Annotated in this window: 68 protein-coding genes and 1 tRNA gene; 39 read left to right on the top strand and 30 right to left on the bottom strand. The window is 67.3% G+C overall.

Going from position 1 to position 82809, the window contains the following annotated elements:
* Positions 1 to 800, bottom strand: an 800-nt coding sequence (locus tag P3W75_RS00415) for a DUF1353 domain-containing protein (protein WP_276225393.1), incomplete at its 3' end; no start/stop codon positions are given.
* A gap of 329 nt (positions 801 to 1129) precedes the next feature.
* Here P3W75_RS00415 and P3W75_RS00410 point away from each other — a divergent pair.
* The 5 genes from P3W75_RS00410 to pgaD all read left to right on the top strand — a co-directional run bounded on the left by P3W75_RS00410 (position 1130) and on the right by pgaD (position 12874).
* Positions 1130 to 5992, top strand: coding sequence for an NAD-glutamate dehydrogenase (locus tag P3W75_RS00410; protein ID WP_276225392.1), 4863 nt, complete (start codon positions 1130 to 1132; stop codon positions 5990 to 5992).
* 699 nt (positions 5993 to 6691) lie between these two features.
* Positions 6692 to 9061 (top strand): poly-beta-1,6 N-acetyl-D-glucosamine export porin PgaA, encoded by a 2370-nt coding sequence (gene pgaA / locus P3W75_RS00405; protein ID WP_276225391.1) that lies wholly within the window; start codon positions 6692 to 6694, stop codon positions 9059 to 9061.
* Between the two features lie 11 nt (positions 9062 to 9072).
* Positions 9073 to 11076: a poly-beta-1,6-N-acetyl-D-glucosamine N-deacetylase PgaB gene (gene pgaB / locus P3W75_RS00400; protein WP_276225390.1), complete on the top strand. Its 2004-nt coding sequence runs from the start codon at positions 9073 to 9075 to the stop codon at positions 11074 to 11076.
* Positions 11073 to 12404: a poly-beta-1,6-N-acetyl-D-glucosamine synthase gene (pgaC, locus tag P3W75_RS00395; RefSeq protein WP_276225389.1), complete on the top strand. Its 1332-nt coding sequence runs from the start codon at positions 11073 to 11075 to the stop codon at positions 12402 to 12404. The genes pgaB and pgaC overlap by 4 nt, the downstream gene beginning before the upstream one ends.
* The gene (gene pgaD, locus P3W75_RS00390; protein ID WP_276225388.1) at positions 12401 to 12874 is read left to right on the top strand and encodes a poly-beta-1,6-N-acetyl-D-glucosamine biosynthesis protein PgaD; all 474 of its coding nucleotides are present in this window, start codon (positions 12401 to 12403) and stop codon (positions 12872 to 12874) included. Before pgaC ends, pgaD begins: the two co-directional genes overlap by 4 nt.
* 9 nt (positions 12875 to 12883) lie before the next feature.
* Here pgaD and P3W75_RS00385 read toward each other — a convergent pair whose 3' ends face one another.
* Positions 12884 to 13099, bottom strand: a complete 216-nt coding sequence (locus P3W75_RS00385) for a hypothetical protein (RefSeq protein WP_276225387.1) — start codon at positions 13097 to 13099, stop codon at positions 12884 to 12886.
* Positions 13100 to 13299: 200 nt separating this feature from the next.
* On the opposite strand from P3W75_RS00385, the gene P3W75_RS00380 reads away from it, so the two are divergent.
* The gene (locus P3W75_RS00380) at positions 13300 to 13830 is read left to right on the top strand and encodes a hypothetical protein (protein ID WP_276225386.1); all 531 of its coding nucleotides are present in this window, start codon (positions 13300 to 13302) and stop codon (positions 13828 to 13830) included.
* Positions 13831 to 13837: 7 nt separating this feature from the next.
* On the opposite strand, the gene P3W75_RS00375 is transcribed toward P3W75_RS00380, so the two are convergent.
* A complete protein-coding gene (locus P3W75_RS00375) occupies positions 13838 to 14092 on the bottom strand; it encodes a hypothetical protein (RefSeq protein ID WP_276225385.1) in 255 nt (84 codons plus the stop codon).
* Entirely contained in the window at positions 14089 to 14304 is a 216-nt protein-coding gene (locus tag P3W75_RS00370; RefSeq protein ID WP_276225384.1) for a DNA-binding protein, read from the bottom strand. The genes P3W75_RS00375 and P3W75_RS00370 overlap by 4 nt, the downstream gene beginning before the upstream one ends.
* A gap of 120 nt (positions 14305 to 14424) precedes the next feature.
* Between P3W75_RS00370 and P3W75_RS00365 the strand changes: the two genes are divergently transcribed.
* Complete coding sequence (locus P3W75_RS00365; protein ID WP_276225383.1) at positions 14425 to 14874, top strand: helix-turn-helix domain-containing protein; 450 nt, start codon at positions 14425 to 14427, stop codon at positions 14872 to 14874.
* Positions 14875 to 14876: 2 nt separating this feature from the next.
* Here P3W75_RS00365 and P3W75_RS00360 read toward each other — a convergent pair whose 3' ends face one another.
* The gene (locus P3W75_RS00360; RefSeq protein ID WP_276225382.1) at positions 14877 to 15755 is read right to left on the bottom strand and encodes a DUF6685 family protein; all 879 of its coding nucleotides are present in this window, start codon (positions 15753 to 15755) and stop codon (positions 14877 to 14879) included.
* 200 nt (positions 15756 to 15955) lie between these two features.
* On the opposite strand from P3W75_RS00360, the gene P3W75_RS00355 reads away from it, so the two are divergent.
* Complete coding sequence (locus P3W75_RS00355) at positions 15956 to 16987, top strand: quinone-dependent dihydroorotate dehydrogenase (protein ID WP_276225381.1); 1032 nt, start codon at positions 15956 to 15958, stop codon at positions 16985 to 16987.
* Positions 16988 to 17068: 81 nt separating this feature from the next.
* Here P3W75_RS00355 and rmf read toward each other — a convergent pair whose 3' ends face one another.
* Positions 17069 to 17287 carry a ribosome modulation factor gene (rmf, locus tag P3W75_RS00350; protein WP_009621292.1) on the bottom strand — a complete coding sequence of 73 codons (219 nt, stop codon included), beginning with the start codon at positions 17285 to 17287 and terminating at the stop codon, positions 17069 to 17071.
* A 470-nt stretch (positions 17288 to 17757) separates the two neighbouring features.
* On the opposite strand from rmf, the gene rlmKL reads away from it, so the two are divergent.
* Positions 17758 to 19938, top strand: coding sequence for a bifunctional 23S rRNA (guanine(2069)-N(7))-methyltransferase RlmK/23S rRNA (guanine(2445)-N(2))-methyltransferase RlmL (gene rlmKL / locus P3W75_RS00345; RefSeq protein ID WP_276225380.1), 2181 nt, complete (start codon positions 17758 to 17760; stop codon positions 19936 to 19938).
* 219 nt (positions 19939 to 20157) lie between these two features.
* On the opposite strand, the gene dacB is transcribed toward rlmKL, so the two are convergent.
* Positions 20158 to 21600: a D-alanyl-D-alanine carboxypeptidase/D-alanyl-D-alanine endopeptidase gene (dacB, locus tag P3W75_RS00340; protein ID WP_276225379.1), complete on the bottom strand. Its 1443-nt coding sequence runs from the start codon at positions 21598 to 21600 to the stop codon at positions 20158 to 20160.
* Between the two features lie 253 nt (positions 21601 to 21853).
* On the opposite strand from dacB, the gene P3W75_RS00335 reads away from it, so the two are divergent.
* Positions 21854 to 22198, top strand: a complete 345-nt coding sequence (locus P3W75_RS00335) for a YggL family protein (RefSeq protein WP_276225378.1) — start codon at positions 21854 to 21856, stop codon at positions 22196 to 22198.
* A gap of 20 nt (positions 22199 to 22218) precedes the next feature.
* Here P3W75_RS00335 and P3W75_RS00330 read toward each other — a convergent pair whose 3' ends face one another.
* Positions 22219 to 23466, bottom strand: coding sequence for an EAL domain-containing response regulator (locus tag P3W75_RS00330; protein ID WP_276225377.1), 1248 nt, complete (start codon positions 23464 to 23466; stop codon positions 22219 to 22221).
* A 273-nt stretch (positions 23467 to 23739) separates the two neighbouring features.
* Here P3W75_RS00330 and P3W75_RS00325 point away from each other — a divergent pair, with 273 nt between their 5' ends.
* Both P3W75_RS00325 and P3W75_RS00320 read left to right on the top strand, forming a co-directional pair.
* Complete coding sequence (locus P3W75_RS00325; RefSeq protein WP_276225376.1) at positions 23740 to 24366, top strand: response regulator transcription factor; 627 nt, start codon at positions 23740 to 23742, stop codon at positions 24364 to 24366.
* Between the two features lie 8 nt (positions 24367 to 24374).
* Entirely contained in the window at positions 24375 to 28085 is a 3711-nt protein-coding gene (locus P3W75_RS00320) for a transporter substrate-binding domain-containing protein (RefSeq protein ID WP_276225375.1), read from the top strand.
* 3 nt (positions 28086 to 28088) lie between these two features.
* Here the strand turns inward: P3W75_RS00320 and P3W75_RS00315 are convergent, their stop codons facing one another.
* The 5 genes from P3W75_RS00315 to P3W75_RS00295 form a co-directional block, all read right to left on the bottom strand.
* Positions 28089 to 29420 (bottom strand): deoxyguanosinetriphosphate triphosphohydrolase, encoded by a 1332-nt coding sequence (locus tag P3W75_RS00315; RefSeq protein ID WP_276225374.1) that lies wholly within the window; start codon positions 29418 to 29420, stop codon positions 28089 to 28091.
* A gap of 89 nt (positions 29421 to 29509) precedes the next feature.
* A complete protein-coding gene (locus tag P3W75_RS00310) occupies positions 29510 to 30673 on the bottom strand; it encodes an EAL domain-containing protein (RefSeq protein ID WP_276225373.1) in 1164 nt (387 codons plus the stop codon).
* Between the two features lie 83 nt (positions 30674 to 30756).
* Complete coding sequence (locus P3W75_RS00305; RefSeq protein WP_276225372.1) at positions 30757 to 31107, bottom strand: hypothetical protein; 351 nt, start codon at positions 31105 to 31107, stop codon at positions 30757 to 30759.
* Positions 31104 to 31490 (bottom strand): phage holin family protein, encoded by a 387-nt coding sequence (locus P3W75_RS00300; protein ID WP_276225371.1) that lies wholly within the window; start codon positions 31488 to 31490, stop codon positions 31104 to 31106. The genes P3W75_RS00305 and P3W75_RS00300 overlap by 4 nt, the downstream gene beginning before the upstream one ends.
* Before the next feature lie 3 nt (positions 31491 to 31493).
* The gene (locus P3W75_RS00295) at positions 31494 to 31811 is read right to left on the bottom strand and encodes a DUF883 family protein (protein ID WP_276225370.1); all 318 of its coding nucleotides are present in this window, start codon (positions 31809 to 31811) and stop codon (positions 31494 to 31496) included.
* A 427-nt stretch (positions 31812 to 32238) separates the two neighbouring features.
* Between P3W75_RS00295 and P3W75_RS00290 the strand changes: the two genes are divergently transcribed.
* Entirely contained in the window at positions 32239 to 33447 is a 1209-nt protein-coding gene (locus P3W75_RS00290; protein WP_276225369.1) for an ammonium transporter, read from the top strand.
* 84 nt (positions 33448 to 33531) lie between these two features.
* On the opposite strand, the gene P3W75_RS00285 is transcribed toward P3W75_RS00290, so the two are convergent.
* The 3 genes from P3W75_RS00285 to P3W75_RS00275 all read right to left on the bottom strand — a co-directional run bounded on the left by P3W75_RS00285 (position 33532) and on the right by P3W75_RS00275 (position 36475).
* On the bottom strand, positions 33532 to 34821 hold the full coding sequence (locus tag P3W75_RS00285) for an OprD family porin (protein WP_276225368.1): 1290 nt from the start codon (positions 34819 to 34821) through the stop codon (positions 33532 to 33534).
* 171 nt (positions 34822 to 34992) lie between these two features.
* On the bottom strand, positions 34993 to 35862 hold the full coding sequence (locus P3W75_RS00280) for an MBL fold metallo-hydrolase (RefSeq protein ID WP_276225367.1): 870 nt from the start codon (positions 35860 to 35862) through the stop codon (positions 34993 to 34995).
* A gap of 16 nt (positions 35863 to 35878) precedes the next feature.
* On the bottom strand, positions 35879 to 36475 hold the full coding sequence (locus tag P3W75_RS00275; RefSeq protein WP_276225366.1) for a glutathione S-transferase family protein: 597 nt from the start codon (positions 36473 to 36475) through the stop codon (positions 35879 to 35881).
* Positions 36476 to 36640: 165 nt separating this feature from the next.
* On the opposite strand from P3W75_RS00275, the gene P3W75_RS00270 reads away from it, so the two are divergent.
* From P3W75_RS00270 to P3W75_RS00260, 3 genes are all read left to right on the top strand, one after another.
* Positions 36641 to 37210 carry a TetR/AcrR family transcriptional regulator gene (locus P3W75_RS00270; RefSeq protein WP_276225365.1) on the top strand — a complete coding sequence of 190 codons (570 nt, stop codon included), beginning with the start codon at positions 36641 to 36643 and terminating at the stop codon, positions 37208 to 37210.
* 14 nt (positions 37211 to 37224) lie between these two features.
* Positions 37225 to 37464, top strand: a complete 240-nt coding sequence (locus tag P3W75_RS00265) for a glutaredoxin family protein (RefSeq protein ID WP_276225364.1) — start codon at positions 37225 to 37227, stop codon at positions 37462 to 37464.
* Positions 37465 to 37540: 76 nt separating this feature from the next.
* Complete coding sequence (locus tag P3W75_RS00260; RefSeq protein ID WP_276225363.1) at positions 37541 to 38416, top strand: NAD(P)-dependent oxidoreductase; 876 nt, start codon at positions 37541 to 37543, stop codon at positions 38414 to 38416.
* Between the two features lie 106 nt (positions 38417 to 38522).
* Here P3W75_RS00260 and P3W75_RS00255 read toward each other — a convergent pair.
* From P3W75_RS00255 to mobA, 3 genes are all read right to left on the bottom strand, one after another.
* Positions 38523 to 38599 (bottom strand) — tRNA-Pro (locus tag P3W75_RS00255).
* Positions 38600 to 38748: 149 nt separating this feature from the next.
* Positions 38749 to 38970 (bottom strand): YgdI/YgdR family lipoprotein, encoded by a 222-nt coding sequence (locus tag P3W75_RS00250; protein ID WP_276225362.1) that lies wholly within the window; start codon positions 38968 to 38970, stop codon positions 38749 to 38751.
* A gap of 107 nt (positions 38971 to 39077) precedes the next feature.
* Positions 39078 to 39662 carry a molybdenum cofactor guanylyltransferase MobA gene (mobA, locus tag P3W75_RS00245; protein WP_276225361.1) on the bottom strand — a complete coding sequence of 195 codons (585 nt, stop codon included), beginning with the start codon at positions 39660 to 39662 and terminating at the stop codon, positions 39078 to 39080.
* A gap of 70 nt (positions 39663 to 39732) precedes the next feature.
* On the opposite strand from mobA, the gene moaB reads away from it, so the two are divergent.
* Positions 39733 to 40272, top strand: coding sequence for a molybdenum cofactor biosynthesis protein B (gene moaB / locus P3W75_RS00240; RefSeq protein WP_276225360.1), 540 nt, complete (start codon positions 39733 to 39735; stop codon positions 40270 to 40272).
* Positions 40269 to 41483: a molybdopterin molybdotransferase MoeA gene (locus tag P3W75_RS00235; protein ID WP_276225359.1), complete on the top strand. Its 1215-nt coding sequence runs from the start codon at positions 40269 to 40271 to the stop codon at positions 41481 to 41483. The genes moaB and P3W75_RS00235 overlap by 4 nt, the downstream gene beginning before the upstream one ends.
* A gap of 165 nt (positions 41484 to 41648) precedes the next feature.
* Here P3W75_RS00235 and gliR read toward each other — a convergent pair whose 3' ends face one another.
* Complete coding sequence (gene gliR, locus P3W75_RS00230; protein WP_276225358.1) at positions 41649 to 42677, bottom strand: AraC family transcriptional regulator GliR; 1029 nt, start codon at positions 42675 to 42677, stop codon at positions 41649 to 41651.
* Between the two features lie 124 nt (positions 42678 to 42801).
* Here gliR and P3W75_RS00225 point away from each other — a divergent pair, with 124 nt between their 5' ends.
* The 6 genes from P3W75_RS00225 to P3W75_RS00200 all read left to right on the top strand — a co-directional run bounded on the left by P3W75_RS00225 (position 42802) and on the right by P3W75_RS00200 (position 50587).
* Positions 42802 to 44397, top strand: coding sequence for an FAD-binding oxidoreductase (locus P3W75_RS00225; protein WP_276225357.1), 1596 nt, complete (start codon positions 42802 to 42804; stop codon positions 44395 to 44397).
* Between the two features lie 4 nt (positions 44398 to 44401).
* Positions 44402 to 45988, top strand: coding sequence for a glycerol-3-phosphate dehydrogenase/oxidase (locus P3W75_RS00220; RefSeq protein ID WP_276225356.1), 1587 nt, complete (start codon positions 44402 to 44404; stop codon positions 45986 to 45988).
* Positions 45989 to 46004: 16 nt separating this feature from the next.
* Complete coding sequence (locus P3W75_RS00215; protein ID WP_276225355.1) at positions 46005 to 47564, top strand: FGGY-family carbohydrate kinase; 1560 nt, start codon at positions 46005 to 46007, stop codon at positions 47562 to 47564.
* 56 nt (positions 47565 to 47620) lie between these two features.
* Complete coding sequence (gene yegS, locus P3W75_RS00210; RefSeq protein ID WP_276225354.1) at positions 47621 to 48526, top strand: lipid kinase YegS; 906 nt, start codon at positions 47621 to 47623, stop codon at positions 48524 to 48526.
* 124 nt (positions 48527 to 48650) lie between these two features.
* Positions 48651 to 49580 carry a chemotaxis protein CheV gene (locus P3W75_RS00205; RefSeq protein ID WP_276225353.1) on the top strand — a complete coding sequence of 310 codons (930 nt, stop codon included), beginning with the start codon at positions 48651 to 48653 and terminating at the stop codon, positions 49578 to 49580.
* A gap of 197 nt (positions 49581 to 49777) precedes the next feature.
* Complete coding sequence (locus P3W75_RS00200) at positions 49778 to 50587, top strand: MOSC domain-containing protein (protein WP_276225352.1); 810 nt, start codon at positions 49778 to 49780, stop codon at positions 50585 to 50587.
* A 120-nt stretch (positions 50588 to 50707) separates the two neighbouring features.
* Here P3W75_RS00200 and P3W75_RS00195 read toward each other — a convergent pair whose 3' ends face one another.
* The 3 genes from P3W75_RS00195 to P3W75_RS00185 all read right to left on the bottom strand — a co-directional run bounded on the left by P3W75_RS00195 (position 50708) and on the right by P3W75_RS00185 (position 55078).
* A complete protein-coding gene (locus P3W75_RS00195) occupies positions 50708 to 51592 on the bottom strand; it encodes a DUF2950 domain-containing protein (RefSeq protein ID WP_276225351.1) in 885 nt (294 codons plus the stop codon).
* A gap of 13 nt (positions 51593 to 51605) precedes the next feature.
* Positions 51606 to 53048, bottom strand: a complete 1443-nt coding sequence (locus P3W75_RS00190; protein WP_276225350.1) for a DUF3300 domain-containing protein — start codon at positions 53046 to 53048, stop codon at positions 51606 to 51608.
* Between the two features lie 101 nt (positions 53049 to 53149).
* Positions 53150 to 55078, bottom strand: a complete 1929-nt coding sequence (locus P3W75_RS00185; protein WP_276225349.1) for a transglycosylase SLT domain-containing protein — start codon at positions 55076 to 55078, stop codon at positions 53150 to 53152.
* Between the two features lie 196 nt (positions 55079 to 55274).
* On the opposite strand from P3W75_RS00185, the gene P3W75_RS00180 reads away from it, so the two are divergent.
* Positions 55275 to 57179 (top strand): ATP-binding cassette domain-containing protein, encoded by a 1905-nt coding sequence (locus P3W75_RS00180; protein WP_276225348.1) that lies wholly within the window; start codon positions 55275 to 55277, stop codon positions 57177 to 57179.
* 68 nt (positions 57180 to 57247) lie between these two features.
* On the top strand, positions 57248 to 57931 hold the full coding sequence (locus P3W75_RS00175; RefSeq protein WP_276225347.1) for a DUF6901 family protein: 684 nt from the start codon (positions 57248 to 57250) through the stop codon (positions 57929 to 57931).
* Between the two features lie 33 nt (positions 57932 to 57964).
* On the opposite strand, the gene P3W75_RS00170 is transcribed toward P3W75_RS00175, so the two are convergent.
* Complete coding sequence (locus P3W75_RS00170) at positions 57965 to 58405, bottom strand: universal stress protein (RefSeq protein WP_276225346.1); 441 nt, start codon at positions 58403 to 58405, stop codon at positions 57965 to 57967.
* 66 nt (positions 58406 to 58471) lie between these two features.
* Between P3W75_RS00170 and P3W75_RS00165 the strand changes: the two genes are divergently transcribed.
* A complete protein-coding gene (locus tag P3W75_RS00165) occupies positions 58472 to 58909 on the top strand; it encodes a hypothetical protein (protein WP_276225345.1) in 438 nt (145 codons plus the stop codon).
* A 21-nt stretch (positions 58910 to 58930) separates the two neighbouring features.
* Here P3W75_RS00165 and P3W75_RS00160 read toward each other — a convergent pair whose 3' ends face one another.
* Positions 58931 to 59737: a hypothetical protein gene (locus P3W75_RS00160; protein WP_276225344.1), complete on the bottom strand. Its 807-nt coding sequence runs from the start codon at positions 59735 to 59737 to the stop codon at positions 58931 to 58933.
* 437 nt (positions 59738 to 60174) lie between these two features.
* On the opposite strand from P3W75_RS00160, the gene fadB reads away from it, so the two are divergent.
* The 6 genes from fadB to P3W75_RS00130 all read left to right on the top strand — a co-directional run bounded on the left by fadB (position 60175) and on the right by P3W75_RS00130 (position 67652).
* Complete coding sequence (gene fadB / locus P3W75_RS00155) at positions 60175 to 62322, top strand: fatty acid oxidation complex subunit alpha FadB (protein ID WP_276225343.1); 2148 nt, start codon at positions 60175 to 60177, stop codon at positions 62320 to 62322.
* A 29-nt stretch (positions 62323 to 62351) separates the two neighbouring features.
* Complete coding sequence (gene fadA, locus P3W75_RS00150) at positions 62352 to 63527, top strand: acetyl-CoA C-acyltransferase FadA (protein ID WP_276225342.1); 1176 nt, start codon at positions 62352 to 62354, stop codon at positions 63525 to 63527.
* A 263-nt stretch (positions 63528 to 63790) separates the two neighbouring features.
* Positions 63791 to 64048, top strand: a complete 258-nt coding sequence (locus tag P3W75_RS00145; RefSeq protein WP_276225341.1) for a DUF1653 domain-containing protein — start codon at positions 63791 to 63793, stop codon at positions 64046 to 64048.
* 96 nt (positions 64049 to 64144) lie between these two features.
* Complete coding sequence (gene topA / locus P3W75_RS00140; protein WP_276225340.1) at positions 64145 to 66754, top strand: type I DNA topoisomerase; 2610 nt, start codon at positions 64145 to 64147, stop codon at positions 66752 to 66754.
* A gap of 66 nt (positions 66755 to 66820) precedes the next feature.
* Positions 66821 to 67342 carry a DUF6586 family protein gene (locus tag P3W75_RS00135; RefSeq protein WP_276225339.1) on the top strand — a complete coding sequence of 174 codons (522 nt, stop codon included), beginning with the start codon at positions 66821 to 66823 and terminating at the stop codon, positions 67340 to 67342.
* A gap of 76 nt (positions 67343 to 67418) precedes the next feature.
* Entirely contained in the window at positions 67419 to 67652 is a 234-nt protein-coding gene (locus P3W75_RS00130) for a hypothetical protein (RefSeq protein WP_276225338.1), read from the top strand.
* A gap of 9 nt (positions 67653 to 67661) precedes the next feature.
* On the opposite strand, the gene sulA is transcribed toward P3W75_RS00130, so the two are convergent.
* Both sulA and lexA read right to left on the bottom strand, forming a co-directional pair.
* Positions 67662 to 68135 (bottom strand): SOS-induced cell division inhibitor SulA, encoded by a 474-nt coding sequence (gene sulA / locus P3W75_RS00125; protein ID WP_276225337.1) that lies wholly within the window; start codon positions 68133 to 68135, stop codon positions 67662 to 67664.
* An 11-nt stretch (positions 68136 to 68146) separates the two neighbouring features.
* Positions 68147 to 68761, bottom strand: a complete 615-nt coding sequence (lexA, locus tag P3W75_RS00120) for a transcriptional repressor LexA (RefSeq protein ID WP_276225336.1) — start codon at positions 68759 to 68761, stop codon at positions 68147 to 68149.
* Positions 68762 to 68991: 230 nt separating this feature from the next.
* Between lexA and P3W75_RS00115 the strand changes: the two genes are divergently transcribed.
* The 4 genes from P3W75_RS00115 to P3W75_RS00100 all read left to right on the top strand — a co-directional run bounded on the left by P3W75_RS00115 (position 68992) and on the right by P3W75_RS00100 (position 72044).
* Positions 68992 to 69699 carry a TetR/AcrR family transcriptional regulator gene (locus tag P3W75_RS00115; protein ID WP_276225335.1) on the top strand — a complete coding sequence of 236 codons (708 nt, stop codon included), beginning with the start codon at positions 68992 to 68994 and terminating at the stop codon, positions 69697 to 69699.
* A gap of 64 nt (positions 69700 to 69763) precedes the next feature.
* Entirely contained in the window at positions 69764 to 70288 is a 525-nt protein-coding gene (locus tag P3W75_RS00110) for a L,D-transpeptidase (protein ID WP_276225334.1), read from the top strand.
* 10 nt (positions 70289 to 70298) lie between these two features.
* Positions 70299 to 71297: a beta-N-acetylhexosaminidase gene (nagZ, locus tag P3W75_RS00105; protein ID WP_276225333.1), complete on the top strand. Its 999-nt coding sequence runs from the start codon at positions 70299 to 70301 to the stop codon at positions 71295 to 71297.
* Between the two features lie 9 nt (positions 71298 to 71306).
* Complete coding sequence (locus tag P3W75_RS00100; protein WP_276225332.1) at positions 71307 to 72044, top strand: S-methyl-5'-thioinosine phosphorylase; 738 nt, start codon at positions 71307 to 71309, stop codon at positions 72042 to 72044.
* Between the two features lie 157 nt (positions 72045 to 72201).
* Here the strand turns inward: P3W75_RS00100 and P3W75_RS00095 are convergent, their stop codons facing one another.
* The 3 genes from P3W75_RS00095 to mfd are packed head-to-tail and all read right to left on the bottom strand — an operon-like array spanning position 72202 to position 79634.
* Positions 72202 to 75495 (bottom strand): DEAD/DEAH box helicase, encoded by a 3294-nt coding sequence (locus tag P3W75_RS00095; RefSeq protein ID WP_276225331.1) that lies wholly within the window; start codon positions 75493 to 75495, stop codon positions 72202 to 72204.
* Between the two features lie 17 nt (positions 75496 to 75512).
* Entirely contained in the window at positions 75513 to 76166 is a 654-nt protein-coding gene (locus P3W75_RS00090) for a CsiV family protein (protein ID WP_276225330.1), read from the bottom strand.
* Positions 76167 to 76175: 9 nt separating this feature from the next.
* Positions 76176 to 79634 (bottom strand): transcription-repair coupling factor, encoded by a 3459-nt coding sequence (mfd, locus tag P3W75_RS00085; protein ID WP_276225329.1) that lies wholly within the window; start codon positions 79632 to 79634, stop codon positions 76176 to 76178.
* A 139-nt stretch (positions 79635 to 79773) separates the two neighbouring features.
* Between mfd and P3W75_RS00080 the strand changes: the two genes are divergently transcribed.
* The gene (locus P3W75_RS00080) at positions 79774 to 81240 is read left to right on the top strand and encodes a glyceraldehyde-3-phosphate dehydrogenase (protein ID WP_276225328.1); all 1467 of its coding nucleotides are present in this window, start codon (positions 79774 to 79776) and stop codon (positions 81238 to 81240) included.
* A gap of 116 nt (positions 81241 to 81356) precedes the next feature.
* The gene (locus P3W75_RS00075) at positions 81357 to 82757 is read left to right on the top strand and encodes an amino acid permease (RefSeq protein ID WP_276225327.1); all 1401 of its coding nucleotides are present in this window, start codon (positions 81357 to 81359) and stop codon (positions 82755 to 82757) included.
* The last annotated feature ends 52 nt before the right edge of the window (positions 82758 to 82809 follow it).

Raw genomic sequence — 82809 nt, 5'->3', positions numbered from 1 at the left:
GGCGTGAGGCAGCGTAACCGGCTGTTCCCGTTGCGCATCCCGCGCATCTTCGGCGCGCCGCCGACGATCACCGCCAGGTAGTAGACGAAGGCGACTGCGCGGGGCATCCCGGCGTCGCGCAGCATGCGCCGGAACAGGCGGTCGGCGCAGGCCTTGTCCAGCGGCGAGACGTTGAGGAACTGGTAGAGCGCGTCGTGCACCAGGCTGGCGTGGTGCGCCAGGGGCCAGAACACCTGTTTGCGGCGCACCTCGCCGTCGCGGATGCAGGCGACGTCTTCCAGGTGTTCCCACCAGTCCGGCGTGCCGAAGATGGCCAGCCAGTAGAAGGGAATCTTCGGCGAGCAGCCATCCCAGGCGTAGGTGCGTGGCAGCTCGAAGCGGTAGCGCACCTCGCCGCTTCGCAGGTCGACCTCGCTGTGGCCGGGGTTGACGATGATCCGCCCGTCGTGGACCACCAGCCACTCGCTATAGAAATAGCGCCCACGGGCCTCGTCGCAGAACACCGTCAGCGGGAAGTCGATGTAGTTGACCCAGGGGCCGGGGCGGTCGCGGCTGCAGAAGCCCCAGCGCTCCACCGAGGCCGCGCGCGCGGCGCGGATACGCCGCAGGCGCTCGCGGCGGCCGACCAGCTGTGGCAGCAGCACGCCCAGGTAGACCGGCAGCGCGCCAGCCAGCAGGTACTGGATCAACGCCGGCTGCAGCAGCCAGGCCAGGGCCAGCAGGGCGAGGCCGAGCAGCGTGACCAGCAGGTTGGCGAGATGGCGCAGCAGCGGGCGCTGCAGCGGAGGGGCGGCTTGCATGGCGTCCGTTCCGTAGTGGCTCAGGGCCTTGATCTTGCCATCGCGCCGCGACAACTCCTGTCGCCTGCCTGGCACGGTCGTCCCGGCTACCCCTGCATGAACGAATATGTCGCGGCTTGGTAATCCCTTCGCCGCGCAGGCTCGTTAAGCTCGGCAGGTGAATCGTGACCGACCGGTCCGTCCGCCACTACCGGGGCTTTTCCTGCCTGGATTAATGCCCAGCATCTGCTGAACTTGATCGGAAGCCGACGTTCGGCCCTCGGCAGCGCGATTCGCAGTTCGAGAAAGCCCTTGCTTCAACCAATGACAAGCCAAGCGGAGCATTGACCATGGCGTTCTTCACCGCGGCCAGCAAAGCCGATTTCCAGCAGCAACTGCAATCGGCCCTGGCGCAGCACGTCGGCGAAAAGGTGCTGCCACAAGTAGCCCTGTTCGCCGAACAGTTCTTCAGCCTCATCTCCCTCGACGAATTGACCCAGCGCCGCCTGTCCGACCTGGTCGGCTGCACCCTGTCTTCCTGGCGCCTGCTGGAGCGTTTCGACGCCGCCGCGCCGGAAGTCAGCGTCTACAACCCCGATTACGAGAAGCACGGCTGGCAATCCACGCACACCGCCGTGCAGGTGCTGCACCCGGACCAGCCGTTCCTGGTCGACTCGGTACGCATGGAGCTGAACCGCCGCGGCTACAGCATCCACACCCTGCAGACCGTGGTGCTGAGCGTGCGCCGCAACGCCAAGGGCGAGCTGCTGGAGCTGCTGCCGAAGAACAGCCAGGGCAAGGACGTGCGCCACGAGTCGTTGATGTACCTGGAGATCGACCGCGCCTCCCACATCGGTGAGCTGCGCACCCTGGAGAAGAGCCTGCTGGAAGTGTTGGGCGAAGTGCGCGTGGCGGTGGCCGACTTCCCGGCCATGCGCGGCAAGGCCGAGGAGTTGCTGGCCTGGCTCGGCAAGTCGAAGGCCAAGGCGCGCGCCGAGGAAGTCGCCGAAGTGCGGGCGTTCCTCGAATGGCTGCTGAACAACCATTTCACCTTCCTCGGCTACGAGGAATTCACCGTGGTGGACGAGGCCGATGGCGGCCGGGTCAATTATGACGAGAAGTCCTTCCTCGGCGTGACCAAGCTGCTGCGCACCGGCCTGAGCAAGGAAGAGCTGCACATCGAGGACTACGCGGTGGCCTACCTGCGCGAGCCGTTGCTGCTGTCCTTCGCCAAGGCCTCGCATCCCAGCCGCGTGCACCGCCCGGCCTACCCGGACTATGTGTCGATCCGCGAGGTCGACGCCAAGGGCAAGGTGCTGCGCGAGTTCCGCTTCATGGGCCTGTTCACCTCCTCGGTGTACAACGAGAGCGTCAGCCACATCCCCTCGATCCGCGGCAAGGTGGCGGAAGTCGAGCAGCGCTCCGGCTTCGACGCCAACGGCCACCTGGGCAAGGAACTGGCCCAGGTGCTCGAGGTGCTGCCGCGCGACGACCTGTTCCAGACCCCGGCGGACGAGCTGTTCAGCACCGCCATGGCCATCGTGCAGATCCAGGAGCGCAACAAGATCCGCCTGTTCCTGCGCAAGGACCCCTACGGGCGCTTCTGCTATTGCCTGGCCTACGTGCCGCGCGACATCTATTCCACCGAGACGCGGATCAAGATCGAGCAGGTCCTGCGCGAGCGCTTGAAGGCCAGCGACTGCGAGTTCTGGACCTTCTTCTCCGAGTCGACCCTGGCCCGCGTGCAGTTCATCCTGCGCGTCGACCCCAAGACGCGCATCGACATCGACACCAAGCGGCTCGAGGAAGAGGCCATCCAGGCCTGCCGCTCCTGGCAGGACGACTACGCCGCGCTGGTGGTGGAGAACTTCGGCGAAGGGCAGGGCACCAACATCCTCGAGGACTTCCCCAAGGGCTTCCCGGCCGGCTACCGCGAGCGCTTCGCCGCGCACTTCGCGGTGGTCGACCTGCAGCACCTGCTCAGCCTGTCCGACGCCCGCCCGCTGGTGATGAGCTTCTACCAGCCGCTGGCGCAGAGCGACCAGCAACTGCACTGCAAGCTGTACCACGCCGACGCGCCGCTGGCGCTGTCCGACGTCCTGCCGATCCTGGAAAACCTCGGCCTGCGCGTGCTCGGCGAGTTCCCCTACCGCCTGCGCCACAGCAACGGCCGCGAGTACTGGATCCACGACTTCGCCTTCACCTACGCCGAAGGCCTGGATGTGGACATCCAGCAGCTCAACGAGACGCTGCAGGACGCCTTCGTCCACATCGTCAACGGCGACGCCGAGAACGACGCCTTCAACCGCCTGGTGCTGACCGCCGGCCTGCCGTGGCGCGACGTCGCCCTGCTGCGCGCCTACGCGCGCTACCTCAAGCAGATCCGCCTGGGCTTCGACCTGGGCTACATCGCCAGTGCGCTGAACGCCCACGTGGACATCGCCCGCGAACTGGTGCGGCTGTTCAAGACCCGCTTCTACCTGGCCCGCAAGCTCACCGCCGAGGACCTGGAAGACAAGCAGCAGAAGCTCGAACAGGCCATCCTCAGCGCCCTGGACGACGTCCAGGTGCTCAACGAGGACCGCATCCTGCGGCGCTACCTGGACCTGATCAAGGCCACCCTGCGCACCAACTTCTACCAGCCCGACGCCGCCGGCCAGAACAAGGGTTACTTCAGCTTCAAGTTCAACCCCAAGGCGATCCCGGAAATCCCGCGCCCGGTGCCCAAGTACGAGATCTTCGTCTATTGCCCGCGCGTGGAAGGCGTGCACCTGCGCTTCGGCGACGTGGCGCGCGGCGGCCTGCGCTGGTCCGACCGCGAGGAAGACTTCCGCACCGAAGTGCTGGGCCTGGTCAAGGCGCAGCAGGTGAAGAACGCGGTGATCGTGCCCACCGGGGCAAAGGGCGGCTTCATCCCGCGCCGGTTGCCGACCGGCGGCAGCCGCGATGAAATCCAGGCCGAGGCCATCGCCTGCTACCGCATCTTCATCTCCGGCCTGCTGGACATCACCGACAACCTCAAGGAAGGCCAGGTCGTGCCGCCGGCCAACGTGGTGCGCCACGACCCCGACGACCCCTACCTGGTGGTCGCTGCCGACAAGGGCACCGCGACCTTCTCCGACATCGCCAACGGCATCTCCGCCGAATACAACTTCTGGCTGGGCGACGCCTTCGCCTCCGGCGGTTCCGCCGGCTACGACCACAAGGGCATGGGCATCACCGCCCGTGGTGGCTGGGTCTCGGTGCAGCGGCACTTCCGCGAGCGCGGCATCGACGTGCAGAAGGACAGCATCACCGTCATCGGTATCGGCGACATGGCCGGCGACGTGTTCGGCAACGGTCTGCTGATGTCCGACAAGCTGCAGATGGTCGCGGCCTTCAACCACATGCACATTTTCCTCGATCCGAATCCGGACCCGGCGGCGAGCTTCGCCGAGCGCCAGCGCCTGTTCAACCTGCCGCGCTCCAGCTGGGCGGACTACGACGCCAAGCTGATCTCCGCCGGCGGCGGCATCTTCCTGCGCAGCGCCAAGAGCATCACGCTGAGCCCGGAAGTGCGCGCGCGCTTCGACATCCAGGCCGAACGCCTGACCCCCACCGAGCTGATCAACGCGCTGCTCAAGGCGCCGGTCGACCTGCTGTGGAACGGCGGCATCGGCACCTACGTGAAGTCCAGCAAGGAAAGCCACGCCGACGTCGGCGACAAGGCCAACGACGCCTTGCGCGTGGACGGCCGCGAGCTGCGCGTGAAAGTGGTGGGCGAGGGCGGCAACCTTGGCGTCACCCAGCTGGGCCGGGTCGAGTTCGGCCTCAACGGCGGCGCCTGCAACACCGACTTCATCGACAACGCCGGTGGCGTGGACTGCTCCGACCACGAGGTGAACATCAAGATCCTGCTCAACGAGGTGGTGGCCGCCGGCGACATGACCGGCAAGCAGCGCAACAGCCTGCTGGCCGAGATGACCGAGCAGGTCGGCGACCTGGTGCTGGGCAACAACTACAAGCAGACCCAGGCGCTGTCCCTGGCCGAGCGCCGCGCCCGCGAGCGTATCGCCGAGTACAAGCGGCTGATGAACGACCTGGAAAGCCGCGGCAAGCTCGACCGCGCGCTGGAGTTCCTGCCCACCGACGAGGGCCTGGCCGAACGCATCGCCGCCGGCCAGGGCCTGACCCGCGCGGAGCTTTCCGTGCTGATCTCCTGGAGCAAGATCGACCTCAAGGAGCAGCTGCTGGGCTCGCTGGTGCCGGACGACGACTACCTGACCCGCGACATGGAGACGGCCTTCCCGCAGACCCTGGTCGAGACCTTCGGCCCGGCCATGCGCAGGCACCGCCTGAAGCGCGAGATCGTCAGCACGCAGATCGCCAACGACCTGGTCAACCACATGGGCATCACCTTCGTGCAGCGCCTGAAGGAGTCCACCGGGATGACCCCGGCGAACGTCGCCGGCGCCTACGTGATCGTCCGCGACGTGTTCCACCTGCCGCACTGGTTCCGCCAGATCGAGCAGCTCGACTACCAGGTGCCGGCGGAAGTCCAGCTGACCCTGATGGACGAACTGATGCGCCTGGGCCGCCGCGCCACCCGCTGGTTCCTGCGCAGCCGCCGCAACGAACAGGACGCCGCCCGCGACGTGGCTCACTTCGGCCCGCGCATCGCGGCGCTGGGGCTGAAGCTCAACGAGCTGCTCGAAGGCCCGACCCGCGAGCTGTGGCAGGCGCGTTACCAAGCCTACGTCGATGCCGGCGTGCCGGAGCTGTTGGCGCGCATGGTCGCCGGCACCAGCCACCTCTACACCCTGCTGCCGATCATCGAGGCGGCGGACGTCACCGGCCGCGACCCGGCCGAGGTGGCGCGCGCCTACTTCGCCATCGGCAGCGAGCTGGAGCTGACCTGGTACCTGCAACAGATCAGCAGCCTGCCGGTGGAGAACAACTGGCAGGCGCTGGCCCGCGAAGCCTTCCGCGACGATCTCGACTGGCAACAGCGGGCGATCACCGTCTCGGTCCTGCAGATGCAGGATGGCCCGCAAGACATGCGTGAGCGCGTGACCCTGTGGGCCGAGCAGCACCGCACGATGGTGGCGCGCTGGCGCGCCATGCTGGTGGAGCTGCGTGCCTCCAGCAGCACCGACTACGCGATGTACGCGGTAGCCAACCGCGAGCTGGTCGACCTGGCGCAGAGCGGGCAGCACGGCGTCGCCGTAGCCTGATCGACCCGCTTGAGACAGCCCCGCCTCGGCGGGGCTTTCTTTTGCCCGCGATTTGCCGGGGAGGTGCGCAGGACTTTCGGGTTAACTCCAATCAATCGCCGCCGCACCGTAATTCGCCCTGCAATTCGTTGGGTTGGTGTCAAACTTACGGCGACGGTGTTGTGACGTTTCGTCATTAATTTGACGATGTATTGAGTTGTTTCGAGATTTAGTCGACAATTTGACAAATTCCGGGTTGCACCCTTGGTTGTCCTGTCGTGGCCGCCGCTTGCCCTTCCTGAGGCTGGCGGGCCGCGCGGTAGGCAGCGGTCCACGCTCATCGCCGAAAGAACTGGCGCTCAACTACAGGAAGTTGGCAGTGCGTAGCTTGAACCCCTTCAGACCCGTCCGCGTTTCCCACGCCTCCGTCTGCCCGCGCGCGATTGCCGCCCTTCCGGTGCGGGCGCGCCCGGCGCGCACTCAAGATCCCGGCCAGACCGGGCGCTAGGCCACCTGCGTATTTCGCCACGCCCCGACGCGAACGGCAGCAAGCCGCGCCGCACGGGCCGCCACAGTCACAGTGACCAGACCAGTCTTATGCGAAGCCCCGACGAAGTTCTCGATCTGCCGGCCCCTTGGCCACTGCGTTTCCCTGGCCGCCATCCGCGTTCGTTGCGCGCCTGCGGCGCTTTGGTCGCGGGCTTGCTGCTGTGCAGCACGATGGCGCGGGCCGACGACGGCTACGACGCCCTGGTGATCAAGGCGCGCTCCGGTGACTACGCGCCGGCCCTGGATTTTCTCGCCGGCCAGCCGGCCACGCCGCGCTATCTCAACGACCACATCGCCATCGCCGGCTGGGCCGGGCGCGACGCCGAGGTGGTACAGGTCTACGAAGCCAATCGGGGTTCGAAAGCGCTGAGCGCCGACTCGCTGGCCGTGGTGGCGCGCGCCTATCGCAACCTCAAACGCTGGCCGGAGGCCCTGGCGGCGTACCGCGGCGGCCAGGCCCTGGCGCCCAGGCTCGGCGCCCTGCGCGTCGGCGAAGTGATGACCCTGGCCGACGCCGGGCAGAGCGAAGAAGCCCTGCGCCGTGGCCAGGACCTGGTCCGCGACCTGCCGCAGGACCCCGATGCACGCATCGCCCTGGCCTATGTGCATACCCGCGCCGGCCGGCGCTACGCCGCGCTCTTCGAGCTGGACAAGGCCCGCGAGCTGGCGCCGGACAAGGCCTACGTGCAGCGCGAGTACCTGCGCGGCCTGGAGGGCGCGCACCTGGCGGAACCGGCACTGCGCATCGGTACCGCCCGGCCTGGGCTGATCGACGAGGCCCAGGCGCGGCGCCTGCAGGCCGACGCCCTGGCTCGCGAAGTGCGCTTCGCTCAGCTTCCGGCGCGCCGTGAGGTCGATCGCTTCGAAGTCGCCGACCGTGCCATCGCCAGCTCCGCGCGCCTGATGCAGCAGTGGGCCGAGCAGCCCGAGGCCAAGCTCGAGCGCAACCGCGTGCGCGTCGATCGGCTTGGCGCGCTGCATGCCCGCGTGCGCATGCAGCAGGTGGTCGACGAATACGAGCAACTGCTCAAGGAGCAGGTCGCCGTGCCGGCCTACGCCGAGCGCTGGGTCGCCGGCGCCTACCTGTACCTGCGCCAGCCGGAGACGTCCGCCGACCTCTACCGCAAGGTGCTGGCCAGCGATTCGCCGAAGGACCCGGAGTGGATGGACGACAACCAGGGGCTGTTCTACGCCCTGGTGGAGTGCGAGCAGTTGAGCCAACTGCAGCCGATGGCCGACCAGTTGGTGGCGCAGCAGCCGGTGCTGCTGTATTCCCAGGGGGCGCCCGCCGGGCACCCCAACGAGAACCGCCTGGACGCGAAGATCCTGCAGGCCAACGCCTACCTGTTCAATGACCAGCTGCCCCAGGCGCAGCAGGCTTTCGAGGAACTCTCTCACGCGGCGCCGGCCAACGGCGGCCTGCGCACCGGGCTCGCCGGCGTCTACTCGGCGCGCGGCTGGCCGCGCCGCGCCGAGTCCGAGCTGAAGAGCGCCGAGGCCCTCGGCCCGCGCGACCTCGGCGTGGAAGTGGCGCAGGGCAACACCGCCCTGGAACTGCAGGAGTGGCGCCAGGCCGACCTGCTCGCCGACGACGTCATTCAGCGCTTCCCCGAGCAGCTCTCGGCGCAGCGCCTGGACAAGCTGCGCAAGGTGCAGCACATGTTCGAACTGCGCGTCAGCGCCTACGACGGCCACAGCACCGGTGGCGGCGAGGCGGTCGGCGACCGCGACTTCGGCATCGACAGCGTGCTCTACAGCCCGCCGATCGACGAGAACTGGCGGGTCTTCGGTGGCGTCGGCTATGCCACCGGCGACTTCGTCGAAGGCACCGGCCACTACCGCTACCAGCGCGCCGGCGTGGAGTGGCGCGAGCGCGGCAACACCCTCGAGGGCGAGCTGTCGCACAACGACTATGGCGACGGCGACAAAGCCGGCGCGCGCCTGGCCGGCAGCCACGAGATCGACGATCACTGGCAGTACGGCTGGAGCGCCGACTACCTGTCGCGCGAGACGCCATTGCGCGCGCTCAACAGCGGCATCCGCTCCAACGCGGTCGGCGCCTGGCTGGGCTGGCGCCAGGACGAAACCCGCGAGTGGAAGCTCAGCGCCACGCCGCAGCACTTCAGCGACGGCAACCAGCGCGTCGGCCTGGTCTGGACCGGCAAGCAGCAGGTCTACAGCCAGCCCTACCTGAAAGCCGACCTCGGCCTGGAAGTGGGCGCCAGCCACAACAGCAAGTCGGACGACGTGCCCTACTTCAACCCCAAGCGCGACCTCAGCGTGCTGCCGACCCTGGACCTGGACCACATCCTCTACCGCCGCTACCAGACGGTCTGGAGCCAGCAGGCGCAGTTCGGCGTCGGCACCTACACCCAGCAGAACCATGGCACCGACCCCATCGCCCTGATCGGCTACGGGCAGCGCCTGAAGTTCGACGATCGCTTCGACGGTGGCATCAACCTCACCGCCATGAGTCGCCCCTACGACGGCGACCGCGAGCTGGACTTCCGCCTGATGCTCGACATCAACTACCGCTTCTAAGGGCACCCGACATGAGCGCCTTCTTCCGTACCTTCTGCTTCTGCCTGGCCGCGCTGCTGGCCGGCTGCGCCGCCGAGGCGCCGCCATTCGTGGCGCCCAAGGAGCGCCCCGTGGCGGTGAGCGAATCGCCCTGGCCGGCCGGCCGCCTGCTGACCCTGGCCTACCACGACGTCGAGGACGACGATTCCAACCAGGCCTACATCACCACCCGCACCGCGCACCTGATCGACCAGTTGGCCTGGCTCCGCGAGCAGGGCTTCCACGCCGTCTCGGTGGACCAGATCCTCGCCGCCCATGAGGGCCGCGCGCCGCTGCCGGACAAGCCCGTACTGCTCAGCTTCGACGACGGCTACAGCAGCTTCTACACCCGCGTGCTGCCGGTGCTGAAGGCCTACGACTGGCCGGCGGTGATGGCCCCGGTCGGCGTCTGGATGAAGACCCCGGCCAACCAGCCGGTGGACTTCGGCGGCTTGCCCAGCCCGCGCCAGCGCTTCCTCACTGTCGACCAGGTGCGCGAAGTGGCGCAGTCCAACCTGGTGGAGATAGGCGCGCACACCTACGCCTCGCACCTGGGCCTGCAGGGCAATCCCCAGGGCAACACGCTGCCGGCGGCGGCCAACCGGCTGTACCTGCCCGCCGAGAAACGCTACGAGACCGACGCCGAATTCCGCCAGCGCCTGGACAAGGACGTCGGCTCGATCAGCGCCACCCTCCAGGGCATCACCGGCAAGGCCCCGCGCGTCTGGGTCTGGCCCTATGGCGCGGCCAACGGCAGCACCCTGCAGATCGCCAGCGAGCACGGCTACAGCCTGGCGCTGACCCTCGACGACGGTATCGGCAGTGTCGATAACCTGCGCGACCTGCCGCGCTACCTGGTCAACGGCGACCCGGAGATCGACGAGTTCGCCTCCGACATGAACCTCATCCAGGAACGTAGTCCGATGCGCGTCGCTCACGTCGACCTGGACTACGTCTACGACCCGGACCCGGCGCGTACCGACGCCAACCTCGGCAAGCTGGTGCAGCGCATCGCCGACCTGGGCATCAACACCGTGTTCCTGCAAGCCTTCGCCGACCCCAAGGGCGACGGCAACATCCATGAGCTGTACTTCCCCAACCGTCACCTGCCGATGCGCGCCGACCTGTTCAACCGGGTCGCCTGGCAACTGCGCAGCCGCGGCGGAGTGGCGGTGTACGCCTGGATGCCGGTGCTGGCGTTCGACCTCTCCGCCGACCTGCCGAGGGTGCAGGCCTGGGACCCGAAGACCGGCGCCAGCGCCGTGGACCCGAAGCAGTACCGGCGCCTTTCGCCGTTCGACCCGCGGGCGCGCCAGCAGATCGGCGAGATCTACGAGGACCTGGCCAGGCACGCCAGCTTCCGCGGCATCCTGTTCCACGACGACGCGCTGCTCTCCGACTTCGAAGACGCCAGCCCCGCGGCCCTGGCCGCCTATCGAGAAGCCGGGCTGCCGGGCGACCTGGCGGCGCTGCGCGGCGACGAGCAGACCCTGCAGCGCTGGACGCGCTTCAAGAGCCGCTACCTGGTCGACTTCACCCGCGAGCTGGCCGGCAAGGTCCGCGCGATTCGCGGTCCGCAGGTGAAGACCGCACGCAACATCTTCGCCGAGCCGATCCTCGATCCGCAGGCCGAAACCTGGTTCGCGCAGAACCTCGACGACTTCCTCGGCGCCTACGACTGGACCGCGCCCATGGCCATGCCGCTGATGGAAGGGGTGGACGTGGCCCATTCCAACGCCTGGCTCGACGGCCTGGTGCGCCAGGTGGCCAAGCGCCCCGGCGGCCTGGAGCACAGCGTCTTCGAGCTGCAGGCACGCGACTGGCGCGCCGGCCAGCTGAAGCCGATCGACGCGCAGCAGCTCGCCGATTGGATGAAACGTCTGCAATGGAACGGGGTCCGTCACTACGGGTACTACCCGGACGACTTCCTCAACGACCAGCCGGCGCTCAAGGTCATCCGCCCGGCGTTCTCCTCATCCTGGTATCCGAAACTATGACTGATCGTCTCGTAGCCCTGCTGATCCTGGTGGTGATACTGGGCGGCCCCATCGGTGTAGCGCTGATCGCCACGGGCGAGCTGCTGCTCAACTTCGTGTTCTTCTACCCGCTGTTCATGTCGGCGCTGTGGATGTCCGGCGGCGCCTACTTCTGGCTGCACTGGGAGCGCCACTGGCCCTGGCGCGAAGCGCTGCCGGCGCTCAAGGGCGAACCGCTGGTGAGCATCCTCATCCCTTGCTACAACGAGGGCGAGAACGCTCGCGAGACCATAGGCGCGGCGCTGGCGCAGCGCTATGCGAACATCGAAGTGATCGCCATCAACGACGGTTCCCGCGACAACACCGGCGAAGTGCTCAACGAGCTGGCGGCGCAGCACCCGCGGCTGCGCGTGCTGCACCTGGCGCAGAACCAGGGCAAGGCCATCGGCCTGCGCATGGGTGCGCTGGCGGCGCACAGCGAATACCTGGTGTGCATCGACGGCGACGCGCTGCTCGACCCCGACGCGGTGGCCTACCTGGTGGCGCCGCTGATCGACAACCCGCGGGTCGGCGCGGTCACCGGCAACCCGCGCATCCGCACGCGCTCGACCCTGGTCGGCCGCGTACAGGTCGGTGAGTTCTCCTCGATCATCGGCCTGATCAAGCGCACCCAGCGCGTCTATGGCCGGGTCTTCACGGTCTCCGGGGTGGTCGCCGCGTTCCGTCGCAGCGCGTTGAACCGGGTCGGCTTCTGGAGCCCGGACATGATCACCGAGGACATCGACATCAGCTGGAAGCTGCAGCTGGACCATTGGGGGATTTTCTACGAGCCGCGCGCGCTCTGCTGGATCCTCATGCCCGAGACCCTGCGCGGGCTGTGGAAGCAGCGCCTGCGCTGGGCCCAGGGTGGCGCCGAGGTGCTGCTGAGGAACATCCGCAGCATCTGGCGCTGGCGCCTGCGCTACATGTGGCCGCTGCTGGTGGAGTTCTGCCTGTCGGCCGCCTGGGCCTTCACCTTCGCCCTGACCATCCTGCTCTGGGGGCTCGGTCGCGCGGTCGAGCTGCCGCCGGGGCTGCGGGTCGACAGCATCATGCCGCCGGCCTTCACCGGCATGGTGCTGGCGGTGGTCTGCCTGATGCAGTTCGGCCTGAGCCTGCTGATCGAGCGGCGCTACGAGAAAGGCCTGGTCGGCTCGTTGTTCTGGGTCATCTGGTATCCCTTCGCCTTCTGGCTGGTGACCCTGATGACCACCCTGGTGAGTTTCCCCAAGGTCATGCTCAAGGTGCGTCAGCAGCGCGCGCGCTGGACCAGCCCGGACCGCGGGATCAAGAGGAGTACCCCGACATGAGCCTGATCAAGACCCCGCAGCACTGGCTGCACGTAGCCATCGACGGCGCGCTCACGCTGGGCGCCTGGGCGAGCTTCGTCTACTTGCTGGTGCGTGGTTTCGAGGCGATGGCGGACGCGTCGCGCAACGGGCCGCAACTGGACTTCCTGCACGAGCTGATCCGCACTTGCGGCACCCTGGCGGCCTACGCCCTGTGCGCCACCCTGATCGGGTTGCTGTTGTTCGCCTGGGCCAAGTACAACGAGATACGTGCGCGGCGTTACGCGCGCCGTCAGCGCATGCCGGACATCAGCGCGCAGACTCTGTCGAAGAGTTTTCGCATCACCTCGGAAACCTACCTGCGCCTGCGCGCGCAACAGGTGCTGACGCTGCACAACGACCAGGTCGGCGACCTGATCTGGGTGGAGGAGCATATCCGCGAGGATGGAGAGGACGCCGCCCGCAGGAGCAGCGAGACCAGCGAAGTCTGAGCCGGGGGATCAGCTGCCGGTGTCGTCGTGGTGCGGTTCGGTCAGGGCGCGGCGGTAGCGGGCGAACAACTGGCTGTCCATCTTGCTGGCGCTCAGCGCCTTGACCGCGAAGGCCTTGACCTCATCGTTGCTGTACACATGCTGCTCGTCGCTGGGCGCGGGCTGGCCAGCGCAGCCCACCAGAACGGGAGCGGCCAGCAGCAGGCTGCAGAGGGATCGGAACATGAGGTTTTCACCCGGGGCTTGGTAGTGGGGATGTACAAAGGCTAGCGAAGGCCCGGCATCCTGGGAAATCAAGCCGGTCGATAGTCGCTATCGTCGGCCCGAGTTCCGACACCCGGAAGCCGCGGAAGGTTCCCCGGGCCAGCAAGACGCGGCGAATCCGGGTATCCTGCGGCGCCGTCAGACTTCCTCAGGATCGCACCATGCAAGAGCAACTCGTCGAACTCATCACCCTTATCAGCTCCGGCTGCCTGGGCGAGGACGAGATCCGCCAGATCGCCACGGACGCCGCGGCGGCCTACGCCGACGCGGGGGCTTTCCTGGCCGCCAATCCGGACATCAACTACGACGACAGTTTCCCCATCCCGCTCGGCGAGTGGGTGGTGGTCGGCAGCCTGCCGGACATCGTGCTGTTCCAGGGGGACAGCTACAAGGAGCTGTTCGAGGGCATTCGCGCGTCTTTCGACCCGAGCGTGAGCTTCGTCCTGCAGGCCAAGCAGCTGCAGAAGGCCGACGCCCTGACCGCGCTGAAACGCATCCAGGTCCAGCTTTCGGCGCTGTACCCGGAGAAGGGCGGCTACGTGCTGCTGAACTTCAGCGAGCCGCTGGATGACGAACTGCAGGCGGTGCTGGTGTACCGCCAGGACCTGGAGCGGGTCATGCAGTTGTGCGTGGAGGTCGGCATTCCCGCCGAGCCAGCCCTCGAGGCGCTGCAACGCGACAGCGAGGCCTGAGGGCGCGTCACTCTCGCTGCGGATGGAAAAGCTGAGCGTTGCGTGGCAGCCAGCGGTAATAGAAGTGGAACTCGAACAGGCGCGGGTGGCGGCACCGGCAGTGGGTGGCCTGGCCGTCGCACTCGGGTTCGCGCATTTCCAGCAGCCCCATGTGCACGAAGGGCCGCAGCGCCTGGCACTCGTCGTCGCCCAGGCGAACCGGCCGGCCGCGCACCAGGTCGGTGACGTGCTGACACAGCCGGGGCAGTTCCAGGTCACTCATGGCGTAGGTCCCTTCTCCGCAAGCTGAAGGAATGCTCTTAGATCCACCAGGCGTTGTCCGTCAAAATCGCGCATCGGCAACTTGCCCTGGGCGATCCAATCCTCCAGAACCCCCATTCTATCGGACATGCCGAGCATTTCCGCGAAACGCTCCAGGGTCAGAAAATAGTTTTGGCCCCCGGTATCGGGGCGGAAGGATTCTTTTTCTTTCATGCGGCTTCCTGCACCATCGCCAAGGCTGATCGGGAGGGGAATGTCGTCAAGCCCTTCCGATAATATCCTAAATATTAGGGAAAACTATTGGTATCCCCTATGCCCGGAAATGGATTACACATGGATAAGAAACGTTTCCTGTTTACCGCTGGAGAAAGGCTACGTGGCCTGCGTGCCCTGACCGGTCTCAAGCGCCCTGCGTTCGGCAAGATCGTCGGCATGAAGGCGAAAACCATCGAGAATATCGAGCGCGGCGTACAACGCATGCGCGACGAGGATTTCGAGCGGGTGTGCACTCATTTCCCCGACTTCACCCGCTGGATCGCCTACGAAGGTCCGGTCGACCGCGTGGAGGTGGAGTGGAAGGTCGCCGACTCGGCGCAACGCGCCGCCGTCTACCTGGTGGAGCAGCATCCCGGTCTGCTGCGCAGCGCCGACCTCGACCTGGAAGAGTGGCGCTCCCGCCATGCCGCGGTGCTGCAAGGCCTGCGCGAAGACCCGGGGCGCTGGCTGACCGAGGAGTGGCTGGACGACGAGGAAGAGGAAGGCTCGGCGGACGAAGACGAGTAACCCTATGCGGGGCGTTCGCGACAGGCGCGCAGATAGGCCAACTGGTCGGGCGCGCCGATCGCCCGCAGGCCGGCGCCGAATTCGTCGGCCTGGGGGTGATCCTTGGGTAGCAGCAGGGACTCCGGTGTCTCGCTGTTGAACAGCCCGAAGCGCGCGTAGGGCAGACCGGTATCGAGCAGCAGCCCCATGAAACCGGGGTCGCTCCAGGCCTGGGTCGGCATCGCCAGCATGTGGTAGCGACGCTCCAGGTCGTCCAGCGCGGCGCTTTGCAGGGCGAAGCGCTGGAGCCGCGCCGGCAGCCGCAGCTCCAGGCCGCGACGGCGGGCGTAGGCCACGGCGCAGGCGAATTCGGCCGGGTGGCTGTCGCATTCCAGGAACAGTCGCTGGCCGTGCCAGTCGGCCTGGCGCAGGTGAAGCGGCGCCTTGCGTTCGTAGCCGGGCACGGCCAGACCGAGGGCCTTGGCGAAATCCTTGTAGCTGATGATGCGCACCTTGCGCCCGGCGTCGCTGGCGGCCAGCGCCTCGAAGTCCGGTAGCGCGCTGTCGGCCAGCGCGCCGCGGCCATACAGACCATCCACCTCACGCAGGTCGACCTCGAGATCGCTATGCTGCTGCGCCGCCACCAGCTTCTTCAGGGTGGCGTGGGCGCGCGCCTTGTCTTCCTGCACCGGGCCGGACAGCGCGCCGCGCGGCAGGTCGATCAGGCGGTACAGGGGCGCCCCGGATTGCCAGCCGATGCCACCGGCTGACGGTGCCGGCGCGCTGAAGCTCAGCGCCAGGGCGCGGGTGCGTTGCGTGACCTTGTGCACGTCGGCCGCGCCCAGACCAAGGCGTTGTGCGATGGCGACGAGACGCTGGGCCATGCTGCGGGGTTGGTTCATGTTCGACGGAAAGCTCCTGATACCCGGCGGACAGCCCTAAGCATAGGTAAGCCGACGCCGGTTGCGCTGCCATTCCCTGACAATATTTACCTCCTGCTGGATGCGTCGCCGTGACCCGGCGCGAAGCGCCGTCGCCGCCTCGCGCCGGAGCTGGCCGGGCGGCTATACTAACGCCCCATTTTGCCGACCGATGCCCGACCATGTATAGCCTGGCCCGCGAGCTGCTGTTCAAACTGTCCCCGGAAACCTCCCACGAACTGTCCATCGACCTGATCGGCGCCGGCGGCCGCCTGGGGCTCAACGGCCTGTTCTGCGGCAAACCGGCGAGCTTGCCGGTGCAGGTCATGGGCATCGAGTTCCCCAACCCGGTGGGCCTGGCCGCCGGCCTGGACAAGAACGGCGACGCCATCGACGGTTTCGGCCAACTGGGCTTCGGCTTCGTCGAGATCGGCACCGTCACCCCGCGCCCGCAGCCGGGCAACCCCAAGCCGCGGCTGTTCCGCCTGCCGCAGGCCACCGCGATCATCAACCGCATGGGCTTCAACAACCTCGGCGTCGATCATCTGGTGGAGCGGGTCAAGGCCGCGAAGTACCGTGGCGTGCTGGGCATCAACATCGGCAAGAATTTCGATACCCCGGTCGAGCGCGCGGTGGACGACTACCTGATCTGCCTGGACAAGGTCTATGCCCACGCCAGCTACGTCACGGTCAACGTCAGCTCGCCGAACACCCCGGGGCTGCGCAGCCTGCAGTTCGGCGATTCGCTCAAGCAACTGCTGGAAGCCTTGCGCCAGCGCCAGGAAGACCTGGCCGAACGGCATGGCCGGCGCGTGCCGCTGGCGATCAAGATCGCCCCGGACATGAGCGACGAGGAAATCGTCATGGTCGCCGCCGCACTGGTGGAGGCGGGCATGGACTCGGTGATCGCGACCAACACCACCTTGGGCCGCGAAGGCGTAGAGGGCCTGCCGTTCGGCGACGAGGCCGGCGGCCTGTCGGGCGCGCCGGTGCGCGAGAAGAGCACGCACACCGTCAAGGTGCTGGCCGGCGAGCTGGCCGGGCGCCTGCCGATCATCGCCGCCGGTGGCATCACCGAAGGCGCCCACGCGGCGGAGAAGATCGCTGCCGGGGCCAGCCTGGTGCAGATCTACTCCGGCTTCATCTACAAGGGGCCGGCGCTGGTCCGCGAGTCGGTGGACGCCATCGCCGCGGCGCAGCGGGCGGGTAAATAAAAAGGGCTCCTCTCGGAGCCCTTGGGCTTGCGCCCTGCCGTCCGGATGGGACGGCCTTGGGGAAATCGGTGTGATCCTTGGTCAGCTAGTGGCGTGTTGCATCTGATTCAGACGTTGAAGACCGGCCGTGCCGGTGAGGCCATCCCAGTTGTCGCCGCGACCCTCGCGCCAGCCATTGAGCCAGGACTGCCGGGTGGTGGGATGGGTGAAAGGACAGAGGTCGCGAGACTTGCCACTGATGCCGTACTGGTAACCGCGCATAAAGGCTCTTTCCAACGGATCACGCTTGAGTCTTCTCATAGGGTGTTGCCCTCACTTGTTGACTGTTATGTCCCGTTGGCCCCCTGGGGAGGCCTGGCGGACGATTCCGCCAAAAAATGGGTTCCGTTGCCGGCGTGACGGACCCCGCCCGACACCTTTGCGGTGACGGGTTAAGCTGAGTTCTAAACCATGGGCTTTGCGCCTGTGAACAATCGTTTTGTCATAAAGACTTAACTCTTATGGGCTCAGGCCATAAGTTTTTTTCGCCAGGCGACCGGGCAAATTGCCCGAAACCGCATGGCCAGCGGCCTGGGCGAAATGGGCTGGCAAACGGCCAGAACTCCCGGCGCGATGCTTGCGCCGACGAGCGGGCGAGTGGCTGCGACCTCCCGTCACGGTGCCGGGAAACCTTTTGAAATGAATCATGGCCGGATGCCAGCGCATTGGCGCAACATCCGGCGACGGGGCCCAAGGGCCCCACTGGAAAGGGCTTCGGCCCGGGAATTGCGATGTCCGAACACTACGAACTCTTCCTCACCTGCCCCAAGGGGCTCGATGGCCTGCTGCTCGACGAGGCCCAGGCCCTGGGCCTGAGCGATGCGCGTGCGCAGGTGTCTGCGGTGCGCGGCAGCGGTGACCTGGAGACGGCCTACCGGCTGTGCCTCTGGTCGCGCCTGGCGAACCGCGTGCTGCTGGTGCTGGCGCGTTTCCCAGTGGCCAATGCCGAGGAGCTGTACCTGGGTGTCAACGCGGTCAGTTGGGGCGACCACCTCGACCCGGGCGGCAGCCTCGCCGTGGAGTTCAGCGGCAAGGGCTCGGGCATCGACAACACTCACTTCGGCGCGCTCAAGGTCAAGGACGCCATCGTCGACAACCTGCGCGCCCAGTACGGCCGGCGGCCGACAGTGGACAAGGTCAACCCGGACATCCGCGTGCACCTGCACCTGGATCGTGGCCAGGCGGTATTGTCCCTCGACCTTTCCGGACACAGCCTGCACCAGCGCGGCTATCGCCTGCAACAAGGTGCCGCGCCGCTGAAGGAAAACCTCGCCGCCGCCATCCTGATCCGCGCCGGCTGGCCGCAGTTGGCCGCCGAGGGCGGGGCGCTGTCCGACCCTATGTGCGGGGTCGGCACATTCCTGGTCGAGGCCGGGCTGATGGCCGCCGACATCGCGCCGAACCTCAAGCGCGAGCGCTGGGGTTTCGACAAGTGGCTGGGCCACGTCCCGGTCACCTGGCGCAAGCTGATGGCCGAGGCCGAGCAGCGCGCCGCCGCCGGCCTGGCGCGCACGCCGCTGTGGATTCGCGGCTACGAGGCGGACCCGCGGCTGATCCAGCCGGCGCGCAACAACATCGAGCGCGCCGGGCTGGCCGAGTGGATCAAGGTCTACCAGGGCGAGCTGGCCACCTTCGAACCGCGTCCGGACAAGGGCCAGCGCGGCCTGGTGGTATGCAACCCGCCCTATGGCGAGCGCCTGGGCGACGAGGCCAGCCTGCTGTATCTCTACCAGCACCTGGGCGAACGCCTGCGCCAGGCCTGCCTGGGTTGGAGCGCCGCGGTCTTCACCGGCGCGCCTGAACTGGGCAAGCGCATGGGCATCCGTAGCCACAAGCAGTACGCTTTCTGGAACGGCGCGCTGCCGTGCAAGCTGCTGATGTTCACCGTCGAGCCGCGTCAGTTCGTGACCGGCGAGCGGGGGGGCGAGCCTCGCCAGGAAGGCGCGCCGCAGGCGCCGGTGGAGCCGGCGCGGCTGAGCGAGGGCGGGCAGATGTTCGCCAACCGCCTGCAGAAGAATCTCAAGCAGCTGGGCAAGTGGGCCAAGCGCGAGAAGATCGAATGCTACCGCGTGTATGACGCGGACATGCCGGAATACGCCCTGGCCGTGGACCTCTACCGCGACTGGGTACACGTGCAGGAATACGCCGCGCCCAAGTCCATCGACCCGGCCAAGGCCCAGGCCCGTCTGCTCGACGCCCTGGCGGCGCTGCCGCAGGCCCTCGGCATTCCCACCGAGCGCATCGTCATCAAGCGTCGCGAACGCCAGGCTGGCAAGAAACAGTACGAGCGGCAGAACAGCGAAGGCCGCTTCATGGAAGTGGAGGAGGGTGGCGTCCGCCTGCTGGTGAACCTCACCGACTACCTGGACACCGGGCTGTTCCTCGACCACCGGCCGATGCGCCTGCGTCTGCAGCGCGAGGCCGCCGGCAAGCGCTTCCTCAACCTGTTCTGCTACACCGCGACGGCCACCGTGCACGCCGCCCGTGGCGACGCCCGCAGCACCACCAGCGTCGACCTGTCGAAGACCTACCTGGACTGGGCGCGGCGCAATCTCTCGCTCAACGGTTTTTCCGACAAGCAGAAGCTGGTGCAGAGCGACGTGATGGAGTGGCTGCGCGCGGACCGTGGCGAATATGACCTGATCTTCATCGACCCGCCGACCTTCTCCAACTCCAAGCGCATGGAAGGGGTGTTCGACGTGCAGCGTGACCAGGTGGAGCTGATCGACCTGGCCATGACCCGCCTGGCCAAGGGCGGCGTGCTGTACTTCTCGAACAACTTCCGCAAGTTCGAGCTGGATGCCGGCGTGATGGCGCGCTACCAGGTCGAGGACATCAGCGCCCAGACCCTGGACCCGGACTTCGCCCGCAACCCGAAGATTCATCGGGCCTGGCGCATCAGCGCACGCTGAGAACCAGCCTACGATCTGCTGCGCGTCGGCATAACGGCGTTAAAAACAGGCGAGTGAGGCTCATTCAGCGGCCTAAACTCGAACGCGAGCCCGGTCCGTCACTCGCCTGTTTTGACTCGCTGCGCTCGCCCTTCGGCTGTTGCTCCCGTTGGTCGTTGCGCCTTGTTCTGCTCTGGCTCGCGAGATCGTAGACAGGTTCTGGAGGGCTCGCGGCCGGGATTACTGGCCGCGAGTGGAGGCGTAGAGGTCGAGCAGCACCTGGTCGAGGATGGACGAGGCGCCCCACGGCCGGTTGCTGTTGAGGATCGCCACCACCACCCAGTTGTTGCCGCGCGCGTCGCGGCTGAAGCCGGCCAGTGCGCGAACGGTGTTGAGGGTGCCGGTCTTGACGTGGGCCTCGCCGGTCATCGGGGTGTGGCGCAGGCGTTTGCGCATGGTGCCGTCGACCCCCACGATCGGCAGCGAGGAGATGTACTCCGACGCATAGGGGCTGTGCCAGGCCGCTTGCAGCATGGCCGCCATCTCGCGGGCGCTGACCCGCTCGTCGCGCGACAACCCGGAACCGTTCTCCATCACCAGGTGCGAGGCGGTGATGCCCTTGCGCGCCAGCCACTGGCGGATCACCCGCTGCGCCGCCTTGCTGTCGTCGCCGTCGGCGCTGGTGCGGTTCTGCGCGCCGATGCTGAGGAACACCTGGCGGGCCATGGTGTTGTTACTGAACTTGTTGATGTCGCGGATGATGTCCACGGTGTCCGGCGACAGCGCGCGGGCCAGCAGGGTGGCGCTCTTCGGCACCGCGCCTTCGCGATCACGGCCGCTGATGCTGCCACCCAGTTCCTGCCAGATGCCGCGGATGGCGCCGGCGGTGTAGGCGGGGTGGTCGAGCAGCGACATGTAGGTCTGCGCGCTGCAGCCGCGCGGAATCTCGCCGGCGGCCACCAGCGCGGTGCCGTCGGCGCGGGTTTCCGGCACGAAACGCAGCTTCGGCCAGGCCGGGCAGGTCGCCGGTCCGGTGACCTTGACCTGGTTCTCCAGGCGCACGTTGGCCAGCGGCGGGTCCATCATCACCGAAGCCTGGTTGCCTTCGGCGCGCACGACCAGGCGCACGCTCTTCAGGTTGACCATCGCCGCATCCGGGCCGACCAGGAAGGGCTTGTTGTCGTCGCCGCCGTCGTCGTTGAACACCGGCAGTTGCGGCTGGTTGAAGTAGCTGCGGTCGAGCACCAGGTCGCCGTTGACCTTGAGCACGCCGTTGGCGCGCAGGTCGCGCATCATCAGCCAGAGCTTCTCCAGGTTCAGCTTGGGATCACCGCCGCCCTTGAGGTAGAGGTTGCCGTTGAGCACGCCGTCCTGCAGCTTGCCGTCGGTGTAGAACTCGGTTTTCCACTGGTAGGTGGGGCCCAGCAGTTCGAGCGCCGCGTAGGTGGTGAACAGCTTCATGGTCGAAGCCGGGTTCACCGAGACGTCGGCGTTGAAATAGGTCGCCTGGCCCGGCCCGTCGAGGGGAATCATCACCAGCGACAGGGCGTCGTCGTTCAGCTTGCTGGCCTTGAGCGCCTTTTCCACGCGTTCGGGCAGGCTGGACTTGGTTGGAGCGGCCAGGGTGGGCAGGGCGAAGGGCAGCAGGGTGGCGAAGGCGAGAACACGCAGAGACTTGAACATATGCAAAGGTGAAATCCCGATTCAGGGCATTGACATGAAAGGGTGACAAAAACGAAACACAGACAATAGACGATTCCGCCAGCGTCTACGGAATGCGCCGGCGCATTATGCCGTAAGCCGTTCGCGGATGCGCTGGGCTTTCGTGGTGGGTGCGCGTGGGAGCGCAGGCACTAAGCTGCTAGAGTGCCGTCCGGCGCAGCGGCGATCCGCCCAGGCGCGCCGACCGTCATAGCCAACCGAGGAGAGTCGCCAAATGGCCAGCAATCGTTCCCGTCGCCTGCGCAAGAAACTCTGCGTCGATGAATTCCAGGAACTGGGCTTCGAGTTGAGCCTGACCTACCGCGAAGGGTTGGACGGCAAGGCGGTGCAGGGCTTCCTGGCGCGCTTCGTGGACGAGGCCATGGACGCCAATGGCCTGGCGTACACCGGTTGCGACGATTTCGGCTTCGTTTGCCTGGCGCGCCGTGGCTCGGTCGAAGAGGCGCAGCGTCAGGCGGTGGAGAGCTGGCTGAAGCAACAGCCGGAGCTCGATGGCAGCACGGTCAGCGCGCTGCAGGACGCCTGGTACCCCGATCAGCCCATCCACGCGCCGGGCTGATCGAGCGGCGTCCCTATCCGTCAGTAGGGCGGATGCGGGGCCGTTTCCCGATCGAGCCGGGCATGGCCGGCCACTGCCATGGGCAGATGCTGGGCGCCGGGCCAGTTGCGGAACTCGTGCTCGGATAGCGGCTCGGCGAAGAGGAAACCCTGGCCCAGCTGGCAGCCGAGTTCACGAAGGCGCTGCAACTGCTGCGGCGACTCTATGCCTTCGGCCACCACTCGCAGCTTCAGGTGGCGCGCGAGCGCCATGGTGCTGGCGATCGACTCGTAGGCCCGCGGGTTTTCCTGCATGTCGCGAATGAACGAGGCGTCCAGCTTGATCTCGTTGCACGGCAGGTCGCACAGCCGCTGCAGCGACGAATAGCCGGTGCCGAAGTCGTCGATCGAGATGTTGCAACCCAGCAGGCGCAGGCGCGTGAGATTCTCCAGGCTGGCCAGCGGGGTGGCCGCCAGGCCGCCCTCGATGATCTCGATGGTCAGGCTGGACGGCTCGACGCCGCTCTGCCGCAGGCGCTCTTCCAGGCTGGCGGCCAGGTTGGACTGCTGCAGTACCTCCAGGTCCATGTTGATCGACAGATCCGGACAGCGCCCCTGCTGGCGTTCGCCGCGGGCGAACGCCAGCGCCTGGGTGAGTACCTGCTCGAACAGCTCCGGCAGCAGTTTCATCTGGCGCACCGCCGCGAGGAAATAGGCCGGCCGTAGCAGACCATGGACCGGGTGATCCCAGCGCACCAGGACCTCGGCGCCCACGGTTTCCAGGGTGTCCAGGTTGACCTTGGGCTGGTAGTAGGCCTTCAGTTCCTGGTTGCGCATCGCCCGCCAGACTTCCAGCGCGGAGGGGGTTGGGCGGTTTTCCTTCGGGGTCTCGCCCGGCTCCGTGCAGTACTGCTTCAGGCGCGCCTGCAGGAAGCCGATCTGCAGTGGCTTGCTGAGTTCGCCGATAACCGCCAGGCCATGCAGCGTGGCGATGTGGACGATGGCGCGGCGCAGATCGGCCGGGATGTCGCTCACCACCACGATGGCCCGGACCAGCTGTTCATGGGCCGCCAGGCGCAGGAAAGTGATCAGGTCCATGCCGGGCAGGCGTACATCGCAAATGGCGATCTCGACGCCGCCGTGTTGCCTGAGCTGCTCCATGGCGCTGTCGCCGTCGGCGGCGGCCAGCACCCGCTCGTACCCGAGGACCTGCAGGCCATGCACGGTCGCTTCCCGCAGGAACGCGTGATCCTCCAGTACCAATAGGCTCGGTGGTGTCGAAGTATTCATTGGTGGATATACCGAATGACGAGAACTGTCGAAGTTTGCCGGCAGCGGGCATTTAATGAATCAAAACTAATCCATTTTTTTTGTAGGAATATGCTGGCGGAAAGTAATTGAAAAATCGAATGAAGTCAGATGTTTATGTTTGTTGTAAGAATATATCTTTAATTTGGTAGGAATTTACTGAAGATATTAAAAGCGGGGGTAGGCAATCTCGACACCGATTTCCTGAGCGATATCTTACGCCGAACTCTTGGGAAGTCTTTCGGAGATTGCAAATTGAGCAAGGTTCTTATTGTCGACGACCATCCGGTAATTCGGATGGCCATGCGTGTCCTCCTGGAAAAGGAAGGCCACACCATCATCGGGGAAACCGACAACGGCGTTGATGCGTTGTCCCTGGTGAAGGAACTGCTGCCGGAACTGGTGGTGCTGGACATCGGCATCCCCAAGCTGGACGGGCTGGAGGTCATCAGCCGCCTGACCGCCTTCAACCTGCCGCTGAAGATCCTCGTGCTCACCGGGCAGAGTGCCTCGCTCTACGCCATGCGCTGCATGCAGGCGGGCGCCTCGGGGTTCGTCTGCAAGCAGGGCGGCCTCGCCGAGCTGATCAGCGCGGTGAACGCGGTGATCGCCGGCTACAACTATTTCCCCAGCACCGCGGTGCGCCCGGCGCGCAAGAACAACGGCAGCATGGACGACCATGAGCTGATCCAGCGTCTGTCAGACCGCGAGATGTCAGTGCTGCAGTATCTGGCCAACGGATACTCGAACAAGGACATTTCCGAACAGATGTTCATCAGCAACAAGACCGTCAGTACCTACAAGACGCGCCTGTTGCTGAAGCTCAACGCTCACTCGCTGGTCGACCTGATCGAGTTCGCGAAGCGCAACGCGCTCGTCTGAGGTTGGCGATGAGTGTTTGCTTCCGGGGCCTGCTGGCCATCATCTTGGTTGTAGCGTCGTGTTTCGGCGCGCAGGCTCATGCCCAGGCGCCCGCCGACTGGACTCCGTTGGAGTTGCTGGCGCGGACCCAGGCCGAGAAGTTGCGGGTGAACCTCTCCGAGTCCGATTGGCAGTGGTTGCGCGACAAGCGCAAGCTGGTTGTGGGGGTGACCGCACCGGACTATCCGCCACTCGACATCACCGTCAGTGGCTCGGAGTTCGAGGGCGTCACCGCCGATTATCTGGGGCTGATCGGCGACGCGCTCAACGTCAAGGTCGAAATGCGCCGCTACCCGTCGCGCCAGGAGGCGATCCTGGCGCTGGAGAGCGGCGAGATCGACCTGCTCAGTCGCTCCACCAACTTCGAAACCGAGACGCCGGGGGTGCAACTCTCGCGGCCGTACTCGTTCAACCAGCCGGTAATAGTCGGTGCCCAGGACCTGCGCCTGGAGAGCGACGACCAACTGTCCGGCAAGCGTATCGCGGTGGTCGACGACTATTTCTCCAGGCAGGAGCTCAGGCACCATTATCCCGCCGCCCAGGTCGTGCCGTTTGGCTCGGTGCGCCGCGCCCTGGAGTCCGTAGCCCTGGGCCAGGTCGACGCCTACGTCGGCGACGCCCTGAGCGCGCAGTACCTGATCAGCCAGGGTTACCTGGTGAACCTCAAGCTGCTCAATTTCGCCAACTTCAACAGCGCCGGCTTCGCCTTCGCCATGCGCAACGACGGCAGCCCGCTGCTGTACAGCATCAACGAGGTTCTGGAGAATGTCGGCGCCCAGCAACACCTGGCGATCCAGAGGCGCTGGAGCGTGGGCGGGGTGTTTTCCATCTCCAATCATCGCCTCAACCTGACGACCCAGGAAGCGCGTTGGCTGGAGCGCAACCCGCGGCCACGGCTGGCCATCGACCAGTCGCTGGCGCCGCTGACGTTCTTCGATTCACAGCGCAACTTCCGCGGCATAGTCGCGGACCTGCTGGACCTCATCCATACCCGCACCGGCCTGCAGTTCGAGGTGGTGCCGACGTCTTCGCTCACCGATCTGATAAAGAAGATGCAGCGCGGCAGCGTCGATGCCCTGGCTGCGATGTCGCCGACAGTCGAGCGCGAAGCGCTGATGGACTTCACCCGGCCCTACCTGAGCACCTCGTTCGTGGTGCTGACGAGCAAGCCCAACGCCTGGCTGCGCAGCGCCGCGGACCTGGAGGGCAAGCGCGTGGCCGTGGCCCAGGGCAGCGTGCTGGTTGGCTACATGCGCAAGAACTTCCCCAACGCGCAACTGGTGGAGGTGGACAGCTTCAGCGAGACCCTGCCGTTGCTGCAGGAAGGACGTGTGGACGCCGCTCTGCAGCCGATGCTGACGGCGACCTTCCTGGTCAACCGCTACTACCATGACCTGCGCATCGCCGCGACCCTGGACATGGACCCGGCGCAGATGTCGCTGGCCGTCTCGCGCGCCGACCCGGAGCTGCTGAGCATCCTCAACAAGGCCCTGCTGGCGATCTCGCCGGAGGACATGGCCAATATCATCAGTCGCTGGTCCACCAGCGGAGCCGCCCCCGACAGCATCTGGGAAGGCTACCGCTCGCAGTTCTACTGGCTGCTCTGGAGCGGCCTGCTGATCATCGGGCTGATCCTGCTGTGGAACTGGTACCTGCTGTTCAAGGTGCGCTCGCGGCACAAGAACGAACTGGAGCTGCAGGACCGCCTGGCTTTCAAGCGCGCGCTGATCGACGCCATTCCCCAGCCGGTGTCGGTGCGCGACACCGACGGGCGCCTGATCACCTGCAACCGTGCCTACCTGGAGGCTACTGGCATTTCCGCTGTCGAGGCCGTTGGGTCGGTGCTGGAGAACTGCCTGAAGTTGGTGCCGGAGCAGGCCGAAGCGCTGCACGCCGAATTCCAGCAAGCACTGATCGACGGTCAGCCGCGGGCGGCCGACCGCATGGTGGAGCTCAACGGCGAGCCGCGCCAGGTGTACTACTGGCTCACTCCGTACAAGAGCACCACCGGCAAGGTTCTGGGGCTGGTCTGCGGCTGGGTGGACGTCACTGAGCGCGAGCGCCTGCACCAGCAACTGGAAGTCGCCAAGGAGCAGGCCGAGGACGCGAGCCGGGCCAAGAGCACCTTCCTGGCGACCATGAGCCATGAAATCCGCACGCCGATGAATGCCGTGATCGGCATGCTCGAACTGGCCCTGACCCGTACCCAGTGCGGCTCCTGCGGCGAGCGCGGGCCGATCGAGGTGGCCTACGACTCGGCCAAGTCGCTGCTGCTGCTGATCGGTGACATCCTCGATGTGGCCAAGATCGAGTCCGGCCGCCTGACCCTGCTGCCCGAGCGCGCGCGCCTGCGCGAGCTGATCGAATCGGTGGCGCGGGTCTTCGACGGACTGGCGCGGCAGAAAGGCTTGCTGCTCAAGCTGGAGATCGAGACCGAAGCGGCCTGCGACGTCCTGATCGACCCGCTGCGTTTCAAGCAGATCCTCTCGAACCTGGTGAGCAACGCCATCAAGTTCACCGACAAGGGCAGTGTCTGGGTGCGGGTCTCCGGCGACCCGTTGCCAGGCGAGCGCCTGGCGTTGGAAGTATGCGTGGAAGACAGCGGCATCGGCATCGCCGAGGAAGACCAGCGGTTGCTCTTCGAACCCTTCAGCCAGGTCCAGCGCGAAGGCCGCGCGAACCTGGGCGGTACCGGCCTGGGGCTGACCATCTGTCGCAAGCTGGCGGAGATGATGGGCGGCTCGGTACGTCTGGAAAGTGCCCAGGGTGCCGGCACCAAGGTGCACGTACGGCTGGTGCTGCAGGTGCTCGAGCCCTTGCTGCTGCTGGAAGACAGCGTGGCGTTGCAACTTCCCGTGGTGGAGCGGGCGATGCGCGTGCTGATAGTCGACGACCATCCGGCCAACCGCCTGTTGCTGGCGCAGCAGCTCCAGCACCTCGGACACAGCGTAGTGATGGCCACCGATGGCGGCGAGGCGTTGCAACTGTGGCGGCCCGGCGAGTTCGACCTGGTGATCACCGATTGCAACATGCCGGTGCTCAGTGGTTACAGCCTGTCCCGGCGGATTCGCGAAATAGAGCGGGAAAGCGGCGCGGCGCGCTCGCCCATCCTCGGTTTCACCGCCAACGCTCAACCCGACGAGGTCGGCCGCTGCAAGGACGCCGGGATGGACGACTGCCTGTTCAAGCCGATCAGCATCGAGCATCTGCGGGTCTACCTCGAGCAGGTACAGCGGGGCATGGCCAGTGCTTCGGTCGTGCTGGATGAGGTGGTGGGTGAGAGCGGCGACCTGGACATGGGCGCGCTGATGGAAATGACCGGGGGAAACGCCGAGCTGACGCGCAATCTCCTGGTCGAGCTGATGTCGAGTAACGAGGCTGATGCCGGCCTTCTCGAGCCGCTGCTGCACGCCCAGGACTGGCGGCGCCTGGCCGAGCTGGCGCACCGGATCAAGGGAGCGGCGCGCCTGGTGGGCGCCAGGGCCTTGCATGATCGTTGCGCGGAGCTGGAGAAGGTCTGTGCCGAACTCGCCGATTTCAGCGCCGTCCGCGATGCCGTGGACAGCCTTTGGGTGGCGCTGGATACCTTGCAGGGACGCTTGCGCGGGCACCTGCTGCAGCTCGATGAAGGGTATGCCCTGGGCGGGTCGCCGTCGGGAGAGAGCCCGGCGACGGCCTGAGGCTCACACCGGGCTGGAGCGGCCAGTCATTTCGCGAGCCATCTCCGTGGCATAGCTGTCGGTCATGCCGGCGATGAAGTCGATGACGCGCAGGAAGGCCTTGTGTAACGACCAGTCGGGATGCGGGGCGTTGTGCCCCAGCAGGTCGAGGATGCGCTGGTTCTTGAATGACGGGCTGCGTCCGCCGTGCTGCTCCAGCGCGGCGCCGCAGAAGGAATTGAGGAGGATCTCCAGGGTGGTGTAGGCGCCGATCTCGTGCAGTGTCTTGCGCTTGTCCTGGAAGATCTTGTTGCGCGCCAGCGCCTTGGCCTGTTGCACGCAGCGCTTGGCCGGGCCGCTCATGTGCTCCACCAGGTCGCCGGCCAGGCCGCCTTCCAGCAGCACGCGCTTCTGCTCGACGAAGGCCCGCGCGGCGGCGTTGCCCAGGTGTTCGATGGCCTTGCCGCGCAGGATCGCCAGGCGTCGCCGGCGCGAGTCCCGGGGGCCGAGCTGGCGGTAGGTATCGGGGATGTCGTCGCCGACCAGGTCGAGCAGCAAGGCTTCCACCTCGGGGTAGTCGAGCAGTTCCATCTCCAGGCCGTCCTCCAGGTCGATCAGGCCATAGCAGATGTCGTCGGCCGCCTCCATCAGGTAGACCAGCGGGTGGCGGGCCCAGCGCTCGCGCTCCAGCTGCGGCATGCCGAGCTTGTCGGTGATCTGTTCGAGCAGCGGCAGTTCGCTCTTGTAGCAGCCGAATTTGTGCTTCTTGTAGCCCAGCGACTCGGCGTGGCGGGCGGTCCAGGGGTATTTCAGGTAGCTGCCCAGGGTGGCGTAGGTCAGGCGCATGCCGCCGTCGAACTGGTGGTATTCCAGCTGGGTGAGCACGCGGAAGCCCTGGGCATTGCCTTCGAAGTGCAGGAAGTCGGCGCGCTCATCGTCGTCCATGTCGTCGAGCCAGCCGCGCGAGGCGGCCTGCAGGAACCAGTGGCGAATGGCGTCCTCGCCGGAATGGCCGAAGGGCGGGTTGCCGATGTCATGGGCCAGGCAGGCGGACTGCACGATCACCCCGAGGTCCGCCGGGTCGCACCATTCCGGCAACTCGTCACGGAGCATCTCGCCTACGCGCATGCCCAGCGAGCGGCCGACGCAGCCGACCTCCAGCGAGTGGGTCAGGCGTGTGTGGATGTGATCGTTGCTGGACACCGGGTGGACCTGGGTCTTGCGCCCCAGGCGGCGGAAGGCGCCGGAGAAGATGACGCGATCGTGGTCCTTGTGGAACGCGCTGCGGCCAAGTTCCTCGCTGCTGTGCGCGGGTTTGCCGAGGCGCTCGCGGGGGAGCAGGGTATGCCAGTCCATTCGCTCGTCCGATTGCTCGTGGTAGCGCCCACGCTACCCCGTGGCAGCGGCAATCTCAATGGGCGCTGGAGGCCATTCCTGATGGGGCGCTAGAGGCCTTCGGCGTCGATGTCGACCAGCAGCAGCCGGCGCCCCTGGTCGATGAACTGGCCGGCGGTCATGCAGTACTGGTTGGATGTGGCGTCGCGGTAGGTGTTGGACAGGGTCAGGCGGCGCTCTTCCCAGCCGTCGGCGAGCAACTGATAGAAGTACGGGCGCCACGACCAGTTGTGGCCGACGTAGCGGCGATCCTCCTTCCAGAACAGACCGTTCCATTCCAGGTTCGGCGAAATCTGCGTGCCGTGGCGATCGCACTGGTAGATGCGCAGCAGGCGCGGGAAGGCTTCCGGCGTCGGCAGGCTGGCCAGGCGGGTGCCGCCCTCGGCCCAGGGGCGCAGGCTGGCGATCAGCTCGGCGAGTTGCTGGCGCAGGTGGACCAGGCGGGCGCGTTCCTGCAGCTTGCGCTGCACGTAGCGGTCGCGCCATTGGCCGAAGGCGTCGAGGTAGGCGTCGCTGGCGGGGAAGTTCAGCTCCGGGCGGGCGAACAGGAAACCCTGGACGAAGCGCGCTCCGCATTCCAGGGCGAAGTCCAGCTCGGCCTCGGTTTCCACGCCCTCGGCGATGATCCAGCAGCCGGTCTTCTCGGCCATCTGTGCCAGAGCCTTGACCACTTCTCCGCTGGGGCCGCCGCGAGCGGCCTGCTGGAACAGGCGCATGTCCAGCTTGAGGATGTCCGGTTGCAGGGCTAGCACGCGGTCGAGTTGCGAGTAACCGGCGCCGAAGTCGTCGATGGCGATACGCGCGCCTGCTTCGCGGTAGCGTGCCACCACCTCCGGCAGGCGCAGGTGGCCGCCGCCCAGCTCGGTGATCTCGAACACCACCCGGTGCGGGTCGACGCCGCGCTGTTGCAACTGCTTGAGGCTGGGCAGCGGCTGGTTGGGGCGCAGCCGGCTGATCCAGCGTGGCGAGATGTTCAGGCTGAGGAACCAGTCCTGTGGCGCTTCGGGCAGGCGCGCCAGGGCGTCGTCGCGGATCTGCCGGTCGAGTCGGCGCAGGATCGCCGGCGGCACCTTGGGGTCGACGAACAGCGGGCCGACCGACAGCAACTGGCCGTCGGGCTGGCGCAGGCGACCGAGCGCCTCGACGCCGGCGATCAGGCCGGTGGCGGTGTCGATGAAGGGCTGGAAGCAGGCGATCGGTTGCCCGTCGATCAAGGGACACATCCTTAGTGGGAGAGATGGGAGGGCGTTGCCGCCGGTCCGGGATAGCCTCCTAGCAAGAATGCAGCCAGGCGCGCTCAGCCGTCGCCTTCGGTGTCCTTCTTCGGCGTCGGGCGCGAGGGCTGGCGCAGCTTGAACAGCAACGGGGCGAGGACCACGGCCAAGCGCAGCAGGCGCGACAGGCGTCGCTTGCGCCCCAGCAGCAGCGCGGCCGCGGCGGCGGCGCCACCGGCCGCCCAGAACGACGCGCCACCACGCAGTTGCTGGCCGAAGCCCAGGCCCAGGTCGCGGGCCTGGCGCAGCGGCTGCAGGAGCTGCTCGCTTTCCTGGCGCAGTTGCTGGCGGCGGACCTCCAGGCGCAGGCGCAGGACGGCCTTGCGCAGTTCGCGGCGGGACGGGTTGGCAGGGAGTTTCGGCAGTTCGCTCATGGCAGCAGTTCTTCCCGGTCGCGGGCCAGTTCTTCCAGGGTGGCGCTGAACGGCGAGGTGTCGTCGTCCACCAGCTGGTACAGGCGCCAGGCGCACAGGCCGCCGCCCAGGGCGTAGAAGGCGCACAGGCCGAGTACGGCGGCCAGGCGGTCAGTATCCCAGAACAGCACCAGCACCAGCAGTGACAGGCCGAGGACCAGCAGCAGGGCGAACAGCAACGCCAGCCCGGCGAACAGCAGCAGGGCCAGGGTGCGGCTCTTCTGTTCCTGCAGTTCCAGGCCGAAGAGTTCGACGTGCCCGTGCAGCAGCCCCAGCAGCGCAGCGCCGAAGCGCCGCACGGAGGGGCCCTGGTGGTGCGCTCCGGCGTCCTTTCCGTCAGTCATCGATCAGCGCCGTCCGACCAGAAGGCCGAGCAGGAAGCCGACGCCGGCAGCCATGCCGACGGCCTGCCAGGGGTGTTCGCTGACGTAGTCCTCGGTGGCGTCCACGGCCGCGCGGCCCTGTTCGCGGAACGCGCCTTGGGCCTCGTCGATGCGTTCACGCGCGCGACTCAGCCCCGAGCGCAGCTGGCTGCGCAGGGCGTCGGCTTCCTCGCCGGCGAGTTCGGCGGAGGTCTGCAGGAGTTTCTCGGTATCGGCCACCAGTGCCTGGAACTCTGCCAGCAGCTCGTCCTTGGTGGTGTTCGCGGTGCTCTTGCGGGGCATGGGAGGCTCCTTGTGTTTTGCGGGGGGTCACTGGTTCTGAGCCCCCGGGCGCTGGGAAGTTTCCCATAAATCGACGGCTAAGCGGCGACGCAGAGCAGGGCGCAGACTTCGTTCAGTGAAGACCAGTCTGCGCCGCTTCGCCCGCCGTGCGTCTGGTATGCCGCTTGCAACTCCATGGTGCGCAAGCCGGTGCGAACGCCCCAAGCGGGGGCATTCAGGGACGTCCCACGACCACCGTAAAAATCATCAACTATCTGAAAGACAAGAGAAAAACCAGAAAACACATCCACTGCTCGGCGCCAGGATGCCGTGTTTCGGGGCGAGCCTTCGGGCTGTTTCGGTGCGCATCCGCTTCAAGCTGGTGCGGCGAGTGGCGGGGATGAGTCTTTTTGGTGCTTTTTCGATCTGATCCGGGGCTGCCTGACTTATGGAAAACCTCAACAGCGCCGTGGAAACCCTGATCCACGGCTCGAACACTCTGTTCATTCTGATCGGCGCGGTCATGGTCCTGGCCATGCACGCCGGCTTCGCCTTCCTCGAAGTCGGCACCGTGCGCCTGAAGAACCAGGTCAACGCGTTGTCGAAGATTCTCTCGGACTTCGCCGTTTCCAGCCTGGCCTACTTCTTCGTCGGCTACTGGATCGCCTACGGCGTGGACTTCCTCAAGCCGGCCAGCGAGCTCAGCGCCGACCACGGCTATGCGCTGGTCAAGTTCTTCTTCCTGCTGACTTTCGCCGCGGCCATTCCGGCGATCATTTCCGGCGGCATCGCCGAGCGCGCCAAGTTCGCCCCGCAGCTGTGCGCCACGGTGCTGATCGTGGCCTTCGTCTATCCGTTCTTCGAAGGCATGGTGTGGAACGGCAACTTCGGCCTGCAGGCGTGGCTGAAATTGGAGTTCGGCCAGCCCTTCCACGATTTCGCCGGCTCCGTGGTGGTGCACGCCTTCGGCGGCTGGCTGGCGCTGGCCGCGGTGATGCTGCTTGGTCCGCGCAACGGACGCTACCGCGACGGCCGCCTGGTGGCCTTCGCGCCGTCGAACATTCCTTTCCTGGCCCTGGGCTCGTGGATTCTGGTGGTCGGCTGGTTCGGCTTCAACGTGATGAGCGCGCAGACCCTCGACCACGCCAGCGGCCTGGTGGCGGTGAACTCGTTGCTGGCGATGGTCGGCGGCACCGTGGCCTCGTTGCTGGTCGGGCGCAACGACCCCGGCTTCCTGCACAACGGCCCGCTGGCCGGGCTGGTGGCGGTGTGCGCCGGCTCCGACCTGATGCACCCGGTGGGCGCCCTGGCCACGGGCCTGGTGGCCGGCGCGCTGTTCGTCTGGGTGTTCACCGCCGCGCAGACCCGCTGGAAGCTCGACGACGTCCTCGGCGTGTGGCCGCTGCACGGCCTCTGCGGGGCCTGGGGTGGCGTCGCCTGCGGCATCTTCGGCCAGCAGGCGCTGGGCGGCATCGGCGGCGTCAGCCTGGCCAGCCAGGCGCTGGGCACCGCGCTCGGGGTGGCCGTCGCCTTCGTCGGCGGCCTGCTGGTCTACGGCGGCATCAAGGCGGCGGTGGGCATTCGCCTGAGTCAGGAGCAGGAGTACTACGGCGCCGACCTGTCGATCCACAAGATCGGCGCCCTCAGCCACGACTGACCCGGCATAAAAAAGCCCCGCCGAGGCGGGGCTTACCAAAGGAGTGCAGCGTCGGGGAGGGCGTCTGCGCACCCTCCGCCGGTGTTACCAGAGCGGCATGGTGTAGCTGACGATCAGCCGGTTCTCGTCCGCCGAGTTGCTGTTGGCGGTGTTCTGGCTGAAGTCGCTGCGGGTGGTCGCGTTACGCCATTTCACCCCAAGGCCCTTGAGCGCGCCTTCCTGGAACACGTAGGCGATGTCGGTATCGCGTTCCCATTCCTTGCCGTCGCCGGCGCCGGGGGTCAGCAGGTCGATGTTGTCGCCCTTGACGTAGCGGGTCATGAAGGTCAGGCCGGGGATGCCGATGCCGGCGAAGTTGTAGTCGTAGCGGGCCTGCCAGGACTTCTCGTCCTTGTTGGCGAAGTCGTTGATCTGGACGAAGTTCACCAGGTAGGGGTCGGTGCCGTTGATGTAGGCGAAGCCGGTGTCGCCACTCATCTTCTGGTAGCCGAGGCCGAACGCGTGGAAGCCCAGGTTGTAGGTGAACATGGCGTTGAGCGCCTTGTTGTCGACGTTGCTGGTGCCGTCGTCGGTTGACTTGGCCCAGCGCACGTCGGACTTCAGCGACTGGCCGTCGGTGATCGGCAGGGTCCAGCCCAGGGTCAGGTAGTGCTGCTTGTAGAAGTCGTCCAGCTGGCCGTAGTGGTAGCCGGTGCTGAAGTTCTTGGTCCAGTTGTAGGTGCCGCCAGCGAAGTTGAACTCGTTGGTGGTGGTGCCGCTGCGGAAGGTTATGTTCTTCTTGCCTCCGCTGGTGATGGCCATTTCCTGGTAGTCGGAGCTGTCCCGCAGGTTGGTCTGGTTCAGGCGGCCGGCGTCGAAGGTCAGGCCGTCGAGCTGGGTGGAGTTGATCGCGCTACCCAGGAACACCTGCGGCAGCAGGCGGCTGTCGTTGGGCACGATGACCGGCAGTTTCGGGGTCAGGGTGCCGACCTTCACCACGTTCTTCTCGTAGCGCAGCTTGGCGGTCATGCCCAGTTTGCTGTAGTCGTCGGGCGCGGATTTGCCGGCTGGCGGCTTGGGCAACAGGCCGGTGCCGACGCGATCCGGGCTGGAGTCCAGCTTCAGGCCGAGCATGCCGATGGCGTCGACGCCGACGCCGATGGTGCCTTCGGTGTAGCCAGACTCGTAGCGCAGGATGAAGCCCTGCGCCCACTCTTCGGCCTTGTTTTGCTGGGCCGGGGTGGAGCTGCGGAAGTCGCGGTTGAAGTAGAAGTTGCGCAGTTCGACCGTGGCTTTGCTGTCCGAGATGAAGTCGGCATGCGCCAGGGCGGGGATGATGCAGCTGGAACCCAGCGTGGCCATGGCCACGGCACGGGCGATCGGGGTCTTGCTCATTGTTATTGTCTCCTCGAGCGCTTTGGGCAGTTCGGTGATGCCGGGTCCGTGCCGGCAAGTCGATCTGTTACAGCCTGACTACTAAATCATTGCAGGCTTTTTCCGACTCTTAGACCTTAGTCGCTGTTTCCGGAGATATCCCGCTGATTTGGCTCGGGATGCATTCCCCCTTTATTGCACCCAGTGATCCGGGAAGTAGCCGAGGCGTTCCTGCACCCGCGCGTCGTGGGCCGGCACCACGGTGATTTCCGGGTGCGCCAGGAGCATCTCGTGGACTCGCGCCAGCTGCGCCAGGGTCTGCTCGCGGTCGCGATCGACCAGATGGCTGCTTAGCCAGAACTTCTGCCGGGGCCCGCTGAAGCCTTCCAGGCGCCAGCTGGTGTCGCCGCTGAAGAAGAACCGGCGGCCATCGTCCAGGGTCACGAACAACCCCACCGAGCCCGGCGTGTGGCCGGGCATCGGCACCAGCACCAGGCTGCCGTCGCCGAACAGGTCGAGGCTCTCGTCGAAGGCCAGGAACGGCTTGGCCTCGAAGACGTAGGGCCGCCAGGGCGTCTGCGCGCTGAACTCGCTGGGGAACACCGCCGGTGGCGTGCCGATGTGCGCGTAGTCGATCTCCGCGTAGGGCGCCCAGACCGGCACGTCGGGGAAGTCCACCAGCCCCGAGGCGTGGTCCCAGTGCGCGTGGGACAGGTAGATGCGATCGACGTGGATGTGCTTGGGGGCCAGTTGGTCGGCCACCGGCAGCACATCGCCGAAGCGGAACAGCGGCTTGTCCCACCAGGGCATGTCCTGGCGGAACTGCGCCTTGGCCTGGCGCCCGAGGCCGGTATCGAACAGCAGGGTGGCGGCGTGGTGCTGGACCAGCAGCGCCGTGTGGTTGACGCGGACCTTCTCGGTCCAGCTGCCGTCGGCCAGGGTCAGGGCGTCGAGGGTGGTCAGCCCGGAGGTGCGGACCAGGGCGAAACGCAGCCCGTCGGCATGGGCGGACAGGCTGGCGACGGCCAGCAGCAGGGACAGCAGCAGTGTGCTCGGGCGCATGATCGGTCGTCCGTTCTTACAGGGTCGGCAGCGGGAGATAGCCGGGCAGGGCGCGTACACGCCCCATCCAGGCGTTCAGGTGAGGGTAGGCGCCTGGTTCCAGGCCGCCTTCACCGGCCATCGCCACGTAGGGATAGATCGCCACGTCGGCGATGCTGGGTGCCGCCGTGCGCGCCAGCCAGGGGTGCCGCGCGAGTTCGCCGTCGAGCAGTTCCAGGGCCTGGCGTCCCTTGGCCTGGGCGCTCGCCAGGTCGCCGGGGCGCTTGAACAGCTGGATCACCCGCGCCTGGGCCGGGCCGTGCTGGATCTCGTTGGCGGCGAAGCTCAGCCAGTGGGCGATGCGCCCCTGGGTCTCGGCGTCCAGCGGGTACCAGGCTTCCTCGGCGTAGCGCCGCGCCAGGTAGACCAGGATCGCCTGGGAGTCGCCCAGGCCGTATTCGCCGTCCTCCAGTGCCGGCACCTGGCCGCGCGGGTTGATGGCGAGGAACGCCGGGCGCTTGTGCGCGCCGCTGCGCAGATCGACCTGGGTCAGCTGCGCCTGGCGGCCGATCAGGGCGAGGAACAGGCGGACCTTGTAGGCATTGCCGGAGAGCGGGACGTCGTGGAGGCGCATGGCGGTGTTCCTTTTGGGCGTTGTTGGTGGGAACTGCTACGATGGATGATAGACAGACAAGTCTGTCTATTTCAAGATGAAATGCATCCAGTCATGTCCGTGCGACCGGCGGGGCGGTTCAAGCCGCCCCGAGGCTCGCGCATAATGGCGGCCCAGGAGGTGCCCATGTCGTCCACCAAGCAGGCTTCCAGCAAGCGCGAGCAGTTGCTCAACACCGCCCTCGAGCTGTTCTACCGCGAGGGCTACCACGCCACCGGCATCGATCGCATCCTCGCCGAGTCGGGCGTGGCGAAGATGACCCTGTACAAGCATTTCAAGTCCAAGGACGAACTGATCATGGCCGCCCTGGAGGAGCGTCACGCGCGCACCGTGCGGCGCTTCGGCGAGGGCTTGCCGCCGGCCTCGCGGGAGCTGGTGCTGGCGCTGTTCGACCGCCTGCACGCCTACCTGCAGGAGGAGGATTTCCAGGGCTGCGCGTTCATCCACGCCGCCGCCGAGTTCCACGAGCGCGACCATCCGATCCACCGCCAGGCCGCCCAGCACAAGGGCTTCATCGAGGCCTTCCTGCAAGACCAGCTGCAGCGCCTGGGGGCGAAGGAGGCGGGCAAGCTCGCCCGGCAGCTGCAATATTTGATGGAAGGCGTTCTGGTCATGGCCCACATGCACGGGCCCGCCGACCAGGCGCTGGAGGCCCGCGAGGCCGCCGACACCCTGCTGCGCGGGGCCGGCCTGTGATCCTGGAGGAGCGCATGAGTCCTGAATGCCAGCTGTTCGGCACCCTCGGCTGCCACCTGTGCGAGGTGGCGGAGGCGGTGCTGATGCCTTTCGTCGAGCACGGCCTGCTGGTCGAGCTGCTCGATATCGCCGACCGTGAGGAATGGGTGGAGCGCTACGGCCTCAGTATCCCGGTGCTGCGCCGCTGCGACAGCGGCGCGGAGCTGAACTGGCCGTTCGATGCCGAGCAGGTCGCCGCCTTCCTGCGCGCCTGAGCCGTTCCCGCACGCCAAGCGCGCTGCGCTGTGGCAGGCTTGTAGTCGACCTTCCCTTTGCGTTGGAGACTGCAAGATGAAAATCGGATTCCTCGGCCTCGGTGGCATGGGGGCCGGCATGGCCGCCAACCTGATTCGCGCCGGACATCAGGTGCACCTGTGGAACCGCTCGCCGGCGGCGCTGGAGCCATTGCTGGCCATCGGTGGCGCGGCGGCGGCCGACCCGCTGGCGGCGTTCGACGCCGACGTGGTGATCTCCATGCTCGCCGACGACGCCGCGACCCGCGCGGTGATCCTCGACAGCGGCGCGCTGGACGCGGCCCGTCCGGGGCTGATCCACCTGGGCATGGCGACCCTGTCGGTGGCGCTGGTCGGCGAACTGGTCGAACGCCATCGCGCCCGCGACCTGACGTATATCGCCGCGCCGGTATTCGGCCGCACCGAAGTGGCCGAGGCGGGCAAGCTCAACATCCTTGCCGCCGGCCCTGCCGAAGCCATCGCCGAAGTGCAGCCGCTGCTCGACGCCATGGGCCAGAAGACCTGGCCGCTGGGCGACGACCCGCTGCGCGCGGCGGCGGTGAAGATCGCCGGCAACTTCATGATCGCCAGCGCCATCGAGGCCATGGGCGAGGCCTCGGCGCTGACCAAGGGCTTCGGCGTGGAGCCCGCGCAGCTACTGGAGATCATGGGCAGCACCTTGTTCAACGCGCCGGTGTACCGCAACTACGGCGCGCTGATCGCCGAGCAGCGCTACGAGCCGGCGGGCTTTCGCCTGGTGCTCGGGCTCAAGGACGTGAACCTGGCGTTGGCGGCGGGGCAGAGCCGTCACGTGCCGCTGCCGTTCGCCAGTGTGCTGCGCGACAACCTGCTCGAAGCGGTCGCCCAGGGCGATGGCGAATGCGACTGGTCGGCCCTGGCGCAGGTGGCGCTGCGCCGTTCCGGGCAGGCCTGATCCGCCGTCCATGAAAAAGCCCGCCGAGGGGGCGGGCTTTTTTTCGCGCCCGGGAAAAATCGCGGGCAATAAAAAACCCGCCGATTAAGGCGGGTTTTTCGGGATTTGGTCGGAGCGACTGGATTCGAACCAGCGACCTTCTCGTCCCGAACGAGACGCGCTACCAAGCTGCGCTACGCTCCGTTTGATGGCGCGCATTCTACCGAAAAACTTTTGATGCACAAGGGGTTAGCGAAAAATTTTTGAAAATATTTTTCCCTGCCCGGAAAACCACGACGCCCCGCGGGACTCAGAGTCCGGCGGGGCGTCGCTGGCGCTGGGCGCAGGAAGGATCAGAGATCCTTGACGGTGCGTACCTGGTCCTTGTTCACCCGTACACGTTTGCCGTCCAGTTGTTCGAATTCATAGAAGCCGGTGTCGTCGTCGTACTTTGGGGTATCGACGGACTGGATCTCGCGGCCGTCGTTCAAGGTGATGACGCTGGGGCTGGAGCAGCCAGCGAGTACGCCGAAGCCCAGGACCAGCAGGAATGCCGGAAGCGCCCGATTGATCATTCGTATATCTCCTGTACGAAGTGATATAGCCAGTGAATACGCAAGTAGGGACCGGCAGCTTGCCAGCGAAGTTCCACGAATTTTCTCGAAAAAACGGAGGAGTCGCTCTACGACGGCCGTTCCAGCAGGTCCGGGGTATTCAGGTTGGCCAGGCGCGGATCGTCCGCCGCGCAGTGCACCGGCCGCGTGCCCAGGGGTTGCAGGGCCTGGCGCGGGCTGCGCTCGCCGCGTGCCCAGGCGGCTTCCAGCTGCGGCGCCAGGTCGCGGGGGATGATGCAGAACAGCGGTTCCCAGTGGCGGCCGTCGTGGAGCATGTGCGGCACCGTCGGCTCCCGCGCGGCGGCCTGGCGCAGGCTGGCGAGCAGCGCGTCGTCGATGCGCGGGGCGTCGCACGGCAGCACCAGCAGCCAGCGGTGGCGGGCGGCGGCGAGGCCGGCGCGGATCCCGGCCAGGGGGCCGGGGTAGTCGGGGGTGTCGTCGTGCACCAGCTGGTCGGCGTAGGCGCGGTAGCGCTCGGCGTTGCGGTTGCAGGAGAGGATCAGGTCGTCGCTGAGCGGGCGCACGCGTTCGTACAGGTACTCGATCAGGGGCCGCCCGTGCCATTCCACCAGGCCCTTGTCGCGACCGCCCAGGCGTTGGCCGCGACCACCGGCGAGCAGCAGCACGGAGCAGGGGGGCAGGGCGTCGGGCATGGCAGGGTCTCCGGGTTGGGCCTGTGATATAACACCGGCATCCCCCGCCTCTCAAGCAAGGACACCGTCCATGAGCCATCTGGCCACGCCGGCATTCGTGCCGCTGAACATCGCCGTCCTCACCGTCAGCGATACCCGCACCCTGGAAACCGACACCTCCGGCCAGCTGTTCGTCGACCGCCTGAGCGCCGCCGGGCACAACCTCGCCGCGCGCGTGTTGCTCAAGGACGACCTGTATCGCATCCGTGCCCAGGTCGCCACCTGGATCGCCGAGGAAGACGTACAGGTGGTGCTGATCACCGGCGGCACCGGCTTCACCGGCCGCGACAGCACCCCGGAAGCGGTGACCTGCCTGCTGGACAAGGTCGTCGACGGGTTCGGCGAGCTGTTCCGGCAGATCTCGGTGGCCGACATCGGCACCTCCACCGTGCAATCGCGCGCCCTCGCCGGGCTGGCCAACGGCACGCTGGTGTGCTGCCTGCCGGGCTCCACCAACGCCTGCCGTACGGCCTGGGACGGCATCCTCGTCGAGCAGCTGGACGCCCGTCATCGCCCCTGCAACTTCGTCCCGCACCTGAAGCAGGCGGCGCCCTGCGAGAGCCGCGGATGAGCTGCTGCGACAAACCCGGCCTGCTGCCGGTGGAGGACGCCCTGGCGCAGTTGATGGAGCTGGCGCGCCAGGCGCCCATCGACGCGACCGAAACCGTGGCGCTGGCCGAAGCCGATGGTCGGGTGCTGGCTGAGCCGCTGCTGGCCGGCCTCGACCTGCCGCCCTGGGACAACAGCGCCATGGACGGCTACGCGCTGCGCCTGGCCGACTGGCAGGGCGAGCCGCTGGCGGTGAGCCAGAAGATTTTCGCCGGGGTCGCGCCGCAGGCGCTGCAACCCGGCACCTGCGCGCGCATCTTCACCGGCGCGCCGCTGCCCCAGGGCGCGGATTGCGTGGAGATGCAGGAGAACGTCGAGGTCCTCGACGACGGCCGCGTGCGTTTCCTGGAGCCGCTCAAGGGCGGCCAGCACATCCGCCCCCAGGGCCAGGAAACCCGCCGTGGCGACACGATGCTGCCGGCCGGCACGCGCCTGGGCGCCATCGAGCTGGGGCTCGCCGCGTCCCTCGGCCAGGCCGAGCTGACGGTGCGGCGCAAGCCGCGCGTGGCGCTGCTGTCCACCGGCGACGAACTGGTGGAGCCGGGCACGGCGCTGCAGCCCGGGCAGATCTACAACAGCAACCGCGCCCTGCTGAAGGTCTGGCTGTTGCGCAGCGGCTGCGAGGTGGTGGACGCCGGCATCCTTCCCGACGACCTGGCGAAGACCCGCCAGGCGCTGGCCGCGCTCGCGGGCGTCGATCTGATCCTGTCCACCGGCGGCGTCTCGGTGGGCGAGGCGGACTTCCTCGGCGCGGCCCTGCGCGAGGCCGGCGAGCTGGCCCTGTGGAAGCTGGCGATCAAGCCGGGCAAGCCGCTCACCGTCGGCCATTACCAGGGCGTTCCGGTGATCGGCCTGCCGGGCAACCCGGCCTCCACCCTGGTGACCTTCGCGCTGCTGGCGCGGCCTTACCTGCTGCGCCGCCTGGGTGTGGAAGCGGTGACGCCGCTGCGTTTCGAGGTGCCCGCCGGCTTCGCCTGGAAGCACGCCGGCAACCGCCGCGAGTACCTGCGCGCGCGCCTGGAGAACGGCCGGGCGCTGCTCTACCCGAACCAGAGCTCCGGTGTTCTGCGCAGCGCCGCCTGGGCCGACGGCCTGGTGGAGGTGCGCGAGGGGCGGACGCTGGAAGCGGGCGAAGCGGTGACCTTCATCCCGCTCAGCGAAGTACTGCTGTAGACCAGACGGCGGATAACGCTTTAGGCGTTATTCGCCCTACGCCAGGCCTGACGGTGACGTAGGGCGAATAACCGTTCGCGGTTATCCGCCGACACACCGAAGCCACAGGCCAAGCGGTGGATAACGCCCTAGGCGTTATTCGCCCTACGTTCCGGGAGCGTTCGCTCAGCCCGCCGCCGGCCGATGGCGCTGGCGGTACTCCCCCGGCGTCTCGCCGGTCCAGCCCTTGAAGCTGCGGTGGAACGAGCGCGACTCGGTGAAGCCCAGGTACTGGGCGATGTCCTGGATCTGCAGGTCACTGTGCAGCAGGTAGTGCTCGGCCAGTTCCTGGCGCAGCGCGTCGAGGATCTGCTGGTAGCTGGTGCCGGACTGTTGCAGGTGGCGCTGCAGGGTGCGCACGGTCATCGCGAAGCGCTCGGCCACGCGCTCCTTGCGCGGCAGGCCGTCCTTCATCAGCAGGCGCAGGGCGTTCTTCACCCGTAGCGGCAGCGGCTCGTCATCGTCCAGTTCGGCCATCAGCGCCAGGGCGTGTTCTTCCAGGGTGCGCAGCAGGTTCGGGTCGGCCTGGCGCAGCGGGAAACCGAGCAGCGCCAGCGGCACCAGCAGCGCGCTGCAGGGCTGTTCGAAGCGCACCGGGCAGCCGAACAGCCGCTCGTATTCGGCCAGCTCGGTGCCGGCCGGCTGCGCATGCTCGAACCAGACTTCCTGCGGCGAGCCTTCGAAATCGGCGATCCAACGCGCGTACAGCAGCCAGGAGGCGAGCACGTTCTCGACCATGTGGCGGCGGATTTCGGCGCCCTGGTGACGGCAGCTCCAGACCAGGCGCACGTGGCCGTCACCGGGCTCGACGCGGCTGGTGCCCATGTCCCCGACGAGTTTCTCGTAGGGCATGATGCGGCTCATGGCGTCGCCCAGGGTGGCGCAGTTCATGGTGATGTAGCCGAGCACGCTCCACGAGCCGGGCTGCACGAAGCGTGCGGCGTGCAGGCCGAACAGCGGGTCGTCGGCGTGCTGGCAGAAGTGCCCGAGCAGCCGTTCATGGGCTTCGCTGGGCAGGCGCTGGCTGTTGTCGGCCAGTTGCGCGCGGGTCAGCTCGGCGGCGCGCAGGGCGGCGTCGACGTCCAGGCCCAGGTGTTCGGCCTGGCGCAGGTATTTGAGCAGGGCGGGTACGGAGGTATAGCCGAGGGCGTGCATGGGGCGCTCTTGTTCTGGTGGCTCTATTGGCGACTGGCGCTGTCCCGATCCGACAGTGACAGGGTCGGGCGGCGGACTAGTATAGGCAGCCATTGCGAGCGACCGGAACAGGAGCACGGCAGGCATGCGACGCTGGAATGGCTGGGGTGAGGAAACGACGGCGATGGAGTTGCCCGCGACGGGCCGCGAGTTTCTCGCCGGGGAGATCGGTGCCGGCAGCGCCTTGCCCGACGCCAGTCTCGACAGCGTGCTGGCGCGGGTGCCGGCGTCGCGCCTGGACGAGCACCCGCTGGTGGTGCGCGAGCCGCTGGACCGCCTGCTGCATGCGCGCGGCCAGAGCCTGGCGGACTGGCTGGCGATGCGCGAGGGCGACTTCGGGCGCTTCCCCGACGGCGTGGCCTACCCGCAGAGCGCCGAGCAGATCCGCGAGCTGCTGCGTTACGCGCAGGAGCGCGACTGCCTGCTGATCCCCTATGGCGGCGGCACCTCGGTGGCCGGGCACATCAACCCGCCGGCGGCCGACAAGCCGGTGCTGACGGTCTCCCTGGAACACATGAACCGCCTGCTGGAGCTGGACGAGGAAAGCCAGCTGGCCACCTTCGGCCCCGGCGCCAACGGCCCGCAGGTGGAAAGCCAGCTGCGCGCACGCGGCTACACCCTCGGCCACTTCCCGCAATCCTGGGAGCTGTCGACCCTCGGCGGCTGGGTCGCCAGCCGTTCCAGCGGCCAGCAGTCGCTGCGCTACGGGCGCATCGAGCAGCTGTTCGCCGGCGGTACCCTGGAGACCTTCGCCGGGCCGCTGGAAATCCCGACCTTCCCGGCGTCCTCCGCCGGCCCCGACCTGCGCGAGCTGGTGCTGGGTTCTGAAGGGCGCTTCGGGATCATCTCCTCGGTGAAAGTGCGCGTCTCGCGGCTGGCCGAGCAGGAGCGCTTCTACGTGGTTTTCCTGCCGTCCTGGGAGCAGGGGCTGGCGGCCATCCGCCGCCTGGGCCAGGCGCGGGTGCAGCTGTCCATGCTGCGCTTGTCGAACGCCATCGAGACCCGCACCCAGCTGACCCTGGCCGGCCACCCCGGGCAGATCGCCTGGCTGGAGCGCTACCTGAAGTGGCGTGGCGCGGGCGAGGGCAAGTGCATGCTGACCTTCGGCGTCACCGGCAACCGCGCACAGAACGCCGCTTCGCTGAAACTGGCGCGGCGCCTGCTCAAGGACTTCGGCGGGGTGTTCACCGGCACCCTGCTGGGACGCAAGTGGGAAGCCAGCCGCTTCCGCTCGCCGTACCTGCGCGAGACGCTCTGGCAGGCCGGCTACGTGGTCGACACCCTGGAGACCGCCACTGACTGGAGCAACGTCGACAACCTGCTCACGCGCATCGAGGCGAGCCTGCGCGACGGCCTGGCGGCGGAGGGCGAGCGGGTGCACGTGTTCACCCACCTGTCCCACGTCTACGGCGAAGGTTCGAGCATCTACACCACCTACGTGTTCCGCCCGGCGGCCAGCTACGCCGCCACCCACGAACGTTGGCGCCGGCTCAAGGAAAGCACCAGCCGGGTGATCGTCGACAACGGCGGCACCATCAGCCACCAGCACGGCGTGGGCCGCGACCACGCGCCCTACCTGGCGACCGAGAAGGGCGAGCTGGGCATGGCGACCCTGCGCGCGCTGGCCAACCACTTCGACCCGGCCGGGCGCCTCAACCCCGGCACCTTGCTGCAGGACTGACGCCATGAGCGCCTGGAACGCCACCTGGCGCCGGGAGGCACTGGCCGAGCTGGCGGCGCACGACTGGGACCTGATCGTGGTCGGCGGCGGCATCACCGGCGCCGGCATCCTTCGTGAGGCCGCGCGGCGCGGCTGGCGCTGCCTGCTGGTCGAGCAGCGCGACTTCGCCTGGGGCACTTCCAGCCGCTCGTCGAAGATGGTCCACGGCGGGCTGCGCTACATCGCCAAGGGCCAGCTCGGCCTGACCCGCGACTCGGTGCGCGAGCGCCAACGCCTGCTCGGCGAGGCGCCGGGGCTGGTGGAACCGCTGAGCTTCATCATGCCGCACTACCGCGGCGGCTTCCCCGGGCCGAAGGTGTTCGGCGGCCTGCTGGCGCTGTACGACGCCCTGGCCGGGCGCCGCAACCACCTGTATTACCCGCTGCAGCAGTTGCGCTACCTGGCGCCGGGGCTGAAGGAAGACGGCCTGCTCGGCGGCACCCGCTTCGCCGATGCCGTGGTGGACGACGCGCGCCTGGTCATGCGCGTGCTCGACGAGGCCCGCGCCGACGGCGGCGAGGCGCTCAACGGCCTGCGGGTGCTGGAACTGTCGCGCGAAGGCGGAAAGGTGACTGGCCTGCTCGCCGAAGACAGCGAAGGTGCCGGCCGCTTGCATTTCCGCGCCCGTGCCGTGGCTCTCGCGACCGGCGCCTGGGCCGACCGGTTGCGCCGCGTGGAAGGCGACGAGCACATCCGCCCGTTGCGCGGCAGCCACCTGCTGTTGCCGGCCTGGCGCTTGCCGGTGGCGCACGCCTTCAGCTTCATGCACGCGGCGGACAAGCGTCCGGTGTTCGTCTTCCCCTGGGAGGGCGCGACCGTGATCGGCACCACGGACCTCGATCACCGCGAAAGCCTCGACCAGGACGCACGCATCAGCGCCGAGGAAGTGGACTACCTGCTCGCCGCCTGTGCACAGCAGTTTCCCGGCGCGCATATAGGCGCTGCGGATATCCGCTCGACCTGGGCCGGCGTGCGCCCGGTGGTCAGCTCGGGCCATCCGTCGAAAAAGCCTTCGGACGAAAAACGCGAACACGCGCTGTGGATCGAGCCTGGCTGCGTGACCCTCGCCGGCGGCAAGCTCACCACTTTTCGCCTGCTGGCGCTGGAGGTGCTGCGTACCTGCGCGCCCATGCTCGGCCGCGAAGTGGCGGAAGAGCCGGGCACGGTGTTCGGCGAGCCGCCCGCCGTCGAACTGCCCGGCCTCGGGCCGCAACCGCTCCGACGCCTCGCCGGCCGCCACGGCCGCAACCTGCCGCAGCTGGCGAGGCTGATCGAGGCGGTCGGCGGCGGGCGGGTCGGCGACAGCGACTGCCTGTGGGCCGAACTGGCCTGGGCGGCCGAGGGCGAGCTGGTGCTGCACCTCGACGACCTGCTGCTCCGGCGTACCCGCCTGGGCCTGCTGCTACCCGCCGGCGCCGCCGCCGAACTGCCGGCGATCCGCGCACTGTGCCAGCCGCGCCTGGGCTGGGACGACCAACGCTGGGCGCGCGAAGAACAGGACTACCTGGACCTCTGGCGACGTTGCTACAGCCTGCCGGGCAAAACCGAATAACAAGAAGGACCGCACCTTGAGCGAACAGAGCTACCTGCTGGCCATCGACAACGGCACCCAGAGCGTGCGTGTGCTGCTCTTCGACCTCGCCGGCAACCTGGTCGGCAAGGGCAAGGTCGAGCTGGAGGCCTACTATTCGACCCAGCCCGGCTGGGCCGAGCAGGACCCGGAATACTACTGGACCAAGCTCGGCGAGGCCTGCGCGCTGTTGTGGGCGCAGACCGGCGTCGATCGCCGCCTGATCCGTGGCGTGTCGCTGACCACCCAGCGCGGCACCGTCATCCACGTCGACGCCCAGGGCAAGCCGCTGCGCCCGGCGATCCTCTGGCTGGACCAGCGCCGCGCCGAGGTCGAGGGGCGCATCAAGGGCCCCTGGGGCTGGCTGTTCAAGCTGGCCGGCGCCGAGGGCGCGGTGGACTACTTCCGCAGCCAGGCCGAGGTGAACTGGGTGGCGCAGCGGCAGCCCGAGCTGCACGCCGCCACGCACAAGGTGCTGCTGCTTTCCGGCTTCCTCACCCAGCGTCTCTGCGGGCGCTTCGTCGACTCCCTGGCGTGCAGCGTGGCCTACCTGCCGTTCGACTACAAACGCCTGAAATGGGCTGCCCCGCGCGACTGGAAATGGCAGGCGGTGACGGTCCGTCAGGAGCAGTTGCCGGAGCTGTTCAAGCCTGGCGAGAAGCTCGGTGAGATCAGCGCCGAGGCGAGCCGCCACACCGGCATCCCCGAAGGGCTGCCGCTGATCGCGGCGGGCGCCGACAAGGCCTGCGAAGTGCTCGGCGCCGGAGCCATCGAGCCGAGCGTGGCGTGCCTGTCCTACGGCACCACCGCGACCATCAACACCACCCGCTCGCGCTACCTGGAAACCATCCCGCTGATCCCGCCGTACCCGGCGGCGATCCCCGATCATTTCAACACCGAAGTCATGATCTACCGCGGCTTCTGGATGGTCAGCTGGTTCAAGCGCGAGTTCGGCCTGCGCGAGATGCAGCGCGCCGCCGAGCTGGGCGTGGAGCCGGAGAAGCTGTTCGACGAACTGGTCGAGCAGGTGCCGCCCGGTTCCATGGGCCTGATGCTGCAACCCTACTGGACGCCGGGTATCCGCGAACCGGGGCTGGAAGCCAAGGGCGCGGTGATCGGCTTCGGCGACGTGCACACCCGCGCGCACCTGTACCGCGCCATCCTCGAAGGCCTGGCCTACGCCCTGCGCCAGGGTAAGGAGCGCATCGAGAAGCGCTCCGGCACCCACATTGAACGCCTGCGCGTGGCCGGCGGCGGCTCCCAGAGCGACGCCGCCATGCAGCTGACCGCCGACATCTTCGGCCTGCCGGCGGAGCGCCCGCACGTCTACGAGGCGTCCGGCCTGGGCGCGGCCATCGACTGCGCGGTGGGCCTGGGGCTGTACCCGGACTTCGCCAGCGCCATCGCCGGCATGACCCGCGTCGGCCAGGTGTTCCAGCCGCGCGCCGAGGCGCAGCGCACCTACGAGCGGCTCTATCGCGAGGTCTACCAGCGCATGTACCGCCAGCTGAAACCGCTGTACCAGAGCATCCGCGAGATCACCGGCTATCCCGCCTGAACTTCCGCCCCGGCGTCGATGGTCCATAGTGAACGGACCTGACTGGGGGAAAGGACATGGCGAAACCCGAAGCGCTGCTCATCCTGCACGGCAAGCAGGCGGCCAACGACGAGGTGCGCGCGGCGGTGCTGGCGCGCCGCGACGCCGGCTGGCGCCTGGACGTGCGCGTGACCTGGGAGGAGGGCGACGCCGAACGCCTGGTGGACGAGGCGCTGGCCGCCGGCTACCCGACGTTGATCGCCGGCGGCGGTGACGGCACCGCGCGCGCTGTGGCCGAGGCGCTCTACCGCGGCGGTGCCGCGGCGAGCCTGGCCCTGCTGCCGCTGGGCACCGCCAACGATTTCGCCCGCGCCGCCGGCGTTCCGCTGCAGCCGGACGCCGCGCTGGCGCTGCTGGAGCAGCCGGCGCGCAGCGTCGATCTGGGCGAGGTGCAGGGGCGGGTGTTCCTCAACATGGCCACCGGCGGCTTCGGCTCCACGGTCACCGCCAACACCTCGGAAGACCTGAAGAAGGTGCTCGGCGGCGCCGCCTACCTGCTCACCGGGCTCAGTCGCTTCTCCGAGGTGCACGCGGCCCAGGGGCATTTCCACGGGCCCGGCTTCGACTGGCGCGGTGAATTCCTCGCCCTGGGCATCGGCAACGGCCGCCAGGCCGGCGGCGGGCACCCGCTGTGCGCCCAGGCGCTGGCCGACGACGGCCTGCTCGACATCGGCATCCTGCCGGCGCCCGGCGACATGCTGGCGACCCTCGGCACCTTGCTCGGCAGTGGCGGCGATCTCCAGGAGTTGATGGTGCGCGCGCGCTTGCCGTGGGTGGAGCTGGAAGCCGGCGAGGGGCTGGCGATCAACCTCGACGGCGAGCCGCTGGAGGCAAGCCGGGTGCGCTTCGAGGTGCGTCCGGCGGCGCTGCGCCTGCACCTGCCGGCGGATTCGCCGCTGCTGGGCGCGGCGCCAGCGGAATAGCCGCGCCGCCCGACGGGGCTGGCCGGCTGCGGTCAGCTGAGGCATGATGGCGCCGCGCCAGTATCTTGTCGACGGAATCCCGGCCGATAGCCCTGACGCTATTCACCCGACTTCAGGAGCAGGCATGGCCGGCATTCTCGACAGCGTCGATCAACGCACCCAACTGGTGGGCCAGAACCGCCTGGAAATCCTGGTGTTCCGCCTGGCCGGCCGGCAGCAGTTCGCCATCAACGTGTTCAAGGTCCAGGAAGTGCTGCAGCTGCCGCGCCTGACCCTGATCCCGCAGCGCCACCCGATGATCTGCGGGGTGATCAACCTGCGCGGGCAGACCCTGCCGGTGATCGACCTGTCCCACGCCATCGGCATGCGCCCGCTGCGCCCGGAAGAGCGCAACACCATCATCGTCACCGAGTACAACCGTTCGGTGCAGGCCTTCCTGGTCGGCGGCGTGGAACGCATCCTCAACCTCAACTGGGAGGCGGTGCAGCCGCCGCCCAGCGGCGCCGGGCGCCAGCACTACCTCACCGCGATCACCCGGATCGAAGATCGCCTGGTGGAAATCATCGACGTGGAGAAGGTGCTGGCCGAGATCGTGCCGATGAACACCCGCGTCTCCGCCGAACGCCTGGACGGCGACCTGCTGAGCCAGACCAGCGGCCGCGAGGTGCTGGTGGTGGACGACTCCAGCGTCGCCGTGACCCAGTTGCGCGACACCCTGGGCCAGCTCGGCCTGAAGCTCCACGTGGCCACCGACGGCCTGCGCGCGCTGCGCCAGCTGCAGGCCTGGGCCAACGCCGGCGAGGACCTCGACGAGAAGCTGCTGATGGTCTTCACCGACGCCGAGATGCCGGAAATGGACGGCTACCGGCTGACCACCGAGATCCGCAACGACCCGCGCCTGCGCGACCTCTACGTGGTGTTGCACACCTCGCTGTCGGGCAGCTTCAACGAGGCGATGGTGCGCAAGGTCGGCTGCGACGATTTCCTTTCCAAGTTCCAGCCGGACCAGTTGGTGGAAGTCGTGCGCCGGCGCCTGGAGAAGCTTCCGGCCTGAACCGCGACCGCGCGTAGGGCGAATAACCGTTCGCGGTTATCCGCCGTCGGCCGCGACGCCAGCGTCCCAATAGAGCGGCGGATAACGCTGTAGGCGTTATGCGCCCTACGGGCTGCGCGACGGTGCTGCGCCGATTGCTCGGCGTCGATTCGCGCCGTATAACGGCTTCTTTGCCCCGCAACAAGGAAGCCGCCCCCATGCTCACCCTCAGCGAGCTCTACCGTTATCCGGTGAAATCCACCCGCTACGAAGCCCTCGAGTCGGTCCGCCTGGACGCGCTGGGGCTGGAGGGCGACCGCCGCTGGATGGTGGTGGAGGCGAGCAACGGGCGTTTCCTCACCCAGCGCCTGTTGCCGCAGATGGGCCGCATCGAGGCCCGCTGGCAGGACGACGGTCGCGCCCTGCGCCTGCGCGCGCCGGACATGGACGATCTGCTGGTGGCGGTGCCGGGCGTCGACGAGGCACTGCGCGGCGTGACCATCTGGCGCGACATCCTCCAGGTGCCCGACGCCGGCGACCTCGCGGCCGACTGGCTGAGCCGCTTCCTCGGCCGTGACTGCCGCCTGGTGGCGATCCCCGAGCAGCGCGCGCGCCAGGTCGATACCGCCTACGCCGCGCCGGGTGAGAAAGTGCATTTCGCCGACGGCTTCCCGCTGCTGCTGATCGGCCAGGGCTCCCTCGACGATCTGTCGGCGCGCGTCGGCCAGCCGCTGGAGATGCTGCGTTTCCGCCCCAACCTGGTGGTGCTGGGCGCCGAGCCCTACGCCGAGGACGGCTGGAAACGCATCCGCATCGGTGACGTGGAGTTCCGCGTGGCCAAGCCCTGCGGGCGCTGCATCCTCACCACCATCGACCCGGAGACTGGCGAACGCAACGCCGAACGTGAACCCCTGGCGACCCTGCTGAAGTACCGCCAGGTGGACGGCGAGGCGCTGTTCGGGCAGAACCTGGTGGCGCTCAACCGTGGCGAACTGCGCCTGGGCATGCCGGTGGAAGTCCTCGAGTAACACGACTTCTGCGCTGCGATCCTGGTCCAGCGGCGTATAACGCGGAGCGTTATACGCCCTACCCAAAGTTCAAGTCTGGCGTAGGGCGTACAACCGTTCGCGGTTGTACTCCGACACGTCTCACTGGTCGGCAGGGTCCTTCACCTCGGTCCAGCTGCTGTCCGGGTCGAAGGCCTTCATGGCCAGGGCCAGCTTGGCGCTGTCCGGCCCCAGGTCCTTCTCGAACACCTCGCCGTCGTGGCTGATCATGAACGACATCACCCCGCTGTCGCCGTAGCGCGCCGGCCAGGCGACCACGGCGAAGCCGCGGGTCATGTGCCCGCCGATCCGGTAGTCGTAGGCGCCACCGGGCGCCGACGGGCCCTGGGCGGTGAGGATGCGGTAGTGGTAGCCGTGCCATTCGCCGCCCGGCTTGGCGTCGCCGAACAGCGGGCCGAGCGGGCTTTCCTCGACGCCGGGCTGCTCGGCCCAGTACAGGCCGTCGAACTTGCCGTCGCTGCTCTGGAACTTCTGCGCGTATTCGAGCAGTCCATCGTTGTTGCGGTCGACCGACGCGTAGTCCATCTGCGCGTCGTGGTAGGCCTGTACGGCCTGGATGGTGGCCAGTTCGTTGCGGCCGATGCGGCGCTCGCGAATCTCCTCGACGCTGCCCTTGGCGTCGAACGCCCAGCCCTGTTTGTCCTGGCGCAGCACCAGCGGCAGGGTCCAGCCGTCGTTGCCGACCACCAGGTGGGCGCGCTTGTCGCCGTCGTCGTGGATGGCGTGCTTCTGCTTGTACAGGTCGAGGAAGGCGTCGACGTCCTTGCGCTCGATGTTCTTCACCGGGATGTAAGTCTGCCAGTCGTCGCCGAGCAGCGTAGCGAGGCGCTGGGCGTCGGCGTGCTCGGTGCCGAGCGCGGCGACGAAGGCCGCGGCGGCCTCGTCCGGGGTCTTGAAGGCTTGCTGCGCCTGGGCCAGCGGGGCGAGCAGCAGGCAGAGCAGGGCGATACGCGGGGTACGGGTCATGGCGAATCTCCTCTCAGCGTCTCGACCGGCCGCCGCGCGATATCGCCGGGGCGGAGCGTTGCACCGGGCGACCGGCGGCCTGCATGCGCCCGCCGCCGCCGGAGCGCGCGCTGGCCCGGCTGAGCTGCCCGCGTTCGCTGCTGGCGCGTGCCTGGCGCGGGTTGCGGGCGTCGGCGAAGGCGTTGTTGCGCGGCCCCTGGTTGCCGGCGAAGCGTTCGCGCGCCTGGCGCTGGGCTTTCAGGTTGTCTGGCGCGCGCTCGCGGGCGCGGTTGCCGGCCTGCTCGCGCTGGCGCAGGTTATTGTCCTGGCGCAGCTTGGGTTCCTGGCGCATCTCGCGGCTGGCGCTCTGCGCGCGTTCGAGCGCCTGGCGGTTGTTCGCTGCCGGCGCCGCCACGCCGTGTTTGCTCAGGCTCTGCCGCGCGCGCTCCCGTTCGGCGGCGCGCGGGTCCTGGCCGCGCAGGGCGACGCGCTGGTCGGCGCCGGCCAGGCGGCGGTCGAAGCGCTGCTGGTTGACCTGGCCGCGATAGGGCACGCCCTGGCGGTAGGCCGGGTTGTGCTGCCAGGTGCGCTGGCTGGCGTCGATGCGCCGGTTGACGTTGATGTTGTTGTAGCGGTTCACGTCGATATCGACGTCGCCGTGGCCCCAGTCGCAGTCGCCCCACAGCGAGGCGACCGCGGCGACGCCCACGCCGAACGCCAGCCCGGTCGCCAGGCCGGTGGCCACCGGATACTCCGGCGGCGGCGGGTAGTAGGTCGGCGGATAGGCCGGCGCGGGCCACTGGCCATAGACCACGGTGGGGTTGTAGCTGGGCACGTAGACTACCTGCGGGTCGGCCGGCTCGATGACGATGGTCTGCGCCGGCGCCGCTACCTGGGTCGTGGTTTGGCTGGGCGCGGCCTGCTGCACCGTCACCTTCTGCTGCGGGCCGGACTCCAGGTTGCCGGCCGCCTTGGCGCGCTGGCGCAGCGTTTGCACGCTCTGCATCACGGCGTCGGGCTGGGCCAGGAAGGCGTCGCCCACGCGCTGCACCCAGGCCGGGTCCTGGCCCATCAGGTTCAGCACCGCCGGGAAGGCCACCAGCGACTGCACGCTGGGGTCCCAGGGCTGGTCGGCCACCTGGCGCACGGCGTCGTCGCCCTTGGCGTCGGGGTGGGCCTTGGCCCAGGCCACGGCATCGGCGACGTTCCCGGGGTAGGTCGCGGCCATCAGCACCTGCGCTAGCAGCGAGTCGGGGTAGAGGGCGATGGGCGCGAGCATCTGCTCCAGCTGCTCGGCGCTGAACACGGCTTCGGCAGGCGCCGGGGCGGCTGGTTCGGCGGCCGCCGGAGCGGCTTCGCTCGGGGCGGACGCCGGCGCCGGGGCGCTCGGGGCAGCGGCGTCGGCAGCGTGCAGGGAGAGGCTGGCGAGGGCCAGCACGGCGAAGGTCAGGGCGGTGCAGTGATGGAGTGGACGCATGGCGCATCTCCCGCGAGGCAGCGGCAATCGCTACCCGGAGCAAGATGCCCGGGCGCCCCTGCAAGCATAGGCGCCCGGCGGAAATCTGCGCTTGCCGCGGCTCAGAGCTCGTCGAAGAAGCGCTCGTGCCAGTCCACCAGCGGTTGCGGCACGCCGATCTTCTGCCCGTAGATCACTGCGTAGGACAGTACGTTCTGCACGTACTGGCGGGTCTCGTCGAAGGGGATGCTTTCCACCCAGACGTCGAACGACAGGTGGCGGGCGTCCTTCAGCCACTGGCGCACGCGGCCGGGGCCGGCGTTGTAGGCGGCGGTGGCGAGCACGCGGTTGCCGTTGAACTGGCCCTGCACCTGGCTGAGGTAGGCGGCGCCGAGCTGGATGTTGACGTCCGGGAGGATCAGCTGCTGCGGCCCGGCCAGGGGAATGCCGAATTTCTTCGAGGTTTCCTTGGCGGTGGCCGGCATCAGCTGCATCAGCCCGGTGGCGCCGACGCCGGAACGCGCGTCGGCCATGAAGGCGCTTTCCTGGCGGGTGATGGCGAACACCCAGCTGGGGTGCAGGTCGCGGTTGCGCGCCTCGCGCAGCAGGCTGTTGCGGTGCGCCACCGGGAAGCGGATGTCGAGGTCGTCCCAGTACTGCGCCTGGCTGATGGCGCGGATGGCCGGGAAGTACCACTGCATGTCGTAGGCCATCTTGGCCTGGGCCAGCAGTTCGTCGTGGCTGAACACGCGGGCGGCGTAGTACCACTCGCGGCGCGCGCTGATGACGTCGCCGCGGGCGTAGAACTCCAGGGCGCGGCGGGTGCTGGCGGCGTTGCGCACGCGCTGCATCACCTGCGGGCTGATGTTCACCGGGCGGTTGTTCAACTGGTAGGGCGCGTTGATCCGGTCGGCGGCGAGGAAACCGTAGAAGTCGCGCTCGCGCGCCAGCGGCCGGTACAGCGCCATGGCCTGCGGGTTCTGTGGCTGGGCCAGCTGCAGGGTGCGCGCCTGCCAGTAGCGCCAGCGGTTGGTCTCGGCGAGGTCCTTGGGCAGCTGGCGGGTCAACTGGTAGGCGTCTTCCCAGCGGCCCAGGCGCATCAGCAGGCGCAGGCGCCATTCGGTGACGGTGTTGTCGCGCAGCTCGGGGTCGTAGCGGGTCATCAGCGGCAGGGCGCGGGCGTCATTGCGACGCGCCAGGCCGAGGCCGATCTGGCGGGCGATGTTGACCTTCTCCTCGGCGGTGAAGGGCAGGCTGCTTTCATAGTGGTCGAGCAGGTCCAGCGCGCGGTCCGGCTCCTGTTTGGCCAGGCGCCGCAGGCCCAGGCCGACGACGTCGGCCATGGCGTGGGTGCGCAGCTCGAAGCGCCCGGTCTGGCTGAGCTGGGCCGGGTTCTGCGCCACCTTGACCATCAGCTCGCCGAGGCCGCCGAGGGTCGGCAGGCGCAGCGAAAGGTTGCTGGCCAGTCCGTAGTTGCCTTTCTCGGCGGCCAGCTTCAGGCGCTTCCAGACCATGTCTTCGGTGAGCTGGCCGTCGGCCTGCCAGAGGCCGAACAGGGTGTCGCAGGCGTCGGGCTGCGACTTGCCCACCAGCCACAGCTTCTGCGCGGTCTCGTAGCCGGCGGTCTTCTGCCCATGGCTGAGCTGGTACTGGCCGTACAGGCAGTCCAGCTCGGTGAAGTTCATCTTCGGGTCGTAATAGTTGAGGAAGGTCTTCCAGTCCTCGCGGTCGGCCAACTGGCGCAGCCAGCGCAGCTTCAGCCAGTTGATCTGCGGCAGGTCGCCGTGCTCGGTGAGGAAGCCCTCGATCGCGGCGTCGCTGGCGCTTTTCAGACGGTTGGTCAGGTCGTCGTAGCCCAGGTAGGGTTCCAGCGGATAATCCGCCAGCGCCTGGCGGTAGCGCAGGTACGGGCCGTTGTCGTTGCGCGCCAGGGCGGCCTTGGCTTCGTCGTACATCTGCCGCTGCTGGGTCAGCGACGCGGCCTGCGCCGGGAGGGCGCTGGTCAGGGAGAGGAACAGGTAGGAAAGCAGGAGAGTGAGGCGACCGCGCATGAGTCTTCCGGGCTGGTGATTCGTGGCGCTGTCTGGACCGCGCCGATAGGCACAAGCTTAGCTTGTTGCGCGGCGGCGGCGGAAGCGTCGCGGAACTACCGTCGGGCACAAAAGATGACAGCGCCAGGCTCGCGCAACGCTCTGACTTTTTTCGACTTTCCCTTACACTGCGGCCCCAGTTTTCCGGAGATGCCCCATGACCCTGCTGAAGTTCACCGATGTGTCCCTTGCTTTTGGCACCACGCCGCTGATGGACAAGGTGTCCTGGCAGATCGAAAGGGGCGAGCGGGTCTGCATCATCGGCCGCAACGGCACCGGCAAGTCGAGCATGCTCAAGCTGGTGAAGGGCGAGCAGATGCCCGACGACGGCGAGATCTGGCGCGCCCCGGCGCTGAAGATCGGCGAACTGCCGCAGGAACTGCCGGTGGCCGACGAGCGCAGCGTCTACGACGTGGTGGCCGAAGGCCTGGCCGGCGTCGGCGAGCTGCTGGCGCGCTTCCATCACCTGAGCATGCACATCGAGACCGAGGACGACCTGACCCAGCTGGCGCGCGTCCAGCAGGAACTGGAAGCCCGCGACGGCTGGCGCCTGCAGCAACTGGTGGAAACCACCCTCACGCGCCTGCAGCTGCCGGCCGACAAGACCCTGGCCGAGCTCTCCGGTGGCTGGCGCCGCCGCGTGCTGCTGGCCCAGGCGCTGGTCGCCGAGCCCGACCTGCTGCTGCTCGACGAGCCGACCAACCACCTGGACATCGGCGCCATCGCCTGGCTGGAAGAGGCGCTGGCCGGCTTCCCCGGCGCGGTGCTGTTCATCACCCACGACCGCGCCTTCCTGCAGGCCGTGGCCAACCGCATCCTCGAACTCGACCGCGGCCATCTGATCGACTGGAAGGGCGACTACGCCAGCTTCCTGGTGCACAAGGAGCAGCAACTGGCGGCCGAAGAGGCGGCCAACGCGCTGTTCGACAAGCGCCTGGCCCAGGAAGAGGTGTGGATTCGCCAGGGCATCAAGGCCCGGCGTACCCGTAACGAAGGTCGCGTGCGCGCGCTCAAGGCGATGCGCAACGAGCGCGCCGAGCGCCGCGAGCGCACCGGCAAGGCCAGCTTCCAGCTGGAGTCGGCGGAGAAGTCCGGCAAGCAGGTGATCGTGGTCGAGAAGGCCAGCTTCGCCCATCCCGGCGGCGAGGCGCTGATCCGCGATTTCTCCCTGGTGCTGCAACGCGGCGACCGCATCGGCCTGCTCGGCGCCAACGGCACCGGCAAGACCACCCTGCTCAAGCTGCTGCTCGGCGACCTGCAGCCGACTTCCGGCAGCGTCAAGGAAGGTACGCGCCTGGAAGTGGCCTATTTCGACCAGTTGCGTCACCAGCTGGAGCCGGAAAAAACCGTTATCGACAACATTTCCGAAGGCCGCGAGTTCATCACCATCGAAGGCCAGAACCGCCACGTGCTGAGCTACCTGGGCGACTTCCTGTTCACCCCGCAGCGCGCCCGCACGCCGGTCAAGGCGCTGTCCGGCGGTGAACGGGCACGCCTGTTGCTGGCCAAGCTGTTCAGCAAGCCGGCGAACCTGCTGGTGCTCGACGAACCGACCAACGACCTCGACGTGGAAACCCTGGAGCTGCTGGAAGAAGTGCTGCTGAGCTTCCCCGGCACCGTGCTGATGGTCAGCCACGATCGGGAATTCCTCGACAACGTGGTGACCAGCACCCTGGTGTTCGAAGGCGAAGGCCGCGTCCGCGAGTTCGTCGGTGGCTACAACGACTGGCTGCGCCAGGGCGGTTCGCCGCGGCTGCTCGGTGTGGGCGAGGAGAAGGCCGCCAAGGCCGCCCCCGAAGCCGCCCCGGTCGCTGCGGCGCCGGTTGCCGTGGCCGAAGCGCCGAAGAAGAAGCTCAGCTACAAGCTGCAGCGCGAGCTGGAAGCGATTCCCGGGGAGATCGAGGCCCTGGAGACGCAACTGACCGGCGTGCAGGAAGAAATGGCGGCACCCAGCTTCTACCAGCGCCCGGCGGAGGAAACCCGCGCGGTGCTGGAGCGCCTGGAGAGCCTGCAGGCGGAACTGGACCGGCTGATCGAGCGCTGGGCCGAACTGGAAGAGTGACCCGACCCGGCGGGCGAGGCCCCGGGAAGCTGCCGCTGCGGCGGTAATCGGTGAGTTGGGGATGGTCCATGGCAATCGAGTACCGCATCAATCTGGATGACGAACACGCCTTCAGCTATCGCATCGAGCTGGAGCGCAGCTTCGACCGCGAGCAGGCCGCCGCCGCGCCGCCCTGGACGCGCCTGGAGCACAACCAGTGCAGCAACTGTCCGCTGTCCCGCGAGCAGTACCGCAACTGCCCGGCGGCGGTCGACCTGCACCGGGTGATCGAGGATTTCCGCGGCCTGCCGGCGGTGAAAAAGGTGGATGTGCTGGTGCGCACGCCGGAGCGCGAGTACCGCAAGCAGGTCGGCCTGGAGGAGGGCCTGCGGGCGCTGCTCGGGGTGATCATGGCGACCAGCGCCTGCCCGCTGCTGGGGCGACTCAAGCCGATGGCGCAGCAGCACCTGCCGTTCGCCAGCAACCAGGAATTCATTACCCGCGCGGTGTCGCTGTACCTGATGCGCCAGTATTTCAACTATCGCGAGGGGCGCCACGCCGACTGGGAGCTGAAGGGGCTGGTGCGTCTGTACCAGCAACTGCAGCTGGTCAACCAGGCGTTCTGGCAGCGCATCCACGAGACCTGCGTGGGCGACTCCAACCTCAAGGCCTTCCTCAGCTTCTTCTCGATGTCCTCGAGCATGAGCTATTCGCTGGAGGCGCAGCTGCAGAAGGTCCGCCCGGCGCTGATGAGCGGCGGCGAGGTATTCTGAGCGGCCGCGCCCGTGGTGGGCGCGGCCGGTTTTTCACTCGGTTTTCTGCAGGCGCACGGCCAGCACGTCGCAGGGCGCACCGTGCAGCACATCGTTGGCGGTCGAGCCGAGCAACAGGGCCAGGCCGTGGCGGCCATGGCTGCCGACGATGATCAGGTCGCAGCCCTGTTCCTTGGCCAGGCGGTGGATCTCCTGGCGTGGCTGGCCATAGACCAGGTGGCTCTGGGCGATGGAAACCTGCGGGTAGCTGAGGGTGAACTGGTGCATGCGCTCCTTGGCCTGGTCGAACTGCTGTTGCTGCAGCATCGACAGGTCCATCGGCACGTCGCCACCGAAGGCCATGGCCATGGGCTCGACCACATGCACGGTGGAGAGCCGCGCCTGGGCGCTGGCGGCCAGCGCCACGGCGCGCTTCATCACCGGATCGCATTCGTCGGTGAGGTCCACGGCGACCAGGATGTGTTGGTAGGGCATGAGCGTCTCCTCCGGGGGACAGTTATGAAGACAAGTATGGCCCTTCGGGCCGGGGTATACCTGAATATGACAGTCTGGTGGACGATACTGCTCCTGGCGCTGGTGCTCAGCCCGCTGGCCTGGCTGATGCCTTCGCGCGGGCAGCGCGGGCAGATGGACCTGCGCCTGCAGGCGCGGCGCCTGGGCCTGGCCATGCAGATGGCGCGCCAGGAGTGGCCGCACTGGCTGCAGCGGCAGCCGCCGCAGAGCTGTGCGCAGTACCACCGCGGCCGCAGTCGCGGACGCAAGGACGACTGGCGCTACTGGCAGAGCGAGGCGGGCGTGTGGCTGGACCGCTGGCGCGAGCCCTGCGCGGACGCCGAACTGCTCGCCGACCTGGCGACGCTGCCGGCGGACGTGTACATGGTCGAGGCGTCCGCGCAGTTCATTGCGCTGTACTGGGGCGAGCGCGGCGGCAGCGACAACCTGCAGCGGGTCGCCGATTTCCTCGCGCGGCGCGCCTGAGCGCCGGCCGGCTGGCCGCATTCAGAGCTGCGCCGCGGCGTAGGACCCGGAGACCTGCTCCAGGTCGGCGATGATGCCGTCGGAGTACTTGTCGATGAGGAAGGGCACGTTGCTCTGCGCGGCGCCCTGCAGGGACTTCTCGATGAACCGCCACTTGGTGGCGATGGCCCGCAGCTCGCGGCCGATCTCCGGGCTGGTCTGCGGCGCCTGCTGCAGCTGCAGCAGGTTGATGGTGAAGCGGTTGGTCAGGTCGTCGAGGGGCTGCTGGTCTTCGCTGCGCACCGGGTTCGCGCCGACCGAGGCGTTGCGTGATACGTAATTCCAGGTGATCGACTGCATCAGCAGGCTCTGCTCGCGGCTCTGCTGGGTGAGCGGAGGCACGATTTGCCCGCTGTCCTTCTGGATACCGTCATAGAGCTGCTCGGCGGTGTCCAGCAACTGGCTGTTGCGGCTGGCCAGGTCGCCCAGGGGCTGGAAGTCGTTGTAGCCGTTCTGCTTCTGCGCCTGCAGTTGCTGCTCCAGGGCCTGGCGGTAGGCGGCCCACTGTTCCTGCAACTTGCCCTTGAGCTGGGTGGAGGCGCCGCCGGGCATCGAGCCCAGGCGCGCCAGCGCGGCGTCGGCTTCGGCCGTGGAGCTGCTGACCAGGCCGGCGTAGCGCGGGTCGCCTTCCATCGCGTTGAGCAGGAACAGGTCGCTGAGGCTGCGCTGGGCGGCCAGGCGCATCTGATGCAGCGCCAGCAGGTCGCCGGCGGGCTCGGCGCGAGCCAGCAGGGGCAGGGCGGACAGCACGAGCAGGGACAACAGGCGGGCCAGCGGGCGGCATGGCATGGGCGCGTCTCCTTGGGGCCGTTGGGCTTCTTTTTGTTGTTCTTTGCGGCGCTCGATCCGCGAGCGGCTCGCCGGACTCTACCCCGCGCTCGTCGGATTTTCCAGCCACTGTCTGTACGACCGTTCCAAGGTCCGGCGGCGGGGCGATGGGTTTCCTGAATGGTGCCCGAGAACCCCGCTGAATGCGCGATACAGAGGCTTTCGCGGGCGTTCTTCGCGATTGACAAGTGCAGGCTTTTCGAAGAAGGTGTGCACACCCGAATCAAACAGGCGTATGAATCGAGCGTTTGTCATGCAAGAACGTTCGAACAATGGCCCCGACCATCGCATCGGCGGGTGTGCCGCAGGCTTTGGGACTATGCTCCGCGACTGCGAGCGGTCCCGATACACGGCGTCCGATGCGTGAGTTCAAGCTTCCCTAGCGTGGAGATCAGTTGATGATTTACCAAGGTAAAGCCATCACGGTTAAGGCTCTTGAGAGTGGCATCGTCGACCTGAATTTCGACCTCAAGGGCGAGTCCGTCAACAAGTTCAACCGGCTCACCCTGAACGAACTGCGTGAAGCAGTCGATGCGATCAAGGCCGATGCGTCCGTCAAGGGCGTGATCGTGACCAGCGGCAAGGGCGTATTCATCGTCGGCGCCGACATCACCGAATTTGTCGACAACTTCAAAATGTCCGACGAAGAACTGCTGGCCGGCAACCTCGAAGCCAACAAGATCTTCAGCGCCTTCGAAGACCTGGAAGTCCCGACCGTCGCCGCGATCAACGGCATCGCCCTGGGTGGCGGCCTGGAAATGTGCCTGTCCGCGGACTTCCGCGTGATGAGCGCCACCGCCAAGATCGGCCTGCCGGAAGTCAAGCTGGGCATCTACCCTGGCTTCGGCGGTACCGTGCGTCTGCCGCGCCTGATCGGCGTGGACAACGCCGTCGAGTGGATCGCCTCGGGCAAGGAAAACCGTGCCGAGGACGCCCTGAAAGTCGGCGCCGTCGACGCCGTGGTCGCCCCCGAGCAACTGCAGGCCGCCGCCCTCGACCTGGTCAAGCGCGCCATCTCCGGCGAGCTGGACCACAAGGCCCGCCGCCAGCCCAAGCTGGAAAAGCTCAAGCTCAACGCCATCGAGCAGATGATGGCCTTCGAGACCACCAAGGGCTTTGTCGCCGGCCAGGCCGGCCCGAACTACCCGGCGCCGGTCGAAGCCATCAAGTCGATCCAGAAAGCCGCCAACTTCGGTCGTGACAAGGCGCTGGAAATCGAGGCCCAGGGCTTCGTCAAGCTGGCCAAGACCTCGGTCGCGCAAAGCCTGATCGGCCTGTTCCTGAACGACCAGGAACTGAAGAAGAAAGCCAAGCAGTACGACGAAGTCGCCAAGGACGTGAAACTGGCCGCCGTACTCGGCGCCGGTATCATGGGCGGCGGCATCGCCTACCAGTCGGCGGTCAAGGGCACCCCGATCCTGATGAAGGATATCCGTGAAGACGGTATCCAGATGGGCCTGGCCGAAGCCTCCAAGCTGCTCGGCAAGCGCGTCGAGAAAGGCCGTCTGACCCCGGCCAAGATGGCCGAGGCGCTGAACGCCATTCGCCCGACCATGTCCTACGGCGATTTCGGCAACGTCGACATCGTCGTCGAAGCCGTGGTCGAGAACCCCAAGGTCAAGCAGATCGTGCTGGCCGAGGTGGAAGGCGTGGTGAAGGAAGACGCGATCCTCGCTTCCAACACCTCGACCATCTCCATCAGTCTGCTGGCCAAGGCCCTGAAGCGTCCGGAAAACTTCGTCGGCATGCACTTCTTCAACCCGGTGCACATGATGCCCCTGGTCGAAGTCATCCGTGGCGAGAAGTCCGGTGACGTGGCCGTCGCCACCACCGTGGCCTACGCCAAGAAGATGGGCAAGAACCCCATCGTGGTGAATGACTGCCCCGGCTTCCTGGTCAACCGCGTGCTCTTCCCGTACTTCGGCGGCTTCTCCAAGCTGCTGGGCTTCGGTGTCGACTTCGCGCGCATCGACAAGGTCATGGAGAAGTTCGGCTGGCCCATGGGCCCGGCCTACCTGTCCGACGTGGTCGGCATCGACACCGGCCACCATGGCCGCGACGTGATGGCCGAAGGCTTCCCGGACCGCATGGCCGTCGAAGGCAAGACCGCCGTCGACGTCATGTACGAAGCCAACCGCCTGGGCCAGAAGAACGGCAAGGGCTTCTACGCCTACGAGACCGACAAGCGCGGCAAGCCGAAGAAAGTCTCCGATCCGCAGGCTTATGAGCTGCTGAAATCCATTGTCAGCGAGCAGCGCGAGCTGAGCGACGAGGACATCATCAACTACATGATGATCCCGCTGTGCCTGGAGACCGTGCGTTGCCTGGAAGACGGCATCGTCGAGACCGCCGCCGAGGCCGACATGGGCCTGATCTACGGCATCGGCTTCCCGCCCTTCCGTGGTGGCGCGCTGCGCTACATCGACTCCATCGGCGTGGCCGAATTCGTCGCCCTGGCCGACAAGTACGCCGACCTGGGCCCGCTGTACCACCCGACCGCGAAGCTGCGTGAAATGGCCAAGAACGGCCAGAAGTTCTTCGGTTGAGTGCGAACGAATAGAGCGAGAGTGAATTTATGAGCCTGAATCCGAGAGATGCAGTCATTGTCGACTTCGGCCGCACCCCGATGGGTCGTTCCAAGGGCGGCATGCACCGTAACACCCGCGCCGAGACCATGTCCGCGCACCTGATCAGCAAAGTGCTGGAGCGCAACGCGCAGATCGACCCGGCGGAAGTCGAGGACGTCATCTGGGGTTGCGTGAACCAGACCCTGGAGCAGGGCTGGAACATCGCGCGCATGGCTTCGCTGATGACCCAGATCCCGCACACCAGCGCCGGCCAGACCGTCAGCCGCCTGTGCGGCTCGTCGATGAGCGCCCTGCACACCGCCGTGCAGGCGATCCAGACCGGTAACGGCGACGTCTTCGTCGTCGGCGGCGTCGAGCACATGGGCCACGTCGGCATGATGCACGGCGTCGACCCGAACCCGCACCTGTCGCTGTACGCCGCCAAGGCGTCCGGCATGATGGGCCTGACCGCCGAGATGCTGGGCAAGATGCACGGCATCACCCGCGAGGCCCAGGACAAGTTCGGCGTGCGTTCGCACCAGCTGGCGTGGAAGGCCACCCAGGAAGGCAAGTTCAAGGACGAAATCATCCCGATGGAAGGGTATGACGAGAACGGCTTCCTGAAGGTCTTCGACTTCGACGAGACCATTCGTCCGGAAACCACCCTAGAAAGCCTGGCCGCGCTGAAGCCGGCGTTCAACCCGAAAGGCGGCACCGTGACCGCGGGGACTTCCTCGCAGATCACCGACGGCGCTTCCTGCATGATCGTCATGAGCGCCCAGCGCGCCAAGGACCTGGGCATCCAGCCGATGGCCGTGGTGCGTGCCATGGCGGTTGCCGGTGTCGATCCGGCGATCATGGGCTACGGCCCGGTTCCGTCGACCAACAAGGCGCTCAAGCGCGCCGGCCTGACCATCGCTGACATCGATTACGTCGAGCTCAACGAAGCCTTCGCCGCCCAGGCCCTGCCGGTGCTGAAGGACCTCAAGCTGCTCGACAAGATGGAAGAGAAGGTCAACCTGCACGGCGGCGCCATCGCCCTGGGTCACCCGTTCGGCTGCTCCGGTGCGCGTATCTCCGGCACCCTGCTGAACGTGATGAAGCAGAACGGCGGTACCCTGGGCGTGTCCACCATGTGCGTGGGTCTCGGCCAGGGCATCACCACCGTCTTCGAACGCATCTAAGAACCTGCCCACGATCTGCTGCGCGTCGGCATAACTGCGTTAAAAACAGGCGAGTAATGCTCATTTAGTTGACTAAACTGCGCTTCCTCGCCTGTTTTTGCCTTGTTCTGCTCTAGCTCGCGAGATCGTGAACTGATTCTAAGCTTTCGCCGACGAACGAGCCGGGGCCCTGTGCCCCGGCTTTCTTTTTTCGGGGGATGGGGGATTGCCCCCGGCGCCCGGTGTCTGGAGAATCGCGGCTTTTTTCGCCGAGGAGCGCAGAAATGGCATTGCAGACCGGCCTCTACCGTCACTACAAGGGCCAGCAGTACCGTGTGCTGGGCGTGGCGCGGCACTCGGAAACCGAGGAGACCCTGGTGGTCTACCAGGCCCTGTACGGCGAATTCGGCCTCTGGGTACGCCCGCTGAGCATGTTCACCGAGGCCGTCGAAGTGGACGGCGAGCAGGTTCCGCGCTTTGCTCTGGTAAGCCCGGAAAGCGATCCGCTGCAATTGACCCAGGTCGGGTTCGGCGAATCCTGAACTTGACCTTGGACGGACCGCCACTATATATAGCGGTGCCGTTCCGGGCGCCTCCCTCCTTATATTCACCTTCTCGAAGCAGGAATCTTCCGATCCATGGGTAAATCGCTGGTCATCGTGGAATCACCGGCCAAGGCCAAGACCATCAACAAGTACCTGGGCAACCAGTACGTGGTGAAGTCGAGCATCGGCCACATTCGCGACCTGCCCACCAGCGGTTCGTCCAGCGCGAAGGAGCCGGCTGCCGCCAAGGCGCGCAAGACCGCCGCCGAGGTGCCTGCGCTGTCGCCGAAGGAAAAGGCCAAGCGCCAGCTGTTCACCCGCATGGGCGTGGACCCTGAGCACGGCTGGAAGGCCAAGTACGAGATCCTTCCCGGCAAGGAGAAGGTGATCGAGGAATTGCGCCGCCTGGCCAAGGACGCCGACACCATCTATCTCGCAACCGACTTGGACCGCGAAGGGGAGGCCATTGCCTGGCACCTGCGCGAGGCCATCGGCGGCGACGACAGCCGCTACAAGCGCGTGGTGTTCAACGAAATCACCAAGAAGGCCATCCAGGAGGCCTTCTCGCAGCCCGGCGAGCTGGACATCAACCGCGTCAACGCCCAGCAGGCGCGCCGCTTCCTCGATCGCGTGGTGGGCTACATGGTCTCGCCGCTGCTGTGGTCGAAGATCGCCCGCGGCCTGTCCGCCGGCCGCGTACAGTCGGTGGCGGTGAAGCTGGTGGTGGAGCGCGAGCGCGAGATCCGCGCCTTCGTGCCCGAGGAATACTGGGAAATCCACGCCGACCTGAACAACCCGCGCGGCGACAAGGCCCGCTTCGAGGTGGTGCGCGAGAAGGGCGAAGCCTTCAAGCCGCTCAACGAAGCCCAGGCCATGGCCGCCCTGGAGAAGCTCAAGGCCTCCAGCTACAGCGTCGCCAAGCGCGAGGACAAGCCGACTTCCAGCCGGCCCTCGGCGCCCTTCATCACCTCGACCCTGCAGCAGGCCGCGAGCAACCGCCTGGGCTTCGGCGTGAAGAAGACCATGATGATGGCCCAGCGTCTCTACGAGGCCGGCTACATCACCTATATGCGTACCGACTCGACCAACCTGTCGGCCGACGCCATCGAAATGGTGCGCGGCTTCATCGACAGCGAGTTCGGCGGGAAATACCTGCCGGCCAAGCCGAACTTCTATTCCAGCAAGGAAGGCGCGCAGGAGGCTCACGAAGCCATCCGTCCGTCCGACGTCAACCTGCGTCCGACCCAGCTGTCGGGCATGGAGCGCGACGCCGAGCGCCTGTACGACCTGATCTGGCGCCAGTTCGTCGCCTGCCAGATGCCGCCGGCCGAATATCTGTCGACCACCGTCAGCGTCGCCGCCGGTGACTTCGAGCTGCGCGCCAAGGGCCGCATCCTCAAGTTCGACGGCTACACCAAGGTGCTGCCGCAGCAGAGCAAGCCGGGCGAGGACGACGTGCTGCCGAACATGGCCCAGGGCGAGGCGATGAAGCTGCTCAAGCTCGACCCGAGCCAGCACTTCACCAAGCCGCCGGCGCGCTTCTCCGAAGCCAGCCTGGTCAAGGAACTGGAAAAACGCGGCATCGGTCGCCCGTCGACCTACGCGGCGATCATCTCGACCATCCAGGAGCGCGGCTACGTTGCCACCCACAACCGGCGCTTCTACGCCGAGAAGATGGGCGACATCGTCACCGACCGCCTCAACGAGAGCTTCTCCAACCTGATGGACTACGGCTTCACCGCCGGCATGGAAGAGCACCTCGATGACGTGGCCCAGGGCGAGCGCGACTGGAAACACCTGCTCGACGAGTTCTACGGCGACTTCAAGAAGAAGCTCGAAGTGGCCGAGGTCAGCGACAAGGGCATGCGCGCCAACCAGCCGACCCTGACCAACATCCCGTGCCGCGAGTGCGGCCGGCCGATGATGATCCGCACCGCTTCCACCGGCGTGTTCCTCGGCTGCTCGGGCTACAGCCTGCCGCCGAAGGAACGCTGCAAGGCGACCGTCAACCTCATCCCCGGCGACGAGATCGCCGCGGACGATGAAGGCGAGTCCGAATCCCGCGTGCTGCGCGGCAAGCACCGCTGCCCGATCTGCAGCACGGCGATGGACGCCTACCTGCTGGACGAGAAGCACAAGCTGCATATCTGCGGCAACAACCCGGACTGCCCGGGCTACGAGATCGAGGAAGGCCAGTACCGCATCAAGGGCTACGAAGGCCCGAGCCTGGAGTGCGACAAGTGCGGTAGCCAGATGCAGCTCAAGACCGGCCGTTTCGGCAAGTTCTTCGGCTGCACCAACCCGACCTGCAAGAACACCCGCAAGCTGCTGAAGAACGGCGAGCCGGCACCGCCGAAGATGGACGCCATCCGCATGCCGGAGCTCAAGTGCGAGAAGGTCGATGACGTCTACGTGCTGCGCGATGGCGCTTCCGGCCTGTTCCTGGCCGCCAGTCAGTTCCCGAAGAACCGCGAGACCCGCGCGCCCCTGGTGAGCGAGCTGGTGCCGCACAAGGATGAGCTGGATCCGAAGTACCACTTCCTGCTGGCCGCGCCGCAGAAGGACCCGGACGGTCGCCCGGCGGTGATCCGCTTCAGCCGCAAGACCAAGGAGCAGTACGTGCAATCCGAGGTGGACGGCAAGCCCACCGGCTGGCGCGCCTTCTTCGATGGCGGCAAGTGGAAGGTCGAAGACAAGCGCTGATGGGCGGCGCGCCCCGCGCAGGCGGGGCGCGCATATACTGCCGAGTGATCGCATGAGGGCGCGTTGATGGCTCAGGAACTCTACACCCGCACCAACCAGAAGCTGTATTTCGCCGGCCTGGCCCTGGAGGCCTGGCGCAAGGCGGAGGAAGCGCGACCGATGAACGCCCAGGCGCTGGTCCAGGCCGAGCGCGAGGCGGCGCTGTTCCACCTGTACGGCGCGGTGCTGGGCGTGGCCCACGAGATCGCCGGCTACTACCGCCTGCCCGAGGCCAACGCCCCGCGTGTCGAGTCACTGCTCAACGCCGAGGTCCTGGCGGCCCAGCCGAGCCCCGAGCTGGCCGAGCTGGTGGAGTTGGCGCAGCAGCCGGAAACCTGGCTGGCGCAACTGCTGGCCGCTTATGCCGCGCTGTTCCAGCCGCCGCGCGAGCCGCGCAAGGCCAAGGTCGACCCGACCCAGCCGCTGATCCAGGCTGTCAGCCTGGACGACGAGGAGCCGCAGGCGCTGGGCAACGCCGAGCTGGAAGCCTGGCGCAAGTCGCTGAAGGAAATGGTCCTGCGTTTCCGTGGCGCGCTCACCGAGCTCTGACGCCACAAGTCCGCTGGGCTAGGGGAGAGCGGCCATCGCTGTTACAATGGCCGTTCTGCTGTGAGAGAACCTAGCCATGCCGACCTCGTTCCTGGAAATCGTTGAACTGCCCGATGGGCGCATCGTGCTGCGTCGCGCGGACGATGAGGAGGCGCTGGTGACCCTGGAGTTCTCCAACGACGCGAAGGGCTTCCTTCAAGGCCAGCACATCGAAATCGCCAAGGCGATGTTCAATGTCGGTGTGCAACTGGCCGGCCGTCTTGCCGAAGGCGGCGAAGTCGAGCAGGACGGCCCCCGCGTCCTGCACTGATTCTTCCGTTTAACCCAGACGAATATTCAGACTCTGTGCCTGCCCGGCCAACGCCGCGCGGGCCAGTTGCGCACGTGTCTTGCCATTCAGCGCCGGCAGCCAGCTGACCACCGTGTGGCTGTGGCCCAGGCGCAGCGCCTCGCAGGCCAGCGCTTGCGCCGCCGCCTGGTCGCGCGCCGGCAGCAGCAGGATGCGCTCGCGGTTCAGCCCGGCCTTGCGCAGCCAGTCCGGGGTGAGGCTGGCGGGCGGGGCGATCAGGGTCAGCCAGCGGGCGTCCTGTTCTTCGCTGAGTTCGCGCAGGACGGGGGCGAGCAAGGTCAGGCAGTTCCCCGGCAGGCCGCGCAGCGAGAGCTCGCTGAACGCCTGTTCCTCGAGGTTCTCCGCTTCTGCCAGGGGCGCCAGCAAGGGTTCGCCGGCGCTGGCCCAGAGGGCCTCCTGGAACAGCGGGAGTTGCGGCAGGTCTAGCGGCTGCGGGTACTGCATGGTGCCTCCTGTCAGCGGCGGATCACGCCGACGCTCAAGCCTTCGATGATCAGGTCCTGTTCCTTGAGGTCGACCTCGATCGGGGCGAACTCGGGGTTCTCGGCGATCAGCCAGACCTTGTTGCCCTCGCGCTTGAAGCGCTTCACCGTGACTTCCTCGCCAAGGCGGGCGACCACGATCTGGCCGTTGCGCGCTTCGCGGGTGACGTGCACGGCGAGCAGGTCGCCGTCGAGGATGCCGACATCCTTCATGCTCTGCCCGCGCACGCGCAGCAGGTAGTCGGCGCGCGGGTTGAAGAAGGTCGGGTTGATCCGGCAGGCGTCCTCGACGTTCTGCTCGGCGAGGATCGGCGCACCGGCGGCGACCCGGCCGATGATCGGCAGTTCGTCGTCGTTGGCTGCGGTATTGGGCTCGAAGCCGGGGATGCGGATACCGCGCGAGGCGCCCGGGGTCATCTCGATGGCGCCCTTGCGGGCCAGGGCCTTGAGGTGTTCCTCGGCGGCGTTGGGCGACTTGAAGCCGAGCTCCTGGGCGATTTCGGCGCGGGTCGGCGGGTAGCCGTTGTCTTCCAGGCAACGCTTGATGAAGGCGAGAATCTCGGCTTGGCGCGGCGTCAGCTTCTGCATGTCCCTACTCTGTCTTTTTGTACAGTTGCTGGGATTATATACAGTGGTCGGCGCCTGGCAATGAAATTATTTCGCCGATCGGCGGCGTTACCCGCTGGGTGCGGCGGGCGTCTTGCTGGTATCGTTCGTCGAATTCCCTGAAAATCCGCAACAATCCTTCGCGCCAGGCTTGACAATGGTTCGGGGTGAAACGTAAGTTTCAAACAAGTGTTTGTCAGGTGAAATCATCCATGGCCCAGTCCGAAACCGTCGAACGTATCCTCGATGCTGCGGAGCAGCTGTTCGCGGAAAAAGGCTTCGCCGAAACCTCCCTGCGTCTGATCACCAGCAAGGCCGGGGTCAACCTGGCGGCGGTGAACTACCACTTCGGCTCGAAGAAGGCGCTGATCCAGGCGGTCTTCTCGCGTTTCCTCGGGCCGTTCTGCGCCAGCCTGGAAAAGGAACTCGACCGCCGTCAGGCCAAGCCCGACGCTTCGCGCGCCAGCCTCGAGGAGCTGCTCGAACTGCTGGTGGTGCAGGCCATGGCGGTGAAGCCGCGTAGCGGCAACGACCTGTCGATCTTCATGCGCCTGCTCGGCCTCGCCTTCAGCCAGAGCCAGGGACACCTGCGCAAGTACCTGGAAGAGGTGTACGGCAAGGTGTTCCGCCGCTACATGCTACTGGTCAACGACGCCGCGCCGCGTTTGCCGCCCATCGAGCTGTTCTGGCGCGTGCACTTCATGCTCGGCGCCGCCGCCTTCAGCATGTCCGGGATCAAGGCGCTGCGCGCCATGGCCGAGACCGACTTCGGGGTGAACACCTCCATCGAGCAGGTGATGCGCCTGATGGTGCCGTTCCTCGCCGCCGGCATGCGTGCCGACAGCGGGGTCAGCGACCCGTCGCTGGCCGGCGCCCAGCCCAAGCCGCGCAGCAAGGCGCCGGCGCCGGCCAAGGTCTGAACGCTGGGCCTGCCTGGGGCTATCGGCTAAGCTAGCGCGCTATTCCTGCTGTCGCTCGCGGACGATGCCCGATCTCGACCTGCTGCACATTTCCCTCGCCGACCAGACGCTCTACGGCTTCGCCGCGCAGCGCCTGGTGCTGCGCGTTCCGGTTTCCACCGCACTGAACGGTGCCGGTGAGCGCGAAGGCTCCGGCTGTACGCCGCGCGGCCTGCACCGGGTGCGGGCGAAGATCGGCGAAGGCCTGCCCAGCGGCGCGGTGCTGCGCGGCAGGCGCTGGACCGGCGAGGTCTGGAGCCCGGCGCTGCACGAGCAGTTCCCCGGGCGCGACTGGATCCTCACCCGCATCCTCTGGCTGAGCGGCTGCGAGCCCGGGGTCAACCGCCTGGGCGAGGTCGACACCTTCCGTCGCTACATCTACCTGCACGGCACCCCGGACTGCGAACCGATGGGCGTGCCGTTGTCCCATGGCTGCGTGCGCCTGCGCAACGCCGACCTGCTGCAACTCTTCCCGCGCGTGCCGCCGGGCTGCGCCGTGCGCCTCGACGAGGCGCCGCAGCCGCAGTGGCTGGCGGCCGAACTCTGTTAAGGAACTCCCTATGCAAGGCTCCCTGATGCTCGATATCGGCGGCACCTGGCTGACCGCCGAGGACCGCCAGATCCTGCGCCACCCCGAAGTGGGCGGGCTGATCATCTTCGCCCGCAACATCGAAAGCCCGCGCCAGGTGCGCGAGCTGTGCGCGGCCATTCGCGCCGTACGCCCGGACCTGCTGCTGGCGGTGGATCAGGAAGGCGGCCGGGTGCAGCGCCTGCGCCAGGGCTTCCTGCGCCTGCCGGCGATGCGCGCCATCGCCGACAACGCCAACGCCGAGCGCCTGGCCGAACAGTGCGGCTGGCTGATGGCGACCGAGGTACTGGCGGTGGGCCTGGACCTGAGCTTCGCCCCGGTGCTGGACCTGGACCACCAGCGCAGCGCCGTGGTCGGCAGCCGCGCCTTCGAGGGCGACCCGGAGCGCGCCACGCTGCTGGCCGGGGCCTTCATCCGTGGCATGCACGCCGCCGGCATGGCTGCCACCGGCAAGCACTTCCCCGGCCACGGCTGGGCCGAGGCCGATTCCCACGTGGCGATTCCCGAGGACGAACGCAGCCTCGAGGAAATCCGCCGCAGCGACCTGATTCCGTTCCAGCGCCTGGCCGGCGAACTGGACGCCCTGATGCCCGCCCACGTCATCTACCCGAAGGTCGACGCCGGCCCGGCCGGGTTCTCCCGGCGCTGGCAGCAGGACATCCTGCGCGGCGAACTGGGCTTCGACGGGGTGATCTTCAGTGACGACCTGTCGATGGCCGGCGCCCATGTGGTGGGCGACGCCGCCAGCCGCATCCAGGCGGCGCTCAACGCTGGTTGCGACATGGGCCTGGTGTGCAACGACCGTGCTTCCGCCGAACTGGCCCTGGGCGCGTTGCAGCGCCTGAAGGTGCGCGCGCCGGAGCGCCTGGCGCGGATGCGCGGCAAGGCCTGGCCGGGCATCGAATACAAGCAGCTGCCGCGCTGGCAGCAGGCCGTGGGCGAACTGCGCGCCGCGCAACTGATCGACTGAGGATTCGCAATGACTGTCTACGCCATCATCGGCGGCACCGGGCTGACCCAGCTGGAAGGCCTGAGCCTGAAGGACTCGCTGAGCCTGGACACGCCCTACGGCGCGCCCTCGGCGCCGATCCAGCGTGGCGAGTACGCCGGCCGCGAGGTGCTGTTCCTGGCCCGCCACGGCCATCCGCATCGCTTCCCGCCGCACCAGGTGAACTACCGCGCCAACCTCTGGGCGCTGCAGCAGGCCGGTGCCGACGCGGTGCTGGCGGTGAACGCCGTCGGCGGCATCCACGCCGCCATGGGCAGCGGCCACCTCTGCGTGCCGCACCAGATCATCGACTACACCTACGGCCGCGAGCACACCTACTTCGCCGGCGATATCGAGCACGTCACCCACATCGACTTCAGCCACCCCTATGACGAGGGCCTGCGCCAGAAGCTGGTGGCGGCGCTGCAGGCGCTGGGGCATGCGCACAGCAGTCACGGCGTGTACGCCGCGACCCAGGGCCCGCGCCTGGAAACGGTGGCGGAAATCGCCCGTCTGGAGCGCGACGGCTGCGACATCGTCGGCATGACCGGCATGCCCGAAGCGGCCCTGGCCCGCGAGCTGGAGCTGCCCTACGCGTGCCTGTCGCTGGTGGTCAACCCGGCGGCCGGCAAGTCCAGCGGCATCATCACCATGGCCGAGATCGAGCAGGCCCTGCACGAAGGCATCGGCAAGGTGCGCGAGGTGCTGGCGCGGGTGTTGGTGGGCTGAAATGCCCAACAGGGACACGCAGGGCGAATAACCGTTCGCGGTTATCCGCCGCCGGCCGGAATGCCGGTGTCCGGGGACAATGGCGGATAACGCCGTAGGCGTTATGCGCCCTACGAGGGGCCCTCGGCGCGCTCGTACATGAGAATCCTGCGGAAGGTCAGGCTTTCGGCAGGGGCGCGAAGAGGGCGTCGATGTCGCTGTCCTGCAGCTGCAGACCGCTGTCCTTGCCGTCTTCCAGCACGCCGGCGGCCAGCGCTGCTTTCCTGGCCTGTAGCTGCTGGATCTTTTCTTCCAGGGTGCCGCGGGCGATCAACTTGTAGACGAATACCGGCTTGTCCTGGCCGATGCGATAGGCGCGGTCGGTGGCCTGCTGCTCGGCCGCCGGGTTCCACCAGGGGTCGTAGTGGATCACGGTGTCGGCGGCGGTCAGGTTGAGGCCGGTGCCGCCGGCCTTCAGGCTGATCAGGAACAGCGGCACGCGGCCTTGCTGGAAGTCTTCCACCGGCTGGCGGCGGTCGCGGGTGTCGCCGGTGAGCAGGGCGTAGCGGATGCCGCGGCCCTGCAGTTCCGCCTGGATCAGGTCGAGCATCGAGGTGAACTGCGAGAACAGCAGCACGCGGCGGCCTTCCTCCAGCAGTTCGTCGAGCATCTCCAGCAGGCCGGTAAGCTTGCCCGAGCCCGCCGCCGGCAGGGTTTGGTCCAGCAGGCGCGGGTCGCAGCAGACCTGGCGCAGCTTGAGCAGCGCTTCGAGGACCACGATGTGGCTGCGCGCCAGCCCCTTGCGCTGGATTTCCGCGCGGACCTTGCCGTCCATGGCTAGGCGCACCGTCTCGTAGAGGTCGCGCTGCACGTCGCTGAGCTCCACCCAGTGGGTGATCTCGCTCTTGGGCGGCAGTTCGCTGGCCACTTGTTCCTTCTTGCGCCGCAGCAGGAACGGCTTGATGCGGGCGTTGAGGTGGGCCAGGCGCTGGCCGTCGCCGGCCTTTTCGATGGGGTTGCGGTACAGGCGGGCGAAGCTGCGCACATCGCCCAGCCAGCCGGGCATGACCAGGTCGAACAGCGCCCAGAGCTCGCCCAGGTGGTTTTCCACCGGCGTGCCGGTCAGACACAGGCGCTGGCGGGCATCGAGCCTCGCCGCGGCCTGGGCCGACTTGCTGCTGGCGTTCTTCAGGTACTGCGCTTCGTCGAATACCGCCAGGTGCAGCGGCTGCTGGCTCAGTGCCTCGATATCGCGCGGGAGCAGTGCATAGGTGCTGAGCAACAGGTCGTAGTGCCGGAGGTCGCTGAAGTCCTTGTGGCGAGCGGCACCGTGCAGCGTCAGCACGCGCAGGTCCGGGGCGAAGCGTTGCGCTTCGTCCTGCCAGTTGGCCACCAGGCTGGTGGGCATCAGCACCAGTGCAGGGCGATCGAGGCGCCCTGCGCGTTTTTCCGTGAGTATGTGCGCCAGTACCTGCAGGGTCTTGCCCAGGCCCATGTCATCGCCAAGAATGCCACCGACGTCAAGTTCGCGTAGCGACTGCATCCAGCTCAGTCCCTGCGCTTGGTATGGGCGCAGTTCGGCCAGCAGGCCGGACGGCGGCGGACAGGGCCGTTGCTGGTAGTCGCGCAGGCGCCGGGCGAAACTGCGCAGACGCTCGCCGCCCTGCCAGTTCAGTGGGTAGACATCGAGCGGGGCGAGCAGGCCGACGTCTGCATTGGCAACCCGCACACGGGTGCCGTTGCGCTGCGGGCTGACCAGCAGCAGTTCCTCCAGCAGCCGTAGCATGGACTGGACGCGCGCCACGGACAGGCTCACGGTCAGGGGTTTGCCGTCGGCCTGGCGTCGTGCGTCGAGTCGGATCGGCAGTTCGCGGTCGGGGGAGTTGCTGCGTAGGGTCGATGGGCGCTGGCGGATCAGCTCCAGCAGTGGCTGCAGCAGGCTGACGTGCTGGCCATCGACCACAATGCCGAGCTCCAGGTCGAACCAGGCCTGGCCGGGTGTCTCGTCGATGCGTGCGTACCACTCCTCGACTTCGCTGAAGTCAAAGGGGAAGTCGTCGTCGATCTCGATCACCCAGCCCTGCTCGCGCAGTTCCGGCAGGCGGCGAACGATCTGCGCCCACTGCTTGTTGAGCGCCGGCCTATAGAGGTCGTAATGATATTCCAGCTCGTAGGGCGTGGACTGCCTGTCGAGCTTTTTCAGGCCCAGGTGCTGCAGGATCTTGCGCAAGGCCTGCTCGGTCTTGGGCTGACGTTCGATGACGACGAAATTTCCGTTTTCCAGGTAGCGGATCGGTTGGCCGCTGCGTGCCGGTCCCTGCACGCGCTCCTTGCCGTAGGCGAACTCGAGGCAGGCTTGATGTTCATCCCTATCGTCGTAGATGCCGGCAGGCAGCGTATTCAGTCGCAGGTGCGGCACCGGTTGGACGTCATTCAGTCGGCGTTCGCCGGTGGCTACCGGCAGTGGCGCCGTCGGCGCCAGTTCCTTCAGTTGCAGGCCGAACAGCGTGGCCTGCTCCGCCGGCACCGGTGGAGCGCTCAGCAGGTAGCCGGCCAGGGCGTCGGGTAGATCGTGGCGCAAGGGGCCGGCGCGACGGCCCTGGCGGTCGATGTACCAAGGCGGCGAGAGTTGCGTCAGCAGTTGCGGGCGGGGTTCGGCGTCGGTCTCCCAGGCGATGACGTGGCAGCCGTCTTCACGCCTGTGCCAGGCAAGCCGCGCGGGCAGTTCGGCCCCTGGCTGCAACCGGCTGGAGATATCTTCGAGTTCGAGGAACAGCTGCCCGCTATCCAGGAGCAACGCCAGCAGTTCGGCGCCAGCGCTGCCTTGCAGGAGCACCTCATTGTCGTGAGGCTGTACGCCGGTAACGCCCAGTGCGCGCATCAGGATCGGCTGGTCTTGCTCGCTGACGCCACGGCCAAGGGTCAGTGCGATCGACTGGATGCGCGGGTAGCCAAGGATGTGACCTTTGTCGTCATGCACAGTCGTGTGAATGAATACGCGGCCGCTCTTGGTCAGTCGGTAGTTCAATGGCTGGCTATACGGCTCGCGGGCTGGCGCTTGCGCCTTGAGGGTCGCGGGCAGCTTCTTCAGCCAGGTTTGCAAAAGCGGGGACAGGCTGCTGGCGGGCGCCTGGGGGCGTGGCTTGCTCGGCTCGGGCGGTGGCGTGGGTGTGGTGCTGGAGGTCGTCTGCGTTTCCAGTAGGTGCAGCAGCGCGGCCGCGCAGTGCTTGCAATCGAAACCGACCGGGCAATCGCAACTGCAGTCGAGAGTATCGCCGCTGCGCGACAGCTTGATGCTTTGGCGGTAGCGGTTGCGATTCGAGCCCTGGCACAGGCTGTCCAGTCCGCGCTCGGTGAGGCGGGTGATCTGAACCCGGCCCTCGCGGGCATAGGCTTCGCCACGAACCAGAGTGACGGCGGGGAACAGGCGGCGCCAGGGTATGCGTTGCAGGTGATCTGCGAAGCTACTCATAGCGCCTCCCTCGCGAGTTACTGCTGGCCCGGCTCGCTCGCCGGCGGGGCGTCGAAGCCGCCGTTGGCCGGGGCTTCCGCGGCCGGCTGCTGCGGCTGCGCGGCGGGCGCCTCTTCCTGCATCTCGGCCGGCGGCGCGGCGGTGGGCTTGGCGTTCAGCGGGCTGATGCGGATCAGCATGCCCAGGCTCGGGTGGTCGAGGTAGGCGAGCACGTCGTTCTTCAGGCTGACGTCCTGGACCATGTGCTGGCTGTGCTGCAGCAGCCCGTCGCCGCCGAACTGGTTGACCCAGAAGTCCGCCTGGGTGTCGATGAAGCGCTGCTGGCGCAGGGTCAGGGTGCCTTCCACGGGGAAGTGGCCGTCCTGCTGGCGGCCTTCGCTGATCGCGATCTTCACCGGGGTGTCGCCGATCGCCTGCTTCCAGGCCTTGTGCATCAGCACCTGGTAGCCCTGGGCCTGGGCCAGTTTGTTGGCCTGGGCGTCCATGGCGGTCGGCCGGCGGCTGTCGGCGGCCGGCGGCTGGGCGCCCTTGGCCCAGTCCTCGGGGGCCGGCTGGCTGGCGTAGACGGCGTCACCTTCCTGCTGGAAGACGATCAGCTCGACCTGGTAAAGGTCGTCGGCGAAGCTCGTCGGAGCGAGCAGGACAAGCAACAGCAGCAGGTAACGGAACATACTGGTCCTTTAGGAAGCGTTGGGCGCGAGGCGTTCGAACAGCGCCTCGAGGGTGTTGAAGCGTTCTTCCGGGCGCTCCATGGGCACCTGGAACTTGAACAGGGTCGCGCCTTCGAACTTGTAGCGGTTCGGCTGGCTCTGGATCATCTTGATCAGCACCAGTGGGTCGACGCAGGTATCGGCGGCGAATTCTACCCGGCCTCCCTGGGGGCCGGCATCCACCTTGACGATACCGAGCTTCTCCGCCTGCAGTTTCAGGAGAGTCAGACGCACCAGGTTCTTCGCCGGCTCGGGCAATAGGCCGAAGCGGTCGATCATCTCCACCTGCAATTCGCGCAGGCCGTCCTCGTCCAGCTGGTTGGCGATGCGCTTGTAGAGGATCAGCCGGGCGTGCACGTCGGGCAGGTAGTCCTCGGGGATCAGCGCCGGCACCCGCAGGTTGATGTCCGGTCCGCCGCCCAGCGGCTGCTCCAGGTTCGGCTGCTCGCCCTTGCGGATGGCCTTGACCGCGCGCTCGAGCATTTCCATGTAGAGGGTGAAGCCGACCGCCTGGATTTGCCCGCTCTGGCCGTCGCCGAGCAGTTCGCCGGCGCCGCGGATTTCCAGGTCGTGGGTGGCCAGGACGAAACCGGCGCCGAGGTCCTGGGCGTTGGCGATGGCCTCCAGGCGCTTCTCGGCGTCCGGGGTCATCTGCTTGCGCGGCGGCGTCAGCAGGTAGGCGTAGGCCTGGTGGTGGCTGCGGCCGACGCGGCCGCGCAGCTGGTGCAGCTGGGCCAGGCCGAACTTGTCGGCGCGCTCGATGAGGATGGTGTTGGCGCTGGGCACGTCGATGCCGGTCTCGATGATGGTCGAGGCCACCAGCACGTTGAAGCGCTTGTGGTAGAAGTCGCTCATCACCCGCTCGAGATCGCGTTCGTGCATCTGCCCGTGGCCGATGCCGATGCGCGCTTCGGGCACCAGCTCGGCGAGGTCGCGGGCGCATTTCTCGATGGTCTTCACCTCGTTGTGCAGGTAGTAGACCTGGCCGCCGCGCAGCAGCTCGCGCAGCAGCGCCTCCTTGATCACCGACTTCTGCTCTTCCATGACGAAGGTGCGCACCGACAGGCGGCGCGCCGGCGGCGTGGCGATGATCGACAGGTCGCGCATGCCGGCCACCGCCATGTTCAGGGTGCGCGGGATCGGCGTGGCGGTGAGGGTGAGGATGTCCACCTCGCTGCGCAGGGCCTTGAGCTGCTCCTTCTGGCGCACGCCGAAGCGGTGCTCCTCGTCGATGATCACCAGGCCCAGGTTCTGGAAGCGCACGTCGCCCTGCAGCAGCTTGTGGGTGCCGATGACGATGTCGAGCTTGCCTTCGGCCAGTTGGCCGACCGCGCCTTCGACTTCCTTGGCGGTCTTGAAGCGGCTCATCACCTCGACGTTCACCGGCCAGTCGGCGAAACGGTCGCGGAAACTGTTGTAGTGCTGCTGGGCGAGCAGGGTGGTGGGCACCAGCACCGCCACCTGCTTGCCGCTGTGCACGGCGACGAAGGCGGCGCGCATGGCCACTTCGGTCTTGCCGAAGCCGACGTCGCCGCAGACCAGGCGGTCCATCGGCTTGTCGGCGAGCATGTCGGCCACCACCGCGTCGATCGCCGCCTGCTGGTCCGGGGTTTCCTCGAACGGGAAGCCGGCGGAGAAGGTCGCGTAGTCGGCCTGCGGGTCCTTGAACGCGTAGCCCTTGCGGGCGGCGCGGCGGGCGTAGATGTCGAGCAGCTCGGCGGCGACGTCGCGGACCTGCTCGGCGGCCTTGCGCTTGGCCTTCTGCCAGGTTTCCGAGCCGAGCTTGTGCAGCGGCGCCAGGGCGTCGTCGCTGCCGGTGTAGCGGGCGATCAGGTGCAGGCTGGCCACCGGCACGTAGAGCTTGGCCTCGTCGGCGTACTGCAGGGCGAGGAATTCCGCGCTCTGGCCGTCGATCTCCAGGGTGATCAGGCCCATGTAGCGGCCGACGCCGTGGTCGATGTGCACCACCGGCGCGCCTTCGCGCAGCTCGGTGAGGTTCTTGATGACATTCTCGCCGCCGTCGCGGGTCTTCTCGCGGCGCCGGCGCTGCATGACGCGCTGGCCGAACAGCGGGCTCTCGGCGATCAGCGCCACGCCCTTGGCGCCGTCCTGCAGCAGCAGGCCGTCGTCCAGCGGCGCGATGGTGATCGCCAGGCGCTCGGGGTGGGCGAGGAAGGCCGGCCAGCCGTCGACTTCGCCGGGGCGCAGCTTCAGCCGCGCCAGCAGCTCCAGCAGCACCTCGCGGCGCCCGGCGGATTCGGCGCTGAACAGGATGCGCCCAGGGAATTCCTCGATGAAGCGGCGCAGGCGCGCCAGCGGTTCCGTGGCCTTGGCCTCGATGGCCAGCTCCGGCAACGCTTCGGCGGGGAAGCGCTCGCGGCCGACGCCCGGCTCGATGTCCTCGGCGCTGACCACCACGCGCGGCCAGTGTTTCAGGCGGGCGAAGCAGTCCTCCACCGGCAGGAACACCTCGGCCGGCGGCAGCAGCGGCCGCTCGGGGTCGTAGCGGCGCTCATCAAAGCGGTTGCGCACGTCGTTCCAGAACTGCTCGGCGGCCTGCTCGATGCCCGGCAGGGAGAACACCTGGGTGTCCTGCGGCAGGTAGTCGAACAGGGTCGAGGTCTCGCCGTCCTCGAAGAACAGCGGCAGGTAGTACTCGATGCCGGCCGGGGTCAGGCCACTGGCCAGGTCCTGGTAGATCGGGCAGCGCCGGTAGTCGACGTCGAAGCGTTCGCGGAAGCGGTTGCGGAAGCCGGTGACGGCTTCCTTGCGCAGCGGGAACTCGCGCGCCGGCAGCAGGCGGATGCTCTGCACCTTGTCGATGGAGCGCTGGTTTTCCGGGTCGAAGGTCCGCAGCGTCTCGATCTCGTCGTCGAACAGGTCGATCCGGTAGGGCAGTTCGCTGCCCATCGGGAACAGGTCGACGAGCGCGCCGCGCACGGCGAACTCGCCGTGTTCGTAGACGGTGTCCACGCAGCGGTAGCCGGCGGCTTCCAGGCGCAGGCGCATCTGCTCGACGTCGAGCTTCTGGCCGACGTCCAGCACCAGGCTGCTGCCGAGCAGGAACTTGGCCGGCGCCAGGCGGTGCAGCGCGGTGCTGATCGGCACCACCAGCACGCCGTGCTTCAGGCCCGGCAGCTGGTACAGGGCGGCGACGCGCTGGGAAATGATGTCCTGGTGCGGCGAAAAGACGTCGTAGGGCAGGGTTTCCCAGTCTGGCAGCTGCAACACCGGCAATTCCGGGGCGAAGAAGCGCAGCTCCTGTTCCAGCCGTTCAGCGCTCTGGCTGTCGGCGGTCAGCAGCAGGGTGAAGCGTTTCGCCGGGGCGGCGGCCTCGGCGATCGCCAGGCTCAAGGCCGCGCCGGGGAGGTTGCCCCAGGCTTGTTTGCCGGCCGCGGCCGGTAGGGTAGGGATGCGCAATACAGACACGGGCGTAGCGGGCTCCGGTCGAAAATTTGACCGGGTGGATTGTAACTATCCGGATTGACGGCTGTCAGTCTTTGCAGCGTTGCAGATTGCCGGCAATGGCCTGCACCGTCATAATGTAGCCCCTTTTTTCTTCTCCTACATGTGGAAGGTAATGCCCGTGACCCAGAAGCCCGACCAGTGTCTCGGTGAGTGGATCGATCGTGAAGCCCTCGCGGAAGCCATGATTCCGCTGATCGGTCAGCTGTACCGCAACAACAACGTGGTGACCTCGATCTACGGCCGTGGCCTGATCAACCGTTCGGTGATCGACATCCTCAAGGCGCACCGTTTCGCCCGCCACCGCCTGGCGGACGAGGCCGAGCTGTCGGTCCACGACACCTTCCCCATCCTCAAGGCCATGAGCGAGCTGAAACTCGGCGCGGCTTCGGTCGACCTCGGCAAGATGGTCGCCAAGTTCAAGGCCGAAGGTAACGGCCGCAGCATCGAGCAGTTCACCAAGGACGAGCTGGCCGACGTGGCCGGCAAGCAGAACGGCGGCAACCGCGCCGGCACCGACGTCGTCCTCTACGGCTTCGGCCGCATCGGCCGCCTGCTGGCGCGCATCCTTATCGAGAAGACCGGTGGCGGCGACGGCCTGCGCCTGCGCGCCATCGTCGTCCGCAAGGGCGCCGAGAACGACCTGGTCAAGCGCGCCAGCCTGCTGCGCCGCGACTCGGTGCACGGCAAGTTCGATGGCACCATCACCATCGACGAAGCCAACAACACCATCACCGCCAACGGCAACCTGATCCAAGTGATCTACTCCAACGACCCGGCGTCGATCGACTACACCCAGTACGGCATCAAGAACGCCCTGCTGGTCGACAACACCGGCAAGTGGCGCGACGCCGACGGCCTGGGCCAGCACCTGAAGTGCGCCGGCATCGACCGCGTGATCCTCACCGCGCCGGGCAAGGGCGCGCTGAAGAACATCGTGCATGGCATCAACCATGGCGACATCACCGCCGACGACAAGATCGTCTCCGCCGCTTCCTGCACCACCAACGCCATCGTGCCGGTGCTGAAGGCTGTCGATGACCAGTACGGCATCGTCAACGGCCACGTCGAAACCGTTCACTCGTACACCAACGACCAGAACCTGATCGACAACTTCCACAAGGGCAGCCGTCGCGGCCGCAGCGCTCCGCTGAACATGGTGATCACCGAGACCGGTGCCGCCACCGCCGCCGCCAAGGCCCTGCCGGTGCTCAAGGGCAAGCTGACCGGCAACGCCATCCGCGTTCCCACCCCGAACGTCTCCATGGCGATCCTCAACCTGAACCTCGAGAAGGCCACCAGTCGCGAAGAGATCAACGAGTACCTGCGCCAGATGGCCATGCACTCGGACCTGCAGAAGCAGATCGACTTCGTCAGCTCGCAGGAAGTGGTCTCCACCGACTTCGTCGGTTCCCGCCACGCCGGCGTGGTCGATGCCGAAGCCACCATCTGCAACGACAATCGCGTCGTGCTCTACGTGTGGTACGACAATGAGTTCGGCTACAGCTGCCAGGTGGTCCGCGTGATGGAAGAGATGGCCGGGGTCAACCCGCCGGCTTTCCCGCGCTAAGCCAGGTGTGAAAGGAAAACGGGAGCTCTCGGGCTCCCGTTTTTCGTTAGTCCCCAGCGTCTACCCGGCGCGCCATAACGATAAAAATGCCAACCCCTCTATCGAGGAACCCCGCAATGGATGGACACCCCCATCTGCACGAAGGCTCGCTCAAGCGCGGCCTGAAGAATCGCCACATCCAGCTGATCGCCCTCGGCGGCGCCATCGGCACCGGCCTGTTCCTGGGTTCGGCCGGCGTCCTGCAATCCGCCGGCCCGTCGATGATCCTCGGCTATGCCATCGGCGGCATCATCGCCTTCCTGATCATGCGCCAGCTCGGCGAGATGATCGTCGAAGAGCCGGTCGCCGGCTCCTTCAGCCACTTCGCCCACAAGTACTGGGGCGGCTTCGCCGGCTTCATGTCGGGCTGGAACTACTGGGTGCTGTACATCCTGGTCGGCATGTCGGAACTGACGGCGGTCGGCAAGTACATCCAGTTCTGGTGGCCGGACTTCCCGACCTGGGCGACGGCGGCGATCTTCTTCGTGCTGATCAACGCCATCAATCTGTTCAACGTGAAGGCCTTCGGCGAGACCGAGTTCTGGTTCGCGATCATCAAGGTCGCCGCGATCATCGGCATGATCCTCCTCGGTGTCTGGCTGCTGGCCAGCGGCCACGGCGGCCCGCAGGCCTCGGTGAGCAACCTGTGGAGCCATGGCGGGTTCTTCCCCAACGGCCTCAAGGGGCTGGTGATGGTCCTGGCGATCATCATGTTCTCCTTCGGCGGCCTGGAACTGGTGGGCATCACCGCGGCCGAGGCCTCGGAGCCGAAGAAGGTGATCCCCAAGGCGATCAACCAGGTCATCTACCGCATCCTGATCTTCTACATCGGCGCCCTGGCGGTGCTGCTCTCGCTGTACCCGTGGGACGCGCTGCTGCAGAGCATCAACAGCTCCGGCGACCCCTATAGCGGCAGCCCCTTCGTCAAGGTGTTCTCGCTGCTGGGCAGCGACGTGGCGGCCCACGTGCTGAACTTCGTGGTCCTGACCGCGGCCCTGTCGGTGTACAACAGCTGCGTGTACTGCAACAGCCGCATGCTCTTCGGCCTGGCCGAGCAGGGCGACGCCCCGCGCGCCTTCGCCAAGGTCGACGACCGTGGCGTGCCGCTGCTGGCCATCGGCGTCTCGGCGTTCATCACCCTGGCCTGCGTGGTGGTCAACTACGTGATCCCGCACCAGGCCCTGGAGCTGCTGATGTCGCTCGTGGTGGCGGCGCTGGTGATCAACTGGGCGATGATCAGCCTGGCCCACCTGATGTTCCGCCGGGCCAAGGACCGCGAGGGCGTGAAGACCTCGTTCCGCTCGCTGTTCTACCCGTTCAGCAACTACCTGTGCCTGGCCTTCGTGGTGTTCATCCTCGGCATCATGCTGCAGATCCCCGGCATCGACGTGTCGGTCTACGCCATCCCGGTCTGGGTGGTGCTGATGGGCCTGTGCTATCTGTTCAAGCGCAAGGGCGAGGGCAAGGCTCCGGCCTGATTCTTCCCTGGCGTTGCCTGAAGGCCGCATCCCCACTGGGATGCGGCCTTTT

It is taken from the genome of Pseudomonas citronellolis, from assembly GCF_029335315.1.
GTDB classification, from domain to species: Bacteria; Pseudomonadota; Gammaproteobacteria; order Pseudomonadales; family Pseudomonadaceae; genus Pseudomonas; species Pseudomonas citronellolis_A.
This window is presented reverse-complemented; position numbering and strand designations above follow the sequence as displayed.

What these genes read in the sequence shown, in the direction of transcription:
- P3W75_RS00410 (WP_276225392.1), top strand. Translation starts at nt 1,130, where the DNA reads ATGGCGTTCTTCACCGCGGCCAGCAAAGCCGATTTCCAGCAGCAACTG.
- pgaA (WP_276225391.1), top strand. Translation starts at nt 6,692, where the DNA reads ATGGCGCGGGCCGACGACGGCTACGACGCCCTGGTGATCAAGGCGCGC.
- pgaB (WP_276225390.1), top strand. Translation starts at nt 9,073, where the DNA reads ATGAGCGCCTTCTTCCGTACCTTCTGCTTCTGCCTGGCCGCGCTGCTG.
- pgaC (WP_276225389.1), top strand. Translation starts at nt 11,073, where the DNA reads ATGACTGATCGTCTCGTAGCCCTGCTGATCCTGGTGGTGATACTGGGC.
- pgaD (WP_276225388.1), top strand. Translation starts at nt 12,401, where the DNA reads ATGAGCCTGATCAAGACCCCGCAGCACTGGCTGCACGTAGCCATCGAC.
- P3W75_RS00385 (WP_276225387.1), bottom strand. Translation starts at nt 13,099, where the DNA reads ATGTTCCGATCCCTCTGCAGCCTGCTGCTGGCCGCTCCCGTTCTGGTG.
- P3W75_RS00380 (WP_276225386.1), top strand. Translation starts at nt 13,300, where the DNA reads ATGCAAGAGCAACTCGTCGAACTCATCACCCTTATCAGCTCCGGCTGC.
- P3W75_RS00375 (WP_276225385.1), bottom strand. Translation starts at nt 14,092, where the DNA reads ATGAGTGACCTGGAACTGCCCCGGCTGTGTCAGCACGTCACCGACCTG.
- P3W75_RS00370 (WP_276225384.1), bottom strand. Translation starts at nt 14,304, where the DNA reads ATGAAAGAAAAAGAATCCTTCCGCCCCGATACCGGGGGCCAAAACTAT.
- P3W75_RS00365 (WP_276225383.1), top strand. Translation starts at nt 14,425, where the DNA reads ATGGATAAGAAACGTTTCCTGTTTACCGCTGGAGAAAGGCTACGTGGC.
- P3W75_RS00360 (WP_276225382.1), bottom strand. Translation starts at nt 15,755, where the DNA reads ATGAACCAACCCCGCAGCATGGCCCAGCGTCTCGTCGCCATCGCACAA.
- P3W75_RS00355 (WP_276225381.1), top strand. Translation starts at nt 15,956, where the DNA reads ATGTATAGCCTGGCCCGCGAGCTGCTGTTCAAACTGTCCCCGGAAACC.
- rmf (WP_009621292.1), bottom strand. Translation starts at nt 17,287, where the DNA reads ATGAGAAGACTCAAGCGTGATCCGTTGGAAAGAGCCTTTATGCGCGGT.
- rlmKL (WP_276225380.1), top strand. Translation starts at nt 17,758, where the DNA reads ATGTCCGAACACTACGAACTCTTCCTCACCTGCCCCAAGGGGCTCGAT.
- dacB (WP_276225379.1), bottom strand. Translation starts at nt 21,600, where the DNA reads ATGTTCAAGTCTCTGCGTGTTCTCGCCTTCGCCACCCTGCTGCCCTTC.
- P3W75_RS00335 (WP_276225378.1), top strand. Translation starts at nt 21,854, where the DNA reads ATGGCCAGCAATCGTTCCCGTCGCCTGCGCAAGAAACTCTGCGTCGAT.
- P3W75_RS00330 (WP_276225377.1), bottom strand. Translation starts at nt 23,466, where the DNA reads ATGAATACTTCGACACCACCGAGCCTATTGGTACTGGAGGATCACGCG.
- P3W75_RS00320 (WP_276225375.1), top strand. Translation starts at nt 24,375, where the DNA reads ATGAGTGTTTGCTTCCGGGGCCTGCTGGCCATCATCTTGGTTGTAGCG.
- P3W75_RS00315 (WP_276225374.1), bottom strand. Translation starts at nt 29,420, where the DNA reads ATGGACTGGCATACCCTGCTCCCCCGCGAGCGCCTCGGCAAACCCGCG.
- P3W75_RS00305 (WP_276225372.1), bottom strand. Translation starts at nt 31,107, where the DNA reads ATGAGCGAACTGCCGAAACTCCCTGCCAACCCGTCCCGCCGCGAACTG.
- P3W75_RS00300 (WP_276225371.1), bottom strand. Translation starts at nt 31,490, where the DNA reads ATGACTGACGGAAAGGACGCCGGAGCGCACCACCAGGGCCCCTCCGTG.
- P3W75_RS00295 (WP_276225370.1), bottom strand. Translation starts at nt 31,811, where the DNA reads ATGCCCCGCAAGAGCACCGCGAACACCACCAAGGACGAGCTGCTGGCA.
- P3W75_RS00290 (WP_276225369.1), top strand. Translation starts at nt 32,239, where the DNA reads ATGGAAAACCTCAACAGCGCCGTGGAAACCCTGATCCACGGCTCGAAC.
- P3W75_RS00285 (WP_276225368.1), bottom strand. Translation starts at nt 34,821, where the DNA reads ATGAGCAAGACCCCGATCGCCCGTGCCGTGGCCATGGCCACGCTGGGT.
- P3W75_RS00280 (WP_276225367.1), bottom strand. Translation starts at nt 35,862, where the DNA reads ATGCGCCCGAGCACACTGCTGCTGTCCCTGCTGCTGGCCGTCGCCAGC.
- P3W75_RS00275 (WP_276225366.1), bottom strand. Translation starts at nt 36,475, where the DNA reads ATGCGCCTCCACGACGTCCCGCTCTCCGGCAATGCCTACAAGGTCCGC.
- P3W75_RS00270 (WP_276225365.1), top strand. Translation starts at nt 36,641, where the DNA reads ATGTCGTCCACCAAGCAGGCTTCCAGCAAGCGCGAGCAGTTGCTCAAC.
- P3W75_RS00265 (WP_276225364.1), top strand. Translation starts at nt 37,225, where the DNA reads ATGAGTCCTGAATGCCAGCTGTTCGGCACCCTCGGCTGCCACCTGTGC.
- P3W75_RS00260 (WP_276225363.1), top strand. Translation starts at nt 37,541, where the DNA reads ATGAAAATCGGATTCCTCGGCCTCGGTGGCATGGGGGCCGGCATGGCC.
- P3W75_RS00250 (WP_276225362.1), bottom strand. Translation starts at nt 38,970, where the DNA reads ATGATCAATCGGGCGCTTCCGGCATTCCTGCTGGTCCTGGGCTTCGGC.
- mobA (WP_276225361.1), bottom strand. Translation starts at nt 39,662, where the DNA reads ATGCCCGACGCCCTGCCCCCCTGCTCCGTGCTGCTGCTCGCCGGTGGT.
- moaB (WP_276225360.1), top strand. Translation starts at nt 39,733, where the DNA reads ATGAGCCATCTGGCCACGCCGGCATTCGTGCCGCTGAACATCGCCGTC.
- P3W75_RS00235 (WP_276225359.1), top strand. Translation starts at nt 40,269, where the DNA reads ATGAGCTGCTGCGACAAACCCGGCCTGCTGCCGGTGGAGGACGCCCTG.
- gliR (WP_276225358.1), bottom strand. Translation starts at nt 42,677, where the DNA reads ATGCACGCCCTCGGCTATACCTCCGTACCCGCCCTGCTCAAATACCTG.
- P3W75_RS00225 (WP_276225357.1), top strand. Translation starts at nt 42,802, where the DNA reads ATGCGACGCTGGAATGGCTGGGGTGAGGAAACGACGGCGATGGAGTTG.
- P3W75_RS00220 (WP_276225356.1), top strand. Translation starts at nt 44,402, where the DNA reads ATGAGCGCCTGGAACGCCACCTGGCGCCGGGAGGCACTGGCCGAGCTG.
- yegS (WP_276225354.1), top strand. Translation starts at nt 47,621, where the DNA reads ATGGCGAAACCCGAAGCGCTGCTCATCCTGCACGGCAAGCAGGCGGCC.
- P3W75_RS00205 (WP_276225353.1), top strand. Translation starts at nt 48,651, where the DNA reads ATGGCCGGCATTCTCGACAGCGTCGATCAACGCACCCAACTGGTGGGC.
- P3W75_RS00200 (WP_276225352.1), top strand. Translation starts at nt 49,778, where the DNA reads ATGCTCACCCTCAGCGAGCTCTACCGTTATCCGGTGAAATCCACCCGC.
- P3W75_RS00195 (WP_276225351.1), bottom strand. Translation starts at nt 51,592, where the DNA reads ATGACCCGTACCCCGCGTATCGCCCTGCTCTGCCTGCTGCTCGCCCCG.
- P3W75_RS00190 (WP_276225350.1), bottom strand. Translation starts at nt 53,048, where the DNA reads ATGCGTCCACTCCATCACTGCACCGCCCTGACCTTCGCCGTGCTGGCC.
- P3W75_RS00185 (WP_276225349.1), bottom strand. Translation starts at nt 55,078, where the DNA reads ATGCGCGGTCGCCTCACTCTCCTGCTTTCCTACCTGTTCCTCTCCCTG.
- P3W75_RS00180 (WP_276225348.1), top strand. Translation starts at nt 55,275, where the DNA reads ATGACCCTGCTGAAGTTCACCGATGTGTCCCTTGCTTTTGGCACCACG.
- P3W75_RS00175 (WP_276225347.1), top strand. Translation starts at nt 57,248, where the DNA reads ATGGCAATCGAGTACCGCATCAATCTGGATGACGAACACGCCTTCAGC.
- P3W75_RS00170 (WP_276225346.1), bottom strand. Translation starts at nt 58,405, where the DNA reads ATGCCCTACCAACACATCCTGGTCGCCGTGGACCTCACCGACGAATGC.
- P3W75_RS00165 (WP_276225345.1), top strand. Translation starts at nt 58,472, where the DNA reads ATGACAGTCTGGTGGACGATACTGCTCCTGGCGCTGGTGCTCAGCCCG.
- P3W75_RS00160 (WP_276225344.1), bottom strand. Translation starts at nt 59,737, where the DNA reads ATGCCATGCCGCCCGCTGGCCCGCCTGTTGTCCCTGCTCGTGCTGTCC.
- fadB (WP_276225343.1), top strand. Translation starts at nt 60,175, where the DNA reads ATGATTTACCAAGGTAAAGCCATCACGGTTAAGGCTCTTGAGAGTGGC.
- fadA (WP_276225342.1), top strand. Translation starts at nt 62,352, where the DNA reads ATGAGCCTGAATCCGAGAGATGCAGTCATTGTCGACTTCGGCCGCACC.
- P3W75_RS00145 (WP_276225341.1), top strand. Translation starts at nt 63,791, where the DNA reads ATGGCATTGCAGACCGGCCTCTACCGTCACTACAAGGGCCAGCAGTAC.
- topA (WP_276225340.1), top strand. Translation starts at nt 64,145, where the DNA reads ATGGGTAAATCGCTGGTCATCGTGGAATCACCGGCCAAGGCCAAGACC.
- P3W75_RS00135 (WP_276225339.1), top strand. Translation starts at nt 66,821, where the DNA reads ATGGCTCAGGAACTCTACACCCGCACCAACCAGAAGCTGTATTTCGCC.
- P3W75_RS00130 (WP_276225338.1), top strand. Translation starts at nt 67,419, where the DNA reads ATGCCGACCTCGTTCCTGGAAATCGTTGAACTGCCCGATGGGCGCATC.
- sulA (WP_276225337.1), bottom strand. Translation starts at nt 68,135, where the DNA reads ATGCAGTACCCGCAGCCGCTAGACCTGCCGCAACTCCCGCTGTTCCAG.
- lexA (WP_276225336.1), bottom strand. Translation starts at nt 68,761, where the DNA reads ATGCAGAAGCTGACGCCGCGCCAAGCCGAGATTCTCGCCTTCATCAAG.
- P3W75_RS00115 (WP_276225335.1), top strand. Translation starts at nt 68,992, where the DNA reads ATGGCCCAGTCCGAAACCGTCGAACGTATCCTCGATGCTGCGGAGCAG.
- P3W75_RS00110 (WP_276225334.1), top strand. Translation starts at nt 69,764, where the DNA reads ATGCCCGATCTCGACCTGCTGCACATTTCCCTCGCCGACCAGACGCTC.
- nagZ (WP_276225333.1), top strand. Translation starts at nt 70,299, where the DNA reads ATGCAAGGCTCCCTGATGCTCGATATCGGCGGCACCTGGCTGACCGCC.
- P3W75_RS00100 (WP_276225332.1), top strand. Translation starts at nt 71,307, where the DNA reads ATGACTGTCTACGCCATCATCGGCGGCACCGGGCTGACCCAGCTGGAA.
- P3W75_RS00095 (WP_276225331.1), bottom strand. Translation starts at nt 75,495, where the DNA reads ATGAGTAGCTTCGCAGATCACCTGCAACGCATACCCTGGCGCCGCCTG.
- P3W75_RS00090 (WP_276225330.1), bottom strand. Translation starts at nt 76,166, where the DNA reads ATGTTCCGTTACCTGCTGCTGTTGCTTGTCCTGCTCGCTCCGACGAGC.
- P3W75_RS00080 (WP_276225328.1), top strand. Translation starts at nt 79,774, where the DNA reads ATGTGGAAGGTAATGCCCGTGACCCAGAAGCCCGACCAGTGTCTCGGT.
- P3W75_RS00075 (WP_276225327.1), top strand. Translation starts at nt 81,357, where the DNA reads ATGGATGGACACCCCCATCTGCACGAAGGCTCGCTCAAGCGCGGCCTG.